The sequence below is a fragment of the Chitinophaga sp. CF118 genome (assembly GCF_900112615.1).
Taxonomy (GTDB): domain Bacteria; phylum Bacteroidota; class Bacteroidia; order Chitinophagales; family Chitinophagaceae; genus Chitinophaga.
In genome coordinates, this window is sequence record NZ_FOMK01000002.1 from 692058 (window position 1) to 807400 (window position 115343).

Annotated in this window: 89 protein-coding genes and 1 pseudogene (1 of these 90 only partly in view); 43 read left to right on the forward strand and 47 right to left on the reverse strand. The window is 42.0% G+C overall.

The window, feature by feature from the left end; all coding sequences use genetic code 11:
* Window positions 1-77 precede the first annotated feature (77 nt).
* The 3 genes from BM176_RS11025 to BM176_RS11035 form a co-directional block, all read right to left on the reverse strand.
* Window positions 78-641, reverse strand: coding sequence for a DUF6934 family protein (locus BM176_RS11025; RefSeq protein ID WP_090102788.1), 564 nt, complete (start codon window positions 639-641; stop codon window positions 78-80).
* Window positions 642-1043: 402 nt separating this feature from the next.
* Window positions 1044-9692, reverse strand: coding sequence for a GH36-type glycosyl hydrolase domain-containing protein (locus tag BM176_RS11030; protein ID WP_090102790.1), 8649 nt, complete (start codon window positions 9690-9692; stop codon window positions 1044-1046).
* Window positions 9693-10152: 460 nt separating this feature from the next.
* A complete protein-coding gene (locus BM176_RS11035; RefSeq protein ID WP_090102792.1) occupies window positions 10153-10575 on the reverse strand; it encodes an OsmC family protein in 423 nt (140 codons plus the stop codon).
* A gap of 171 nt (window positions 10576-10746) precedes the next feature.
* On the opposite strand from BM176_RS11035, the gene BM176_RS11040 reads away from it, so the two are divergent.
* Complete coding sequence (locus tag BM176_RS11040; RefSeq protein ID WP_090102794.1) at window positions 10747-12099, forward strand: alpha-L-fucosidase; 1353 nt, start codon at window positions 10747-10749, stop codon at window positions 12097-12099.
* A gap of 46 nt (window positions 12100-12145) precedes the next feature.
* On the opposite strand, the gene BM176_RS11045 is transcribed toward BM176_RS11040, so the two are convergent.
* A complete protein-coding gene (locus BM176_RS11045; RefSeq protein WP_090102796.1) occupies window positions 12146-12772 on the reverse strand; it encodes a DUF6266 family protein in 627 nt (208 codons plus the stop codon).
* A 16-nt stretch (window positions 12773-12788) separates the two neighbouring features.
* Entirely contained in the window at window positions 12789-13430 is a 642-nt protein-coding gene (locus BM176_RS11050) for a DUF6266 family protein (RefSeq protein WP_090102798.1), read from the reverse strand.
* 611 nt (window positions 13431-14041) lie between these two features.
* Here BM176_RS11050 and BM176_RS11055 point away from each other — a divergent pair.
* Window positions 14042-15574 carry an ATP-binding protein gene (locus BM176_RS11055; protein ID WP_090102800.1) on the forward strand — a complete coding sequence of 511 codons (1533 nt, stop codon included), beginning with the start codon at window positions 14042-14044 and terminating at the stop codon, window positions 15572-15574.
* 131 nt (window positions 15575-15705) lie between these two features.
* Here the strand turns inward: BM176_RS11055 and BM176_RS11060 are convergent, their stop codons facing one another.
* The 5 genes from BM176_RS11060 to BM176_RS11080 all read right to left on the reverse strand — a co-directional run bounded on the left by BM176_RS11060 (window position 15706) and on the right by BM176_RS11080 (window position 20402).
* The gene (locus BM176_RS11060; protein WP_090102811.1) at window positions 15706-16380 is read right to left on the reverse strand and encodes an SDR family NAD(P)-dependent oxidoreductase; all 675 of its coding nucleotides are present in this window, start codon (window positions 16378-16380) and stop codon (window positions 15706-15708) included.
* A 21-nt stretch (window positions 16381-16401) separates the two neighbouring features.
* On the reverse strand, window positions 16402-16860 hold the full coding sequence (locus tag BM176_RS11065; RefSeq protein WP_090102813.1) for an ester cyclase: 459 nt from the start codon (window positions 16858-16860) through the stop codon (window positions 16402-16404).
* A gap of 232 nt (window positions 16861-17092) precedes the next feature.
* Window positions 17093-17467, reverse strand: a complete 375-nt coding sequence (locus BM176_RS11070) for a helix-turn-helix domain-containing protein (RefSeq protein WP_090102815.1) — start codon at window positions 17465-17467, stop codon at window positions 17093-17095.
* Between the two features lie 138 nt (window positions 17468-17605).
* The gene (locus BM176_RS11075; RefSeq protein WP_090102816.1) at window positions 17606-19879 is read right to left on the reverse strand and encodes a TonB-dependent receptor; all 2274 of its coding nucleotides are present in this window, start codon (window positions 19877-19879) and stop codon (window positions 17606-17608) included.
* A 73-nt stretch (window positions 19880-19952) separates the two neighbouring features.
* Complete coding sequence (locus BM176_RS11080; RefSeq protein WP_090102818.1) at window positions 19953-20402, reverse strand: hypothetical protein; 450 nt, start codon at window positions 20400-20402, stop codon at window positions 19953-19955.
* A 111-nt stretch (window positions 20403-20513) separates the two neighbouring features.
* Here BM176_RS11080 and BM176_RS11085 point away from each other — a divergent pair, with 111 nt between their 5' ends.
* Together BM176_RS11085 and BM176_RS11090 are read left to right on the forward strand one after the other, a co-directional pair.
* The gene (locus tag BM176_RS11085; RefSeq protein WP_090102820.1) at window positions 20514-21152 is read left to right on the forward strand and encodes a HupE/UreJ family protein; all 639 of its coding nucleotides are present in this window, start codon (window positions 20514-20516) and stop codon (window positions 21150-21152) included.
* Between the two features lie 467 nt (window positions 21153-21619).
* Entirely contained in the window at window positions 21620-22111 is a 492-nt protein-coding gene (locus BM176_RS11090; RefSeq protein WP_090102822.1) for an SRPBCC family protein, read from the forward strand.
* A 100-nt stretch (window positions 22112-22211) separates the two neighbouring features.
* Here the strand turns inward: BM176_RS11090 and BM176_RS11095 are convergent, their stop codons facing one another.
* The 6 genes from BM176_RS11095 to BM176_RS11120 form a co-directional block, all read right to left on the reverse strand.
* Entirely contained in the window at window positions 22212-34154 is an 11943-nt protein-coding gene (locus tag BM176_RS11095) for an Ig-like domain-containing domain (protein WP_090102824.1), read from the reverse strand.
* A gap of 27 nt (window positions 34155-34181) precedes the next feature.
* The gene (locus tag BM176_RS11100) at window positions 34182-37841 is read right to left on the reverse strand and encodes a hypothetical protein (RefSeq protein WP_143097782.1); all 3660 of its coding nucleotides are present in this window, start codon (window positions 37839-37841) and stop codon (window positions 34182-34184) included.
* Window positions 37842-37851: 10 nt separating this feature from the next.
* Window positions 37852-38571, reverse strand: coding sequence for a hypothetical protein (locus BM176_RS11105; protein ID WP_090102828.1), 720 nt, complete (start codon window positions 38569-38571; stop codon window positions 37852-37854).
* A 42-nt stretch (window positions 38572-38613) separates the two neighbouring features.
* The gene (locus tag BM176_RS11110) at window positions 38614-39342 is read right to left on the reverse strand and encodes a hypothetical protein (protein WP_090102829.1); all 729 of its coding nucleotides are present in this window, start codon (window positions 39340-39342) and stop codon (window positions 38614-38616) included.
* A gap of 364 nt (window positions 39343-39706) precedes the next feature.
* Window positions 39707-40090: a YdeI/OmpD-associated family protein gene (locus tag BM176_RS11115; RefSeq protein ID WP_090102831.1), complete on the reverse strand. Its 384-nt coding sequence runs from the start codon at window positions 40088-40090 to the stop codon at window positions 39707-39709.
* 2 nt (window positions 40091-40092) lie between these two features.
* Window positions 40093-40521, reverse strand: a complete 429-nt coding sequence (locus tag BM176_RS11120) for a VOC family protein (protein ID WP_090102833.1) — start codon at window positions 40519-40521, stop codon at window positions 40093-40095.
* A 562-nt stretch (window positions 40522-41083) separates the two neighbouring features.
* Here BM176_RS11120 and BM176_RS11125 point away from each other — a divergent pair.
* Entirely contained in the window at window positions 41084-44251 is a 3168-nt protein-coding gene (locus BM176_RS11125) for an RICIN domain-containing protein (RefSeq protein WP_090102835.1), read from the forward strand.
* Window positions 44252-44377: 126 nt separating this feature from the next.
* Here the strand turns inward: BM176_RS11125 and BM176_RS11130 are convergent, their stop codons facing one another.
* From BM176_RS11130 to BM176_RS11140, 3 genes are read right to left on the reverse strand one after another with little or no spacing between them, the layout of a single operon-like run.
* Window positions 44378-45145 (reverse strand): ABC transporter permease, encoded by a 768-nt coding sequence (locus tag BM176_RS11130; RefSeq protein WP_090102837.1) that lies wholly within the window; start codon window positions 45143-45145, stop codon window positions 44378-44380.
* The gene (locus BM176_RS11135) at window positions 45146-45910 is read right to left on the reverse strand and encodes an ABC transporter ATP-binding protein (protein WP_090103377.1); all 765 of its coding nucleotides are present in this window, start codon (window positions 45908-45910) and stop codon (window positions 45146-45148) included.
* Between the two features lie 10 nt (window positions 45911-45920).
* Entirely contained in the window at window positions 45921-46865 is a 945-nt protein-coding gene (locus BM176_RS11140; protein ID WP_090102839.1) for a pentapeptide repeat-containing protein, read from the reverse strand.
* 391 nt (window positions 46866-47256) lie between these two features.
* Here BM176_RS11140 and BM176_RS11145 point away from each other — a divergent pair, with 391 nt between their 5' ends.
* The gene (locus tag BM176_RS11145; protein ID WP_255373499.1) at window positions 47257-47613 is read left to right on the forward strand and encodes a VOC family protein; all 357 of its coding nucleotides are present in this window, start codon (window positions 47257-47259) and stop codon (window positions 47611-47613) included.
* Window positions 47614-47694: 81 nt separating this feature from the next.
* On the opposite strand, the gene BM176_RS11150 is transcribed toward BM176_RS11145, so the two are convergent.
* Complete coding sequence (locus BM176_RS11150; protein ID WP_090102844.1) at window positions 47695-48717, reverse strand: LLM class flavin-dependent oxidoreductase; 1023 nt, start codon at window positions 48715-48717, stop codon at window positions 47695-47697.
* A gap of 433 nt (window positions 48718-49150) precedes the next feature.
* On the opposite strand from BM176_RS11150, the gene BM176_RS11155 reads away from it, so the two are divergent.
* Window positions 49151-49603, forward strand: coding sequence for a VOC family protein (locus BM176_RS11155; protein WP_090102846.1), 453 nt, complete (start codon window positions 49151-49153; stop codon window positions 49601-49603).
* A 94-nt stretch (window positions 49604-49697) separates the two neighbouring features.
* Here BM176_RS11155 and BM176_RS11160 read toward each other — a convergent pair whose 3' ends face one another.
* Together BM176_RS11160 and BM176_RS11165 are read right to left on the reverse strand one after the other, a co-directional pair.
* Entirely contained in the window at window positions 49698-50192 is a 495-nt protein-coding gene (locus BM176_RS11160) for an SRPBCC family protein (protein WP_090102847.1), read from the reverse strand.
* A 471-nt stretch (window positions 50193-50663) separates the two neighbouring features.
* Window positions 50664-50852, reverse strand: coding sequence for a hypothetical protein (locus BM176_RS11165; protein WP_143097783.1), 189 nt, complete (start codon window positions 50850-50852; stop codon window positions 50664-50666).
* A gap of 116 nt (window positions 50853-50968) precedes the next feature.
* On the opposite strand from BM176_RS11165, the gene BM176_RS11170 reads away from it, so the two are divergent.
* The 12 genes from BM176_RS11170 (at window position 50969) to BM176_RS33110 (ending at window position 64563) form a co-directional block, all read left to right on the forward strand.
* Complete coding sequence (locus BM176_RS11170; protein WP_090102851.1) at window positions 50969-51976, forward strand: SDR family NAD(P)-dependent oxidoreductase; 1008 nt, start codon at window positions 50969-50971, stop codon at window positions 51974-51976.
* Between the two features lie 76 nt (window positions 51977-52052).
* Window positions 52053-52865 carry a helix-turn-helix domain-containing protein gene (locus tag BM176_RS11175; protein WP_090102853.1) on the forward strand — a complete coding sequence of 271 codons (813 nt, stop codon included), beginning with the start codon at window positions 52053-52055 and terminating at the stop codon, window positions 52863-52865.
* A gap of 222 nt (window positions 52866-53087) precedes the next feature.
* Window positions 53088-55940, forward strand: coding sequence for a beta-galactosidase GalA (gene galA, locus BM176_RS11180; protein ID WP_090102855.1), 2853 nt, complete (start codon window positions 53088-53090; stop codon window positions 55938-55940).
* A 114-nt stretch (window positions 55941-56054) separates the two neighbouring features.
* The gene (locus BM176_RS11185) at window positions 56055-56633 is read left to right on the forward strand and encodes a Crp/Fnr family transcriptional regulator (RefSeq protein WP_090102856.1); all 579 of its coding nucleotides are present in this window, start codon (window positions 56055-56057) and stop codon (window positions 56631-56633) included.
* Between the two features lie 76 nt (window positions 56634-56709).
* Entirely contained in the window at window positions 56710-57597 is an 888-nt protein-coding gene (locus BM176_RS11190) for an SDR family oxidoreductase (RefSeq protein ID WP_090102857.1), read from the forward strand.
* A gap of 343 nt (window positions 57598-57940) precedes the next feature.
* Window positions 57941-58423: a YdeI/OmpD-associated family protein gene (locus tag BM176_RS11195; RefSeq protein ID WP_090102859.1), complete on the forward strand. Its 483-nt coding sequence runs from the start codon at window positions 57941-57943 to the stop codon at window positions 58421-58423.
* Window positions 58424-58426: 3 nt separating this feature from the next.
* Window positions 58427-58981 (forward strand): DUF6597 domain-containing transcriptional factor, encoded by a 555-nt coding sequence (locus BM176_RS11200; RefSeq protein ID WP_090102860.1) that lies wholly within the window; start codon window positions 58427-58429, stop codon window positions 58979-58981.
* A gap of 362 nt (window positions 58982-59343) precedes the next feature.
* Window positions 59344-60477 carry an epoxide hydrolase family protein gene (locus BM176_RS11210; protein ID WP_090102864.1) on the forward strand — a complete coding sequence of 378 codons (1134 nt, stop codon included), beginning with the start codon at window positions 59344-59346 and terminating at the stop codon, window positions 60475-60477.
* Between the two features lie 340 nt (window positions 60478-60817).
* Complete coding sequence (locus BM176_RS11215) at window positions 60818-62251, forward strand: AAA family ATPase (protein ID WP_090102866.1); 1434 nt, start codon at window positions 60818-60820, stop codon at window positions 62249-62251.
* Between the two features lie 223 nt (window positions 62252-62474).
* Window positions 62475-63275 carry an SDR family NAD(P)-dependent oxidoreductase gene (locus BM176_RS11220; RefSeq protein ID WP_090102868.1) on the forward strand — a complete coding sequence of 267 codons (801 nt, stop codon included), beginning with the start codon at window positions 62475-62477 and terminating at the stop codon, window positions 63273-63275.
* A gap of 13 nt (window positions 63276-63288) precedes the next feature.
* Window positions 63289-64200, forward strand: a complete 912-nt coding sequence (locus BM176_RS11225; protein ID WP_090102870.1) for a helix-turn-helix domain-containing protein — start codon at window positions 63289-63291, stop codon at window positions 64198-64200.
* Window positions 64201-64320: 120 nt separating this feature from the next.
* Window positions 64321-64563: a helix-turn-helix transcriptional regulator gene (locus BM176_RS33110; protein ID WP_090102871.1), complete on the forward strand. Its 243-nt coding sequence runs from the start codon at window positions 64321-64323 to the stop codon at window positions 64561-64563.
* Between the two features lie 14 nt (window positions 64564-64577).
* Here the strand turns inward: BM176_RS33110 and BM176_RS11235 are convergent, their stop codons facing one another.
* The 3 genes from BM176_RS11235 to BM176_RS32740 all read right to left on the reverse strand — a co-directional run bounded on the left by BM176_RS11235 (window position 64578) and on the right by BM176_RS32740 (window position 66050).
* Entirely contained in the window at window positions 64578-65465 is an 888-nt protein-coding gene (locus BM176_RS11235; protein WP_090102883.1) for a DMT family transporter, read from the reverse strand.
* Between the two features lie 63 nt (window positions 65466-65528).
* Entirely contained in the window at window positions 65529-65753 is a 225-nt protein-coding gene (locus BM176_RS32735; protein WP_218162183.1) for a GNAT family N-acetyltransferase, read from the reverse strand.
* Window positions 65754-65756: 3 nt separating this feature from the next.
* Entirely contained in the window at window positions 65757-66050 is a 294-nt protein-coding gene (locus tag BM176_RS32740; protein WP_218162184.1) for a hypothetical protein, read from the reverse strand.
* 106 nt (window positions 66051-66156) lie between these two features.
* Here BM176_RS32740 and BM176_RS11245 point away from each other — a divergent pair, with 106 nt between their 5' ends.
* Both BM176_RS11245 and BM176_RS11255 read left to right on the forward strand, forming a co-directional pair.
* The gene (locus BM176_RS11245; RefSeq protein ID WP_090102885.1) at window positions 66157-67023 is read left to right on the forward strand and encodes a LysR substrate-binding domain-containing protein; all 867 of its coding nucleotides are present in this window, start codon (window positions 66157-66159) and stop codon (window positions 67021-67023) included.
* A gap of 679 nt (window positions 67024-67702) precedes the next feature.
* Window positions 67703-68185, forward strand: a pseudogene (locus BM176_RS11255) (hypothetical protein); the annotation flags it as partial.
* Window positions 68186-68465: 280 nt separating this feature from the next.
* On the opposite strand, the gene pepE reads toward BM176_RS11255, so the two are convergent.
* The 5 genes from pepE to BM176_RS11280 all read right to left on the reverse strand — a co-directional run bounded on the left by pepE (window position 68466) and on the right by BM176_RS11280 (window position 72581).
* Window positions 68466-69170 (reverse strand): dipeptidase PepE, encoded by a 705-nt coding sequence (gene pepE, locus BM176_RS11260; RefSeq protein WP_090102890.1) that lies wholly within the window; start codon window positions 69168-69170, stop codon window positions 68466-68468.
* A gap of 23 nt (window positions 69171-69193) precedes the next feature.
* Window positions 69194-69502: a DUF3817 domain-containing protein gene (locus BM176_RS11265; protein WP_090102892.1), complete on the reverse strand. Its 309-nt coding sequence runs from the start codon at window positions 69500-69502 to the stop codon at window positions 69194-69196.
* A 53-nt stretch (window positions 69503-69555) separates the two neighbouring features.
* Window positions 69556-70425, reverse strand: coding sequence for a helix-turn-helix domain-containing protein (locus tag BM176_RS11270; protein ID WP_090102894.1), 870 nt, complete (start codon window positions 70423-70425; stop codon window positions 69556-69558).
* 215 nt (window positions 70426-70640) lie between these two features.
* Window positions 70641-71963 carry a DNA recombination protein RmuC gene (gene rmuC / locus BM176_RS11275; protein ID WP_090102896.1) on the reverse strand — a complete coding sequence of 441 codons (1323 nt, stop codon included), beginning with the start codon at window positions 71961-71963 and terminating at the stop codon, window positions 70641-70643.
* Between the two features lie 12 nt (window positions 71964-71975).
* On the reverse strand, window positions 71976-72581 hold the full coding sequence (locus BM176_RS11280; protein ID WP_255373492.1) for a DNA-3-methyladenine glycosylase: 606 nt from the start codon (window positions 72579-72581) through the stop codon (window positions 71976-71978).
* Between the two features lie 128 nt (window positions 72582-72709).
* Between BM176_RS11280 and BM176_RS11285 the strand changes: the two genes are divergently transcribed.
* From BM176_RS11285 to BM176_RS11295, 3 genes are read left to right on the forward strand one after another with little or no spacing between them, the layout of a single operon-like run.
* Complete coding sequence (locus BM176_RS11285) at window positions 72710-74107, forward strand: 2Fe-2S iron-sulfur cluster-binding protein (protein ID WP_177230368.1); 1398 nt, start codon at window positions 72710-72712, stop codon at window positions 74105-74107.
* Window positions 74104-76407 carry a xanthine dehydrogenase molybdopterin binding subunit gene (locus BM176_RS11290; protein WP_090102897.1) on the forward strand — a complete coding sequence of 768 codons (2304 nt, stop codon included), beginning with the start codon at window positions 74104-74106 and terminating at the stop codon, window positions 76405-76407. Before BM176_RS11285 ends, BM176_RS11290 begins: the two co-directional genes overlap by 4 nt.
* Window positions 76370-77326: an XdhC family protein gene (locus tag BM176_RS11295; RefSeq protein ID WP_090102899.1), complete on the forward strand. Its 957-nt coding sequence runs from the start codon at window positions 76370-76372 to the stop codon at window positions 77324-77326. The genes BM176_RS11290 and BM176_RS11295 overlap by 38 nt, the downstream gene beginning before the upstream one ends.
* Before the next feature lie 2 nt (window positions 77327-77328).
* On the opposite strand, the gene pucL is transcribed toward BM176_RS11295, so the two are convergent.
* Window positions 77329-78174, reverse strand: coding sequence for a factor-independent urate hydroxylase (gene pucL, locus BM176_RS11300; protein WP_090102901.1), 846 nt, complete (start codon window positions 78172-78174; stop codon window positions 77329-77331).
* A 65-nt stretch (window positions 78175-78239) separates the two neighbouring features.
* On the opposite strand from pucL, the gene allB reads away from it, so the two are divergent.
* From allB to BM176_RS11330, 6 genes are read left to right on the forward strand one after another with little or no spacing between them, the layout of a single operon-like run.
* Entirely contained in the window at window positions 78240-79574 is a 1335-nt protein-coding gene (gene allB / locus BM176_RS11305; protein ID WP_090102903.1) for an allantoinase AllB, read from the forward strand.
* Complete coding sequence (locus BM176_RS11310; RefSeq protein ID WP_255373493.1) at window positions 79571-80809, forward strand: M20 family metallo-hydrolase; 1239 nt, start codon at window positions 79571-79573, stop codon at window positions 80807-80809. The genes allB and BM176_RS11310 overlap by 4 nt, the downstream gene beginning before the upstream one ends.
* Before the next feature lies 1 nt (window position 80810).
* Window positions 80811-81545 (forward strand): (S)-ureidoglycine aminohydrolase, encoded by a 735-nt coding sequence (gene allE / locus BM176_RS11315; protein WP_090102907.1) that lies wholly within the window; start codon window positions 80811-80813, stop codon window positions 81543-81545.
* A complete protein-coding gene (gene uraD / locus BM176_RS11320; protein ID WP_090102909.1) occupies window positions 81542-82015 on the forward strand; it encodes a 2-oxo-4-hydroxy-4-carboxy-5-ureidoimidazoline decarboxylase in 474 nt (157 codons plus the stop codon). The genes allE and uraD overlap by 4 nt, the downstream gene beginning before the upstream one ends.
* Window positions 82012-82350, forward strand: coding sequence for a hydroxyisourate hydrolase (gene uraH / locus BM176_RS11325; RefSeq protein WP_090102911.1), 339 nt, complete (start codon window positions 82012-82014; stop codon window positions 82348-82350). Before uraD ends, uraH begins: the two co-directional genes overlap by 4 nt.
* Before the next feature lie 15 nt (window positions 82351-82365).
* Window positions 82366-83784 carry a DUF6986 family protein gene (locus BM176_RS11330; protein ID WP_090102912.1) on the forward strand — a complete coding sequence of 473 codons (1419 nt, stop codon included), beginning with the start codon at window positions 82366-82368 and terminating at the stop codon, window positions 83782-83784.
* Between the two features lie 17 nt (window positions 83785-83801).
* Here the strand turns inward: BM176_RS11330 and BM176_RS11335 are convergent, their stop codons facing one another.
* Window positions 83802-84773: a terpene synthase family protein gene (locus BM176_RS11335; protein WP_090102914.1), complete on the reverse strand. Its 972-nt coding sequence runs from the start codon at window positions 84771-84773 to the stop codon at window positions 83802-83804.
* Window positions 84774-84845: 72 nt separating this feature from the next.
* Window positions 84846-86552, reverse strand: a complete 1707-nt coding sequence (locus tag BM176_RS11340) for an ATP-binding response regulator (RefSeq protein WP_090102916.1) — start codon at window positions 86550-86552, stop codon at window positions 84846-84848.
* 226 nt (window positions 86553-86778) lie between these two features.
* On the opposite strand from BM176_RS11340, the gene BM176_RS11345 reads away from it, so the two are divergent.
* On the forward strand, window positions 86779-87225 hold the full coding sequence (locus tag BM176_RS11345) for a hypothetical protein (RefSeq protein ID WP_090102918.1): 447 nt from the start codon (window positions 86779-86781) through the stop codon (window positions 87223-87225).
* 58 nt (window positions 87226-87283) lie between these two features.
* On the opposite strand, the gene BM176_RS11350 is transcribed toward BM176_RS11345, so the two are convergent.
* Window positions 87284-88174: a PfkB family carbohydrate kinase gene (locus BM176_RS11350; RefSeq protein WP_090102921.1), complete on the reverse strand. Its 891-nt coding sequence runs from the start codon at window positions 88172-88174 to the stop codon at window positions 87284-87286.
* Window positions 88175-88402: 228 nt separating this feature from the next.
* On the opposite strand from BM176_RS11350, the gene BM176_RS11355 reads away from it, so the two are divergent.
* Both BM176_RS11355 and BM176_RS11360 read left to right on the forward strand, forming a co-directional pair.
* A complete protein-coding gene (locus BM176_RS11355) occupies window positions 88403-88981 on the forward strand; it encodes a Crp/Fnr family transcriptional regulator (protein ID WP_090103382.1) in 579 nt (192 codons plus the stop codon).
* A 74-nt stretch (window positions 88982-89055) separates the two neighbouring features.
* Complete coding sequence (locus BM176_RS11360) at window positions 89056-89388, forward strand: hypothetical protein (RefSeq protein WP_090102923.1); 333 nt, start codon at window positions 89056-89058, stop codon at window positions 89386-89388.
* A 2-nt stretch (window positions 89389-89390) separates the two neighbouring features.
* Here BM176_RS11360 and BM176_RS11365 read toward each other — a convergent pair whose 3' ends face one another.
* Window positions 89391-89846: a hypothetical protein gene (locus tag BM176_RS11365; protein WP_090102925.1), complete on the reverse strand. Its 456-nt coding sequence runs from the start codon at window positions 89844-89846 to the stop codon at window positions 89391-89393.
* Window positions 89847-90013: 167 nt separating this feature from the next.
* On the reverse strand, window positions 90014-90334 hold the full coding sequence (locus BM176_RS11370; RefSeq protein WP_090102927.1) for a hypothetical protein: 321 nt from the start codon (window positions 90332-90334) through the stop codon (window positions 90014-90016).
* A 656-nt stretch (window positions 90335-90990) separates the two neighbouring features.
* Here BM176_RS11370 and BM176_RS11375 point away from each other — a divergent pair.
* Window positions 90991-91791: an XAC2610-related protein gene (locus BM176_RS11375; protein WP_090102930.1), complete on the forward strand. Its 801-nt coding sequence runs from the start codon at window positions 90991-90993 to the stop codon at window positions 91789-91791.
* 169 nt (window positions 91792-91960) lie between these two features.
* On the forward strand, window positions 91961-92677 hold the full coding sequence (locus BM176_RS11380) for an ATP-grasp domain-containing protein (RefSeq protein WP_177230369.1): 717 nt from the start codon (window positions 91961-91963) through the stop codon (window positions 92675-92677).
* Window positions 92678-92864: 187 nt separating this feature from the next.
* On the opposite strand, the gene BM176_RS32435 is transcribed toward BM176_RS11380, so the two are convergent.
* Window positions 92865-93029 carry a hypothetical protein gene (locus BM176_RS32435; RefSeq protein ID WP_177230370.1) on the reverse strand — a complete coding sequence of 55 codons (165 nt, stop codon included), beginning with the start codon at window positions 93027-93029 and terminating at the stop codon, window positions 92865-92867.
* Window positions 93030-93602: 573 nt separating this feature from the next.
* Here BM176_RS32435 and BM176_RS11385 point away from each other — a divergent pair.
* From BM176_RS11385 to BM176_RS11405, 5 genes are all read left to right on the forward strand, one after another.
* Complete coding sequence (locus BM176_RS11385) at window positions 93603-94175, forward strand: GIY-YIG nuclease family protein (protein WP_090102934.1); 573 nt, start codon at window positions 93603-93605, stop codon at window positions 94173-94175.
* A gap of 10 nt (window positions 94176-94185) precedes the next feature.
* Complete coding sequence (locus BM176_RS11390; RefSeq protein ID WP_090102935.1) at window positions 94186-94671, forward strand: DNA-deoxyinosine glycosylase; 486 nt, start codon at window positions 94186-94188, stop codon at window positions 94669-94671.
* Between the two features lie 587 nt (window positions 94672-95258).
* A complete protein-coding gene (locus tag BM176_RS11395; RefSeq protein ID WP_090102937.1) occupies window positions 95259-95657 on the forward strand; it encodes an SMI1/KNR4 family protein in 399 nt (132 codons plus the stop codon).
* A gap of 129 nt (window positions 95658-95786) precedes the next feature.
* Complete coding sequence (locus BM176_RS11400; protein ID WP_090102939.1) at window positions 95787-96062, forward strand: hypothetical protein; 276 nt, start codon at window positions 95787-95789, stop codon at window positions 96060-96062.
* Between the two features lie 72 nt (window positions 96063-96134).
* Window positions 96135-96974, forward strand: a complete 840-nt coding sequence (locus BM176_RS11405) for a hypothetical protein (protein ID WP_090102941.1) — start codon at window positions 96135-96137, stop codon at window positions 96972-96974.
* Between the two features lie 404 nt (window positions 96975-97378).
* Here the strand turns inward: BM176_RS11405 and BM176_RS11410 are convergent, their stop codons facing one another.
* The 3 genes from BM176_RS11410 to BM176_RS11420 form a co-directional block, all read right to left on the reverse strand.
* Window positions 97379-98326, reverse strand: a complete 948-nt coding sequence (locus BM176_RS11410; RefSeq protein ID WP_177230371.1) for an EndoS/ChiA family endoglycosidase — start codon at window positions 98324-98326, stop codon at window positions 97379-97381.
* 65 nt (window positions 98327-98391) lie between these two features.
* Window positions 98392-98919, reverse strand: coding sequence for a hypothetical protein (locus BM176_RS11415; protein ID WP_090102945.1), 528 nt, complete (start codon window positions 98917-98919; stop codon window positions 98392-98394).
* 4 nt (window positions 98920-98923) lie between these two features.
* Entirely contained in the window at window positions 98924-99391 is a 468-nt protein-coding gene (locus BM176_RS11420; protein ID WP_090102947.1) for an RNA polymerase sigma factor, read from the reverse strand.
* 105 nt (window positions 99392-99496) lie between these two features.
* On the opposite strand from BM176_RS11420, the gene BM176_RS11425 reads away from it, so the two are divergent.
* Entirely contained in the window at window positions 99497-99889 is a 393-nt protein-coding gene (locus BM176_RS11425; protein WP_090102949.1) for an acyl-CoA thioesterase, read from the forward strand.
* Window positions 99890-100012: 123 nt separating this feature from the next.
* Entirely contained in the window at window positions 100013-100216 is a 204-nt protein-coding gene (locus BM176_RS33115) for a dihydrofolate reductase family protein (RefSeq protein ID WP_369823740.1), read from the forward strand.
* Between the two features lie 508 nt (window positions 100217-100724).
* On the opposite strand, the gene BM176_RS11435 is transcribed toward BM176_RS33115, so the two are convergent.
* Both BM176_RS11435 and BM176_RS11440 read right to left on the reverse strand, forming a co-directional pair.
* Window positions 100725-101456, reverse strand: a complete 732-nt coding sequence (locus BM176_RS11435) for an SDR family oxidoreductase (protein ID WP_090102953.1) — start codon at window positions 101454-101456, stop codon at window positions 100725-100727.
* A gap of 120 nt (window positions 101457-101576) precedes the next feature.
* On the reverse strand, window positions 101577-102425 hold the full coding sequence (locus tag BM176_RS11440; RefSeq protein ID WP_090102955.1) for an AraC family transcriptional regulator: 849 nt from the start codon (window positions 102423-102425) through the stop codon (window positions 101577-101579).
* Window positions 102426-103208: 783 nt separating this feature from the next.
* Here BM176_RS11440 and fusA point away from each other — a divergent pair.
* The gene (fusA, locus tag BM176_RS11445; protein ID WP_090103384.1) at window positions 103209-105275 is read left to right on the forward strand and encodes an elongation factor G; all 2067 of its coding nucleotides are present in this window, start codon (window positions 103209-103211) and stop codon (window positions 105273-105275) included.
* Between the two features lie 57 nt (window positions 105276-105332).
* On the opposite strand, the gene BM176_RS11450 is transcribed toward fusA, so the two are convergent.
* The 5 genes in view from BM176_RS11450 to BM176_RS11470 are tightly spaced (at most 47 nt apart) and all read right to left on the reverse strand, a layout consistent with a single transcriptional unit that may run on beyond the window.
* Window positions 105333-106244 (reverse strand): PorP/SprF family type IX secretion system membrane protein, encoded by a 912-nt coding sequence (locus BM176_RS11450; RefSeq protein WP_090102957.1) that lies wholly within the window; start codon window positions 106242-106244, stop codon window positions 105333-105335.
* Between the two features lie 8 nt (window positions 106245-106252).
* Complete coding sequence (locus tag BM176_RS11455) at window positions 106253-112714, reverse strand: Ig-like domain-containing protein (protein ID WP_090102959.1); 6462 nt, start codon at window positions 112712-112714, stop codon at window positions 106253-106255.
* 13 nt (window positions 112715-112727) lie between these two features.
* A complete protein-coding gene (locus tag BM176_RS11460; RefSeq protein ID WP_090102961.1) occupies window positions 112728-113891 on the reverse strand; it encodes an ABC transporter substrate-binding protein in 1164 nt (387 codons plus the stop codon).
* Between the two features lie 13 nt (window positions 113892-113904).
* Window positions 113905-114495 carry a phage tail protein gene (locus BM176_RS11465; RefSeq protein ID WP_090102964.1) on the reverse strand — a complete coding sequence of 197 codons (591 nt, stop codon included), beginning with the start codon at window positions 114493-114495 and terminating at the stop codon, window positions 113905-113907.
* A gap of 47 nt (window positions 114496-114542) precedes the next feature.
* On the reverse strand, window positions 114543-115343 hold the 3' portion of the coding sequence (locus BM176_RS11470; RefSeq protein ID WP_090102966.1) for a Gfo/Idh/MocA family protein. Its footprint extends 351 nt past the window's final position; only the last 801 of its 1152 coding nucleotides appear in the window; its start codon lies beyond the right edge, outside the window — the gene reads right to left on this strand; the stop codon is at window positions 114543-114545.

A 115343-nucleotide genomic window follows, 5' to 3' on the forward strand; every position in this document is an offset into this window, starting at 1 on the left:
TTTCGTCTATTTTTTTACATAAGTCCATCATAATTGTAAATTTAATGTTTTATCGAATTTAGATAATTGCAACTACATTAAGCGCTTTTATTTTTAAAAATAAAATAATTATACATGCACTCCATTTTTCTCGGACTATCCCGTGTAATCCTTTCCCAATCAGATTTAACGTCGTTAAAATCAAAAGGATTTTCATATTGATATTTACCAAATCTGGTTATCCTCACATAATATTTCAATGCTCCCATATCAAAATAATTATCCAAATAATCAAAGTTATTTAGAATAAACCTGTAGTACATAAAAGCACGACTATTGTTAGAGCCATCAATACCCAAATAACGATCCGGATGAAGAGCTAAATAAGCCCGGGCATGCGACAATATTGTGGAAAAAACCTTTGAATAGTCCTTATGTATTAACTGCGCTTTATCATCCAGTTCTCCATCCTGATCAGGTGGACCAAAAGCTAAATTGTAAACATTCGGCATTAATTCATGAGCATCCGTACTTATTTTCACAATTAAAGGAACTGTACTACCATCTGCCTGTTCTGCTACAAATCTGGCCGATGTCAATTCACCGGATGCTGAATTTATGTCATAGACATTATCGAAATTAATTTTAACTGCAATTGCCATTGAGTTTAATTATTAAATTAAAAAATCAAATTGCATATAAATAATGCAATGCACAAAATATACCTAAGACGACTATTACATCGCCAATACATGCTTAATAATAACAATGACATCGCTTTGAACTTATTGAAAAGTCCAGGCCATTACATTGCATACAAATCCAATCCGGTCTTTGTTAAAAACAAAAACCTTTATAGATTCTATAATTTTTTGATTAGGGGGTAAAACAAAACAACTAATACCTGAGTTGTATCTATTGCGAATGTACAAATTTTATAAATCCATCCAACTTATCAAATAAATTTTCCTAAACTTTTTTTTATAAAGCAGCTAAAGGAAGGATATAAAAGTAAAAGGGTGCATCATTGTTATAATGCACCCTACCTATAAAGCTATAAAGTTTTAAATACTGACATACACATCAATATCATGCTCTAACCCATCATCTACCAGTTTAATCATAGTTTTTGGATTTCCATTGGCTACCTGGAAGACTGTGATATTGTATACAGATGTACCGTAATGGTAAGCAATAGTTACGGAAGGCCATGACAACGGAAAACAAGGTTTGAAATATAAATGATCTGCCTGTAGTTCCATCCCTAACAGGGAACTAATAATAAACTGATACATCCATCCGGAGGAACCTGTGTACCAGGTCCATCCGCCTCTTCCCTTATGCGATTCATTTGCATATATATCAGCAGCCATCACATAAGGCTCTACTTTATATACCTGTATCGCAGCAGCGTCGGACGTATGATTTAAAGGACGGATCATATCAAATAGCTCCCATACTTTTTCACGGTTACCTAATGCAGCAAAGGCCATAAGCGCCCAGATAGCAACATGGGAATACTGCCCCCCGTTTTCTCTTACTCCTGGTACGTACCCTTTAATATATCCCGGATTAGGACCATTGTTATTAAATGGAGGATCAAGCAACTGAATCAGTTTCAGATCCCTTCTTACAAGGTGTTTATCCAGGGATGCCATCGCCATTGTAGTTCGCTCTGGTTCGCCGGCACCGGACAATACAGACCAGCTCTGTGCTACAGCATCTATACTGCATTCTTTGTTCTCCTTTGATCCCAGGGGGGATCCATCATCAAAATAAGCGCGTCTGTACCATTCTCCATCCCAGGCAGCAATTTCAGTATTTAACTGTAATTGTGCTGCTTCCATTTTACAGGTATTTGAAAATGCCGTATCACCGTAACTGTTAGCAACAACTGAAAAACGCTGCAACACATCGTACAGGAAAAATGCCATCCATACGCTTTCTCCTTTCCCTTTGTTGCCTACCTGATCCATCCCATCATTCCAATCGCCGGAACCGATAAGGGGCATGCCATGCTGTCCATACCGGAGGCTATATTTAATAGCACGTATACAATGTTCGTATAGAGACGCTTGCAGGTTACCATTCACAGGAAGATCATATACTGAATCTTCTTCCGGATGCAAAAGGCGGCTTTCCAGGAAACCTACGGATACATCCAGGATATCCTTTTCACCGGTTGTTGCAAGGTATCTTGACACCACAAAGGGCAACCATAACAGATCGTCGGAGCAATGCGTGCGCACTCCCCTGCCTTCAGGCGGATGCCACCAGTGCTGCACATCACCTTCTGCAAACTGACGGGAGGCACTTAAAAGAATCTGCTGACGGGCTATTCCCGGTTCTGTTGGTAACAATGCGAGTACATCCTGCAATTGGTCCCTGAAACCAAATGCGCCGCCTGACTGGTAAAAACCACTGCGGGCAAAAATCCTGCAGGCAAGCGTCTGATAAGTGAGCCAGCCATTAACCAGGATATTCAGTGATTGATCCGGCGTAGTGACCTTTACGGCGCCCAACAATTCTTTCCAATAGATCTTTACATGTTGTAAGGATTCCATCACCAACTCCTTATCTGCAAATTTCAGAATAAGTGATTTTGCCTGCCGGGTGTTTTCTTCACTCCCCAACATAAAGATGATATCCTTTTCTTCACTATCCAGCAGGTCAAATTTAACCTGTAATGCTGCACATGGGTCCATACCGGCACCACTCCTGCCTGAGAGCTTTTTACGATGCAATGCCTGCGGATCTTCCAGGTTCCTGTTCCTTCCAATAAAGGCTGAACGGTCTGCAGTGAAACTCTGCTGACTTGCACCATTTACACTGAAAAAAGCAACCCTTTCCGTAAAAGCAGTATTATATCTGTTACGCAACAATAAGGCACCTGCCTCTTCATCAAATTCTGAAATAACATGCATATTTGTTTTAGCACGCACATCCCCCAGTATTATTTCCATAAAGCCGGTGGCAGAAAATTTACGTTCACGGCCTGAAGAGTTTTTCACTTTCAGCACAATGAATTTAACAGGCAATTCCTTATCTACAAACATGCACATCTCTGAAGAAATGCCCTGTTCTTTATGTTCGAATATAGTATAACCAAAACCATGTGTTATGATGTAGGGCGTGTTCCATTTTGTGGGGAAGGGAGCGGGTGACCAGAAAGCTCCTGATTCCTCATCGCGCAGATAAAATGCTTCTCCTCCCACATCACTTACAGGATCATTACTCCAGGGAGTAATGCGGTATTCATGCGCATTAACAGCCCATGTATATGCGGACCCACTTTCAGATACTACTGTTCCAAAGCTGGGGTTAGCAATTACGTTCACCCAGGGAGCCGGGGTTGTTTGTCTTTTGTCTGTGATGATCTTATATTCTTTACCATCGGATGTAAATCCTCCGGTTCCGTTAAAGAACAAAAGATCTGTAGGTAAGGCAAGCACCGGTGAAGGAAGGAGATCTTTTGCTACCACAGGTTTATGTTCGAGTAACGGTGGCAATATCTTTTCTGCATAATGCATGTTCACCTGTTCGGATAATGTACCCTTGCTATCATAAATGATAATCCGTGCCACACTTTCGAACAGTATCCTGTCTTCCGAAGAAAGCTGATCTGTGGATTTCACAAATACATTTCCAGGCTTGCTATAACCCGGAGCACTGTTAATTGCTTCTGCGGAGATTAGGCTAAGTATCTGGTCCTGGAGTAACTGCCGGTAAGCGCCGTGATCTTCATTCCAGATTACCAGATCTACTTCCAGTCCTTTTAACCGCCAATAGGCATGTGCCTGGATCATCTGGCGCACCAGTTCCATACTTTCCTGTTCGTAGATATGGAGTAAAATAACAGGCAGATCTCCCGAAATGGAATGACTCCATAAACCTGATTGTCCGCGGAAATTATTGAGGATCACAGATGAATCTGCACGCAGATCGGGATTGCTGTATATTATAGATGCTGCCAGGCGATCATATAATTGCGCGTCGGCTTCTGTCGCGTTAATTTGTCGTAGTAACACATGGCTATGTGTCCAGGAGAGTTCAAATGCACGATTTTTCAGGTGTTTATCCTGGTACTTATGCATCAGCCCTTCACAGCCTTCTTTTGTTTCGCTGATACCATAAATCAGATCGATCGTAACAGTCTGACCCGGTTTGATACTGATCCGGTAACGGATGGACATTATCGGATCTAATACTGCGCCCTCCTTTCCGGAAAGCAGATCATGATCCATTGCCTGCGGATTCGCTGCTGTTCTTCCCCTTCCAATAAACTGCAAACGGTCTGTTTCATAAGATACAGCCTCTGCCACTGCGCCACTCACATTCATCAGGTGGAACATCCAGGGTGGTCTTTCTGCTTCAGATCTTGGACGGCGTGTACAAAAAACAGCTCTATGTTCCGGGATCACCTCTGTTTGTACAAACAGGTTACTGAATGCAGGATGCGCTTCATCAGAAGCCTGTGTGGCCATCACTACTTCCGCATAACTCGTGATCTCTAATATCTTTATCGACGGGTTCCTGTTCGTAATTCTGATCCGTCTCATTTCTGCATCATCTTCGGGAGAAATGACAATCTCTGTGCGGGTATCGATACCAAAATCCTGTCTGCGGAACTCCACATGTCCCTGGGAGAATACCGCTTCATATACTTTGGATATATGCAGGGTTGGCTGATAAGTATTGGACCAGAATCTTCCGCTCTGTACATCTTTGATATAACAGAAAATGCCGCGGTCGTCCTTTGTACTATCTTCCCGCCAGCGGGTAACGGCAAGATCTTTCCACCGGCTGTAGCCGCCGCCCGAATTGGTAACCATTACCTGGTACCGGCCATTGCTCAGCAGCTGTATCTCGGGGATAACAGTGTTTGCGGTGGTAATACTTCTTACAGGAGTATCCGCGGTGGCTGTATGCGTTTCTATAATATCTGCCGTATGGGAGTAAAAGAGGGTTGCTCTTGGAATACGTTCCTGCAGTAATAATAAGGTAGCCTGGAAACGGAGTTCGGCAGAAAACCGTTGTTGCATGGGTTTATTCAACAGCACATATGCCAGTGATAAAAGTCCCATGCCCTGATGATGCACCATAAAAGACTGTACAATGGTGTTTGTCTTTCCTCTCGGTTGGCGGATATTAGTATAATCCACTGCCTCATAAAAGCCAAACTCACCCTCAAAACCTTCATCTGATAATAATTTCAGGTTCGCGCAGGCCTTTGCTGGCATTACCATTAAAGCCAGCATAGACGCATAGGGTGCAATAACCAGATCTTCTTCCAGGCCACGTTTGAGGCCCAATCCCGGAACTCCGAATGCGCGGTACTGGTAGTTGAGGTTAGCATCCACCATGTTATACCCGGATTCTGAAATACCCCAGGGAATGCCACGCTGCCCGGCATATTCTATCTGCCGTTTTACAGTTGCTTTATTTGTCTGATAGAGTAAAGTATTTTCATAAGCAGGCATCACCAGCTGTGGCATAAGGTATTCAAACATAGATCCACTCCACGAAAGCAGGATAGGATCTCCTCCGGAATTAGTAAGCAGCCGTCCAAGGGCAAACCAACTTTCCTGTGGTAGTTTCCCCTGTGCAATGGCTACAAAAACCCCAAGTCTGACTTCGGATGCCAGCAAGTCGTAGTAACTATCATCTTTACGATTCTCTTCTACATTATAACCGATCCTAAGTAAACTGGTCGATTTATTGAACAGAAAATCGTATTCCACATCACTGAACTGTTCACATTGTTCCTCCATTTCTTCCAGCAACATAATCCTGTCTTCCGCCTGGTTGCTACCTTCTTCCAGACTTGCAAGCATGGCTGTTAACCATTCTATTTCTTCTGCTGTATTATCTTCCTGCAGATACATTCCAATATGCGGCAAAAGCATTCTGCTCATCTCTTTTATCTCCTCCAATGAAGATATCCTGCCTGTTATTTCCAATAGAGGAAAACGCTCCGGAATGGGTAGTAATTTCATCCATGGAGTCAGATGCTGCAAATCATCCCTTATATTCTTTAACTGAAGTAATAATCTGTTTGTCCATTTAATTATATCAGATTCACCATTTCCATGATGCTCGGCTAACACATTTGTCAATGCCACCAGTTCATCCAGGTGATCTTTTACAATATGAATGAAAGGACTCATTTCACGATCTGCAGCGATCAATACTGTCTGGATCTTTTGTATGATTTCACTATGACGTACTACTGACAAGCCACGGATAATATCTGCAGTGGTTATCAGCCCCTGGTAAATATTGTTGCTGAATACCGGTTGTTCCGGTAGTGAAATAAGTCCCTGTCGTAAAGTTAACAGATGTCCCAACAAGTTGCCACTATCCACAGTGGATACATACCGGGGATACAATGGTCGTAGTGTTTCGGTATTGTACCAATTATAAAAATGACCTCTGTAACGTTCCAGTTTGTCCATTGACTGCAATGCATGATAACTTCTCGTTACCAGTTCTCCACCACCGATATAACCGAAATCGTATGCTGTAAGATTAGCGAGGATTGCCAATCCCATATTAGTAGGTGATGTACGGTGAGCAATGACTGCCACTGGTTGCTCCTGGAAATTATCCGGCGGCAGCCAGTTTTCCCGGACAGTGACAAACTGTTCAAAGAACGCCCATGTTTTACGGGCTGTTCTGTGCAGGAACAGGGATTGATCTTCATCCAGTCCGTTTGTTTCTTCTGCTTCCGGTATACTTAATCGCCAGGATAGTGCAGGTGCCAGCAACCATAAAGAAAGGATCGGGTAAGCAATAAAGAAAGAGGCCTGATTCATGTATAGGAACAAACTACCAGAAACAATAGCCAACAGAGGAGCTATCCACATAGACCTATAAACAGACCATACATCGTAATGCATATTTCTGGCAGCAGTAGCAGAGGTTGTCCATTGCAGCAGATGACGTTTAGAAATAATCATCCGCCAGTTTGTAAGTATTACAGCGTTCATATTCATAAACGCTTCGTAGGGTAATACCGTTAGTCCGAAAACAAAACGGAGCAGTACATCTCTAACGAAAATGCCTACTTCCTGCAGATGTGCCTTCAGTGTAATGTCGGTCGGTTTGTGGATCAACTGCCATGCAGCAACTGTCATCACCGGTAATAAAATAATTACTGTTACTACAAGTGTCCAGAACCAGGGTAAAGGCAATATTGTCCATCCACATAACAACAGGAGCAACATAGAAAACGGCACAAAACTTCTGCGGAGATTATCAAAGATCTTCCATCGTGATAAACCAGATAATTTGTTCCTCACGATGTGTCCTTTGCCATTGGTCACAAAAGGCAGCATCCATGCACCTATTTGCCAGTCTCCACGGATCCAGCGGTGATGGCGTTTTACATCTGACGAATATTGCGCGGGGTTCTCTTCATATAAAAGTACATCACTCAGCAAACCTGCGCGGGCATAACAACCTTCCAGCAGATCATGACTGAGTATCCGGTTTTGTGGCAGCACATTATGGAGAGTTTTCTGGAATACATCAACATCATAAATTCCTTTACCGATAAAGGAACCTTCGCCGAAAACATCCTGATATACATCCGAAGATACACGGGTGTAAGGATCTATACCAGATACATAACCCTGCATACGCAGGTAGAGCGAAGTAGCCTGTTTAGGAATCCCTGAATCCACACGGGGTTGCAGAATACCATATCCATATGTAACGCGTCCTTTTTGCGGGTTATAAATAGCACGATTAAGCGGATGCGCCATCGTGGCAATAAACTTCCAGGCGGCCTCACGGGGAAGTTGTGTATCAGTATCCAGGGTAATCACATATTTCACCTGGTTAAGTATGGTAGTTCCTCCTATAATTAAAGAAAATGCGTCTCTCCCCTTTCCACGTAAAAAAGCATTGAGTGCATACAGCTTCCCTCTTTTACGTTCATAGCCCATCCATTTCCGCTCACGACTATTCCATGTTCTGTGGCGGTGAAAGAGGAAGAAAAGATCTGGTTGTTTGTATTTTTGATTGAGTGCTGTTATCCTGCTGACTGCCAGGTCCAGTAATTCATCATCTGCTGGCATTACAGCCGTATCGGCATCCATAAAATCCGTAAGCAGACCAAAATGCAGGTTTGCTTCCCTGTTTGCCAGGAAACGTATTTCTAACGCTTCTACGAGTTCTTCAATATCCGGCACGCTGGATAACATGGTAGGAATAATCACAAGAGAGCGATATTCTTCCGGGATACCTTTAGAGAAATCCATTCGTGGCAATGAAGTAGGCCCTACCCATATAGTGCAAAACCAATTTACCAGCGATACTGCCAGTTGGCCGGCACATGAAAGAGTAATCAAACCTAACAATGACAGGATCCACCAGTTATCAGTACCATTCTCATATGCCAGCAGGCACATGGCCCCTGCCATTATCAATGTCAGGGAAAAAATAGATGCCAGATATAATGTAACAGGCATTTTCCGGGCAATGCGCTGCAGCTTTTGTTTGATAGTATAGCGCATGCCGCTTATCTGCTCCGTACTTCTTACGCCTTTATCTACCAGATAATATCCTACATGGCTTTGCCCACCGGTCCCTTCAGGAGCAGTAAGCGCAATTGCTTTTTCTGCTACATCCGTTTCTGATAATGGGGATGCTTTAGATATTTTTTCCACCACATGCCGGTATCTATCGCGTGTAGAAAAATCCATGAGCGGATAAGTAGCATCCTGCCGGAGTACATGCTCTACACTACTGAGTGCTTCCACAAATTCCCGCCAGTCGGTAGCCCCGAGGAAACGCAAAGTACCAATGCTGTTACTTACAGAAACCTGATCGGCCGCCTGTTTCTGGTTTTCCTGCCGGACAAGGTCGTTACTGTTTACCCCCATACCGGAGAGTTGTTGCTCCATCCAGTTGAGCGGCAATGCCAGTACAGGACCTTTTCCCTGTAACGTTCTGGTAAAAGCTGCTACGAAGGGACCTGTAAGCGCTGGTTTTGACCGCACCATATCGGCAATGGTCAGGATAAGGTTACCCGGTTCTTCAGTAACGATCGTCATCATTTTTTCCGACCAGTAATCAGCCATGTCACGGTCAATCATATCCAGGGCTATTTTCCCGGATACCCTGCGAAGATTTTCGATAACGGCCAACCGGAGCATAATAGGGATTGCCCACAATTCCCCCAGTGCCAGCACACTATGGGTCTGATAAGATACAATAAAACTGCTGAGGCTCTTTACGTCTACCCTTCCATCGCTATGCGCAATAATTTCCAGTACAATATCATATACACGTGGCATTCCGGCAGAAATACCTTCTGCCAGGTAAGGCAATCCTTCACTATATCCTTTGGGTAAATGTTTTTTAGCAATGACCACCTGTTCTTCTATCAGGTAGAAATTATCCAGCAACCACTCCCCCGCGGGCGTAATGGTTTTGCCCGACCGGATACTTTCCACCAGCAGGTTACGAACTTCCAGTAAGATTTTTTCATTGTTGTCAAGTCTCTTTAGCAGCAGATCAGAAACATTACGCTTCATCAGCTTGTGCGAGCGGGCAACCACCTGACCGTGGCGGTTCATCTGATCCGAGCTGTAGAGTTCCGAGCGGAAAGGCTCTTCTATATCATCAATCCGGATAGCGGTATCTCTCTGAAAATAAACCCGCAACCGTGACAAGATATCGAAAACCGTACTCGTTGTTACCTTCATATGACAGTCTTAATTGAAAAGCATCGACTAGTAAAAAGAAATGAATAGAGATACAGATAATCTATTTAGAACGTTTCGATTTAACAGAAAGAGACTAGTAAGAATAATTATTTTTCTGAGATCAGAGTTAATGCAGATTGCCAGGAAGTAGAAATCTCAGATCGTTGATTTCACCAATTAAATCTGGTGGTCATGAAGATAGTCTTTTTCACGCGAACCGGCAGATATAATAATAATCAGCATTATAAGAAATCCATAATTTGTACAATTAATTATGTTATCTGGCAATTGTGGTTGTCAGTCCGATGAGATAATTTTACAGTAAGTTATTGTTACAAAATCAGTGTAACAGTTGTAGGTTAAAGTAATGGCCGGAATAATCCTATTCCGGCTTTTTCAATATTGATCCATAAAAAAAGCCAGGATCTCTCCCGGCTTCATTTCATTATTCTTTTTTAAATTATCCGTAAATCACATTTAATGTAATAGGTGCACCGGTCAGCAGTTTGGAGATCGGGCAATTTTCCTTCGCCAGTTGAGCACTCGATTTAAATGCTTCTTCAGATACGCCATCAATCTTTGAAGCGGTTAATTCCAGTGCAATACCTGTAATCTTCTGGGAAGCAGGATCCAGTTCAATCACTGCTTTGGTATCCAGATCACCGGCAGTAATTCCCTGTTGTGTTAAAATAGCTGATACAGCCATTGTAAAACATCCTGCATGACCTGCAGCAACCAGTTCTTCCGGATTGGTGCCTATACCGTCAGCAAAGCGGGTATTAAATGAGTACTGGGTTTTATTCAAAACAGTGCTCTGTGTTGAAATGTTACCTTTACCTTCTTTTAAGTTACCGTTCCAGTGTGCATTTGATGTTCTTTTCATTTTGCTTGATTTTATAACACAAATTTCAGGGTAATAGTTGATAATGATTTTAACCCAGGTTAAAATGTGCAATAATTTCGAGGGTATATACAAATAGTCAGGATATTTTCTATTTTACATTCACCCATTTCCAAAAATGGGTGTAGTTCTTATTTTAATTAAACAGGTCTCATGAAAAGAATATTAACCATTTTACTCATTGCACTCTCATGTGCATCCGCCACGGAGGCACAACAAAAGAAAAAAATAGGTAATGAAACACCTGCTCAGAAAGAGCAGCGAATGGCGTGGTGGTCGCACGACAGGTTCGGTATGTTTATCCATTTTGGCACATATGCTATGGCCGCAAGGCATGAATGGGTGAAAAGGTATGAACGTATGACCAATGAACAATATCAGCCCTACTTTGATCTGTTCAACCCGGATCTGTATAACCCAAAGGAATGGGCCAAACGTGCCAAAGCTGCAGGGATGAAGTACGCTGTACTCACTACCAAACACCATGAAGGCTTTTGCCTGTTTGACTCGAAATTCACCGACTACAAAGCTACTAATACCCCGTTCAAAAGGGATCTTGTGAAAGAATTTGTAGATGCATTCAGGGCAGAAGGCATCAAAGTGGGATTCTATTACTCCCTGCTGGACTGGCACCATCCGGATTTCCCAATTGACATTCTCCATCCGCAGCAGCCTGCCAATGATTCCGATACTGCTTACGCCCGCCTGAATAAAGGCCGGGACATGGCTAAATACCGGAAATACCTCCACGACCAGATCACTGAATTGCTGACTAAATACGGTAAGATTGATATCATGTGGCTGGACTTCTCCTACCCCGGTAATAAAGGGCATGGAAAAGGGAAAGAAGAATGGGGCTCCGTTGAGTTATTGAAACTCATCCGCAAATTACAACCAGGTATTATCGTTGACAACAGGCTTGATCTTGACGATTATGAAGATGGCGCTGATTTCGCCACACCGGAACAGGTAAAACCTTCTGAATTAAAAAGCCAGTATGATGGATTACCCTTTGAAACCTGCCAGACCTTTTCCGGCTCATGGGGTTACTATCGCGATGAAAACAGCTGGAAAAGCAACCACGACCTGCTTACCCTGTTAATCACCTCCGTAAGCAAAAGTGGCAACCTGATCCTGAATGTTGGCCCCACAGCACGTGGTACATTCGATTACCGCGCCGAACGTGCGCTTGACAGTATCGGACTTTGGATGCACGTGAATAACCGCGCTATCTATGGTTGTAAAGAAGCACCTGCCAGTTTTGAAGCACCGGAAAATACCATGTTGACGTACAATCCGTCTACTAAAAGATTATATGTTCATCTTATGAAATATCCCTCCGGAACTATCACATTAGCCGGATATGCGGGCAACGTAAAATATACACAGTTCGTACACGATAATTCTGAGGTTAAAAGAGAAGTAAAAGGAAAAGACCTGGTGTTAACATTGCCAGTGTTACAACCTCCTTATACAATACCTGTGATCGAAGTTGTACTTAAATAATTAAAACAGGGGGCTGACCTTAAATGTCAGCCCCCTGTTCATCAACTTAAATTATCTGACCTAAATATAAACTGTTCCCACACAGTATACTGTTCTCCGCTTTGAATGACAGGTAAATTTCTATAGTTTTCCCCTTCCAGGAATCATCAGGCAATTTTAATGTGTCAATCCCCGCACTTCTTTTTGCACCACACAAAGTATACACCGCTTCATTCAATTCTGGTGTATAAGCCAGTAACATCACGTGATCATTGCCATGTGCATAACTAAGATCCGGCGTCCATGTAAATATCAGATTATCAACCTCCTTCACTACCGAAGCATTTATATCCTGTGTATTTATAGGCCCTTCAGACAATCTTACTTTTGAATAATCTATAGTCTCTCCTTCAATAGCATCTTTAACCAGATAGGAAGTTGCAATATTACATGCACGAGACTTTCTAGTTAAAGCTATATATTCAAAGCCCACTTTTGCAAATTCAAGAATAGGATGTAAGAAATGATTTGCTGCTTTTATCCTTTGTCTGCTTGCCACCTGCTTTTCTGTAGGAGGCTTAGTGCTCTTTCTCCGACGGCTGCGGATAATATATTCGCCATTGAGCATGTAACCTTCAATGTTACCTATTTTGCCCGTTATACCGCCTAAAATACCATTTTTTAAACGTGCCATTATAATCTGGTTTTAATTATATCATTGTAACTGCTCCTGCATAGATGCTATTACTTACTCTTCCCGATATACCTGAAAAAGCCAGGTAGCAGTGCACTTCATCTCCGGCAAAGTCAACTGGCAGCTGGATTATATAAGTCAATGCAGATCTTGATGTAGCATTGAGTTTCGTTGTCACCTCATTCTTAATTGGGTTGCAAACCAGTACCATTAACCGATCTGCCGGATCGGTTAATTTCATAGCATTAGGATTCGCTATCCACGTAAATATAATTTTGCCATCCCCCACCGCTTCAATTACAATGCCTTTAGGAGCAATTAAACTACCACGACTAAAAGACAACTCAGGATAATCAATAGTAAAGTCGGGCGACACACCACTTAACGCATTTTTATAGTTATAACGACAGGCCGCATTCATAGCCGTTTCTCCCGGTTTATGCTCCCTGAAGCCTATATCTATCAGGTCCTTAAAGTAAGAAAGCAGACTGCTGACAATAGTAAGCTTATTACGTTGGCCAATTTGCTTTTGTGAAGGAGGTTTGGTGGAAGTCCGGTGCAAACTGGTAATAACATTTTGCCCTCTTGACCACATACCGATAAGGGGGCCTACTTTGCCTTCAAAACCACCAAATGGTCCTTTTAACTGAGTTCCCATAGTGTTATGAGTTTTGGGTGTTTAAAACAGAGCTACAGGGGTTTGAAATGGGTTAACTGTAGCTGTAATTATTCTACTTACGGGATATAGAATAAATACACTGGCAATGTAATAAATATTCTAACATACAAGTGTATATTTCTTGTGTCCAAACTAGCTATATTCATAATAGTGTCTTGCATATGAGTTCTTAGAAAGTAGCACTTTAAGACGATGCTTGGTCGGTGGTTGATCGATGGTTAATCGGTCGTGACCGTCTAACCACCGATCAACCACCGACCAAGCATCGATTAACCATCGGTCAAAACTGGAAGTCTTTCCCAACTCTTTCCGAAGATACTATAAAGAATACTACAAGATGCCTCATCCATAATAAGTAAGTAGTCTTAATCGATTCTCATAAAATATTATTGAATCCTTTGTATTAATACCTCCCGTTTACATTGAAGTTGCCTGCCAATTACAACCATGTGTTCTTCAGCAGTCATATTATGTAATAAATTATTACAAAGTTTAATTATGAACATTTTGAGTATCTTAAGCAGGTTGATACGCTGATTTTCAGAGTATAGTAAGACGTATGTCATGAATTTTATTTTATCTTTGCCAGCATGAATAAGTATCCAATAGGTTTGCAGGATTTCGGGAAAATAAGAAGGGATGGTTTTTTATACATTGATAAAACCCAACTTATCTATAACCTGATTGAATCCGGTAACTACTATTTCCTTAGTCGTCCCAGACGTTTTGGTAAATCGCTATTGCTGTCTACTATTAAGGAGATTTTCAATGGCAATAAAAAGTTATTTGAGGGGCTGTGGATACACGATCAATGGAATTGGGAGCAAACACACCCTGTAATACATCTCAGATTTAGTCAAATTGCTTACAAAGAACTTGGGTTAATTGAAGCCATTAGCCGGGAACTCGATTTTTTAGCGAAAGAATTTGATATTCAGCTAGTTGAAGATAATCTTGCATTAAAATTCAGGGAATTGATCAGGAAAGCGGCGAAGAAAGGCCGGGTAGTAATCCTGATTGATGAATATGATAAGCCGATTACGGATTACCTGGAAGATTTGGAGAAAGTAGAAGAGAATCGCTCAGTGTTTAAAAGTTTTTATTCGGTATTAAAGGATGCAGATGAATATATTCGTTTGTTACTGATTACTGGTGTAAGTCGGTTTACCAAAGTAAGTATTTTTTCTGATCTGAATAACCTGAATGATATTACGATACATCGCAGCTATGCTACGATAGCCGGTATAACCCAACAGGAACTGGAAAGTAATTTTGCGGAAGAGATCACTGAAATGCAACAACGTCAGCCGGATTTGTTAAGTAAACTGAAATTTTGGTACAACGGGTATGCCTGGCATGAAGATGCAGAACGGGTATATAATCCTTTTTCCATATTAAAATATATGGATGGCCGTGATTTCAGAAATTACTGGTTTCAAACTGGCACGCCTACCTGGCTGGTTAAACACATGAAAGAAAGTGGAGAATTTGAATTTGAAAATATCCATATTGACGAAATTGCTCTTGGTAATTTAAATGTGGAGCATTTTTCATCTCTTCCAGTTTTGTTCCAGACAGGGTATCTGACACTTAAAGGATATGATACCGATGCTGAATTATATAAACTTGGATATCCAAATAAAGAAGTAGAAGACAGTTTAAATGATGCACTGCTCAGTGCTTATAGGAATGTATATCCTGCCAGTAATTCTGTAGCAGTCACCACTGATTTAGGAAAGGCATTGAAGAGTAATGATATACCTCAAATGATCAAAGCGCTGGATGTAATTTTATCTACCATCCCTTATGATCATTGGAGAGCAGAAAGCGAATCTATCTTTCATATCATTGTTCATCTTTCCTTTAAGCGCCTGGGTCTTGATGTACGTAGCGAAGTGCATAGTTCCACCGGCAGATGTGATATACTGGTATTTACCGATAAATATATTTTTGCTATAGAGTTGAAACTGAATGGTACCGCGCAGACAGCTCTTGATCAGATATTTGATAAGGGTTATTTACGTTCTTATCAGTTAGACGCGAGAAAAAAAATAGCCATTGGCATTAATTTTTCATCTGAGAAACGGTCTGTAGAAGAATTTCTGGTAAAGGAAATAGAATAATTCACATTGCTCTCTTTATATTACATTTTTGGTTTTACCAGGTATATAAACGAGCAATTGTAATATCAAATTAAGCAAAAGTAGGCGTATCAAAAATCTGATACGCCTACTTTTTATTTAAAACCCTATTCTTAATAGGCTTCGATTCCGGGCACTGTGATGTTCCAAAACTTACCGCTTTCTGAATTAGAGGTAATACCCTGATAAAGTCCGTCAGCTGCTTGTCCAGGCGTCAGCGGAGCCTGATCGCCACCCAATCTGGTCTGAACCCAGCCCGGATGCATAGGAGTCACCCGGATATGCTGATCCGCAAGACGCGTAGCCAGCATGGCCGCATACATATTAATTGCGGCTTTCGACATCCGGTAACCCGGGCCATTCGCTGCGGCGTTTTTCGGTAATCCCATATTGCTGGAGATAAATATGACCTGTCCTCCAGTGTTGATGTAGTTTAATAAGGGCTCCGTAAAAAACACAACACCTGTGATGTTGGTATCCAGCGTTTGCGTAAATGCTTCGTACTCCGGTTTTACTTCAAATACATCTGGTGCAGCACCCGCATTATTAACCAGCAGGTCAATACCATTAGCTAATGCTTTGATTTTGCTTACGGCCCTTTGAATACTGAGGGGGTCAGTTACTTCCAGAGCAACCACCTCTAAGTTAGGATGTACTAAAGTGTTTAATTCGCCCGACCTCGTAGTGCCGAATACGTTATAATTTTCTTCTAAAAGTTTCTTTGTTAATGCCAGACCGATACCACTGCTTATGCCGGTAACCACAGCTGTTTTGTTCGAATTGTTCATTGTCTTTTATTTAATTGTTTGTTAATTGTCGCCTAAACCTTTTCCAGACCATGCACCACTTTGCATAAGTAGTCCGAACCAGTCTTCCAGATGCCAGGTATGAGTAAGTTTACCATCTTTCAGATAATGAAATTCATGCAGGGCTATTGAAACCCTTTTATCTGTGGCCGGAATACCCAGTACCTCACGATGATGAGTAAATGTAATTTCGGCACGTACGCCCGCACGTTCATGTGTGCCAAACATTTCATGGACGATGATCTCTACATCCGGGAATGCTGCAGAAAAATTACGGATGATATCTTTCAGTCCCTGAGGGCCATCAGCCTGCCCTGGAGCTAATGGAATATCTTTCCAATCAGGTGTACACACCTCATCCAGCAATTCAGGTTTTTTTTCTTTCCAGGCACTATAAAATGTATTGATAGCTTGTCGCTCTGCCTGGGTCAGAGCTTTGACCTTTTCCTCTTCAATTTTCATTTGTTAATGATTTATGAAAGCAAAGGTCGGCTGAAGTGGATATGGAACTGTGGTGAGGATTTTAGTATTATTGGTGACTATTTAAGCTTTCTGTAATTCAATAGATCTTCGCATAGAAAGCCGGAACTATTATTGCGAAACAGTTCTTACAGGGGGATGTTACTTTAAATTTTGAGAGAAGGATTTGCTGCCAGCGGGTAATTCAAGCGTATGGGGCGCAGCCTTTATGGGGTTAATTGCTTAATAAACTACGATAGACTGTAGGTGTCATACCTTCATATTGTTTGAAGAACTTCGTGAAATTAGATTTATCATACGTTAACCGTGTAGCAACATCTCCAATAGTAAGCGTATTATCTGATAAAAGCTTCTTTGCCTCCTCAACGATCCGCTGTTCATAAAAATGGCAGGGATGAAATCCCGTATGTAATTTAATTACATTACTTATGTGTACCGGGTGAAGACACATGATGCCGGCAATATCCTTTAAATGAAACATCTCTTCTACCCTTCCGGCCATAAAATCGTCGATGTGTTTATTCATCTCCTCCAGAAACGACGCCGTAATTTCTGCCTGCCTGTTCATGTATTTTTGTGGAAGTTTCATAAAGCAAAAACAATTCTTTACAAAGTTCCTGTTTTTTCGACAAAAACTGTGGTGAATATTTAAGTTTTTAAGAATTAAAAACCGGGAACATTACAGTCACATGTATTGTTCCCGGTTAAAACCTCTGGTAGAGATATATTATTTAAAGAAGTAACTCACATGTAGTACCGCCGCAAACTTAGTCCCTGCTGTAAATGCAATACCATTAACAGCTTCCTCATTCTTTAAGCGTGTTAACGTCTCGAATTGAGTTTCTTTCCATTTCACATTAAACAGGTTATTGATAGTCAACCCTATCTCATATTTAGACCTGGTATAATTCAATACCAGGTCATTCACGAAATAACCTTTCGCTGTAAGGCTATAATCCTCATTAGCGGCTCTGTCTCCCAGGTAACGGTAACGTAAGCTACCATTAAAGCCGTTCTTAAATAAGTAAGTGAAACCGCCGGTACTGCTCCATACGGGGGCCAGTGGGATATAGTTCTCGCCTTTGGGATCATCCATAGACCTACCATGTGCATAGTTAACATCTGCATCCAGGTAAAGAGAAGCAAAAGGCTGATATCGTCCTGAAAAGTCAAAACCGACACGCCTGGTACGACCACTGAAATCAACTGTTCCTCCATCACCAGCATAAACATATTCTTTCTGAAGATAACTATACCACACAGCAGCATTGAACAGCAGGCTTTTGGACAGCTTAAACACCGTTCCCAGGTCTGCGCCATAAGCCGCAGGAAGTGTCTGTGATCCTTTTTCAACTACAACTACCCGGGCATCATTGGAATGAAAACCTTTACCCAGGAATAAGTAAAATTGGGTTCTATCAGTTGCCTGGTAATAAAAGTTAAACTTGGGGCTCACAATATTATTATTTGCTTTGTAAACCCCTGCTCCGCTAAGTGTACTGTCGCCGGCCAGCTTGTTGTTGTATTTATAGTAAAACTGATCAAACCTTAAACCCGCATTCAGTGTAAATTTAGAATTGAAATGAAATGTTTCATTCAAATAGGCGCCAGCGCTAAACTCGGTTACGTCTCCCAGTTTAATTGGACTTATCAGAGTATACCGGTTTACCGTATGTGAAAGCTCAGAATTCGTAGTAGCATCCAAACGTGCATTAATACCCGCATCTGTGGTTAACTTAATGTCTCCTATATAACCCTCATGTACATAACTGCCATTATACCCATATAAATTACGCGCTTCTCTTTGTCTGATCTCATCACCATTTATCGTATCTACTAAAAAGAAAGTGAAGTTGGTATGCAGATCAAATTTATACCTGGAATAATAAAGCTGATTTTTGATGATATCATGATTAGGTAATGTAGTTAATAACCGGGCACTGAAATTTGTACGGGAAGTAACACCTCCTTCATTTGGATCAAGTGCTCCATAAAAGTCTACTTTACCTTCATCAACTGCACTCTCAGGTATCTGGCCCGAAGCATCCCATTTACTGTATAGGGTAGATGCCGTAAGCGTAAGCCTGTTTTTATCATTCAGCTTCCCATGATATTTCGTAAAGAAATTAAACCGTTTAAAATGCTGCGGATTTTCGAAATAACTATCACTATAACGATATTCAGAAGCTGCATACCAGGATTGATCATTTGCTTTGGCTTTTTCACCCAGTAAGTTGATCATGCCTAACACCCGGTAAGTATGATACTGACCACCTTCAACTTTTATTGTATTAGAACTAATAGCATCAGCAGTATTAAAATTGACAAACCCGGTAACTGCCAGATCTCCTTTTTCTGCATCATACATCCCCTTTTTATAGTTCGTGCTTTCAATTGTTTCAGGTATAATAAAATGGCTATCAGCATATCCCTGCCCATGTGCATGTGATACCAGGTTGATAGGTATACCATCTACACTCATGTTAATATCTGTACCATGGTCATTATCAAATCCGCGCAGAAATATCTGTTCCGCCTTACCACCACCCTGATGCTGGCCAATAAACAAACCCGGAACAATCCTCAATACTTCCTGTGAATTGGATACTCCCCTTAACTTAATATCCATTTCGCTTAATGCCTTATATGGATTGGTTGTATTGGCCGTAATCACCACATCTGTTAGTTGTGTTTGCCGGGAAGCAATACTGATTGTTTGTCCGTTTTTAAAATCAGCAAGCAGATATGATTTCTTCTGATACCCAACTGCAGATACCGTAATAGTTGTAGCTTCTCCTGGTATATTTTTATAAAAGAATCGTCCGTTTTCATCTGTAATGTCCGTCTGGTTACCAGGAGATAAACGTATAGTAATACCCTTCGCTGGTACATGTGTTGCACTGTCTGTGACTTTACCTGAAAGGCTTTTTTGCTGGGCAGAAACAGCACTAAATATCACGAGGTTACCCGCAACAAAACATAATAGTTTATAAATGTTCATTCTTTAAGTTATAGGAAACACAAAAAGTTGATAAAGTAAGATGCCTTATCAAAAACTAAAACAAAGTATATTCCTAAACTTTTGGTGGGGGATAATCTGTATCAGGATAAGAGGCGGGGTATGAACAATTGAATAAAGAATAAGACTGATCCGATGAGTGGTCAATGGAGAAACTGAGAACAACATTCACTACCTGTATATGAGAATAATCTTCTACTCCCGACTTAACACTATTGCTGGATGTATTCTTTTCTGATTTTGAAATTTCCTGGCCAACATGGTTCTTCCCATGCAACTTGTGTTCTGTTAACAGGTGCTCCTTCTCCCAGAATGTATGTGCTGCTATATCCGAAATCAAAGGAACCAGTGGACTGAAAATAAAAAAAGTGTAGGAAAATAATACAACATAAGACAAATCCTTAATCAGTTTCTTTTTCAATGACTCACCAGTACCACTGGTTGGTTTAACCAGTGACTCATTTAGATCATACTCGAAAAGGAACCAATATAGTTTTTTGATCAAGGTCGCAGTATACGTTGTTAATTGCCCGTTTAAATATCGACAAAATAGTAATATTTTACAAGGCAAATACGTAAATATCGACGTAAAAGGTAATAATATCGCTTAACTATCATGATAATCGGTTATAAATTTTCAATATGCCACACTGTTCTGGCCCATGTGGAGCCCGGAGAATTTGCCAGGCTATTATCATCCAATACCAAAATTCAATATCTTATTGAAGGATATCAGCATATTCTGCCATATGGAGTTGATCATATTTTATTCATACTCAGCCTGTTTTTATTAAGCCCACGGTTAAAGCCGGTTTTATGGCAGGCAACCGCATTCACTATTGCTCATTCCATTACACTGGGGCTTGCCATGTATAAAATCATTACTCCTCCCTTGCACATTATAGAGCCTCTGATTGCCCTATCAATTATGTATGTGGCTATAGAAAACGTATTCTCTTCGAAACTCAGGCCATCAAGAATAGGTATTGTATTCCTGTTCGGATTAGTCCATGGCCTTGGCTTTGCAGGGGCATTAGCTAATATGGGTTTACCAGGGGAACATTATTTTACCTGCCTTGTCATGTTTAACCTGGGAGTTGAACTGGGGCAGATTACCGTCATATTAGCTGCTTATTTTTTACTGGCAAGATGGTTTGCTGATAAGCCTTATTACCGTAAGCAAATAGTAATACCCTTATCAGTATGTATTGCAGTAGTTGCTTGTTGCTGGGCTATACAAAGAATATTCTTTTAAATCCTTAAGACCGGAACGCTACATATTCATATATCCATTTAAAAATTCTCTTGAAAAAAACTTCTGCAATATGATCCTCATTTATAAACAGGAAAGAAAAAAAAGAGGGTTAACAACCTCAGGTTTTCAATAGGAATAGGGACTCAAAAAAACGGGTTTTTCAATAATGATATGGCTTCATCGTTGTGATACAAAAGTAGCAGAAGTATTCCGCTATACATATCACTGAAAAAAGGGATTTATTTATATCTGATAACAAATAACCTCCCTATAGTGACACGCGTAAAGTCCAAAAGACTGCAATTCAGTGCTTTGGGTTTTATGCATATCCTTGCATACCGCAGCATTTGTTCAAATCACCCCTGTACAATGTCCATTTCACACCCTTATACTATCAAAATAAGACCGTAATTTTACTTCATTCACAGAGATCTTACCCCTTCTTCCGCTAAATAAAAACACAGAAAATGAATACACTTGATTTCACCACTACCATATTGGTAGATCAAACTCCGAAAGAAGCATTCAATGCCATCAATAATGTTCGTGGATGGTGGTCAGAAGAAATTGAAGGTAGTACTGATAAACTCAATGATGAGTTTACTTATCATTACGAAGATGTTCATCGATGTAAAATGAAATTAATAGAAGTTATTCCTGACAAAAAAGTGGTTTGGCTTGTGTTGGACAACTATTTTAAATTCACGAAGGATACAAGCGAATGGACAGGCACAAAAATTATTTTTGAAATCTCCGGAAAGGATAACAAAACCCAGGTCCGTTTAACTCACCTTGGTTTAGTTCCCGAATATGAATGCTTCGATATTTGTAAAAATGCATGGACCCAATATATACAGCAAAGTTTATTTAGCCTGATCACTACAGGTAAAGGCCAGCCGAATGGAGCTGGCAAACCAAGAACTGCAGATGAAGAGAAACTTGGCGCAGGTCATAAGTAGTTGAATGAAACAGTCTTCTTCCCCCCACTAACAAACAAATAAAAAGCCAGCTCCGGGAGCTGGCTTTACTTATAATCCATTACAAAACCCAAATCGATATCTACATCTCAGTTATATATTGAATATCCAGGTTTAAAGTCCTCAACCTTACGAGTGGCAGGGGCTGTTGTGTAAGGTTAGAAAAAACCGTCAGGTCGAACCATAAGGCTGCATTGGTGGTAAGCGGACTCCGGTTATTATACCACAACCCAATACTCCCGGCCCATTCTGCAATCATATCCGCAAGTTTTTTGTCGCCGGTAGAGGCACCGGGATTTACCTGGATACTTTGCATCGGCTGCATGATTACCGGCAGGTCTACATTTCCTGTGCCCGCATTAAGTTGGTATGTATACTGGCTACTCATCAGGAAACTGACCGTATCCTGAGAGTTCTCTTCCAGTAATGCATCAAACAGGTTTGTAAGCTGCGTAGTGAGTGATGCATAATTGTGTTTCCCGGATGGAGCATTGATCGTTGATATATCTATCGGGGTATCACAGTCAGTAGTAGGATGGTAAGGATTTGAAAACTCTACCATACCGGTTGTATATATGAACGGTTCACTGCTTGGCTTTCCAGGTACCAACTCGGCATTCCTCCTAATGAATGCTGTGGTAGCGGCATCCTGCCGGGCAAGAATATTCATTGCCGGAATAATCACCGTCCTGTCAGGTATCACTTGTCCTGCAGCAGCAGATAATACAGCCCCGTCTTTCATATAGTAATAGCAGAAGTTTCCGGCGCATATCTGCGTATATGCATGGCGTTCATATCCTTTGATGTCTACAAGCGGCTGTCCTATACCATCCGGTGGTAAGCCATGCACTGATACAATAAGCGCCTGCACTTCATCTACTGTAGCCGATCCTTCCTGTATATAGAATGTATAAGGCAGCACTTCAGTACTTGTAAGCCTGCTATTGCTACCCGGCATTGTCAGCATATTGCCCTGGGCAGCAGTGACCACCTGCGATAACAGCTCTGTATAAGAAGTAAGCGCGGTAGATACTGTATCCAGTAGAGGATCCCCATCGGCAGTAACGGCGGTTACCAGAGTAAGCTGTGTTTCCAGTACGGCGTATACGGACGGCGATACGGTAATAAATTCTGCCAGCTGTGGGAAGGCATCTTCAATACCCCTGAGCATCATATTGCTGGTATCTGCTACATTGAAGTTGATCGTGAAGTCCAGCTGATCCTGCGGGTAGTGTATCGGTAAAGCATACTCGATGTTATAGTTCCAGTTCAGCAACTGGTTAATATCTGCAGTATCCGGTGGAACTGTAGATTCTCCGGACTGGTTGACCATTGAAGGTGCTGTCGGGAATTCGCGCAGTACCATCGGCACTTGTATCTTACCCAGATCGCCGGTAAGTGGACTGTCATTCATTGACAACGGTGTAACAAAGCTCAACCAGGTAGATGCTTCATAGCCTTCAATATTGGGCAATGTGCTAATCTGATGTTCAATTGAACTACCGGCAAAGCTCAGGTCCAGATCTACATAAGGTAATAATTCATTACTGCTGCCTCTCACAATCTGCGGCGATGAGATCAGGAATGGAAGTGTCACTGTATTACTTGTTTCCAGGGAAAGCTTGGGAGAAGTAAACGTAATGGAGTCACTGTTATTACCTTCATTGATCTCTGCCAGCACCATCTTTACAAGTGGTGGCATAATAATATTCCCGGTCATATCTGTAAAGCCGGCGTTTATTGTCACTTGTGTGCTACCAGCAATCGCTTGTCCGTTCAACTTTATGATAACCCTCCGTATATCAGCAGAATCTATGCCAGAGCTGACTACAATAAGCCCGTCGCTTACTGTAAAATTACTGCTGATACCAGCTGATACTTCATCTGGCGGATTTGTAAATATCAGGTAAACGATAGTATTATCCTGGGCATCTGCCATTGCATCTGCACATTTGAAGTTGCGGCTGATACTGCCGTAAAGGCGTGGGAATATCCCCTCTGCTGCATCTGCGCTTACTGTAGCATGAAACTGTACTGCAGCCTGTGTGGTATAAGCATTGCCCAGTTTCACCAGCAGCAGTTGTTTAAACGACTCTTTTACAGCATCGGCATTTGCAGTTTCACCACTGAATACCGGTATCATCCACTCCTTCACAATATCTGCCAATGCTTTTTTACCAGCCAGCAGATCTTCCAGGTAAGTTGTCTGTTTTTTATTGTCTACCAGCTGAATAGCAGCTGTAAACTCGGGCGACAGTACATCATCTATGCTGCTGAAAAACAGATGTCCCCACTGGTCCATATCGATACCAGTAAAATCAATGTAGACAGACGGTGTATTAAAATCTATACCCGTTTTTTCAGAATAATAATATATGGGAACTTGCCGGCGCGACTCCAGTTTATTGGATATAGGACGGGGTGCGAATATATCTGGCTCAGCCGGATCGTTGATAGTGTATGCTACCGGCGTCAGCGCATTTTTATCCAGCCCCAGTCTTACTGCCCATGTTTCTTTATCGTTACCCGCATCTTCCCGGTCTGTACCTGTTGCAATACGCAATTCATATTTATCCGGTTGCAGCAGTGCTTCTTCAAACCGCGCTGCAAAAGTATTGAGGCTATACGTGTATCCTCCTTCCGTATCGGAAAGCGGAGATACTTGTGTTACTGCCTGCAATATGCCGCCTGTGGTTTCAAGATCGCCTGATGCGGCATTTTTTGTACGCTTTACAGTGAAGTTCAGATCGAGACGGAATATCTGTGCAGCGTTAAGATTTGTTGTATCAATCGCAAATGTCAGCAAGTGCGCAGCATCGGGCGAAGGCACTACTGTGAGCCCTTGTGATCTGTTTTCGAGGAACAGGTAGATAGATGAGATCCAGTCTTCCACAAGATCCGAAACCTGAGCTACAGTGAGTGTGTATCCATTCTGCAGCAGTGTTGTATCTACCGTATAAGCAATACCGTTAGGGTCTGTAAGCTGGTACCATAACTGCTCGTATACAGACATGTCTTTTTTAGCCTGTTCAATGATTGTTGAAGTGGCTTCTGCCGGAACTTCCGGATAGCTGAATTGTGCAACGCCCGTATACGTCTCCGTCTTGTCTGTATTACTGATGTTGTTAATGCTTAAAGTTACCAGCAGGTTTTCCGGTACATTGTCCACCTGTATTGTCACCGTCTGCTTATCTGAGCCGAGTGTTATGCTCTTGATGCTGATACCGCTGTCCAGACTGTAATTTGCCGGGTCTATAGCAGATATCTCATCGAGCGGTTCGGTAAACCATCCTGTGATGCTTGTAGCCCCAACAACTTTGGCCCACATGAGCCCCTGGTAATAGCTATCACCAAATGAAAGGCTAAGCTGTAACTGCGGTTCTTCGTTTTTATCCGTATTCACTTCCCACGATGCGGCAACGGAAGGCCATTGGTTCAATCCAATTAACGCATCAGTATAGCCGGTGAGTACAGGCGGCATGTTCAACTGGCTGTTGCCGGATGGCTGGGACAGCGTAGTAATGATCCTGTTGCCATACAGATCCTGCCATGCATAATCTATCTGCAGTAAACCGCCAAGACCACGATATGGACTGCCGCTCTGATCCGGCATAATACCGGAAGTCAATGCAACATTTTTGGCGAAGCGTGTATATGGTATAGATTGCGAATAACTCCAGTTGTCGCCTTCTTCCAATGTTTTAGGATAACTCATCTTATCATTCGTATCCTGATCTTCCGTTTCTCCCGATGGTGTAGCAGGAAGCCCCAGGTTACTTGCAGCGAAATAATTGTTATCGGCCACCTGGTAAGAGAGCATGTTGTATGTGTTAAGCAGGAATAGCTTACCATAATCCTGAGTGGAAGGATCGTCAGGAATTGCTGCGGGCACTGGTCTTTCAGCCGCAATACCGGCCACTCCCGCCGCTACGGAAGAGGTACGTATATCCGGCCCGCCATTAATAATTATCTGTTGATTATCGGCAAAGAGGCCTGCTACTTCCTGGTTTTTGCCTCCCAATGCTGCCAGGTCTTCTCCATAGTAGGAAGCAATGCTTTCAAATGTATTACCTCCATTACCTGTACCCACGGTTATTGTAATTTCCGGCAGGTATAGTGCTGTGTACAGTGGCAATACATCCGGCCAGTTTGTCTGTAACGGATTGGCTACTTTAATTGCATCGGACGTTGTTCCGAAATAAGAGGCAATAGTATTCAGATTACCACCCGGAGCACGCCCCTCAGGTCTTACTTCATACACACCTTCATCTACCAGCAATAGTTTGCCGGTCCTTAATGTGAGCCCTTTATTATCGGTGACTACATCTGCTACATTGCCATAATATCCGTACGCCAGGGCAGATAGTGTTTGCACATTGTCCGATGGCAGTCTACGCTGGTACGGATTGGCTTCTGCAAACAATACGGAGTGTGTTGTATCTATTGCTTCGCCGGTAGCCAGTACGTTCATATAGTTTGTTACATCATTGCGTAAAGCTTCATTATCCGGTGCTGTAAATAATACCAGCAGGGAAAGCGTGGCTTCATTATTATCGTTGAATATCCTGTCCGGCAAGCCACTGCTGCTGCCTGAATTGTAATAATACAAATAGTATCCTCCTCCCCTGGTGATGCTTGCCTGCCAGAGCAAACGGATGAAGTCCGTCGTTTCATTAAGCAATACCATTTCTTCCTGTTGTTCGGCTGTTAGATAGAACTTGGCAGAAAGACTGTCGGGACGCGTTTCTGTAGAAAGGTTTACCTGTGCAATGCCCATCGTAAGACTATTGAGCGCATCTGTCTGGATACCTTCTGTTGTAGTGCCGTTTGAATCTACACCGTAGGCTACAGTCAATGTAGCAATAAGGGATTTGTCGTTTCCAATGCCACTTACCATTTTTTCCAGCACTTCTACATTGCTGCCGTCTGCACCCATGATCTCGTAAGTCGTAAGGGTATTCGGACTGTCAGCAACTACCGGAACCTTTTTAACGGTGAATGAAACCAGTGATCCATAACCATAATAAGTGACAGGGGTATTGACCATTGTGCGACTGGCTTCATCGTACCGCCCTATCTGCATTTTTACCCTTGGGTTCACCATGCGGGTTTGCGGATCGGGCAGTTCCAGCAATGTATCCGGCAATTGCCACAAGCTCAGTGCAGGTACACCACCGGCATCGCCGCCATAAGGCATTGTAAAGGCCGAAGCACTGTTCCAGTCGATTTCTGATGTGAACGGATAAGTAGCTTCTTTTGTGATAAAGGCATCCTGTGCACCCAGTAATGAAAGATATATATCAAGACTGTTGGCAGTAGCATATCCTTTCACAGCACTGATCTGTTGAGCATCGAAGGAACCTGGTACCAGTGGTAATACCATCTGGGCCGGATTGCTGCCGGAAAATATCAGCCAGCTCAGAGCTGATGTTCTGGAAAACTGGATATCGAAACTTTCTGTGGCAAGATCAGGTATCTGAAATTGCTGTCCTGTCAAAGCATATAAGCCGGCGTAAGAAGGTAACGTCAACACACCTCCGTTATCTGTAACCCACATGCCTTTATATTCCGGTGTGATGCCGTCTGTTGGAAGCCGCAGCCCTGCCATATAGTAGCGGGACGTCATGCCGGATAAGTGCTGCAGACCGTTTGTTGCCTGTATTTCACTAATCAGTTCACCTGCCTGGAATTGCTGCAGGTTGGCGATGTTTAAATAATCGCCAGCAGTCTTATCAAAGAGATCTATTATAGTTCCATTTTCCGCAGGTGCTGCCAGCTGCTGTTGTGTAATATTGTATTTAGATGCAACCTTACTTAGGGTATCACCGCTTGCCGTAGTGCTGTTGAACGAAGGAATGCTAATTGTAGCAACGGGCAAAAGTAACCCGGCGAGACCTGTGATATTACCGTTATTAATCAGGTCGCTCACAGATACACCTATGGCCAGTGCCACATCATTCAGCGATTGTCCTGCAAGTGTTTTATAAGGATCTTTATCCGGATAACTGATTGTAACGCCTGCGGATAATGTATTAGCAGTAGCCTGATTGGTAGTGGCAAGTTCTTTACTTGTAAACCCATTGTAAAATATGGATTGCGCTGCAATACTGTCGAAAGTATCCGATGCCTGCACAATATAAGTGCTGCCTGTTACACGCAGCATTTTGCCTGCGCTAAGTCCGGATGAAACATTGTCTGTAAATAAAGCATCAATCGTATACAGATCTATTCCTGCTTTTTCATTTACCCAGTTAACAATGTCATTTACAGTCTGATTCTCCTGCAGATAATATTTATAATCTTTGAGCGACTCCCTTGCCGACTGTATCATCTGCCGGCATATCAGCAGAAAGTAATCACTATAGATGAAGCTGCCCATAGACATGCCTTCTGCATCGTCCATTATAAGCGCTTTCAGGTTACCGGCATCTTCATCTTCTTCCACCTGTACGGCCAGTTCATTAAAGTAAGCTCTCAGGTATTCTGTGTATGAAGTAGATGTACTGTTATATCCGGCAAAGTCGTACGAAATGCCTTTATAATCTGTTCCGTAATCCGGCAGTGTAAGCAACATTTCCGGCGGAACGGGGAAATAAGTGGCATCCGTTTCTCCGGATGTAGGTGCGTTTACGGTAACCGTAAACTGGTTGGTCATAAATGTACTTACATCCTCAGCAGTTATCGGCGTAGGGTTTGCAGTATCACTTAAATAATCGAGCAACGCTGCAAGCTGCAGGTCAGTCACGATTGTGGCATCAATCTCTGCGCTGGTCATTGGAGCAGACTGTATGGCTGCAATAGCCCACCGGAATACCTGTTTGCCCAACAGTTCGAAAGAGGTATCAATACCTGCACCATAAGCCTTTTGTTGCCCATTCACCTTATCATCCTGCGGCGGCGGTACAGATTCTATGAAGAGCATAGCAATATAACATGCCAGTTGCTGAGATACATTTGCGGCATTGTCTCCTGCTATAGTAAGGCCAAGCCCTGCATATGCAGTAAGCGGAACCGGCATTGCTGCCTTTTCCAGGTTAGACCATACCGGGCTGGTAACGGAGCGCACAGCCATAAGTTCTTTCTGGTCATAGTAAAGTCTCCGGCTTCTTCTTTGATATACAGGTACACCGGCAGCAAGCAATTGTTCCTGTCCTGTAGTAATCCACGGCGGTGTACCGCCAATAGCTTTTATAGTAATGCTTTCCTGTATTCTTGCAGAGAAGCTGAAACTGATCTTTATTTTGAAAAGCCCAAGATTGATGGTAATACGGAGCGATACACTTACAGATGCGGTAATGGATACTTCTATCGGTTCGTATGGAGCAAAGGTGATCTGTGCCAGCAGCCTGAGATCTATATTCACATCTGCTTTTACAATAGCAAAATCCACTGTACCATACAGCTTACCGATAATGCCTACCGTACCGCGGAACCAGAAGTAATAGGAAGTTTCCAGCTGTGTATTATTACCGCTGCCATCAGTGAGCTGGTAAGGATTCCATTTTGCCAGTATGCCTTCAAGTATGGCTACTGCAGTAAGACTGAACCCTGCTTTGAGTATACCTACATCAAAAGAATAACCGAAGCCAAACTGCACGCCGAAACCGAATACCAGTACAGGGTTGAATGTACCATTGGTTGCAGCAGGAACTCTGTTTGTAGTGGCGCTGGATAACTTACCAAAATAAACGCCCGCCGATCCCATTACGGGGATGGGAATACCTATAGGTGTCCAGATAAGTGTCTGGAAAGTAAAGGAACGGGAAAAATCTTCTTTCCAGGGGAAACCAATATCTACCTGAAAGTCGCCGTTGGTATATACCGCAATACCGAATACAGGCAGTGTAATATTAAACTGGCCCATATTGATCTTGCGCATAACGTCGGGCAATACAATCTCTGCCTGGTACACACCTACACTGTCACTGATTTTTTTATACATGATCTGGAAGTCCAGCCCTTTGAATATTTTGGCAGGCTCGCCTTCCAGCGCAACACGTAATGCGTATAGATACGGATCGTTAAATACGATCTGCATTGTAATGAAATACCCTCCAGCATCGGCCGTTTCAGCTGCCAATGCTACTGCATTGGATTTGTCTCCGCCCAACTGCAGCAGGCCAAAGTCCATACCAGTAAGCCAGGAGCTGTTGGCATCAAAATGCACGGCAGGTATTTTTCCGGGTTCGGTATCTGGCAGTGCAGACATGCAGGCAATAGCTGCTTGTACATTATCGGCTGTTTTAAAACAGTCGAGTGTTACATGTTGCCCTAATGCCAGCAGGCGCAGGTCCAGGTATTTGTTACCTTGTCCGGGAGGTGCCGGTGTGGTTTCAGGTTTGGCTGCATTCCATGGTGGTATTTCGCCCCATGCAGCAGTTACATCCAGCGCAACTATTACACCGTTGTTGTCAGGATTGGGATCCTTACTATTGTAGGAAACGCTGATACCTTTAATAGTAACGAAACCCAGGTTAATCGGCCCTATGCCGACATTAAAGCTGACTTTATTATCGGTAAAATCGTAAACCAGTGAAAGGTTATTGAGCGGTATACTGTTCAGCACATTCCACGGTGCTGCCAGTCCGAAACTGGTGCCGGTAGCCCACGATACCATTATTTCCACCAGGCTTCCTATAGTAGTAGTTTCATTGAATTTCAATGTGGCTATTTGGTGTACTTTCGCGTCTATGGTTTTCTCTTCTACCTCACCGGTAAGTATACCCCAGGTAATACCATATGCCTGATAATCGGGGTTAAAATTGTAGAAAGTAGTAATGTTGATGTTATTCCAGGTGATATCTGCGGAGATGGCGCCATAATTACCAACAGTTGCTTTCTCATTTTTCTTTCCATACCCTACCTGTGCGGTTCCTGCAACAGTAAGGTTAAGGAAGTCGATATGCCATGGGGCTGCTGTTTTTGCGCCGAATTCCCAGTAAGATGTGACTGTATTAATGGTAAATGAAAGTCCGTCAATGCCGTAATTATATTCTTCAGGAGGTGCCCAGCTGTTGCCGAGATAATACGAAAGCATATCTCCGATTTTCACAACACCGGATGTTTGTTTGCTGGTAAATGTCCATCCTTTACCTGTGGCATACATGCCACTAAGTTCCATAACGATCTTTGCCGAGTTGGGCAATGCAGTTATCTGTCCGCCGAGAAATACTGTATTTATGGAATTATTACTGTTGACATTAAAGCTGAGATTATCAATGCTGAATATCCCTGCCACAACAAGCGGTTTGTCGGGTTCCAGTATAGCGTCTATCTCGTAATACTTCTGACTGGGAATATAACTGTAATTGAACTCCGTAACGGAAGTCGCCAGGTCAAGCTGTCCCCCAAATAATGCCAGCAGATCACTGAGCTGTATAGTACCATCTGTAAGGCCTCCGTACAGTGAAAAATCAGGATACCCGCCAACCATTGTAATAGTGCCATTACCAATGGTAAATGATCCTGTAACCAGGAAATTGGTAGTACGGTTGCTTACATCGGCAACATTATAAACACTTACATCTACGGTAGGTGCAATAGTGAACAGTGGATTCTGCGAAATGGTCCATGGGCTGTTCGTCGTCATTTCAAACGACATATAGTCGAAACTGAGGGTAGATGAGTTATACATCAGCTGCACTTCCTTCAGGCCGAAACCTGCCAACTGACTGAGCGGCGCGGGAAGAACCTGCACAAGGTTAATACCTCCTGCGGCCTGGAAAATGGTAGCGATGCCAGGATAATTGCCGTCAAATGCTGCAGAAAGCATCCAGGTGCTTTCTGCTACAGGATATTCGATCAGAAGGCTCACACTTGTGCCGTAACTTTCCAAGGTGCCGAGTATACCACCCTGCACCGGGAAACCGCCTTCGTTTACTTTCATAGTAAAGCCCGGATTGCTAAACAATATCCAGGGTATATTTTCAATCGTCCATACCTGATCTGCTGTTGCAGTAACCTGAGTTATTACCGGCCCCGATTCTGCTGTGTAAACCAGTTCTATATTCATTTTCACATCGAGGAACGACATGGTTGTGGCTCCCGAAACAGTCACTTTCGTAATGTTGCCGTCAACATCTTTTTCGGCAATGATATCTTCTTCCGGCACTGCAATTGAAAATATATTGCCGGTCACTTTTGCAAAGAAGTCACTGAAGTAAGTTTGGGGAAGGGCGCTCAACAAGTTGATACGTCCGTCAGACCAGGCTGCAATAAGCCGGTCGTATACTTCCTGTAGTGTAAGTGGTCCTGATTCCCCAACTGCTACATCCAATCCTTCTGTACCATCGCCTCCGAATGTTGATAACCGCTCCCTGAAACGGTCACGTGGATGCTGTAATGTAAGTGATTCTGACTCTTCGGCAGAAATGCCCAGGCGCTCTGCATACACTTTACTTTCACTTACCAGTATCAGTGAATCCACTGCCACCAGCCCCATCATCAGTTTGTCGTGTATATCTTTCTGATAGTACTCTCCCAGTGCGGTAAAATAGTGATTGAGTTCAGAGGATGAATCGATTGATCCGAGGGCAGAATTCGTTATAATGTTAAGCTTATTTATATAAACTGCAGGGGTACTCGGTGCTTTCTTTTTCAGGAATGTATCAAAAGAAAGATCTCTCAGGGACGTTACCCATGTTTTGCAGCTTTGTGCAATTTCAGAATAATTGCTAGCTGCAAGAGTAGATGGATAATTGGTCGCATCATTGGTACCTTTCTTGGGTACCTGCATAAATGGCCTGCCAAGACTGATTACCAAACTGGATGTTCCCTGGCCCTCAAATATACCAGGCAAGGTTCCATTTCCGTAAAAATAATTATATACATCCTGTGGCACAGAGCCGATAGAAATCACAAAGATTTGCTTGCGGGTTGCAGTGGCCAGCGCGGTAGTTATTTCAGCAGATATGTCTACGTATGAGCCATCCGAATAACCTTTCAGCAGCACAAGCTTGTAGGAATTATCTATAGCTGGTGTAACATACTCAGTGAGTTTATTGATTAATGCATTCAGGTTGGCAGGAGAATATGCCATCAGGAAATCATCCTCAATCTCAATATAAGTTTTTGATATTGCGCTTTTCAGATTGGTAAGCGCTTTGATGTTGTTGTTAATATCTTCTTTAAGAGCATCCAGGTACTGGAAAATATTGGCTTCAGCTTTTGCAGGATCGCTGAAATGCAGAATGACCAATGGCTTCTTTGCTGCTTCTATAATATCGAGTGCGGATAATACAAGATTAAGACTCATTTCACCGGCATCTTCTTTAAACTGATGCAGCCCGTAAACCGGCCACAGGCTCATTGCCGACGGGGTACCGGAATAAACATCATATACAGCTTTTACGTTTTTAGTGCGTATGGACAAATCAGGATTGAAAACCTGGGTTGTATACCATGTCCATACCTCTTGCGATACATCGTCAACAGATTCTTCTGTGAATTTATAAGCAAGGCTATTGAACTGTAAAGATTGTTTGGAGAGATTGAAAATATCTAATTTGCCGGTTGTTTGTACTGCACTTGTTACATTGTTTTTATTGAGCATTTCCCAGAGGTAGGGTTCCATCCGCAGGAAATAGTCAACCTTCAACATTTCCGCAAAATTATCTTTCATTTCATCCGCCCCCCCGGTAAAACCGAACCTGATTTGTGTAGGCTCAACGGAAACAGGAAATGGCTTAAACGTGATATTGGTACAGCTGCCGTAACTTATTGTTGTAGTATTAATAGTTCCAGGGTTCAGGCCGGGCAATAAGATAGCAAGTTTATCGGCAGTTTTGGTTCCGCCGGCATAGTATACCACGATATTGCCCGTGTATGTTGCTCTGTTAATGATGCGCTTCATGATGTTCACCGTCGTGGCCTGATGTCCGTAGTTGAGCGATTCATCTACATAAAAGCGCAGTTCTCCTTCTTCTCTGATATAGTCAAGCATTTCTTCAATTGAAATGCCGGTATACTGGTCCCGTATATCTGTAGCCCCTGTGAAGAGTGCTACTAAGTCCTGGAATAAGCTCATAGTATGAGTTATTAGAAGTTTGAAATATTATACTGTTGCCGGTGATGTTTGTTTTTTATACATAGCATACCATCCCAGGCCGCTTGCTTTGCCGCCGGAGTCGGGATTGCCAAACAGATAGAACAGCACAGAACCATTTGGTGGTACTTTCAGCATGCCCAAAAACTGCAATGCTATTTCTGTAAACATGAGCAGGAAGGAAGCTTGCGAAGTATCGTAAGTAAGCCGTATCTGCCCTATCGATATTTTCATTACACTCTGCAGGCTTATGAGTTTGGCCCCGCCTCCGGTACCCGGTAATGATATACCTACAGATGCTTTATAAGTGCCATCGCCCTTACTGTTGGGCGACCATGCTATCAGCAGATAGGAATCCAGACTTACTTTCCCGGCAAGCTCGCCGGGAGTGCCCATATTCAGCTTAAAACGCAGGCCGTACCAACAGCCGGAGCTTACATCAGACAAGGCAATGTCGGGTATTACAGGCAGGTAACCTTTGTCCGATAAAGTAGTAAGGGGCTTTGCGATTATCAGTCCCTGCAGGTCCAGGGCAAAATTGAGGAAGATGCTGGAGTCTCTTGGTGTACTGTGGCTCGTATCAAAACTGATCTGTGTAGCATCCAGTGCCATTGTTTTTGATGGCGGATCAGATTCCGGGAATGCCATTGATATGCCGAGATTACTGAACTTGAGTCCCTGATTTGGTTCATCTTCGCCGGGCTTATTTCCGAAGGAAAAAATATCAAATACCGGCACCGTCTCTTCATCACTAACAAGGTAATAATCTATAAAGCCACTCATGCCAAACCAGGACAGTACATTTCCATCTTTGTCTGTATTGAGTGTACTAAGTATTACGTTTGAGATCTGTATTTTGTGAATAATGTTGTTGTCGAAATAAAAAGTATTATCACCCTGGCTGGAAAGATTGTATAACGTCTGACTGTCTGTTATCTGCAGGCTTCCTTTCAGCAATATATTATGATACACATTGTCCGGAACACTCATACCAGTTACGGGCATATTAAGTAGCTCTGTAATGGTAAGCTGGGCAAGACTTTCAAAGCTTCGTACAGCCGTGTTCTCAAAAAGCACTTTCAGAGTCAGCAACCGGAAGTCGTAGGTAGTTGCCGTAACAGGAGCAATAGCCGTATCTGTGCCGTCATCTATAAAATCGGGGTCTACATAATAGATCAGGCCGAATATAGTGCTGGGCTTATCCAGAACAGCATCTGCCCCACTCTTCTTTACCGGGCTTATTTCCACTGCGAGGTGATGCGCATTAAATGCATCAGGATCCGTAACGCCGGCCATGATACCAGCAAGATTATCGGGCAGTCTGCTAATGTCCATGCGTAAAAACAGGATACCAGTCCAGTTTTCGTCCTGCGCTATAGTATTGAATTTTGTAAAGTATTTATTGTCGCCCTGCGCCATTGCCTGTTTAAAGTAATTTTGCAGCCATTGCGAAAGTGTTACCAGCTGATCGTTATCAGGCGGCATTATGGTACCGTCATCATTGGTATTTGTTGGTGAAGCAAAAGCATCTTTTTGCGTCCATTTTGAGGGGTTAGCCACCAGGCTGTTGGTTGCATCTGCCGGATCATAAAGCTTCCCCTTTTTTGCTTTAATCAGCATTACATTCCGGTAGTCATTGTATTTATTCTGCTGTCCTACATTAGCGGTCATTTCCCAGCTACCAATGCTCATCTTGTTTAAAAACGCCGGTTGCCCTGGTGTAGAACCATTCAGTTGACCAAGATAATCCGCATTAGCAGCTACAAGCATCAGGTCGCCCGTCTGCAGTGCTTCCACCAGTTGCTCGTCCGGGTTCACGAATTTGAGGAAATACGCTGTGCCGTTATCTGTGTTTTGCCCCAGCAGTACCTCGTTCCATTGCATTTGTCCACCGGCTGTGGTGAGTGTTACAAGCAGCCCGGATGGTGTAGTGGATGTTTGCGGAGTTTCACTTTGCAGAGTTCTGGTGGCAGACAATAAAGATTTTGAAGTGGAAAGTTTCCCTACATTTTTTCTCCGTGTAGGACTTATCACCTGGTTTTCGAAGGTTACAATCTGTTCCTGTGAGAAAGAGTTAATGCCGTCGCCAGCTGTTACTCCATTATAAGGCAACATCGGGAAAGTAACGGTATCATCTGCCACATAAGTAAACCCGGGAGTATTATGCCCGAATAAATCAGTGTATTGTGGAGTAATGAGTCCATCGCTGCCGAACAGAGGAGACCCTTTCGGCTGTGCTATATAGTAAATAGTATTGCCCTCAGCGGCAATGAATGTAGCCCATGAGGAGGAAAATGTGCTGTCGAGCAGTGGAGCATTGGGATCCTGCGGTGTTTTTACCGGAGATGCTACTTCAAATGGAAATTTAGGGGCATATGCAGGCTGACAGGAAAGGAAGCGGAACCTGTCACCGTTTGTAGTGTCTGTTTTCGGCGTAATGCTAAAAAATTCCGTACCCTGCATGCCACCTATCAGGTATTGCGGACTTTCTGCAGCAGATGGTATCTGTATCGTGAAGTCTCCTTCGGGAGTAACTAAAAATCTTTGTGTGGTTGATGAAGTGTATTCTCCACCAGCAAATACAAGCCTTGCAGGCAGTGTGTTTCCGCCCGATACTTCGGGTAACAGGTTAACGGCGGCACCAAATACTGTTCTGAAAAAAGAAGCCAGCATTGTGCCTGCACCATCGGCATTGATGCCGGTAAAGTTAAACCAGGTACGTCTGCTGGCATAGCTGCCGCTTATAGTGCAGGCGCCGGTGCGGCATGGATCGTATGCAGTATTGAATACATCTGTGGGATCAATGCTTACTGCGAACCCGATAAAGTCCGTGGCTGCATTTGTAGTATCAGCTAATGGAAGCCACTCAGAGAGAGCGTTACGGTCAGGTTCCTGTACCGGATATAACAACTGGAAGCCCCATTGAAAATCATCGTATAATGATTGCCGTTGTATACCGATAGAGAACTGGATTGTTCCCCTTAGCGATCCGCTGAATGCTATGGTGCCAATAGCCGGAGCACGCGTCTGTGGAGCAGATGGACCGGAGAAACCGATAGTGTAATTGTATTGCGAACCATTGAGCAAAAGGGTGGTATCATCTTTCCATGTGAGTGCCATCCCATTGGCCACGGTGAGTGAGAGACTAGTGGTAAGCGGGGCTTGTAACCCACTGTTGACGGCTGTGCCATCACTGTCGATACCCATCAGCGGTGCCGTATTACGGTTAATATTGGCACTGTCCTGCAGCCATATAAAAGCGCGACCTGCACCAGAGCCGCTCAATACGCTGTATATGCTGTTAACGAATGCCGTAGCACTTTCTACACTGTTAATAACTGGTGGTACAGCTGCAAATGCGAAGCTGCCCAAATAAGTTGTACTGGCCAGTGCTTCCTTCAATTCTATTGTATCAACTCCGGTAGTGATGCCGGCTGGTATTACAAATGCAATGAAGCCAACATCGCCCGCATTGGTTTCTGCGATGTATAACTGGTCGATAAATTGTTTGTTGAAGAAAGCCATGACGCTCAGATTACATGTGATGAAGGAGAAACAATCCGGGCATAAAACACCCGCCAGGCAGGTACATAACGCTGTAGCCCTGCTATGGAAGCACGGAATAGAAAAGCCAATGCCCGCACTGCCTGGGCAGTACGGGCCTGGCATCAGTAATATTTTAATTAGTAAAACTTGCAGAGCAGGCTACTGCACGTTGTGTGCTGCCACCGGCGGCATTGTATCCGCTCATGAAAATTGCTACAGTGTATGTGATACCCCTGCCTATTGTCACGTTATTGAATGCAGCTCTGCCGGATGAAGAATCCGGTGAAATTGGAATTGCAGACAAGGGAGTGGTGCTGAAGTAAGAAGGGTTTCCACCTTTCCATATTGCAGCCCAGGCGCCATTGGTTTGTGGTGTAATGCCATCCGGTAATTCAAACTGGAAAGAAACGGAAGTGCTGCCAATATTGAAATTGGAAATAGAAGGCGTAAAGATGGTACCCTGATCCCCGTTGGAAGATGCTGCTGGAATAAATGCAGTAGCACATATATTACCGTACTTCTGAACGCTGCCGTTAAGAATGGAGCCTACAGCATACCCAATGATATAACTGTTGTTATTCACATTAAGGCCGGTAAAAGACGCAGAACCGGAAGGTGTGTTTGTTGGTACCGGAAAGGTTTTGAGCGGTTCTGTATTCCATGGAATGGTATCATAATTCTGCCAGATGGCAAGGAAGTTGCCATAAGTGTTCGGCTGGTTGCCGGGCATTGTGTCATAGTCTACATCAATTGCTTCTGCAGACACGTTAGAGATATTGATCGTTGTAGTCAACGAGTCAGAGGCCGTGAGAGCTACAAGCACTTTCTGTGCTTCTAAATTTTGTGTTTCCATTGTTTTGGTGTTTTTTTTGTTGATTAAAAGAACGAGGTGATCTTATGTTCCCGTGACGGGTGTAGATGTGTTGAAGTTGAGTATGGCTGCCGCCATGGTATTCTCTTTGCCCATAAAATAAATGAGCGTATAGTTTGAATTAATGCCCAGCGGTACGTTATTCATACCTACGGTACCTTCGCTGGCATTGCTGTTGATCATTACAGTTGAAACAGGCGCAACGGCACTGTAAGGAGACGCATACCCCTTCCATAGCCCGATCCAGTTGTTATATTGCTGCGGCAGATATCCTCCCAGTGTCTGATAGTGGATAGAAAGTGAACTGGTGCCCAGATAATTCAGGCTGATGCTTACCTGCGTTGGTGCTGCAAGGAGACCACCGGCAGATATAATGCTGCTGCAACAGATATTGGTTATATCAGGCCCTACTCCATAGCCTACTATATAGGCGCTACTTGTGATCGTAAGCCCGCTTATAACCAGAGTACCTTGCTGTGAGTTCTGTCCTATCGGCAATTGCGCCAGAGGCATGGCCGTCCACGGTATCATGGAATCTTGCCATATAGCAACAAAATTTTTGTAGGTTGCCGGCTGATTGCCCGGCAGGCCCTTATAGCTTACGGTTACAGTGTCCCCGTCAAAATAAGGAATGGATACAGAACAGAGTTCAAGGCTTGTCGAATTCAACCCGACCATAAGCCGTTGAGCAGCAGGAACAGACACGGTAGCTTCAATGCTTCCGTTTACTTGGGGCACTTCATCCTTTTTCATGCTTACATGGTTATTGTCTGAACAATATGGGGCAACTACATACACAGCCCATGGCTGTTAATTTGCTTTGTTTTCTAAGGTGATTTTTATTCTTGTATTCTTTTTGATTCTGCTTTATGTATACAGATGATTATTTATTGGTGATAACTTCTTGAGGAAATTGAAGGTATATTAAATTTCAATTTAAACGTCATTAATTTTGTATTTCTTCTACATCTAAATATTCTACATGTAAAGTCAGTTTTATCATATGCTCTTTAAACGCATAGATTTAAATTGACATGCTTTTCATTGCAACAGCCCGCCTGATACCTGGTTACCTGTGCAGTACGGTTAATTTCTCAAACTTAATATCGTGTAACGCTTATTTTTCCACTTCAATAATCTCCCATCTTCCTGTGTTTTTAGCAACATCAATAAGCTTTTGTCCATGCTCAGTCATCAACCGTTTATCGATAAGTTTCTCTGCCCGCTCCCTGTTGATTTTACTCCATGTACTTTTAGGGTTGCGGGGTGTAAAAGTCAGATAGAAGCTTTCAGGATCCCTTTTTTTCTTCAAACTGTCAATCCAGCCAAAACATAACGCTTCTTCCACGGCATCGCTGTTGCTCACACTCTGTACTTTACTTTTTTTATGATAAAGAATTAACCACACAGATTTTTCATTCCGGCTATTTTGTTTCAGCCATTCTCGCCAGTCAGATCTGGTTTCGGCGTAGATTGCCTGTTTCCCATCTTTTGTTTCCATAATTAACCTTTTGTATTGATTTGATTGAGTATTTCCAGGTAATGTACATTGGTCATTATCCCCAGGATATTCCCAAAGGGGTCAATTACGGAAGCAGTAACAAATGCTCCTTTTCCTCCGCTATGGTCAGTGATTGGCTGATACAGCGTTGCTCCTACAGCAATCAGCTTGTCAAGCGTTTCTTTTAGATCATCAACGTGCCAGTAAGCTATAGCACCTGCAGGATTATTTGCTGAACCTTTAGGAGCATAAGTGCTGTCAATTATACCCAGTTCATGTTGATAGTCTCCAATACGAAACTCCGTATACCCGGGAACATTAAAATAAGGTTCAACTCCTAATAACTCACTATACCATTTTTTCGCAGCGTCAAGATCTGTTGCATAGAAACTAACGGTTGCCAGACCGCGTAAGATTGGTGATTTTTCCATTTTCTGTTGTTTTAGGTAATTGTTTAAACAAAGGTAAATGGGGGTAGTGACAACCCTGTGTCAGGGGTGATAAGATTATTTTCAATATTTCAGCCCTATAAGCAGCATAGTCATTACAATATATGTTTCACTGATCTCGAAATACTCCATTGCCTCATAGCAGTTAAAAGTATGTTTTTTACCCTGAAACCTGTCAGTTACCTATTAGATTTTTCGGTACAAGCCTCTATATAAAACATTGATTATAAAATATATAATTCTAAACCCAGTTAGATTTTTTTATCGGCAGAGGCTATTTCAGCCTATCTTATTCAATTAATCATTTACTTTGATCTATCGCTTAAAACATCATAACCCGAGTTGGCCTATAATGAAATTTCCGTTTTTATGTTCATTAACCAGATTGTTAAGCCCAAAAAAATTCTATGATTAATACCCTATTACTAAACAATTAACCCAAGCCTAAAAGTTTATGAAAAAATCTCCAGAGTCAAAACCCAAACAATGATTACTGATTGTAAGACTATAAATCCGATTTGTCAATTCTCTCAAAATAAAACCTATGAAAAAACTATTTTTTTATTTATTGATTCTCTGTCTTAGCACGTTTGATACCTATGCTCAAACCCTTAGAACTTTTTATGTTGATTTCGGACCCAATGATGTTACCAATGGTAACATCACCATCAGTCCCGACATAAATGGCAATTACTGGAACAATGTTACGAATACCAGCACAACGGCCCCTTCGGTATATCTGTTAACAAGCAGGAACGCATCGTCCGGTGCATTAATAAACATTACTTCCGGGTTTAGCTCAAACGGTATTAATAATGGCGGTTTATTAGCACCTAATGCGGCACTCTTAAAGGATTTTGCGATTAATACAGCTACGCAGGATTATTTTCATACTGAAAATACCGCGGCTTTTATAATAAAGGGTTTGGATGTTAGCAAGGGGTATGTTTTTAATTTTTTTGCTACCCGGAATGATCCTGAGGTACGCAAGTCAAATTATACACTTGCTGGTAAAACCACCTATAGCGCCACACTTCAAACCTCCGGAACGAATTTAGGAGGAACAGGGTACAATGGTAATAACAGTACTATTTTAATTACGGGTACTATTGCCCCCGATGCAAAGGGCCAGATAGCCATTACTGTAAAAAGGGAACTTGGTAGTTTCGCCTATATTGGTGCGCTGAAAATTGAGGAAGTCAGGCTGCCTGTTACTGCTTTAAAAACAGTGTATATTGATTTTGGACCGAATGATGTAGTCAATGGAAATACTACCACCAGTCCCGATAAGAATGGCAATTACTGGAACAATGTAACCAATATCAATACCTCAGCCCCTCAGGTAAATCTGGTAGATAAAGCGAATGCACTTACCGGGGCGTATATTAAAATCACTTCAGGGTTTCTTTCCAATGGTATTCAAAACGGAGGTTTATTATCACCAGATGCTGGTTTATTAGGTGATTTTGCTATTCCTACAGCTACACAGGATTATTTTCACACAACCGCATCTTCCACTCTTTCTATAAGAGGTTTAGATAAAACAAAAGGCTACGTTTTTAATTTGTTTGGAAGTCGAAATGACCCCGAGAAACGAATCACCACGTATTCACTGACGGGCACTACATTCTACAACGGAACTTTGCAAACCTCCGGAACCGATTTGGGAGGAACAGGTTATCATGGCAATACGAAAACCATTCTGACTTCAGATATCATCATACCTGATGATAATGGTCAGATAAATCTTACAGTCACCAAAACTGAAGGATCGTTCGGCTATCTGGGAGTGATGAAAATGAATCAGGTTGATCCTGTTGCTTTTGAGCCTTATTGTACTACAAAGGATATTAGTCGCATAGCCATTATGGGATCTTCTGTTCCGTCAGGAACAGGTGCCACTAACAATCAGGGATATGCGCAATTATATGCCCAACTGCTTACTACCCGGGCAAACAGCGGTGTGGGTCAACCATGGAATGTGTCGAATATTTCAATCGGTGGTAACAACACCATTAGTGTTATAAACCGGTGGGATAAAGACTTATTACCACTCTGCAGCAAATATGTAATTTATGCACTTTCATTAGGAAATGAAGGTATTACTTCAGGCGGACAGGCAACATTCAACCAGTTCAGAGATAACTTGCAATTGCTTATAAATAAAGCAAGACAACAGGGTATTGAACCCATTATAACCAATTGTTACAGCCGTGAAGACTACGGACCTACGGAATACAATTATATTAAGCAGATGAATTTACTGATTCATTCCTGGAATGTGGCTAGTGTAAATTTGTTAGGAGCGCTGGACAATGGAGCGGGCAAATGGGCTACGGGCTACAAAAGTGACGATCTGCATCCCAACGATGCCGGGCATCTTGAGTTTGAGTATGCAATTGTCCCTTCGTTGTTCGATGCCTTAAAAGCAGGAAAATCCCAGCCCTACAAGGTGGACGGTACATCGTTAAGCTTAAGCCCGGCCAGCGGTTATAAGCTTCAGATTAAGCCGGAAGAAATCCTTCATTCCTTTACCCTTTCTTATGATATACAAACTTCATCTACAGGGCAGGTGGCAGAGATAAGTACGGCTGCAGGGCTGAATAAATTAGTTATCAATGCTTCAGGTAAAATGGATTATTCGTCGGCCTCTTCAACCGGCATTCCAGGACTTACTGTTCTTAACGACAATCAATGGCATAAAGTAACGCTAACGCATTATTATGCTATGGGTAAAACATTATTGTATATCGATAAGGTACTACAAGGCTCCATAGCTGAAAAAATTGTTACCACCACCTTCGACTTAAATGGATCAAATGCCCCGGCGGCAAATTACAGAACCTTACTCTTCTATCGTTCTGCTATGGCTGCCGAAGAAATAAACGCAATGGTTGATGCTAATCTACTGAAATCAAGTCTCGAAATTTATTCACCGCTTGATGGTGCTAATGTATTTAGTGCAGATCCCATCGTAAACCTGGCACAGAGTACAAATAAGGTAAGGAAAGTGAATCTTATTTCAGGTACATATTACCTCCAAAACCGTTTCAGCAATTTGTACATGGATGTTGATGATAATCTGATTACGCAGGATGGTGCCAATATCCAGCAATGGGGCTTTATGGGTACAACCAATCAGCAATTTACGTTTACTCATTTAGGTAATGATGTCTATAAAATTATCTGCGTCAAATCCGGAAAATCGATTGATGTATCCGAAGTCAGTACTGCAGATGGTGCCAATGTACAACAATGGGGTTATGGCAGTGGAGCAAATCAACAATTTTCAATGGTGCCTGTTGATAACGATTATTATAAAATAGTAGCAAAACACAGTGGTAAACTTGTTGAGGTTTCCGACTACAGTACTGTTAATGGAGGGAATGTTCAGCAATGGACGGATGTTAATCAAATCAGCGGTCAGTGGAAATTAGTTCGACTGAGTGCAGCGATGCCGGCCACAATTGGTAGCATCACGAAAAGAGATGATATAGCCGGTATTTCAGTATATCCTAACCCGGCCATGACCACACTTTACGTAGGTGGAGTTAAGAACTTTGTAAATATTGAAGTATATAATAGTTCAGGTCAATTGCAGATATCATCCTTTGGAACATCTATCGCGGTTGACCAGCTGAAGACCGGTATGTATTTCGTAAAACTGAAATCAAAGGGAATACATCAGGTGTTAAAATTTATCAAGCAATAATCTCAATTTATATAAATTGAAAATGGGAATAATTAAGCATAATCCTGCTTAATTATTCCCATTTTATCTGACGGGCAAAAGCTTTGGAATTTTGTCATTTTGTACCACCTCAATAAAAACAATCTCTTACCCCCGTTTTTTATACACCCTCATCGCAAAGGTATAAGCTATGAGCATAATCCCTGCGCACCATGCAAGCGCAATCCATATTTCATTGCCTACCGGCTGATTTGACAGTAACGCGCGTACGGCTTCCACAATCGAAGTTACCGGTTGATTTTCGGCAAAAGCGCGAACAGGCCCCGGCATGGACTTCGTTGGCACAAACGCCGAGCTTATTAACGGCAGGAAGTGAATTGGATAGGCAATTACACCTGCTCCATCCACCGATTTTGCGGACAATCCGGCAATCGCGGCAATCCATGTCAAGGCCAGTGTGAACAGTGCAAGTATACCGGCCACGGCAAACCATGACAAGACTCCTGCCGGTGAACGGAAGCCCATGATGAGCGCTACGAGAATAATTACGACAAGCGAAATCGCATTGGATACCAACGAGGTCAGCGCGTGTCCCCATATCGCGGCCGAGCGCGCAATCGGCATCGAATGGAAGCGCTCGAATATTCCCCGTTGTACATCGTTAAACAGGCGGTAAGATGTATAACCCACGCTATTGGCAATGGCAATTAGCAGTATACCAGGCAATAGGTAATTCACATAATTATCCGTGCCGGTTTGAATTGCACCACCTAACACATAGACGAATAACAGCATCATCGCAATAGGCATGATGGTTACCGTAATGATGGTATCCATGCTGCGAAAAATATGGCGCATGGAACGTCCAAGCATCACGCCCATATCCATAAAAAAATAGTTCTTTATCGTTTCCATTTACTTATCCTCCTTTTTTTTGCCAACAATCGCAAGAAATATCTCCTCCAGTGTTGGCTGTTTTTCAATGTATTCAACTTTTGCGGGCGGGAACAGCTTTTTCAGCTCCTCGAGCGTGCCGCTTACAATAATCCTGCCCTCGTGCAGAATGGCAATCCTATCGGCTAGCTGTTCAGCTTCTTCCAGATACTGGGTGGTCAGGAATACAGTCGTGCCGTTATCAGCAAGCTCTCTGACAATCTTCCAAACCTCAATACGAGCCTCTGGGTCAAGACCGGTGGTTGGCTCATCAAGGAAAATAAGCGGCGATTTTCCAACAAGGCTCATGGCAATATCAAGTCTGCGGCGCATGCCACCGGAATAAGCAGAAGCCTTGCGGTCGGCAGCGTCGGTCAAACCGAAGCGTTTAAGCAAATCGTCCGTAACCTGATGTGGATTGCTAAGGTGCCGCAACCTGGCGATCATAATAAGATTTTCACGCCCGGTCAGAATCTCGTCTACAGCTACAAACTGCCCGGTAAGACTGATCGACTGTCGCACGCTGTCGGGTTTCGACAACACATCGAATCCGTTTACGGTAACGTTCCCACTGTCTTGTTTCAGTAACGTGGTAAGGATTTTAACAATTGTTGTCTTACCTGACCCGTTGGAGCCGAGCAGGGCGAAAATACTACCTTGTTCCACCTCGAAATTTACGTCCCTCAGGACATGAAGCTGCCTATAGGACTTTTGCAGTCCATTCACTTTAATTGAATTGTTTTGCATGATTTCCTCTTTATATAGTTGTAACTTTTGATAAATCAGCCCCCATGCCTTTGAGTACGGCATAAGTCAGCTTATCCATCATCGCTCCGTCAAAGCAGATGGTTTTGAGAGCACGGTAATATTTATTGGTCAGGGCAAACGTCGGACGGAATGATACATTTTTAAGTGTTGCGCCATTAAACGTAGCTTCGTTCAGCGCTGCTTTGTCAAACTTGACGCCAATAAAGGTTTGCCCGTCAAGGCATAGCCCCCGTAAATCGGAATACTTAAAGTCCACACCATTAAAGATGCAGTTTTTAAAGATCGTTTTTCTAAGGTCGGTCTTGGTCAGCTTTACGTCGATAAGTTCTGTACTGGTAAATTTTGCCCCGGTCAACTCCGACGCGCTGAATTCGGTGCGTACAAGAATGGTCTTGTTGAAGCTTGCGTCCGTAAGAGAATTGGCAGACAGGGTGCAGTCCGTAAGATTGGCACCGTCGAAATTGGCTTCACGTACATCGCTACCCGTAAACGAGCTGCCAGTCAGGTCCGCACCCGCAAAGTCGGAACCGCGTAATGCACTCCCATTAAATTTCCTTTTATGCGCGGTAACACCCGCGAAGTCACTCTTTGAAAGGTTACTCCCACTGAAGTTCGTATGCATCTGCCGCTCTGGCGAGCGGGAAAGGTTTTCCACCTCCGGTTCCGTATGTTCAATGTCGCTATTACTGTCAATAGTCATCTTAACAGCCGTTTCACCGTCTGTGGATTGGAAGTTTTCCGAGAAATAGTTAAGGTCAACACCTAAAATTTCCGCCAGCCTGTTAATAGTAACGATGTCCGGAACTGATTCTCCGCGTTCCCATTTTCCAACTGCCTGCGGGCTAATAAATAGAAGTCGGGCAAGTTCCGCCTGAGACATGTTTTTCTCTTTTCGAGCTTTGGCAATTTTGCTGCCAATCATTTTAGTATCCATATCTATTGTCTTTTTGTTTCATTTTTACGACACTACAAAGTTATTCTGGCTTGTTCCAAAATCAATAAAAATGCAGAACCTTTTAGTTGTGATTACACTACTTACCGTTGTTATTAACAACCTGTAGTAGTATTTTGACTCAAATACTAAATTGCACTATCCATTTTGGAGAAAGGAGGAGGTAGAGGGATGGGAAACGAATATCCTCTTTATAGGAAGTCCAGGCATTTATAGCACAAGCTGGTCACTAATTCCAAAGCAAGTACTTTTGAAAAATTGCTACTTCATGGTATGGATGATCTCTTATCTACCTTTATGAATCGGAACTCAATTTGAAGAATTAGAGGTACTAAAAAGCCTTCAAACCGTCTTTCTCGAACTCGGATTCGAGCTGGAGGGTGAAACGACCGTTGGGGGCTCCCCGGTAGATCGTCTTATTGGCCTTCAGAACGTCCATGCCACCCTCGTGCTGATGCGCACTCCGGACGGCCACGGACGGATTGAGCTGGACAAATTCCACACACCGGAAGCGATCAGAACCGGACCCGAGAAGGTTCCGGTGAATGAACCCGGGATCAGGCGCATCATGCTCACCGTCGATTATATCGATGAAATGGTTGCACGCCTGCTTGCTCACGGCGCTGAACTGGTCGGCGAAGTGGTGCAATACGGGGACACGTATCGACTCGCATACCTCCGTGGTCCCGAGGGCATCATCGTCGGATTAGCCGAGCAGCTCAAGTTATAAATCGGTTACTGATTTCAAACTTTCTCAATTTGCATCAAGGCTTACCATTAAAGAAGTTTGTAAAACTATCTGTACAAAAAATTAACGCCAACCTAACCCGGGAGCAACATGCTTCAGAATAGACGACAGGATGTGTATATTGTAGTCAACTCCTAACGTATTAGGTATAGTCAAAAGAAGGGTATCAGCTTCCTGAATGGCTTCGTCCTGAGCTAACTCTTTAATGAGCTGATCAGGTTCTCCAGCATAACTTCTTCCGAAAATGGCGCGTTTGTCACTTTCAATAAAACCAATTTTGTCGACTCTATTGGTTTCCTGCCCAAAGAAATGTCTGTCCTGATCAGTTATCAGTGCAAAGATGGACCGGCTCACTGAAACCCTTGGCTCGCGCTGATGCCCTGCTTTTTTCCATGCTTCTTTGTACAACCGGATCTGTTCTGCTTGTTGTACATGGAATGGCTTGCCGCTTTCGTCGAACTTCAAGGTCGAACTTTGCAGGTGCATTCCGTTTTCGGCTGCCCAAATAGCTGTAGCATTAGAAGCTGCTCCCCACCAAATACGTTCCCGCAATCCCTCGGAATGAGGTTCCAATCGTAACAAGCCCGGTGGATTAGGAAACATTGGGTAAGGGTTTGGCTGTGCAAATCCAACACCTTTGAGTTTATCCAAAAATTGCAACGCTTTCCTGCGTCCCATGTCTGCATCTGTTTCTCCTTCAGCTGGTTCATGCTCAAAATAACGCCAACCATCGATTACCTGTTCAGGCGAACCTCTACTGATTCCGAGTTGTAATCGCCCGCCTGAAATCAAATCGGTGGCACCTGCGTCTTCCACCATATAGAGGGGATTTTCATAGCGCATGTCAATAACACCCGTTCCTATCTCTATGTTGCTTGTTTTGGCACCGATGGCGGAAAGCAAAGGGAATGGGGATGCTAACTGAGCTGCAAAATGATGTACCCGGAAATATGCACCGTCTAAACCGATTTCTTCAGCAGCGACAGCCAGGTCAATGGATTGAAGCAGTGTGTCACTTGCGGTGCGGGTTTGATAGCCTGGATGATTAGACCAATGTCCGAATGATAAAAATCCTATTTTCTTCATACGTCTCTTTTCAATTGTAAAATAGCCTTTACAAAGATAGATATTATATCATTGCTTGGTACCAGGAGAAGATTGGGACTCTAGGACAAAGCAACAAAGTGAAACGGAGTATAGAAACGAATTGAGTTTTTTAAACGTCAAAAAAACAGAAAAGGTTAGAACCAAGCCCCCAATATAGGTTTTATCTCAAGTGGGGGCAGAGACGCATACTTTACCTGTAAATCATTGATCGGAAGTGGACTGGACAACTTTCAAACTTCCAACTATATTGCCATTAACCTACTTTAGTAAGGCATCTATTTACTATTTTCGTATCTGAAAACAAAAAAAGTGGATAACATACAAGTTTGGCGTATCCGCAAAGTAGACACTTGAACTTAATCGAAGGAAGCTGATGTAGTGATTATGACTTTTCTTATAAGGAAATGAAACTATGACAAAAAATAATTTACGACGAATGGATAATGTCGGCATCGTGGTAGAATCCCTCGATGAGGCCATCTCTTTTTTCACCGAACTTGGCCTGAAACTCGAAGGACGAGCCACAGTCGAAGGAGAATGGGCTGGACGTGTCACTGGTCTAGGTTCCCAGCGCGTCGAGATCGCGATGATGGTTACCCCCGATGGTCACAGCCGTCTCGAAATTTCGAGATTTCTTACCCCGGCGGTAGTCTCCGATCACCGAAACGCGCCGGTAAATGCTCTCGGCTACCTGCGCGTCATGTTTACCGTTGAGGACATCGACGATACGCTCACCAGGCTCAGTAAGCGCGGTGCGCAGCTCGTCGGGGAAGTAGTTCAATACCAAGACGTTTATCGGCTCTGCTACATCCGCGGCCCCGAAGGGCTTCTCATCGGGCTGGCAGAACAACTCAATAATAAATAAGTAGCGGATGTTTTATAGATATTCCTGAGGAAACTCCAGCGTTAAATTGCATTGCCTTCTTAAAGAAGATGCAATTTTATGTCTTAGATTATTCTCAATTATTAATCATAATACCAAGCTTATCATCTTTATTTCTTAAATCAAGCCCACCTTCAATAACAGATTTAAAATTGGTTAAATAAAATGTCCAACCATTTGAGCAACCCAATCGTACAAATTGTTTAGAGTTATTATCTTCCGGAATATTATGATGTATCAGAGTTATAATAGTGAATTCTCCATTTTCTTCAAGTTTAACATCAACTAAACATTCGCCTTCAAAAGTAAACTGAAGGAAATCTTTACCATTTACACTAGTGATTTTACCAAGCATTGGTTCTTCATATAAGTACCAGTACCATTCATAGCTAAGTCCCTGCTCAATATTGTTACCACGGTTAAATATCGCTTTGTCAGCATCATAGAATATAACCTTTTCTAGAAACCAGGATTCAAGCTCTTGTGGTTTTGTCCACGCATCATAAACTTCCCCTAAACTTGCTTTAACAGCTATTTTTTTTGTAAATGATTTCCAATTGAAATTTTCCATAGTTGTGTTATTATATTAACTCCTAAATAAACCTTTGAAGAACTTATCCCAGCGGGCCCATACTGTAAAAGTGGTAAACAAAGTTATCAATGCACTCAATTGTGCAGAAGCTTACCATGTCCGTGAAGCCTCGAATTCCGGATGTAATCTATGACAGAAAACCGACTTATTTCGACCCCATACAATAAATTTCATTTATACATCCTTCTCATTTTGTAATGCTAGTTTATTAAAATCCATTATTTAAAATCTCCACTCAGAAATATCGAATCTTATCATTAACGCTTGATCAAGTTTAGTCAAGGTAGTTAGTAATGTAAACGCATCCGGAGGATAGGTACATTTCATTTCTTTTTCAAACCAACGAATCAGATCTGGTGTCTTCATTGGAGCAATCATATCAGTAAAAGAGACATTCATAATCCTAAAGTAATAAAATATACAATACGTATATATACCTGCTATCCTTTATTAAACCTCTTTGTGAATGAAAAAGAAATCTATATTATTTCTCCTGACCCTTTTTTTTACCCCCATTTCTTTTGCAAAGAGCAAGAGCGGATCTGAAATTATGACCTCAATTAGCTTTATATTGAACAGGAGTATTTCAGGGTTTGTAGTAACAAACCTTGCCAGTCTCGAAGCCCTTAATTCTGGCATTTTCAGGTGAATACGACTACATGCAACACGGCCTTTTAAACAAAGCATATTAGGCCTTTTAAACAAAGTCACCTAAAAAGCGGTGCCATACTTTTGTATCAACAAAACGAAATTAAATGATACAGAACAACTATCAGGGAGCATTTCAGTATCCAATTGGCACGGGCTTTAACGCCCAATCAACAACTACAGATGTTATAAAAGGTATTGATCTCACAGGGAAAATTGCTATTGTAACTGGTGGTAACACTGGTATCGGCCTGGAAACAACAAAGGCACTTGCTGTTGCTGGCGCCACCGTAATCGTTCCGGCGCGAGATCTGGAAAAGGCAAGGAGAAATTTACAAGGTATTGCAAACGTAGAGATCGAAGCAATGGACATCATGGATCCTGCTTCAATAGATACTTTTTCAGAAAAATTCCTCTCATCATGTAGACCCTTACACCTGTTGATCAACAATGCGGGCATCATGTGGGTGCCACTGCGTAAGGACCAACGTGGTTTCGAGTCTCAACTGGCCACAAATTATATCGGACAATTTCACCTGGTAGCTAAGCTCTGGCCCGCGCTCAAACAGGCAAATGGTGCGAGAGTGATCAACGTTTCCTCACTCGGCCACCACATAGCTCCATTCAACTTTGATGACCCGAATTTTGAGCATTGCGAATATGATACACTGACAGCCTATGGTCAATCCAAAACTGCCAGCAATCTTTTCGCCATGGAACTGGACAATCGTGCAAAAGGTTATAACGTAAGGGCCTACTCAGTACATCCAGGGTCAATAGCTGGTACAGAATTGGGACGGGAAGCGTCTGTTGAACTGTTTCAGAAAATGGGTTTCCTGGATGAATCCGGGAATATGCGACCCGAAATTTTAGCGACGCTAAAAACCATACCACAGGGCGCCGCTACCACTGTATGGGCTGCTACCAGTTCGGAGCTCGGCAACATTGGAGGTGTCTATTGTGAGGATGGTGATATCGCCGAATTGTTATCCACGCCTGCCAACGCTAAACTACATCAGAGTGGCGTACAACAATATTCACTGGACGAGAACAGTGCAAAGCGCCTCTGGACAATGACAGAAAAGATGACAGGCCTTCAATTCATGATCAATTAAAGCCGTAACAACCCGCAGCAAATAGTAATAGTTTCTCTTAAATTTGTAATAGCTGCCAGGCTAATACTATATCAATATGGAATATCAGGCAAAATATATTACCGAAGATATCAAACTGTCCTGCTACCAGGACAAGTTCTTTAAATCGGACATCATGTTTGAGCATCACATGCTTATCTGGTTCATTTCCGGTGAAACTAAAATTGTTTGTGCCGAAGGGACATATATGTTCAAAAAGGGAGATGTTTTCTTAATACCAAGAAATCAGCTGGCCACTATAATCAATTACCCTACGGATGGCCTGCCACATAAAACTGTGGTAATGCATCTGACTACCGAATGGCTTCGAAACTTCTATACTAAACTCAATGTCAAGCCAACTAAAGAGAATACTCAAACAATAAAACATTATACTAATCATCCGTTACTGGAAAGTTGTCTGTCTTCTCTGATCCCCTATTTTGAGATGAGAGATTTACCTAAAGACATTGCCAATCTAAAAATTACCGAAGCTGTCACCATACTACGTTCAATAGATATTGAAATCGACAATATCCTCGCCAGTTTTGAGGAACCTGGCAAAATAGATCTGGCAGACTATATGGAAAAGAATTTTATGTTCAACATGCCTCTGGAGAAGTTTGGCTATCTTACAGGAAGGAGTCTCACTACGTTTAAAAGAGATTTCGAAAAGGTTTTTGCTACTACGCCGCAACGATGGTTGACTAAAAAACGCCTGGATCTGGCGCATTATCAGTTCGTCGAAAAAAAGAGAAAGCCCATCGAAGTTTGCTATGAAGTTGGCTTTGAAAACCTATCTCATTTTTCTTTCGCATTCAAAAAGAAATTTGGTTACACGCCTACAGAATTAATATCGTCCAGAAGTTAGAACTATCTGGAAGCGGAATTATCAAGACCCCTCACAGTCAAAATCATTCAATGAATACTTACTTTTTGCTTTGCACCAATTTTACATATTGATACTATTTTAGCAAAATGTGCTCAAATTATTTCATAGGGTACATTTTTTTAGATAGCTGTGTTTTTAACATTTATTTTTAGCCGCATATTATAAGGCCCAAGCCGAAAATTAGTACTTATTAAATTCCATATGAAAACATTATACCTTTTGCTGCTGATATTTATTTGTCCGTTAATTGTAGTCGCACAAACGACCGGCAGCACGCAAAAATCAAGAGATCATATTTGTATAGATACCGGCTGGCGGTTCGCCTATGGCCATCCGTTTGATGCTGCCAAAGATTTTAACAACGGCACTGGCTATTTCTCTTATTTTGCCAAAGCAGGCTACGGCGATGGTGCCGCCGCCGCTGATTTTGACGACAGGCCCTGGCGCAAGCTTGATTTGCCGCACGACTGGGCGGTCGAACTGGGTTTTAGCGAAAAGGCCAGTTTTAGCCATGGTTTTAAAGCACTGGGCCGAAACTTTCCTGAGAGCAGTGTGGGCTGGTATCGCAAAAAATTTACAATAGCAAAGCAGGATTACGGTCAACATATCAGCATCGCTTTTGATGGTGTTTTCCGTAACTCTACCGTTTGGGTAAACGGGCATTACCTGGGCACCGAGCTCAGTGGCTACAACGATTTTGAATATGATATTACGCAGCTTTTAAACTACGGCGGCGATAATACCATTGCCGTAAGGGTAGACGCCACAATGGAAGAGGGCTGGTTTTATGAAGGAGCCGGCATTTACAGACATGTGTGGCTAAATATAACATCGCCTCTGCATGTTGCTTCCAATGGCACATTTGTGAGCAGCAGTGTTAACAATGGTATGGCGCAGTTAACGGTTAAAACCAATATAAGCAATTACGATACTAAGGCAGATAGCTTTGCCATTATACAAAAAGTTTACGACCGGCAAGGGCATTTGCTGGCAAAGAAGCAAACAGACGGTAATGCCCTGCAACCTTTTAAAACCGGCGAATACAACAGCGAACTGGAAATATTGCATCCTAAATTATGGTCAGTTGATACACCTTACCTGCATCGTTTAGTTACCACTATTTTGGTAAATAATGTGCCTGTTGATGAATATGTAACACGCTTTGGCATCCGAACATTGCATTTTGATGCCAATAGCGGTTTTTACCTGAACGGCAAACGGCTGGAAATAAAAGGTACCAATAACCACCAGGAACACGCGGGTGTAGGTACGGCAATGCCCGACGAATTGCAATATTTCAGGATTGCCCGGTTAAAGGAAATGGGCAGCAATGCGTATCGCTGCTCACACAACCCGCCCGCACCCGAATTATTGGACGCCTGCGATAGTTTGGGCATGCTGGTTATTGACGAAAACCGCCTGATGGGTATGGATGATTACCACCTGAGCAATTTAAAAAAGATGATTGACCGCGACCGCAACCACCCAAGTGTGATCAGTTGGTCGGTTGGGAATGAGGAATGGGGGATTGAAAACTCAGAGACGGGCGCACGTATTGCATCAACCATGCAGGCCTTTGTAAAAAGCCTGGATACCACCCGGGCAGTAACCGCAGCCTTTAGCGGCGGCTGGGGGAAGGGCTTATCAGCTGTGATGGATTTAATAGGCTTTAACTACATAGCACAGGAAAACCCAGATGCGCAGCACCAGAAATATCCTGAACAAAAAGGCTGGGGTACGGAGGAAGGATCTACTTTTGCTACCCGCGGTGTTTATTTTAATAACGATTCACTCCACTATAAATCGGCTTATGATGCCAAGCCCAGGCCCAATGCCTATAGCATTGAAGAGGGTTGGAATTATTATGCCAAACGGCCGTTTTTAGCAGGCATGTTCATCTGGACAGGCTTTGATTACCGTGGCGAGCCTACCCCCTATACCTGGCCATCTATTGGATCATATTTTGGGATGCTCGATCAGTGCGGTTTTCCCAAGGACGATGCCTGGTACCTGCAGGCCTGGTGGGGCAGCAAGCCGGTGCTGCACCTTTTGCCTCACTGGAACTGGAAAGGCAAAGAGAACCAACCTATAAATGTATGGGCCTACAGTAACTGTGATGAAGTGGAATTATTTTTAAACGGCAAAACCCAGGGCAAAAAAACAATGGCCAAAAACGGGCACCTGGAGTGGACCGTTCCCTACACCCCCGGTACGCTAAAGGCCATTGGCTACACTAGTGGTAAACAGGTATTAACCGAAGCAGTACAAACTACCGATGCCCCGCAAGCCATCGCCCTTGAAGCCCATAAAAACGCCCTGAAAGCCGATGGACAGGATATCGCTGTAATTAAAGTGAGCCTGCTGGATAAAAAGGGACTGCCCGTACCTGATGCCGGCAACGAAGTGGATTTTAAGCTGGAAGGCCCCGGCAGGATCATTGGAGTAGGCAACGGCAATCCCACCTCGCTAGAACCCGATAAATACCTGGAAACGATTGTAAATATGCCTGTTGAGGACTTGAAAGAGTTGCCTATACCAGACACCATCCGCAAAAACGAAACGGCCGAAACCTTTGACGATAGCGGTTGGAAAAAGGCGTTTACAAATATTGGCGATACCAGCGTAAAAGCCTGGGCTTATCGCGGCAGCATTAATCTAACCGATGATATGATACGTTTCCCGCTTACGTTTTTTTATAAGAGTATCGGCCGTAAGCAATCGGTATATTTCAATGGCCATTTGTTAGCTGCTAATGTTGATTATCATAAAGATCAGGATGTCTTCACTATTAATAAAGCGTTTTTAAATCCGGGCAAAAACAGCATTGTGATTGTTGCCCTGCCCATTAAAAAGGAAAACGCCTGGGATACCCCTAACCAGGACCCCGGCGTAATTCAGTTTAAGGCCCCCGCCGCCACCTGGAAAAGAAAGTTATTTAATGGCTTTGCCCAGGTTATTGTCCAGTCGGACGGAAGCAATACGGGGAACATCACCTTAACTGCTACTTCGGCTGGATTAAAGGAGAAAAAGCTTATTATTAACGCCAGTAAATAGTAACCGGAGGATGTTGGGCCCTGCTGACACAGTATGATTCCCCAATACTGAAACTGTCAAGTTCTTGCGGATCAATTTGAATATCTGCCATAGTAGCATTAATTTTACTAGCGTATGACTTCCGGATTTGAAATATATTGTCACTCACATACCAATCTCAGTGATGAAGAAATAGAAAGGATAGTATCGACAGCTATTCCCGGATCTCTTCAACGCAATGAGAGCCTGTTACAACAGGGGCAGGTATGCCGGCACAAAACATTCATTTTGAAAGGGTTATTGCGTACTTATGGTATAGCAGAAGATGGTAGCGAATATATCCTGCAGTTCTCTACCGACAATAGCTGGACATTAGACGCGGAGAGTTATCACCTCCAATCGGCTTCTCAATTTAATATTACCGCAATAGAGCGTACGGAAGTATTGCAATGGACCAGAGCTGATTTTGATCGTTTGTTAACAGATATTCCGGCACTGAATATCTATTCCCTGCAGTTGATCACCCGTACTACTTATACCGGCCGGCAGCGCCTGTTTACCACCCTCAGCGCATCGCCGGAAGAAAAATATGAAGATTTTGTCCGCACTTACCCTGACTTGCTGGCAAGACTTCCCCTGCACATGATCGCTGCTTATCTTGGCATTTCCCTGAAAACCCTTACCCGCATCCGCCATTCACAATTACACCGGTAACTAAAATATGGTCAAATGACCACATTTTCGACAAAGCGTTGATCCAATTTTGTATCAACAATTAAATCATTCATTTATGCGGGTATTTGTTACAGGAGCTTCAGGGTTTGTAGGCTCCGCTATTGTTAAAGAACTCTTGCAGGCAGGCCACCAGGTACTTGGGTTGGTCCGCTCGGACAGTGCTGCTGAAGCATTGATCAAAGCCGGTGCAGAAGTGCATCACGGCAACATTAATGATCTGGAAAGTATAAAAAAATGTGCTGCACAATGCGATGCTGTTATTCATACAGCTTTTAATCATGATTTCACCCGTTATAAAGCCAATTGTGAAGATGACCGGCAGGTAATACTGGCATTGGGTGAGGCTCTCGCCAGTTCTGATCGCCCACTGGTGGTTACATCCGGAATAGGCTTGCTAAACTATGGCAGACCGGTGACAGAAAACGATACGCCCCCTCCTTCTGATAAGGTACCACGGGCAGCTTCAGAAGAAGCGGCTAAAGTTATGGCAGAACAGGGTGTAAACACTTATATCGTAAGACTGCCACCATCGGTTCATGGCCAGGGTGATCACGGTTTTATTCCGTTACTTATCGGTACCTCCAAAGAAAAGGGGCAATCTGCTTATCTTGGTGAAGGCAATAACCATTGGCCAGCAGTGCACCGTTTTGATGCAGCTGTTTTGTACCGGCTGATTGTAGAAAAGCAACCTGCACAAAAGGTTTTCCATGCCGTAGCCGAAGAAGGTATACCCTTCCGTCAGATTGCCACCACTATCGGGCAAGGATTACACTTACCAACTGTAAGCATAGATGTTCAGAATGCCGAAGCACATTTCGGCTGGTTTCAATATTTTGCCGGAATAGATTGTCCTGCATCAAGTGAGCAAAGTCGTACAATCTTAGGCTGGGAGCCAGCACAAACCGGATTACTCGAAAACATGGTTGCGGGAGGTTATTTCTAATTAGCCATAAATTGACAAAGTCCATTGATGCCTTAAGTATCAATGGACTTTGTTAATCATTCAACGATCGTAACTGCGCTATTTCTCTTTTAAGTGTTTTACTATAACTACCACATCTACATCATGCTGAAAACTCTTCTCACTCCTAAAGTTGCCTTGTAGCTCATTCCAATCAAGGTGAACTCACAAAAATTCCACATTTTTTGATAAAGCGGGTAGTCATTGAACGCATCATGTGTTAGGAATCTCCAACTTTGGACCTGACAGCACTGGCGTTAACGGACAAATAAAGTATATTTAGGATTCAAGCGACCAGAAACATATATCCATCGAAATTGTAACCATGTTCAAATTTAAAGCTGACATAGCCATTATTGGAATAAATCCATATGTTGTTGTTCCGGAAAATATTCTGACTAAAATTTTTGAACAAGCTGGTAAAAGTAAGGGCCCCATTCCGATTAGCGGAACGATCAATAAACAGCCTTACAAACAAACGTTGGTAAAATATAGTGGTCTCTGGCGTTTGTATATCAACACAACTATGCTTAAAAATTCTCCTGATAGAAGTGGAGAAACAATTGATGTCACTATTGGGTTTGATACGTCGGACAGAACGATCATGCCACATCCAAAGTTAATGGAGGTACTTGATAAAAATGCAGAAGCTAAGGCGATTTTCGACAGCTTAAGTCCATCTTTGAGAAAAGAGATCGTACGATATATTTCTTTTCTCAAAACAGCAGAAAGTGTTGATAAGAATGTAATAAAAGCAATTGATTTTTTACTGGGCAAGGGAAAATTTGTTGGCAGAAATCATCCATAAATTATGAAGTTCCATAAACATATACCGGCCTACCCTTTATCTGAGTACATTCAACATATCGTGTATGTTAGTGGTTCAAACTCCTCCATCCCATATATTAAAGAGCTTCCGGATAAAGGTGTAAATCTGGTCATTGAGCTGCAGGAAAAAACCATTAATACCGCATTCCTGGACTCTGATCTGAAAGAGAAAAAGGTTATGAAAAATGCGTGGATATCAGGTCTGCAAGCACAGGCTATTTTATATCAAAACAAACAGGATTCCAGTATTCTCAGTGTACGCTTCACAACGGGCGGTTTTTATGCCCTTACAAAGATTCCTATAACAGCCATACATCCTGTTTGTCTGGAGGCCGAATTACTTTTAGGTAATTCCTTTAAGAACTTATACCAAAAACTTATCAATACAAATGATGTTCTACAGTTGTTTGGACATATTGAAACCTACTTTCTGCAATACACCAGCGATCTCCGTTTTGAAGATTCTCTAGTGAAATTTATTGATAAGAACATTGAAAAACCCATTGACTGGTTAATAAAGAAATCCGGTTATTCCTAAAAACATGTCATACACCTCGTCAAACAACATACTGGTTTTTCACCCAAATATCTGCAAAGGCTCCATAGGTTTCAAAGAGTAATCAAGGACATTCAAACCTTTAGGGGGAAGACAGACTGGTTGGCACTTGTTAATGAGTATGATTACTATGATCAGGCGCATTTTGTCAAAGAATTTACACAGTTTACCGGCATCAAACCAACGCAATATTTAATATCACAAATGGAAATGCAAGAAAATCATCTTGTTGCAGATATGATTTTACAACCTCCCGCTAATCCTTAGATTATGAGCAGGTAAATTTTTTACAATGGGGTTAGGTGGCGGTCAGCTAAATTTGTGTAAACAAAAAAATAACCCAGATGATACCTTTTAAAATAGAAGTACCACAGGAAGTATTGAACGATCTATCTCTAAGATTAAAACAGACGCGCTGGACAGATGAACCAGAAAACGCCGGCTGGAATTATGGTATTAACCCAACCTATTTACGTGAACTGGTAGATCATTGGCAGAATAAGTACGATTGGAGAACACAGGAAACCTATCTGAATAAATTACCTCAGTTTAAAACAGAAATAGATGGTATTACCGTGCATTTTATATATGTTAAAGGAAAATCTAAGAATGCCAAACCACTGATCTTAACGCATGGCTGGCCCGATAGCTTCTACAGGTTTCATAAAGTAATCCCTATGCTTACTGATCCCGAAAGCTATGGCGGCAATGCAGATCAGGCTTTTGATCTTGTCATTCCCTCAATACCGGGGTTTGGTTTTTCGGATAAAGTTCCCCAAAGTAGTGACCAAACTGCCCGTTTATGGGCCAGGCTGATGACGGAGGTATTAGGATACCAAACGTTCTTTGCCGCAGGAGGAGATATTGGTTCTACAATCAGCAAGTCATTGGCCAATCAGTATCCTTCACAGGTTTCTGCTATTCATATAACGGATGTTGGCTATCCAAACGGACAGGAAGATTGGTCAACGATGTCAGCGCCGGAGCAGGAGTTTGGCCGCTTTATTCAACAATGGTTCTTTGCTGAAGGAGCTTTCAACCTTATTCAAACTACAAAGCCTCAAACATTAGGTTATGGCTTAAATGATTCCCCTGTGGGATTAGCAGCCTGGATAATTGAGAAGTTCCATGGCTGGTCCGGCAAACCTGAAAATATGGACGATCACTACACGAAAGATGAACTGATCACTAATATCATGATATATTGGATTACGCAAACCATTAATACCTCTATCCGTACATACGCCGAGGAAGGTAAAGTAGCCTGGACAGCAGGACTTAAATCGGAAATGAAGGTCGAAGTTCCTACCGGCGTATCCTTGTTCCCGGGAGAAGCACCTTTTCCAATAGAATGGGTCAACAGGAAAGTGAATGTGCAACGATTTAATGTCATCGAAAAAGGCAGTCATTTTGCTGCGTTGGCTGTGCCTGATCTATATGCAAAAGAACTTAGAGATTTCTTTCATAACAGATCCTGAATGGGCATCTATATGAATTGAAAGAATGAGTGATTGGTGATACAGAATCACTCATTCTTTTTTGTTGAGCGACAATAAGCTAGCTTTTTTGTAAATAGAAAACCATAATAAAGAATAGCTCCACGATTAAAAAATTCTGCAATTCGAGAATAGTTTACAAAAGTGAGATATCCCACTGATTTAAATAATAAAAGCGGCCATAACATATTAAATAAATCAAGTTGTGGCCGCTTTTAATTTTTATATCCGGCCACAACTATGTATATTTATGCAGTTATGGCCGGATATAATATATTAAAATAGCCGGACTTAAGCCCTTTCATCAATAAAAAGTTTTGGAATGAAACCATTTATTGGCCGCATAGACGAAAAGAAGATATTGGAAAAAGCTTTACTGTCGGGTGAAGCAGAATTGATTGCAATTTATGGACGCCGCAGGGTTGGTAAAACATACCTGATAAGGCAAGTCTTTAAAAGTAACATAATATTGGAATTCTCCGGAGTGCATAATGCTACTTTAAAACAACAGCTGGTCAACTTCAGAAATAAATTGGCCGAAGTCATGAACATACAGATAGCACCAGAAGTGCCAGTTGGCTGGGCAGAAGCATTTGAGTTACTTAGAAAATATGCAGAGCCTTTACTGAAGAAACGCAAATGTGTTATTTTTCTTGACGAATTCCCTTGGCTAAATACACCGAAATCAGGTTTTTTAGCAGCATTTGAATATTTCTGGAATTCATGGGGGACTAAACAGGATAACCTGATACTGACCATCTGCGGATCGGCTGCTTCATGGATGATCCAAAAAGTAGTGAACAATAAAGGAGGGCTTCATAATAGGATAACCAAAAAAATCCGTCTTCTACCTTTTACACTTGCGGAAACCAAAGAATATTTAGAGAGCAAAAACATCAAACTGGATCTTTACCAAATTGTTCAATTGTATATGGCAATGGGCGGAATCCCTCATTATTTGAAGGAGGTCGCGCCCGGACTAAGCGCAGCGCAGAATATTGACACACTGTGTTTTACAAAGGATGGTATGTTAAAGGATGAGTTTAATAATCTGTATCAATCACTCTTTGCTGAAGCGGATAAACATATTTCTGTAGTTAAAGCGTTGGCCACTAAACAAGCTGGCTTGACCCGTAAAGAGATCATTGCAGCTTGTGGGTTATCCAGCGGCGGAAGAGCAACTTTACTTATAGATGAACTCCTGGAATCCGGGTTTATTATCGCTTATATTCCCTACGAGAAAAATGTAAGGGATAGCATTTATAAGTTGAGTGATGAATACTCAATATTTTATTTGAAATATATAGAAAACAGCCGGGCAACCGGAGCTGGTACATGGATGAAACTATCAGCTAACCCCACCTGGAAAAGCTGGAGTGGAATGGCATTTGAGAGTATTTGTCTCAAACATACACATGAAATAAAGGTGGCTTTGGGGATTTCGGGCGTTTATACTGAAGAATCCATATGGAGACTCATACCTGGAAAAAATATGCCGGGAGCTCAAATTGATCTGTTATTGGATAGAAATGATTTTTGCATTAGTATTTGTGAAATGAAGTTCTCCACTTCTGAATTTTCTATCGATAAAGATTATGCAATAGAGCTGAAAAATAAAATGGATATATTCTCGCAAAAAACAAAAACAAGAAAAACATTATTTCTGGTTATGGTAACTACTTTCGGGACTAAACAAAATATACATAAGACAGGCCTGGTTCAAAATGATGTTACTCTGGAAGATCTATTCAAATAGATTGTGGTCTTAATCCAGATTCCGGATCATTGGGCAGATAATATTTTAAACCCGTAATATCAAACCCCAAACAAAAGGCTTCAAATCTTTCGACTTGAAGCCTTTAAAACTTGCGGAGAGCAGGTTACAACTTACCCAACCCGACATTTACATACAAACAACCGCCTTTTGGATACTGATAGGCGCATAAGACTTAATAACTTTGTCTTATTAAAATAAGACTATGAAGATCTCGTTAATAACTGGTGCATCTGGTGGCATCGGTAGGGCTTTTGCGGAACGGTTGGCAGCAGAAAAGCACAACCTGGTATTGATTGCCCGCTCCGAACAAAAATTAAAAACATTATGCCAGCAGTTAAGTAGCCAGTACAATATTTTGGCAGATTATATTGTAGCTGACCTGTCAAAACCAGGAAGCGATCAGATCATTGCTGATGAAGTAGATAAAAGAAATTTTGAAGTGAATTGGCTGATCAATAATGCTGGCGGTGGTTCAGGGGGAGACCTTCTGGAATATAGCCTGGAGGATTACCAAAATATGATGCTATTGAATATGAACGCCATGGTTGCCTTAACATACAGGTTTTTGCCGCAAATGCGAACATCAAAAAGCGGAACTATCATCAATGTAGGCTCGATGGCAAGCTTTAGCCCTATACCATATATGAATGTGTATGCCGCAACAAAAGGTTTTGTAAAATATTTCACACAGGCTTTGTGGGAGGAGAACAGGTTATATGGAATTAGAACAATGCTATTGTGCCCCGGAGCTACGGAGACCGGTTTTTTTGTTGCTGCGAAGATTGGAGAGGACAGAAAAGGCAGCTTTTCGACAAAAAAGCTGGAAACACCAGAGCAAGTTGTGGCTTCCGCTATAAATGGATTACGCCAAAATAAAATAATAACCATCAGCGGTCTTCACAACAAGATAGCCAGGTTCGCCACCGCTTTACTTCCAGCCCGTTTAGGATTGAAATTATTTGGTAATATGATGAGGAAAAACCTTAAATTAAATAGTCATTAAAAAAGGGATGACCATGAGTCTTACAGACATATTGCATATCAAAAACCTGCATCAATATTATACCGCAGTGGGTCTCGGCAAACCCAGCCATCCCCTGATCAGTATATACAATTTTCGAGACATGCCGGCAATAAGTGTGGAAGCCGGAATTAAATTTACATTGGGTTTCTATGTTATTACCATTAAATATAAATGCAACTGTAAATCAACTTATGGGCAAACGACCTACGATTATGATGAAGGTATTATGGGATTTTTCGGACCTAATCAGGTAATAGGTATAGATACGGAGATTCTTCCGCCTGGGAATGGCTGGTGTCTCACATTTCATCCCGATTTTTTACAGGGTTATGATTTGGGTAAAAAAATAAAAAACTATCATTTCTTCAATTACAGCGTGAGCGAAGCATTGATTCTTTCAGAAGATGAAGAACGTGATATGGAAGAATTGTTTCAAAAGATCAAAAAGGAAACCGGGCGGCCAATCGATAATTTTAGCCAGGATATACTCGTAGCGCAACTGGAACTGCTACTAACATTCAGTAATCGTTATTATAACAGGCAGTTCATCACCCGCAAACCGATCAATAATCAATTGCTGACACGTTTTGAAACGCTGCTTAATGATCATTTTGAAATTGGTGGCCGAAATGAAGCACTGCCGACTGTCTCCTATTTTGCTGAAAAGCTTCATCTTTCCAGTAAATATTTAAGCGATATGCTTAAACAGTTGACAGGACTTACGGCGCAGCAGCATATCCATGAAAAGATTATCGAGATAGCTAAACAGCAATTGTCAACTACTAATCTAACGGTCAGTGAGATTGCCTATCGGCTTGGATTCAATTATTCTCAGTCGTTCAACAAGTTCTTTAAAGTTAAAACCACACAAACCCCGCTGGCATTCCGGGCGCTCTTCAATTAAAGACTCTGCTGTAGCTGCTTTCTGCACAAAACCTGAACCGGTCCCCTTCTCCACTTAAACTATACCCTTTGAGGTATAATCACAATATTTACAGTTATTTTATACCCTAAAAGGTATAATATGGCCCTTTTGTCAAAAACTATTAAGGCTAAGCGAAAAGAGAACGGTTTGACTCAGGAGGACCTTTCTTTGAAGTCAGGCCTGGGATTACGCCTTATCCGGGAAATTGAGCAAGGCAAAACATCCATGCATATGGACAAGGTTAATCAGTTGCTAAGCTTATTTGGGATGGAACTCGTACCGGCCCCAATAATCCAGAAGGCATTAATGGTGAATTTTTTTCAAAATAATTCCACGTCGTAAAACAATATCTACCTTTAGATGGCCTTGGCTGGTTCTTTAGCTTGCTGCGGTTTGGGTTTGACCTCTGAAATAAGCGTTCCTGCTAAAATCATTGCCCCGCCAATCAGCATTCGCCAGGTGATAATTTCGCCCAGCAGAAATACGGCAGCTATGGCGGCGAATAAAGGCTCAAACAAGTAAATGATAGCCACTTTTTCAGCGCTGATGTATCGTTGTGCTATATTAGAAACGGTGTACATGTAAGCCGTCGAAAACAATGCACAGTAGATGATACCTGTCCAGAACCCCTGCGTTTGGGGAATCCAGGTGGCGGTATTATCCATCACAGCGATACAGAGCATGATCAGTGTGCAGGTCAGGAACATAGGAACAATAGTAGGCACGATGTTTCCAGCCGCAGAGTATTTCTCAACCCTGATCATGTAAATAGAAAAACCAAATGCTCCGATTATAGTGTAAAGATCCCCAATGTTGATATAAAATCCATCTTTGATAGATATCACGAACAATCCAACCAGCGCAATTGTCGCTGCCAGCCATATTTTGAGGTCAACAGCCGTTCTATGAAAAAGCAACTTTATAATAGGGATGATGATGACACAGCTGCCGGCCACAAAAGCACATTGTGATGCAACAGTATACCTGAGGCCCAATGTCTGAAAATAGATACCAAGTGTTAATGGAACCGCCAGGGTTACGCCTTCAATGATGTTTTTCGGGGTGGTCTTTTTCACCTGCCGGCCCAGCACCACAGTCAGAACGATGGTTGCCAGCAGGAACCGATAAAGTAAAAAGGTAGACTGGGAAACAGCGCCAACAGCCATCTTGGTAACAGGAAAAGAAATGCCCCAAAAGGCTGTACCCAGTATCAATAAAACTATTAAAAGATATCTCTTATTCATATTCTATTCATTCATCTGTTGACATACTAAATAATGGCAGTTGGTCCTCCATCTGTTTAACTGCTATTTCAGTGACTTCTTTACCATGATGTCTGTTTGCTCATCGTTCCCCAGTTTGAAAATATGCTTGTCGAATGGTGAAAAACCGTTCTTTTCATAAAACCGGAGAGCGCGTGTATTCTCTTCCCACACACCCAGCCACACATACTCCAATTCTCTTTCCCGGGCGATTTGAATTGCTTTTTCATAAAGAAGCTGTCCTACCTGCTTTCCGTGCCAGGCCTGCAACACCTAGATTCGCTCGATCTCCATTGTATTGTCGCTTTGTATTTCTGTTTGTGCTGCACCGAAATTGATCTTTATATACCCGATCACCCGTTCTGCCAGCCGTGCAAAATAAAATTCAGCGCCGGCGAGCCTTAGCTCAGCTGCCAATTTCTGTTGGGAAAAACTTTCCTCCAGATATTGTTTCATATCCTGTTCACTATTATAAGGAGCAAAAGTGTCAATAAACGTTTGCCGGCTGATTTCCTGCAGCTCCGTTATTTCATTTGAGGTAACTCTGGTAATACTAATTTTTTCCATGGTGTTTATTGATCTGATAAATGCAGGGGCAAAACTAGTTAACCATTTGATGCTTAAAAATGTTAAATTGACTCATATTGATGCAAAGAATGCATCAGTTTAAGCTATGACAACGCAACAGATAGAATATTTTTTACAATTGGCTGATGAACTACACTATTGGCGCACTTCCTATAAAGTAAACATCACACAATCAGTTCTCAGCCGTCAGATTAAGGCGCTGGAAGAGGAACTGCAGGTGGAGCTTTTCAAACGGTCCAACAGGAAAGTTGAATTAACCCCGGCGGGGAGATTTCTGCAGCAGCAATTGAAGCCGCTGATGGAACAAATGAGTTCGATAATAAGGTACGGGCGAAAGATTCATCAGGGAGAGGGTGGCCGTATCGTCATTAACCATCCCGGCTCTATCAGTTACGATATGCTGCCTGACCTGCTTGGCCGGATATCAGTGGCTTTTCCCGATATTAAAGTGGAATTGATTCAATTGAAACCTACGCAGGAAATAGAGCTGCTGAAAGCATTCGAGATAGACTTGTGCTATAGCAGGCTCCGTTATAACGACGAATTTGTAATCTCAAAATTCATCAGTGAGGACAGTCTTGCGCTGGTAGTCCCTGATGCACACCCGATACTTGCAGAATCCGATATAACACCGGAAGCCCTGCAAGCCGAGCCTTTTATCTTATCGACGTTAACGGACGGCGAAACCTACCAACAAAGGATGGCGCAAATCTTCAGCCGGTACGGCATTGAACCTAATATTCGTTTTGAATCCGATTTCGGTTCCATGATACTCAGTTTGGTAGAAAAAGGATTTGGGATATCCGTTATGCCCTTTTCCTATTCACTGGCCAATCATCCCGGCGTTCGCTTTATAAAACTACCTTTTGAAGTACCATTGTATCTGCATTGGCGAAAAGACGAGGACAATGCTGTAGTCAGCAATATTTTGCAGCTTATTTCTCCCTTATGATTTCATTAGCATAGTTCAATGCCTCGCAAAGTATGCCATTTCCTGACCATTAGGATCGCGCCCCTCTCGCGAAAATTCATATTCATTATTAACTTTATGACTACACCTATTCTTCAGATTCCAAATCTTCTAATATTTTGCTTGGCTCACCATAAACTATTCAAACATTTCGAACCGAAAAGGTAAACTTCATCTTCGAGCTAATTGCCTCGAGTTCAGGCACTCCACCCGAAAATAAAAAAGGGACAAGTTATCTTATCGACTACTTGTCCCTTTCTGCGGGCTGGAGGGGACAAGTTTCGAACTTTTTCGTGGTTGATCTGGAGAAAATTTCCTTGTTGGGCCACGAGATTATTTAAACAAAATTGTAATTTAAAGGACACAATTTTTCGATTAGGTCTAGTTAAGAATATGTTTATTATATTGAAAATCAGTATATTAAACAGCTTATCCGACATGGAATTCAAAATTTCCTTGATTTTTAGTAGTTTTACTTCAAATGGATACTAATGATACCAGAAGCAAACTTAAAAATATCATTGACGGAGTTATCATTGAGGGGGCAGCAGATAATTGCACAGCAACCAGGAATATCCTATGCGCAAGCTTTAGCACAAGTACAACGGTTAAAAGAGATTTCGAAAGTAAAGCAATCACAAAAAAATAGCAGGTCGAATTCTTAAAAACCTATGCGTCGGAAAAAAATCTTTCGATAAAACAAGCCCCAAACGAATCCCAATACCTTGCCAGAGGAGGTGAATCCAAAGTTTATTTTGAAGCAGAAACTAACAGTGTAATTAAACTAAATGATGGAATTTATTATGCTACCTGGTTGGAGTTCTTTAACAGTATTGTGATTCACAATCTTCTTTTCCCCAATACAGCTTATAGTCTTCTTGGATTTATTGAAATCGAAGATACATTTTACACCGTGTTAAAACAACCGTTTGTTACATCTGACGATGCAGTTGATCTGGCCGATGTTAAAAATTTACTGGCATACAATGGTTTTGAAAATACATTAAGGAATGGACTTCCTACCAACAATTATTACAATAAAGAGTTAGGATTAATTCTCGAAGATATACATGATGAAAACGTTATCGTGAAAGCCAATACACTTTTCTTTATTGATACAGTATTCTATACAGCCTTTCAATAGAGTAAAGATTAGAGGTATTAGATAATTGTCACAATTTAAACCTACCAGACAGTAACAACACAATTTTAGATACGAATTCTTCAAATAACACTCCAGGAAATGCTATGCCAAAATCATACTGAGATGATCAACTCATACTTAGCAAAGGATGTTCTTTGAAATCGCTAAGACGGAACCATCAACTATACCGTTTGCTAAATAAGTCCCTCGAACAATAAAAGCCTCCAAATCTTTCGACTTAAAGGCTTTTAAAGCTTGCGGGCTACCAGGAACTCGAACCCTATACAAATTCAATCTCCTTACCCGGACTTAACTCATACGCTTCCTTTCCCGGCTCAAAGATCTTTGCACTTTCCGAACCTTCCAGCGTTACCCGCTCTCCTTTTACCCTGATCCAGCTTCCTTCCCGTAAACCTACTACGGCCAACGGTTGCTGTACCTGGAACTCCCTTATTCTTGTTTCCCTGGATTCTCCCATATGAGGTATACCGGGAATAGGATCCATATAATGTGGGTTAAGGTTAAAAGGAATCAATCCCATGGTATTGAAACTGGCGGGTAATACAATAGGCATATCATTGGTTGTTTGCATATTCACGCCACCGATATTACTTCCGGCACTACTGCCCAGATAGGGCTTGCCACTCTCTGCTGCAGTTCGTAATGCATCCATTAATTTCAGCGCATGCAGTTGCTGAACGAGTAAAAAAGTATTGCCTCCACCTGTAAAGAAAGCCTGCCCATTCTGAATGGCAGACAAAGGAGAATCGAATGTATGGAGACCGCGGACTTTCAAACCTATAACAGCAAATGCTTCAGCTACCCTGCTGGTGTAATCGTCATGAGATATACCACCGGGACGGGCATACGGAATAAAGATCACTTCTTCCACTCCGTTAAATAGTTCTTTTACCACCGGCAGCAGGTATTCCATATATGCCTGTCCGTGTAAAGTAGAGGTACTGGCTAAAACAACATTCTTCATGCATTAAATGTAATAATTTAAATTTATCCCGCCATCTTCGACAAGATCGTTTTATCGATATAAAAAGTACCAAAAGGTATAAAACAGGCTATCAGTACTTTCCAGGTAGTTGTACTGAATTTCCATTTGTATTCAACACCAATACTCAATGTATTGACCACAAAGAATACAAATAATAATCCGTGAATGGGTCCCATTGTTTTCACCAGTGAAGGTTCGCTGTAAGCATATTTGAGAGGCATAGCAATACATACGAGTATCAGCAGGGAAATACCTTCCAGGAAAGCAATCAGGCGTAGCCTTCCGATCTTTGTTGTAAGAAATTTAAGCATGCCGCAAAGTTCGGTTTTACGACAGCTGCCTGTTAGGACAAAAACCGCTCATTTCAGGATTTTTCAATCATCTTCCGGAAATCTGATGGAGGAATGCCTTCATATTTTTTAAAGAGACGGGTGAAATAGGACGGATCCTCAAACCCCACCTCATTCGCCACTTCCCTGATCGTGTGATCACTTTGCGTTAACAGCGCTTTCGCTTCCTGCACAATTGCTTCGTCAATCCATTTGGTGGGAGATTTTCCTGTAATTGCCTTTACCGTTTTATTCAGATGATTAGGGGTAATATTCAGTAAAGATGCATAGTCTGATACCTGGTGCAGGATTTTGATCTTTGAGAAGATCAATTCCTTAAACCTGTTGACGAGCGGTTGATTGGTAGCAGATAATGGTTGGTACGACTGTTTTACTTCCGATAACAACGTAACCAGATAAGGTTGGATCACAGCTCCATCCTGGGTATAATCAAGCAGCATCCGTCGAAAAAGATGCAATACAAACTGAGAACGTTGTACATCCAACCGGATCAACGGGTTTCCCCATACCTGCAGAAATTCAAATTTACCATGCTCCCCGGCCAGTATATCACTGTGAAAATTGCAGAAGTATCCTTTGTTCACCTGCCCCGGTTCAAATGAAAATACCTGTCCTGCAGGAACAAACAACATTTCATCTTTATGGATGGTATAACATTCACTGCCAATCTTCATAATAGCCTCTCCCTCTGTAAGATAAAGGCAACTATGCGTGGTGCCCCTGGAAGCTGGTACAGCATGGGTAACATGGCGGTACATATCTTCTACCCTTACAATGAAGAATTTCCCTATACCGGGCTTTAAAATGCTTTTAAATACAGGTTCCATAAACCTGTCTGTGAAAGCATTCGGATCGTAGATTTCGATTTCTTTCTTTGCTGACATACATAAGATTCTGTCTAAACGGCAGATAAACAGGAAGTAAATAGGAAGTAAACAGGCTCATCCTACGTTAAAAAACGAAGGATGAACGAAGGATGAGCCTATTTACTTCCTCTTTAGTTCCTGATTGTATACTTATTATATACCATATGTATAGAACAAGTCCCTTGTATGACGACTGAAACCTTGGGATATTGTCTGGATAAAGTAATTTATAATTAATCTTCCACCTCCTCCTCATCTTCCAGCAGTGCCTCTTCCACTATGACCTGGGGTAATGCTTTTTTAGCACTGATTTTCATATGTTTCATATGATGCGCCTGGCTAACCAGGTTCCCTTTACCCGTTGTCATCTTCTTTTTGGAATCCTGGAAAGCACCAGCTGCCCTGTCCAGATGAATCCCTACCTTATCAAACTCTTCTACAAAAGAAGCCAGTTTATCGTACAATTTACCGGCACGCTCCGCAATGGCCTTTGCATTCCTGTCAATACTATCTTTCTGCCACATATCGTTGACCAGTTTCATGGCCGTGATAATATTGGTAGGACTGATAAGGATAATCCGTTTTTTGTAGGCATACTGCCATAAGGCCGGATCGGTTTGCATAGCCGTGATATAGGCTGCTTCTACAGGAATGAACATCATTACAAAGTCCAGACTGTCTGTTACATCCTGGTAACTTTTGCCACTTAATCCGTCTATATGTGTTTTAATGGAACGCACCAGCAATGCCAGCTGCTGTTCCTGCATTACCGGGTCGGTTGACTTATAAAAATTCTCATAGTGTACCAGCGATACTTTGGAATCTATAACGATAGTACGGCTGTCCGGGTATTTAACCAGTACATCCGGCTGGATAGTATCTCCATCATCATTAAGGGATCGCTTTTGAACAAAATAGTGGATATCTTTCTGCATACCGGTATATTCCAGGATGCTTTCCAGTATCATTTCACCCCAGTTGCCCTGGTGTTTCACAGAACCCCGGAATGCCTGGGTTAAATTATTGGCTTGTTCGGCCAGGGTCTGGTTCAGCGTCATCATATGCACCACCTGCTCCCTGAGTGAAATACGGTCGTCAGATTCCGTTTTCAGCTTTGCGCTGAACTCCTGCTTAAAAGAAGTAATATTCTCCTTTAAGGGGTCTAAAATAGCCTTTAATGAACTTTCCTGGTCTTTGCTGAATGCATTCTTTTTTTCCTCCAGGATCTGGTTCGCAAGTACTTTAAACTGGTTCTCGAATTTATGTCCGATGTTTTCTATTTCTTCCTTCTGATGATCCAGCTTTTCATTCTTATAACGCAATTGCGCTTCCAGCTGGATCTTTTCTCCTGATATCTGTTGCTGGATATTAACAGCAATTCTGAGTTCTTCCTTTATCTGTTCCAGTTGCTGTTTCTGTCCGGTTATGATCTGTTGCATATGATCTGCCTGGATTTTCAGCGAAGCATTCTCTGCCGTTTTTTGCCGCATCACCAAAAAAGCAAGGATAAAGCCAACGATGAAAGCTAGCAGGCTCACAAGAATTATTGTACCCATAAATAATGTATTTTAATTTTTTCCGCTGATGTACTTACTGCTTTTTACAATAAAACGGTAAGGCAGCAACGCGTCTTCTCCGGCATAATCAACGCCTATCCGGGGAGTGGCTGCAATATCCGAAGAAGGTGGCACAAAACCATCTGAAGCAATGATGATCTCATCGTGTAATAAAGTGCAACCGGTATGTTTAGTAGCGAGACCTAATGCCTTGGATACATTGCCGGGACCTTTTGTAAGTGTATAATCTGCTTTCTTTTTGCCGGTACGTATGAGCATATCCGAAATTCCTTCCAGCGGTTCTACCGCACGGACTAATATTGCGTGGGGAATATCCCGTTCATTGGTAACAATGTTGAACAGATGATGAATACCGTAACATAAATATACATACGCCGTACCTCCGGGATGATACATGATTTCTGTTCTTGCAGTACGGCGGCCCCCAAAAGCATGGGAGGCTTTATCCTTTACACCTGCATAGGCTTCCACTTCCACAATACGACCGGAGGTAACAATACCATCAAATTGTGTAACAATGATCTTCCCCAACAATTCACGGGCTATTTTCAAAACGTCTTTACGGTTATAAAATTCCTGATTCAGTTTTTCCATCATTCACATAAAGATAAATAACTACTCAATTACTACCTATAGTCATATAAAGCCGGGGCCGGAAAGTCATAAAAAGCTGCTTAGTTAATCTGCCCGTTTTTTGTTAACTTTAAGTAAACCTCATTGACGCATTGCTTAACCTGATTCTCAATAATGAAAGCATTGGTACCGGACTACCCAAGGGTATGCTATTACTGGATTTTATCCGGTACCATCAACATCTCACCGGCACTAAAACCGGCTGTAATGAAGGCGACTGCGGTGCCTGTACGGTATTGGTGGGAGAAATCCGCAATAACGAACTGCAATACCGCTCCTTCACTTCCTGCCTCACTCCTTTAGGAAATGTTCAGGGCAAACATGTGGTGACCATTGAAGGAGTTAATATGGAAGTATTAAATCCCGTTCAACAGGCGATGGTTGACCATTCTGCTACACAATGCGGTTTCTGTACACCTGGTTTTGTAATGTCGCTGGCTGGCTTTTGCCTGAGCAGGAAGGCTCCCGTTGTCCGGAATGCGATTGCTGCTGTGGATGGAAACATCTGCCGGTGTACCGGTTACAAGTCTATTGAACGGGCAGCAGTGGCAGTGACCAAATTACTGCAGGACAGAAATGGTACAGAGCCACTGCAGTTTGCAGTGGAACAAGGCATCCTGCCCGCTTATTTTACGGGAATAAAAGAAAGATTGAACCTGCTGGTAGCTCTTAACGGGGAACATGCTTTTGAGAATGCGGGAGAAATACCTGTTGAGGTAAGGTTTGCAGCTGGAGGTACAGATCTGTATGTACAGCAACCGGAAGAGATGCAGTTATCTGCTATTCATTTTTTACTCGATCAGAAAAAGGATATTACCAAACAAGGAAACCGCTGTGTACTTGAACCTGCTGTGACAGTAACCGATCTGCTGGAGTCTGCTGTGATGCGGGCCTATTTCCCGCAAATGGCAAATTATGTAAAACGGGTATCCTCTACTCCTATCAGGAATATGGCTACCATAGCCGGTAATTTTATTAATGCATCTCCTATTGGTGACTTTACCATCTTCTTTCTCGCACTAAATGCAATGCTGGAATTTAATACCGGCAGAACATTACTGCTCAGCGATCTTTATCTCGGTTATAAAAAACTGGATAAAAGTCCGGATGAATATATCCGGAACATCTCGTTCGAACTCCCCGGCTCTGCTACCTTATTTAATTTCGAAAAAGTATGTAAACGTACGCACCTGGATATTGCCAGCGTGAATACCGCTATCAGCATTACTACACAGGAAGATACTATCACTTCAGTCCTTATTTCCGCAGGTGGCGTAGCGCCTGTTCCATTATTGTTAAAGGCAGTAGCGGAATACCTGACCGGGAAAACGGTCAGCGAAAAAGTTGTACTGGAAGCGATAGAGATAGCGCAAACAGAAATATCCCCGATGAGTGACACACGTGGAAGTGCCGAATATAAAAGGCTGCTGTTAGGTCAACTGATAAAAGCTCATTTCATCACCCTTTTCCCCTGGCTGCACCTGGTATGAAAAACATTGACTCACATACACACGTAAACGGTCAATCCGTTTACCTGGACGATATTCCGCTCATTCACGGCACCTTGTTTGGCGCGGCGTACGGCTCACCAATAGCACATGGTATCATTACCGCACTGGAACTGGAAGATGCATTGCAGGTACCAGGTGTAGTACGGATCTTCACCTATAAAGATATCCCTGGCGAAAACCAGATAGGCGGCATTATTCCCGATGAACCGTTACTCGCAGAACATCATGTACATTTTTGCGGAATGCCCGTGGCATTTGTTGTGGCCCATACACTGGAAGCCGCCAGAGCTGCGGTTCACAAAATCAAGATGATCATCGATCCCCTGCCGGTGATCACAGATCCCAGGGAGGCACAGGCCAAAGGTGAACTGATCATTCCTCCACGCACATTCACAATGGGAAATACTACACAGGCATGGCAACAATGTACCTCCGTTTTTGAAGGCAGTGTAGACATCAACGGACAGGAACATCTCTATATAGAAACACAGGGTGCTTATGTTGTTCCGCAGGAGCATAACGCGTTGCGTATTCACTCTTCCACACAAGGCCCTACCGCTGTACAACGTACTGTGTCTAAAGTACTGGGGCTCCCCATGCATCAGTTGGAGGTAGTCGTAACCCGCCTGGGTGGCGGATTCGGAGGCAAAGAGGATCAGGCTAATATGTGGGCTGCTTTATGTGCGCTTGCGGCCTGGCATTTAAAAAGGCCTGTGAAATATGCTTTACACAGGATGGAAGATATGGTTATGACCGGCAAACGGCATCCTTATGCTGCCGATTTCAAAATAGGACTGGATGCATCCCTGAAAATTATAGCATACGAAGTAACATTCTATCAGAATGCGGGCGCCTCTGCCGATCTGTCTCCGGCAGTTATGGCACGTACCTTATTTCATTGTACTAATAGTTATTTCATTCCCCATGTAAAAGCCACGGCTTATTCCTGCCGGACCAACCTTCCTCCCAATACAGCCTTCAGGGGCTTTGGCGGTCCGCAGGGCATGTTTGTGATAGAAGCCGCTATTGCGCTGGCTGCAGAAAAATTACAACTTGATGCTTGTTCTATCCAGAAAGCAAACCTCATCCAATCGGGAGAAGCATTTCCTTATGGACAGGTGGTACAAAGTGAAGCGGCTAACTGCTGGGAAAAGATGGAAACACTATATGATACAGCAGCCATGCGGGAGGCCGTGAAAGCCTTTAATAAAAGTAACCATCAATATAAAAAAGGTATTGCATTTATGCCCGTATGTTTCGGGATCTCGTTTACCAATACTTTAATGAACAATGCCAGGGCATTGGTACATGTGTATACTGATGGCAGCGTAGGCATCAGTACCGGTGCTATAGAAATGGGTCAGGGTGTGAATACAAAAATAGTACAGGTAGCCGCCCGGATATTTTCTATCCCAACAGATAAAATAAAGATCAACCCTACCAATACATATAATATTGCCAATACCTCCCCTTCTGCCGCCAGTGCTACTGCCGACATGAATGGCAAGGCTACGTTAATAGCGTGTACAGCTATTGCTGCACGGTTAAAACAAGTAGCTGCAACCGTATTCGGCACTACCAATATTATATTCGAAAACGAACAGGTGCTGGCCAATGGTGAAAGCACTGGCTGGGACTGGAAAAAACTCGTCCATGAAGCTTATATACAAAGGGTAAGTCTCTCCGAACATTCACATTATGCTACCCCTGAAATCCATTACGATATCAATAAAGAAAAGGGACACCCCTTCGCCTATCATGTATTTGGTACGGCTATACTGGAAGTGACGGTCGACTGCCTGCGCGGAACTTATGTAACTGATGCTGTAAAAGTGGTGCATGATTTTGGTGCCAGTATGAATACGGATATTGACCGCGGACAAATTGAGGGAGGTATTGTGCAGGGTATCGGATGGATGACTATGGAAGAGGTAGTATATGATAAAGAAGGACGACTGCGCTCAAATGCATTATCCACTTACAAGGTGCCGGATATTTATGCAGTACCAAAAGAACTGCTGATAGAAGCACTGCAAACCCGGCAGGACAATCTTGCCATCTTCGGCTCAAAGGCTGTTGGCGAGCCTCCCCTGATGTATGGGATAGGCATCTGGTTTGCCTTGCGGAATGCAATCAGCGCATTCAGTCCATCTGCAAACATCCCTTTTACAACTCCTATGACACCGGAAAAAGTACTAATGGCATTACATTCAAAAAAGGCAACGGGAGATATTCATCAACATGCAGAAAAAGCTAGCTACCTGGGAATTAATCACTAAAAGCCTGCAACAGCACATACCTGTTATGCTGCTTTATGTGTTACAAAGCCATGGCAGCAGTCCGGGCAGGCAGGGCTTTGCAATGGCAGTAGCCATAAATGGTGAAATGGAAGGTTCCATTGGTGGAGGCATTATGGAACATAAGTTTGTGGAAATGGCGAAAGCCTTATTACAACATCGTCATACACCACCCTCTCTCCGTCAGCAGGTACACGACAAAAGCAGCAGTCATCAGAGTGGTATGATCTGCTCTGGCGATCAAACCATCTTCCTCTACCAGGTGCAACCAACAGATCTTCATACTATAAAAAATATTATGCAGGCACAGCATGGAGCATTACAACTTTCTCCTGCTGGTATCAGCTTTATGCAAACGCCCATCTCCCGGGATAGTTTTTATTTTATAATGCAATCAGAAGAAGACTGGTGCTACCAGGAATTGCTGGGTTATCAGCACAAACTGTATATTATAGGAGGTGGACATTGTTCACTGGCATTATCCAGAATCATGCGCATGATGGATTTTTATATCCATGTATTTGATAACCGCCCGGACCTCCACACCATGCAACAAAACCATGATGCACATGAAAAAACAGTGCTGAATGATTATGAGGAATTGCAGAACCTCATTCCTGCCGGTCTTCAGCATTATGTGGTAATCATGACCCTGGGTTACAGAACAGATGATATTGCACTGAGAAGTTTGATGGATAAAAAATTCGGATACCTGGGTGTACTGGGTAGCCAGGCCAAGATTCATAAAATGTTTACGGATTACAGCGCAGCTGGAATTCCCCAGGAAATGCTGTCCAGGCTGCATGCTCCGGTGGGCATCCAGATAAAAAGCCAGACACCGGAAGAAATTGCGGTGAGTATAGCCGCAGAAATTATACAGGTAAAAAATGTGGTGTTTTAATACTACTCCCTTGTAATAGTACCTTTAATCAACCCATACGGCTCATCCGTAGCAATAAAGATTTCATTTTTATTGATCAGTCCAAACTGTTCCAGGTTAAATGGAATGTGATGTTTATTAGGCATCTCCAGGCTAATCTCTTTTACTATACTATGTTCCGCCAGCACTGCTTCCCCCATCGCATACAGGGTTTGCTGCACCGACAGGCTTTTATGGAATGCAAATGTTTTTAAAAGGGTGTTCCGGATAGCCGTTGCGCAAGCTGTAAAATCCTGCCCGTTTGTATCATAAAGCCAGCTGGCCTCGCATTGTGTAGCAAGGATCCTGTCGTCTGTTTCCTTTAAACTGGTAAAGGCATCCCTGATAAAACTTTCAAATCCGGAATCTGCCGTTTTCAGGATCAGCAGATCTTTTACACCAGACCATACACGTAAGTCATCTGCATTATGCACGATCCGTGCTGTGTTCTTTGCCGGACCATTGCCCATGAAGGCATGCGGATGCTGATTATCATCAAAAGACAACCGGGTATAACTGTGCTCTGTAATATCTATCGTAACCTGTCGTATCTGCGGATTATGAGACATAAAATGATCGGACAGGTAAATACCGAACGATTCTATGGAAGAGTTAAAGTGTTCCCTGGCCAATGCATAAACGGTGTTCTTCTGAGTGTCTGTGGCCAGAATCTTTTTATTATCGCCTTCGGTATATGCCGTTATAAAATCTCCTTCCAGTGATATATTGACTGAGATCTGTTTAAATTCATGGTAATCCTTATGACGGATTACTTTGGACAAATTCACTGCATTTTTGCCGTAAGAGTTCCGGGTTAATTTTGCGCTCATCTACAAGGGGTTTGTTTACTAGTAAAGTACAAATTAATTGCCTATTTTTAATAAGAATCAATTGTATGTTTGACCTGGCCATAAAAGGAAATAAAATACTTACCCCTGATGGAATCAGGAAAACCATTGTTATTATTAAAGATGGTCTGATCCTGGACCTTGTTAATGACCTTCCGGCAGATGCAAATGTGATAGATATTAAGGACAAAATACTGATGCCCGGTATTACTGATCCACACGTACATATCAATGAACCCGGCAGAACCAGCTGGGAAGGCTTTGAAACGGCTACCATGTCTGCACTGGCAGGAGGTATTACCACACTGGTAGATATGCCGTTAAATTCGTCGCCCGTTACCACCACCGTAAATGCGCTGGAGGAAAAGTTACTCTCGGCAACCAATAAACTCTATACCAACTGCGGATTCTGGGGAGGTATTGTTCCGGGTAATGATAAAGAAATAACCGGATTGATCCGTAGTGGTGTACTGGGGTTCAAAGTCTTTCTCACTCATTCCGGTATTGACGATTTCCCTGCAACCCCAGGTTATGAGCTGAAAAAAGTAATGCCTGTAATTGCAAAACATAAACTGCCTTTACTGGTGCACTGTGAAATATCCACACAGGTAATACCTCCACCAGTGAGTGATGTACGTTCTTACCCCGCATATCTTGCTTCCCGTCCGCGGCAATGGGAGAATGAAGCCATTTCATTGATGATCCGGTTATGTGAAGCGTATAACTGCCCGGTACACATTGTACATCTATCCTCTTCCGATGCTATCGGGCAGATATTGAGGGCAAAAATCAGGGGCCTACCACTGACGGTTGAGACGGCTCCCCATTATTTATATTTTAATGCAGAAGATATTCCGGATGGTCAAACACAATTCAAATGTGCACCTCCTATCCGGGAAAGAGCCAATAATAATCTCCTTTGGGAAGCATTGCAGGCTGGTATCATAGACTTTGTTGCCACAGACCACTCTCCCGCCCCACCGGAACTGAAACTACTGGAAAGCGGGAATTTAACTAAAGCCTGGGGAGGTATTGCGTCCTTACAACTGGCACTACCCATATTATGGACGGCTGCCAGGAAAAGGGGTATTACGCTTGAACAGATTGGAAGCTGGCTGTGCGAAAAACCAACACAACTGACAGGCACATATCAGCGAAAAGGCAGGATAGCGCCAGGCTATGATGCAGACCTGGTAATATGGGATGCAGAAAAACAGTTTACAGTCACCGCAGAAGGATTATATCACAAACATAAAGTTACCCCTTACCTGAATGAAACATTATACGGTGTAGTAGAGCAAACCTATTTGCAGGGTGTTAAGGTATTTGATAACGGTACATTTTCACATCCACCGGCGGGAAAAATCATCAGCAGATTATGAGTTATCTACAAAGAGCTGAAGGGGTACTGCATAGAATCCAGGCACTGGCTGCCATCAGTGATGATGCGCATGGAATTACACGTACATTCGGATCCGCCGCATTTATGGCTGGCAGCAAACAAGTATTGCACTGGATGCAGGAAGCCGGTTTGCAGGTGCGGGTAGATAATATTGGCAACGTACGGGGCCGATGGAACTGTGGTGATATAAAGGCAAAGACATTTGTAATTGCATCGCATATAGACACTGTAATCAATGCGGGGGCATTTGATGGCCCCCTGGGTGTACTGGCAGCACTCGATATCGTAACACATCTTTTACAGTCAGCACAGCCTGTTCCTTTCAACATAGAAGTTATTGCATTTAGTGATGAAGAAGGTGTCCGTTTTCATACTACCTTCCTTGGAAGTAAAACAGTTACCGGTTCATTTGATCATCACTTGCATGATAAAAAAGATGCAGCAGGCATAACACTGAAAGAGGTGATCGGTACAATGGGGGGTAATACCACTGAATTATATCAGGATGTTATTCCTCCGGCAAGCTGGCAGGGATATTTTGAGATTCATATAGAGCAGGGACCTGTATTATACGATCGCAATATTCCCGTTGCCGTAGTACATGCCATTGCAGGGCAGCAAAGAATCATGGTAACCATCAAAGGGATGGCTGGCCATGCAGGCACGGTGCCGATGGATAAACGGCAGGATGCCTTGTGTGGTGCTGCCGCCTTCATCCTTGCAGTGGAACAATGGGCATTGCAGCATAAAGATGCTATCGTTGCCACCGTGGGCTATTTGCAGGTGATGAATGCCGCCAGTAATGTTATTCCCGGCGAGGTTACTCTTAGTCTTGATCTCCGGAGTGCCAATGAAAACATGCTGCACAATGCACATACAGCCTTATATACAATAGGTGTTGAACTTTGTAAAGAACGGCAGCTTATCTTTGAATGGCAAACTATTCAGCAAACAAAACCGGTCGATTGTGATCCTTTCATGAGCGGGTTATTAGAGCAGTCCATTACCGAAGCCGGGTATGATGCCATCCGGCTGGTAAGTGGTGCAGGGCATGATGCCGTACCCGTTTCAGATGTATCACCGGTATGTATGCTGTTTGTAAAATGCTATAAAGGAATCAGTCATCATCCGCAGGAAAATGTACTGTTAGAAGATATAGCTGCAGCACTGAAAGTATCAGATCAATTTATGCTTCACCTTATCAAACAACCCTAATATGGAAATATCAGCACTCACAAGATCTGTTGTAAAAAATAATCACGCTGTGATTTGTCCGGATGGATACGTAAACAGTATTGTACCAGGATGGCTGCATTGTAAAGTAACCGTTATCATTAATGAACAGATGGGTGCCCGCTTCTGCCAAACGTTGATTACACTCAATGAAAAAAGCCGTCTCACAGGCGTAACAGCAGCCTCCCAGATCTTCTTTTATGTGATCCAGGGACAATGCACAGTCAATGAAAAGGTACTCAGTGCCGGGCAATATGTTTATATTCCTGTAGGGAAAGAATATATAATTAATAATGCTGCTGAAGATACGCAACTGCTCAGCTTTCATAAAGTATATGAAGAGCTGCCCGGATACCATATTCCTCCCGTTCTTTATGGAGATGCAGCTACTGTAACAGGCGCTCCTTTCCTTGGGGATCCCGCATTACGTTTACAAACGTTACTGCCTGATGAACTGGAGTTTGATATGGCCGTAAATATTTTCACGTATGATCCCGGCGGGCATCTTCCATTTGTAGAAACACATATTATGGAGCATGGATTAATTTATCTGCAGGGGCAGGGCGTATACATGCTGGATCATCAGTGGTACCCCATTAAAAAAGGAGATGCTATCTGGATGGCACCATATTGCCAGCAGTGGTTCACCGCTATGGGAAAAGAACCTGCCGTGTACATCTATTACAAAAATGTAAACCGCTTTCCTACCAGTATATGAAATTAAATGAGCTGTCATTATCCGCTTTAGAGGAAGCACTCAGTAAATGCTGTGGCGCCACTGCCTGGGTAAAAAAGATGCTGACTATTTTCCCTGTCAAAGATGAAGACAGCCTGTTAGCTGCCGCTACCCGCTACTGGCACGAGTGCTCGCCGGCCGACTGGCTCGAAGCATTTGATCATCATCCAAAAATTGGTGGTCAAACAACCAGTAAATGGGCAGCACAAGAACAGTCTTCCGTAGCACATACAACTCCATCCGTATTGCAGGCGTTAGCAACAGGAAACCAGCTTTACCAGGAGAAATTCGGTTATATCTTCATTGTTTGCGCTACCGGAAAACCAGCGGAAGAAATGCTCTCCCTGCTGAATGAAAGACTAACACACACACCATCGGCAGAAATTAAAATTGCGATGGAAGAACAGGATAAAATCACCCGGATAAGATTAAAAAAACTATTAGCCTCATGAGTCAGATCACAACACATATACTGGATATCGCACGTGGAATACCCGCACAGGGAGTTCCCGTTATATTATACAGGCAACACGATGATTACTGGGATGTTGTAGCCGCCAATACCACTAATAAAGAAGGACGGATCAAAGAGTTTCCGGATCAGAACGGAAAATTAGAACCCGGTAATTATAAGTTAAAATTTGAGACAAAAGAATATTTTGAACGGAATGATACAACCTCTTTTTTCCCATTCGTAGAAGTTGTATTTACCGTAAGTGAAGGTAAACATTATCATGTGCCTTTGCTGCTCAGTCCATTCGGATACTCCACTTACAGAGGGTCATGATCTAAAAAAAAACATATGCAGTTCTCTATAACAGACCATGAAAAAACAACTTTACTGGATACACTGAAATCGGCCAATCTTAAATTCCAGCAAACATATCCCGGCGATAAGCCGGACCGTCAGCCGGTGCATACCGTATATGGAGGTGCCAACCTGTTCAAAGCCGATACCTGTAAAAAGATGGGTGAGATAGCTCTGCAACATCTGCATACGAACGCGCCAAATTTTGTCGTATTCGCAAAAGCATTACAGTTGGAAGGAGCAGCATCACTCCCCGATACGGCAGCCGGAATAGCCGCCCTTACACAGGGGTTGAAAAAGTCATCTCCTCACTGGTTGTTCCAGGCGGTGTACAATAAGATCATTCGTAAACTGCAAACAGAACCTGTAGAAGATTTCCGTATTGATTTTGAAGACGGATTCGGTAACCGGCCGGATGAGGAAGAAGATGCTACCGCCATCACTGCCGCTAAAGAGCTGGCACTTGGCATGCAACACAACACCATTTCTCCATTCATAGGAATCCGGATCAAACCCTTTACTGAAGATCTGAAATACCGGAGTGTGCGTACACTCGACCTCTTTCTGACCACCCTGCTGGAACAAACACATGGCAAACTACCCGCTAATTTTGTGGTGATGCTGCCTAAAGTTACTATACCAGAGCAGGTAACCACACTCGTCCGCCTGTTCGAGCTTTTTGAAAAAACACACCAGCTGGTACCAGGCAGCCTGCAAATGGAAACTATGGTAGAAGCCACACAGATCATTATGGACGAAGAAGGGCGTAACCCGCTGATGAGAATCATCAGGGCCAGTGAAGGGAGATGTATAGCGGCACATTTCGGCACCTATGACTATACCGCATCCTGTGGTATTACTGCCAGGTATCAGACCATGGCACATCCTGTTTGCGACTTCGCTCATCATATGACCAAAGTCGCATTGGGAGGTACCGGCATCTTTTTGTCTGATGGCGCTACCAATGTGATACCTGTGGGTCCTCATAAAGGAGAGCATTTAACCTTTGAACAACAGGCGGAGAACAGGGAAAGTATTTATCATGCGTGGCGCACGGGCTTCCATCATACCACCCATTCGCTCATTAACGGATTTTACCAGGGCTGGGACCTTAATCCGGCACAATTGCCCATGCGCTACGCCGCTACATATCATTTCTTTTTAAGTAATTATGAAGATGCTGTATTCAGACTGAAAACCTTCGTTGAAAGAGCTGCCATCTCCACACTTACCAGGGACATCTTTGATGATGCTGCCACCGGACAAGGGCTGCTAAATTTCTTCATTAAAGCAATCAATTGTGGTGCAATATCAGAAGAAGAAGTTCTGGTAACAGGCTTAACGATAAAAGAAGTCCGGAGCCGGTCGTTCTATCGGATTATAGAAGGCAGAAGAGAACAACACCCTCATTAAGCTGACTATTGTATTGTTCAACTGGTTGTCTTAAAGCTCCCTGTTTCAGGGTGTCCACCTTTTTTGTAACGCATGGTATCCTTCTGGTACCACTGGTTCTGCCCCTGAACCATGATGCCCAGATAATGTACAAACTGCTCCACGGAAGCATTATGACGGCCAAAGTCTGGCATCTGTTTACCCATTTCAACAATACATGCCACATCATTATCGTGGATTATCAATGCCTGTGCATTTGCATCTTCCAGGGAAAGATCATACTTATGTTGTAATACAAGAACCAGGTTGAGTGGTTCACGGCCAACATCCTTCAGCAAAGAATAGAAATCATTGCACCATGCAAAGACTCTTGCTGCCAGCCGGTACAGTTCCTGCATATAATCGCTGTACATAACTTCGTCCGGCAGGATATTATCCAGCTGCATTTCTATCAGATCCAGGTAAGCCTGCACTCCGATTGTTCTTTCCCGTAAGTCCATAAAGTAATCCAGATCGGGAAAATGCATCACTCCTTTAAAGGGTATTTCTTCCTGCATACTGTCTATCCACACCAGCACATTCCGGGTAAATCTCCGCACCCAATATGCCGGCATCAGGTGATAGAGCACATCCCGGATATCTGCCAGGATCCCGAAAAAAGGGGCATCATCTGTATGTAATGCGCTACCTTCCAGAATATCGATTGCACGGGAATGCAGGGCTTTCAATTCTGCCAGGTCACTGAATTCATAAAAATCGTCGAAGATCGTTCCCCATAACATAAACCGCGCAGCCACCTGTAAATGAGTATAGCTACGCATCTCCGGCAAACAGCGGGCACTGATTTTGCCGAAATTACTCAGCTGGTATTTCAACCGCATTTTCTCTGGTAAAAAATTGAAATCCTCTTCCAGCCATTTGATAGTATCTGCCGCAATGGCTTCTGACCAGGGGCTGATCAGAGATGGGAAGGTGTAAACCGGCAGCGGTAACAAGGATAAGTTGTTCATATAAAAAGTAATTTGATTCCGTAAAAGTTACGGAACCAACCTTACTTAATAAAAGTCACACCATATATCCTGCTAGATCCGGATTGTAAATGCTTTTAGAATGTTACACTTTAAATCACTAAGGGTATAGGGTTTCTGGAGGAACAGCAATGCACCTGCTGCTGCAGCCTCTTCGCGTAGAACATTAGAGTTTTCAGACGATGCAACAATAATCAGTACATCTGGCAAAAGTTCGTAATGCCTTATTTCTCTGACTACTTCAAGCCCATTTCTGTCGGGCAACTGAACATCTATCAGGATCAGGTCCGGAAGAAAATGTATTGCTTTCTGAATACCATCTTCTGCATTACAGGCCATTACAACGTCTGTACATCCCAGCATTTCAAAACATTGACAACCATATTCCAGTGTCATAGGGTCATCATCCACTAATAAAACAGATTTACCAGCTAACAGGGACGAATACTGTAAGATATCTGATTTTTTATGCAGATCAACACTGTCCGGCGACAATGATTCATGAAAAACAACTGGGATCTCAACCGTAAAACTGGTTCCTTTTCCCTCCTGACTTTCAACACTGATTTTTCCGTCAAGGAAATCCACATATCGTTTTGTCAGTACCATTCCTACACCATATCCCTGTATTAATTCATTTTTTTCCGACACATACAAGCCATTGTCAAAAATAGTAGATAACCTCTTCCGGTCAATCCCTTTTCCAAAATCAACAACCTGGAAAATCAGAAATGATCCGGATATGTTCATGTTCACATTCACTTCTACCAGGGAATCGTTATAACTGAACTTAATCGCATTTAACAAAATATTACTGAGGATGGTGATCAGTTTATTTTTATCTGATACAAATATTTCGGGCACATTCTCATTCACATCCACTTTAATACCGATCCCCTTCTTCAGCGAAAGCGGTGCATATGTATTAATGATTTCTTTCAGTAAAATCCTTGTTTCGATCGCTTCTTTTTCATGATTATCATATTTACCGGCCTCAATCTTTGATAGATTCAATCCTGCTTTAACAATATCAGACATCGTGCGTGCAGCAATCCCGATAGTATGCAGGTCATTCATATTGACGGTCACGGTATCTGAAGATTGATGCATGTATTTATTGACAGTTGTCATCATTGCTTCCAGCGACTTATTAATTTCATGGTTTGTTTCACGAAGAAAACTCGTTTTGTTTTCACTGGCACGCTGGTTTTGTTGTACAAAGAAAAGAACAGCAATACATGTTATAATAAATATAATTCCATCGGCCAGCCATTTGATGAGTTCATGCTGCGCATTGGTAAACATCCAGGGAGTAACGATATGAAAATAATCATTGAGATTAATAAGGGTCATGGAGATAAATGCTACTAATAATCCCATTCCCCGGATTCGCTGATCTCTGAAAATAAAAACGGCAGTAATAGCCAGGGAAATAAAAAGCATTTTAATGGAGATACCCTGCCCAAGTAAAATACCAAAGTACACGGCGGCCAGGTTTTGTGTAATCAGCATACACAAGGCACTCAGAAAGTAATGTTTTTTATAGTTGAGGTACAGGCTTAACATAAACGCCGCCGCTTCCAGAAAGCCCGGCCACATGATAGGCTGATGTGTAATAGCGGTAAGCAAAGGGGCTAATATAACAGCACTGATACCAGTTATGAAACTAAGGCTATTTACCAGGCGGATACCACGTCTTGTATCAGAAGGAACATCAGGAGTAATACCTAATTCGACTATGCCTTTTAAAAAAATTCTCATGTTACAGGGTTATAGTTATCAACAACAGTTGCAGAAAGGGAAGTCGATTCATACGTTTTGGTTATACAAAATTATTCTGCCAAGGGTTTTGGATCACAGTGTTATTGTTGTAGTTGTAGTTAGTATCGTGGAATTAATCTGCTAAACAGGTTAACTCAAATCCAAGTTACATTCTTTTTATGTCATAATATTGTCTAAATTAGTTGTCACCTATACCAATAGACCAATGGAACTTAGAAATCCTCCACGAAGTAGTATTTTAATCCCTGCTATTTTCGGTAGTATCTTCACAATTACTTTTGTATTTTTTATTGCCAGAGAGTGGATGGTAACCGGAGTTATCATTACGCTTTTTGTATATGTGTTGGTTATATTGGCGCCATTACTTACTACGTATACAGTTGTTGCTCGTATTAATAATGATCAGCTGGAGATTGAATATATAAAGGGGTATAAAAAGAAATATATGACACTGCATATTGCAGATGTTACACTTAGCCTGACAAAGAGAAGGTATCGCAAAAACAGAGAGACTGTTTATGTACTATATGCTTATGAACATAGTAAGTTCCGGCACAATATCAGCAGTAATGAAGGGTATACAATGGCAGAATTTGCTGCATTTATTCAACATTTTACATTAGTGAAGGAGCGTTTGAGTACAAAAAACTAAAGGAGTTAGGCTGACCCAGAGATCAGCTTAACTCCTTTATAATATAAATCATTGATATTTAACGTAACACTCTCTTGTCGCTACTAGCTCCCCAGAAATTCAGTACATCTTCCCTGGTACCTGTAAATGGTCCTGAAGCATTTACTTTCAGTCCGGCCATAGCGGAGGCAAATTCACCTGCCTGCTGTGGACCAGCACCTTTATGACGCTCACATAAGTAACCAGCCATATAGGTATCACCACAACCAGTGGTATCGGCAAAGTTACCGGGAATGTAAGGAGGAATACTGTAGAAAACATTGTCTTTCAGGATCACGGATCCCATGCTTCCCAGTGTAACTACCACTTCTTTTACACCCCATTCGGCCAGGATTTTTGCGCCTGTACTTACATCCTTTACGCCAGTAAGCACTTCCAGCTCATATTCATTGGCCTTCAGAATATCCACATATTTCAGTGCTTCTTTCTTGGCGGGCCAGTCAACCGGGAGTACCTGCTCATTCTGCACAGTTCTAAGATATCCCTGTGCATCCAGAGAAACGATTCCTTTACCAGCAAGGAGTTTGATTACATCTACAGGAATATCTTCTGCCAGCAATGGCCCCAGATGATATATAGCTGCATCAATATTCTGTAATTGCTGAACGGTAATAGGATCTGCCGTTTGAGATACTCTCTGGGTACGGTCTTCCAGGTTTTCTGTGTAGCGGTTTTCGAAGTATACAGTATTTTTGCTTGGCACGACGCTTATGTCAATCCCATTCTTACGCAATTCATCTACAATGTACATTTCTTTTTTCGCCAGTGAAGTCACCAACATATAACTTACATCCATATTACGGATGGCATTTGAGAAATAGAAGGAAGTACCTCCAGCCATCTTAACAACCGTGCGGGTCGTAATAACCGTGTCTAATGTAATATGCCCTATACAACAAATGTCAAACATGCTCAATGTGTTTAGCTTTAAGTGTGCCAGTTAAAATCTTTAAAATCTGAATCTGTTGTAGGTAGGTAATGCAAATATAATAAATTATGTGATTATGAAGAAGGAAAAATATAAAAAGCTGATAATAAAAGAGATAGGCTTAAAATTATAGTTAATCAGTATACCCCTGGGTCATATTGTATAAAAATCATGTATTTTGGAAAAGCTTATCTTAAAATCATAAGCTTTATGCATACAACCCTTATTCAGATTATAGAAACCATGATCCGTCTCGATGAGTCGGAAAAAGAATTTATATCGTCCCTTTTTACAGCCAAACATTACCTAAAAGGGGAATATTTCTTACAGGAAGGGCAGGTCTGCAAAACTGTGGGCTTTATTGAACAAGGCCTGATACGTTATTATTCCACTGGGGAAATGGGGGATGAACTAATATATGATTTTGGAAAAGAAAATGATTTTACCTGTAATTATGAAAGTTTTCTGGATCATTCCCCTTCCAGCAAAAACATTCAGTGTATTGAAGACAGTACTATCCTCTCCATGTCGTACGATAACCTGCAACTACTCTATGAGCATGTAAAAGAAGGCCAGAAATTCGGCAGGCTGGCTTGTGAGCAACTTTACGTGCAGGCGATAAAGAAAGTCACCTCTTTATATACAGATCAACCAGAACAACGCTACCTGCTTTTCACAGCAACTTATCCTGATCTTCTTCAACGTATTCCACAGTACTATATATCTTCTTTTGTTGGGGTGAAACCTCCTTCTTTAAGCCGTATCCGCAAAAGATTATCCTCTCAGTAGATTTATTAACCCAGGTGAATGAATATTTTTTTTGCTCCTCCTAGCTTTGCATCATCACCTTAAATCAAAAAACAATGATCCTATTTAACATTCTCCTCCTCATTCATTTTATTACCTTTATTGGATATCTGGCCATACTCTTTCTTTTATGGCCTAAGCATACAGAGGTATTGAGAGATAAAAAAGGCATGATACTGGGAATTATTATCCTGCTTACCGGAATAGGGCTTGCGATCCTGAAATACCCACATATCAACTATTTCAAAGTTGTTCCCAAGATTACCATTTTTGTGGCGATTGCCATTATTAACGGCATATATGATAATAAACCGTTCACGAAGACCGCTTATTATACATTACTGGGGTTAACATTACTTGCCGCTTGTATTGCTGTGGTAAAGGTTTAATCCTATTTTACCTTTACATACTTCTCAATGATCACTCTTTCAATACCCGCAGCTTCTACCTTTTCAATACCCTGCTGGACTAAAGTATCATTACTTACAGTCACGGTAAAAGTAAAGGCTTTCCCTTCCCAGTTTTTATCCTTATAATAATCAAGATGTTCTATATATTGATTCCCTGTCAATGTGTAGCTACCACCACCTGCATCAAAATTATTTATGGAATCGGTTGTTAAGCTGTGCTTTAAAAATGAAAAGTGGGTATCATTAATTATTTTGATCATGCTTTGATCTTTGGTATAATCAGTGAAAGAAGTATCTCCTTTCGTAATTGTTGTTCCGGATATTAATTGCCAGGTTCCATTTAAATGAACGGTTGGCTGATCATCTTTCACTGATTTAACATTACATGATAAAATAAAGACGGCGGCTGAGAATAAGGCTACAATTTTAAATTTCATATCGAGGATTTGAATCTTAAATATATTACAAATATTTTATTGTTGTTCAGGCAAAATAAAAAGTTAAAACAAAAAAGGGAGCGATTAAGCCCCCAATAGTTTACAGTATAGCTTAAAAATTCTGTAAAATTTGAACCACAAGAATCAAAAACCTATTCCAAAATCGCTTATTGAAAAATCTCGAACTTTGTCACCTTACACGTCGCCTTTGAGATCGCCACGTACGCTCCACCTGTATTTCTGATATTTCCATTCGTTGCGATCCGCAGGATTTGTATCAGACTATCATTTTCAAAGATCTCAGTTTTAAAGTAGCCATCCGGTACCTTCCTCTTTTTATCCAGTTTTTTGAAGACCAGCTCACTTTGCTTTCTTACCGAATCAATATTACATCCTTTAGCTGTAAGAGCATTATCCAGGTTCTGGTCCGCATTACAGAACTTTATTGCCAATGAAGTGCATATAAATACCAATAGTACTGTTTTCATAAAGACTCGTTTTTAGTGACTAAGGAATGTACACCAACAGCACCGCTTATAGCTCCAATGACTGTTCCCTTTAATAAATTGTCAGAGCCTGATAAGATGCCAAAACCCAAACCTGTAATTTACGAGGTAGGCAATTGGTTAATATAGTTAAAGGGCTGTCTTTTTTTATTAGGCTTATATTTATTACAAATTGCCAGGAGGATATTTATAGAAAGGCCTAAACAAGGTCCATTTTTAGCTCCAGTAACCTAATGAAAAAACTATATTGTAGCATTATTTTTTTTAGATGGGCAATATTATTGAATAAAAATCAATCAGATGTTAACCCTTTGTTAATCAGAAGAAAACATAAACTAGTTGGTCTTTGGGGGGATAAAAGTGAAGTTGTGAACATTACTTAGACACTCAAAGATCTCACACATCTAGTCTACGCAAGTAGACGAGGGGAAGGAAACTGTGAGTACTCCTTTTTGTAAAAAAACTTTTTGTGTTTGTTAACTGTACATGTTGTTTCACTAATAAGGCTGCACAAAATTAATTCTCCATCAATCAGGTCAGTAACTGAAATTACATTAATTTCACTTTAATGCTTTGGCTGCTATAATACTAATGGTGCTATTTAGGCGGATGATAAATTCATAGGTGTAATTATAAAAATGATACGGATAATTCTATTCTTAACAGTTTGTGTTCTTTCTTGTGGACAACATGGGGTAGAAATAAAAACAAAAGGCAGAGACATAAAACCTTTGACCGATAGTACGACTGACATTTTCACCGAAAAAAAAACATCTTTGAATCAGTTGTTCCTACTAAACAAAGATTCAGCAAAATTTAGTTCACAGGATTTGTGGACATCAATACTTATTGGACATCTATTCGACAAAAAGCAAAAAGATGCGGTTCTTAGATATGAGGACAATGACACAGTTGCAAATGTTATTATTCTGAGGCTGTCAGGAAAAAACTGGGATACTATCTTTTCTACAAAGATTTGTCCAGTGACAACAGGTGGTTTTGAAGACCTCATAGAAGTGAGTGACTTTAACGGAGACAATATTCCTGACTTGAAAGTTGTAAAGGATTATTGGAATATTCATATTGGAGAAAAGTCTGACCTATGGCTATACAGCAAAAATAATTTTACAAAAGTGCAAGGATTTGATAGTATCATAAGTGCAACATATGATAAACGCACGAACTTGATTTATTCATATCAAAGCATGGGTTGCGCAGATATGATTATGTACTTTGGGATTTTCAAAATCATTGGAAATAAAGTGAAGAAAATAAAAGAGATGAGCTGCGACTGCTGCCTGGAATCTAATGACAGTTGTAAAATCAAGGTGTTTGGAGAAAAGCCTTATTTCGTTCCATACAAAACGGCTTATAAATATGTTCCCAGTTTTTATGCAGAAGGTGTTAGAGAAAAATGTGAAATGGTTGTAGGCAAATAATTAAATGGAGGTATATGCTTCTATTTTGGTGCTCAGAATAGGGGAATTAGCGAACCAGTTTATAGCTGAAAACACATAACGGTACAATCGTAGCTGCTACCATCACACAAAATGTGGAACTGACGGAATGTTTTGCCTACCTGGAAGATTATGTATATTCGTAGCCGATATGAACAATTTGCCAACGCTCCTTATACCCGAAAAGATTGATATTGAATCTAAACAGGTACTGATAACCTGGAATAACAAGGGAGGACAAGTAAAACAACTAGGTAAATACTGGATCAAAGATGAAGCGCTGACTACACAGCCCATTGCGCTATATGGTAACCAGACTTTTGTGCTGGTGCTTGCACAGCTGTATAGTGTAGCCCTGATTTCACCGGATGATACCCTGGTATCCAGATTGGATAGAAAATGGACAAAACGGGATATTACGACAAAGACTATCGCGCTAATCACAGAGCAGGATTTCCCTACTTTTATCAAACCAGTGATACCCAAAATATTCATCGCAGGTATCTTTCAAAACAAAACTGCATTTGAACAGGTTACAACCGGTTTACAATCTACCGAAGAAATCCTTGTTTCATCTATCGTTACACCTATTCTGGCTGAAGCAAGAAGTTTCGTTCTGAACGGCGAAATAAAAGATATCGCCTTGTATGAAGGCGAAGCCAGCCTGGATGCCGGAAAAGTTTTTTTAACAGATTTTTTATTGGCCCGTAAAGTTGACCTCCCCTACTCTGTTGTCATAGATATTGCTTTTAATGAAACGTTGGGCTGGTTTATTCTTGAATTTAATGCCTGCTGGGGCGCAGGACTCAATAACTGCCACGCTGAAAAAGTAATCGACTGTATCATCAGCGCCAGTATTAACTTGTAAACCCTATATGAGCGGCTATAACCCGCATCCGCGCTAAGCAGCCCGCTGTATTTTTTCCCTAAAACATTGGCCGCGATGTAGCTGATATTAGTAAAATGATCCAGGACAGCCTCTTTACGCCCGTTATCATGCTACAAGGGGATACGCTTTCAATGGCAGAAATAGCAGCCAAGCTGACCACAACAGATTAATATGCAGGTAGCCAACGACTCTTATTATGGAGGTATACTACTGCTACACTCTGCTGACGCATGATACCAAACGCAGCAGGTACTACAATTGCATATCTATCCAATGCTTTGAAAAGAATGATGGGTTGCATGGTTACCAGCAATATAGCTTGTGTTGCCATTAATGAGCCGATGAGTGCGACATTTCGTGTGAATGTAGATTTAAACAGGTAAAAGAGATATGTTTCTCTTATTATTTGAATCGTTGTAAAGTGGTCATCTGCTTGGATCTCATGTTTCCGCCCTTGAATACTTATTTGAAAGTCAGGTATTGAAGATTTTTGAGTATAAAATATTTCTTAACTAGTGATTAACGTAATTCAATTTTGAGTTAACTATATTGTCTTCTCATTAAGTTCGCTTATATCAATTAACTGATATAAGCGAACTTAATGAGAAGACAAATGAACAAACTGAAACAGATCTAAGTAGCCATTTCAAGCCAAGAAGCTGAATAGATTATAGAAAACAGCAGGCAAATGGAGAAAAATACTGACCGCATAAAAATGGAAATCAACGCATTACAGCATTAATTGTTCTGAAGATGGATGATCTTATTTCTAAACTGCTGTGGTTTAAATATTTCGAACATAGTTTGGACATGTAGCTATGCAATAGATAAGAATAGCTCCAAGAAAGATCCATAAAATATTTCCCGCACAATAAAATAATTAAACAAACCCCACATAAAATAAATGAATCCTGTTCCAGAATTGCAAACATCCATAATAGATCAGTTCAAAGAAATTGACCTGGGAATTTCCAATGAAGCTGCCAGACTAAGGCAATTGGCCGATATACTTGTTTTTGATCACATAATGGAATTTGAACTCAATAACGACCCTCCTTCCGTTGCGGAACATTTAATGCACCGAAAAGGCGTTTATTTCTTCCAGATAAAGAATAAAGATCTATCTCTTGATGTATTGAGCTGGGTGACAGCATTTACCCAGTTGTGGAAAGGTGCTGATGTAATTTGGGTGCCTGGTATTAAAAAAGGGCGAGTTAAGGCTCATGGCCGTTTCGACGAATGGATTCCCTTGTACATAGGAAAGTCCAAAAACGTAGGCAACAGAATTACAGAACATATTCACCAGGTAAAGGACCGTAGGACATTTTCCATGAAGTTAAAGGCAAGAACAAACTTACATGGAGAAGTATTGAGAGTAAGCTGGATACCCCTTGATGTTGTAAATTATGATATGATAGCACCTGCCATTGAAAGTATGCTCAGGGAGAGGATTAATCCGATCACAGGAAAGCAATAAAAAGGACGCAATGTTAAAACAATCGTTTCCCCCAATTGCCGATAAAAACAGCAAAATTCTTATATTAGGAACTATGCCAGGTGAACGATCACTGCAACAACAACAGTATTATGGACATAAAGGAAACCAGTTTTGGAAACTGATATTTACGTTATTTGACAAGCCCATCAGTCATGACTATGATGAAAAGAAACTGATACTACTCGACAAAGGCCTCGCACTATGGGATGTACTTCAGCATTGTGAGCGAACCGGTAGCGCCGATAGTACTATTAAAAATGATATCCCCAATGATTTTATTGCTTTCTATGAGAAATTTCCAGGAATACGACATGTTTTCTTTTCCAGCGGCAAGGCAAGAGAGCTGTACCAAAAGCATGTGATTAAGAATGAAAATTTAACGTACTACCAATTGCCTTCGCCTAGTAGCGCTAACACCTGGAAAACATTTGAAGAGAAATTAACTGAATGGAAAAAGGTATTGGAATATTTATAATTACCTAAAAAGAGAATGGAATTGTAATAATATAGATAAAGAGTCTGATAATCGTCTAAGTGACTACATGTATCCATCAGGTAGGGCTGCTCAAATAAAGATGGTCATATTTCAATTGCCAGTAGTATTAGGGAGATCATTAGGATCCTATATTTTCCTTAATACAGTCATTTGTGATAACTCCAAACCACCAAACAAGTGTTATGTCTCCACAGGATTTTAAGGAAATAATAAAATGCCGATAAGTTTCTAGTTAATCTCATCTCCCGAATATAGATTAAGTCTCGCTAAAACGCTGCTCGAACATGAACAGTATATAATACCTTTATGATTCAAACTACAGCGCCACCCGAACAAATCTTTTTTGTTGAATTTAGTTAGTTTTAAGAACTTACGAATCGATACATTACAGTTATGCCTAAAATGAAAACAAACAACCGTCAAGGGTTACATATCCATCGAGTAAAACCGATTTTATTCAGTGGTAGCCCAACAGACCTGGAAAACATACGATTAATAACACGACCACAACATGCAGAATATGTTGTGTTTTGGAACAGAAAAGTCAAGGAGCTAAAAAATAATAGATGAAGTCCTATTTGGAAAAACTGGCAAAGAATTTCACTCCTTCAATTCCGGCAACTCATGACGGGATTGCTGAAGCAGAAAGGCATTTTAACATTTCATTTCCTACCGACTATAAAGAGTTTTTATTATTCACAAATGGGCTGGAAGGAGAAGTAGATGATGGGTATCTGGTACTTTGGAGTGCCAAAGAACTGATTGAGTTGAACACAACATATCATGTCACCGAATTTATAGAGCAAATAATTATTTTCGGTTCAGATGGAGCAGAAGAAGCTTTTGCGTTTGATATATCAGGTACTCAACCTTCAATTGTAAAATTGCCATTTATTGGAATGGGATATATACCGAATGAAAAATTGGCTGACACATTTGAAGCTTTTTTATTGCAAAAAATTTAAACCTAAAACAACCGCCACACGCCATACACCTTAAAAAATGCTGCAAATCAGACAATTGACCAATTTCAGACGGATGGAGAGTGGGGAGGAACATATAAGAGTTATAGTTTAACAGCAGGTACATACACTATGCCTTGTGCAGCTGCTGGTAGTTGCGGAACATTGGGTGTGGGTGATTGTTCTATTTCCTGGCTTAATGAGGTACAGGATTCTAGTTATTCACTCATGGGCGGCATTAGAGTGAAAAAGATTATTACCCTGGATAGTCTGAATCAGGGGGCACCATTAATCAGGGAGTTTAAGTATAGAAATGAAGATAATTCTACCTCTGGGCTTGCCTTTTATAAACTCTGCAACCGCGCAATTGTAGCCTTGTTGTTAACGAAGTTAAAAATACCCAAATAAAGGCACCTGGTCCCCTGATTTTGTCGGAGTCACAGATTTTCAGTAATTTAAGAGTACTCAAAAGATTATTTTATGGCCAGACAGGAAAGCCTGCTCAAATTCACCGGTAAATTGGGAAACGTGATCGGTTACCGGAATAAAAAAGACTATTTATTGCGCAGTGCTTCTGCTGTCGTGAGGCAGACATCTGCTACCAAAAGAGCGGCAAGGGATTTTGGAACCGCCAGTAAAGCCGGTAAGCTTATCCGCCATGCATTGAATGAATACCTGCAGCATTGTTACGATAGTTCATTGACTAACCGCCTGAATAAAACATTAGGTGAAATAGTTCGTGCTGATGACAGTCACAAAGCGGGTCTACGAGTGCCGGTAGCCGCTAATATGCAATCTTTACGTGGGTTTCGGTTTAACAGTCATACAGGTATTCAGCACCTTTTGGCAGGCAATCCTGTTATTGATAATAATAATGCAGATATCAGTATCTCATTCCCGGAAACCGCCATCAGCAATAATAAAGCAACCCATATTATAATAAAAGCGATAGCACTGTCAGTCAATTTCGCACAGCAAAAAACCCACCGACTGGTAAGCGAAGCTGTAGTGATCAGATGTGGAGAAAAGCAGATTCTACCTACGATTACATTAAATCCCGATAGAAAAGATCTTACCCTCATTATGCTGGAAATACTATCCTGTTATGAGGTAAACGGTCAGCTGCATCTATGCCAGAACAAAAAGGGCGCTGCACTGGATATTATTGGTATACTACCACCAATGGAATCGCCTGAAGCTATAAAAAGCAAATACAGTAACAAGGCTCCCAAACTTAAGATCATTCCATCATACATACAACCTTCCAGACGTTCTTGTATCATGCTACCCGTTGTCTTCAGTTCCTTCCCGGAAGGGTAGTATAAAGCCGGTTTCCCACAATTAAAAAATAGGATTCTTACACTACGGAAACAGCCTTCCGTTAGCATTGCTATGCTTTATAGCGATAATTGTCCGCATTTTATACCAGTTTGCTTCCTGCAATCAGTATCTCCCCCTCTAAAAAGTGACTTTAAGAAGCTTTTAATTATAAATAACACTTTCCCAACCCCAATCTGCTAAAAGTCCACCTTATCTCCACCCATACAAGTACTATCATAGTACTTAAACTACTGAATCATTAAGATAAAACCCTCATCTCCTTTAATACCTCTACAAGCAAAAGGCTCCTAATGGAGCCTGATTGAGCATTATAGCTCAACATTAATTAAAACTAAATGGGAGTAAACAGACCCTTTCAGTCATATTTACCCCCATTTCCAGTGCTATTTCTTCAGATGCTCAATAATCTTTGTAGTATAACTGATGTCTTTAGTAATATTCCCATTCTGATCCTTGTTGTGATAACTACACCCAAAGATAAATTCCATCATTCCACTACCCGGAGCTGCTTTACGCAGTGTATCTGCTATTTTCAGTTCCTGACCCGGAGGGGTAGCCTGACCAGCATTAATTGCACAACCGGCTCCTACTCCTATCAATACATTTTTAGTATCGCCGATCGCATCGCCATATGACTTAATCCATGTCATAACATTTGCGGCTGTATTCCAATAGGACATAGTCATCACATAGTCTATGTATTTTTTAGACCGTCTGATCTGGGCAATATTGCGATTGTTATAATCTACAACAGACAAGAGTCTGCCGGTTTTAGAATCAGGACCGATGTATTTAGCCAATGCAATAATGCCGCTATCAATGTTGGCGCTGGTCACATTTCCATACTCCAGATCAAGATCAACACCATCCAGTTGCCAGTTGTCCAGTGAGTCTTTCACCACCTTAGCCATAGCTGCTGCCTCTGTTCCGGACAGGTTTACCAGATTTCCCGCAAAGGAAGTACCTACTACCCTTATGCCTCTCTTTTGCAGATTATGCGCCAGTGTCAACACATCACTCCAGTTATTCTGACCAGATACGCCTCTGTGTTCAAACTCCCATCCGCCAGCAGTAGTCTTCCCTATACCCAGCGTAAAAATGTTCACCACATCCACACTATCCGGAATGGCATCCAGCGGCCCGACTGAAGACCGGTCATAACAACAGCCTCCCCAATACTCTACGAGCAGCGGTCTTTTTGTGAGTAGTTTAACAGGTGTTACAGTAGTATCGGGACCGTTAGTACCGGGAGGTGTATCGTCCCTTTTACAGGAGATAGAAAAAATGAGTAATGCAACCAGTGCAACATACAACGTAGAAGTGAATTTCATGTACCAGGGTCTTTTAATGTTAATGATTTTAATTAGACACATCTGGCATTATAGAACGCATTAATCTATACATTCGTATATTCTCTTAGTACCCCCCTGATCTTATTGATTCTACCCGCCCAGATCTTCCACAGGGAAAAGACCTGTATTCCCAGCAAACAGATAATGACCGCCAGTCCGTAGTACTTACCGGAAGTCCATGTGATGTTTGCAAGGAAGAATAACATGATACCTGCAAATGCAAGTGCACGGGATACTACCGCTATTACAGCATAACGCTGCAGTTTTTCAAGATATACAGTTAGAGATTGTTTCAGGTTACCGTTGCCTACATTATTTTTTGTGCTGAAGTATCCTGTAATATTGTGCAGTAAAAGAAATACTACAGATATAATCAGGGTCATATTCAGGAGGAATGATTTATTGCGCCCATCAAAAAAATCATAATACACCAGCAGGAAAATGGAATAACATATTGTTTCAATTGTTAGTTGTCGCCTGATATCTCTTAATACAGGATTTTTTATTGTAATCTCACTTCTGTATTCAGCACCAGCCGTGTTCCATGCTGATTTTAAAGGATCTGTTTGCATAGTGTTAAAGTTTGAGGATACTTTTAATCTTTGTTTTAATCCGGTTCAGTTTTACGCCTACATAATTTTCATCGATACCAATGATAGCTGCAATCTCCTGGTAACTCATATCTTCCAGGTAAAGGGCTATAATTGCCTTTTCACTGTCATTCAACTGCTTCAGTGCTGCAAATAGCAGTTCCTGTTGCAGATTACCCCCGGAGGGATCAGCAACCTGTTCCGGTAGTGCTACCGGGTAAGTGATCTCAGGCCGGTGTTTACGAAAAGAAGCCAGGGCAGTATTGAGCGCAATCCGGTACATCCAGGAAGAAAGTTTTGCCCGTCCTTCAAAAGAGGGGAAAGCCTTCCATAACTGATACACAATCTCCTGGAACAGGTCTTGCCTGTCCTCCGGAGAATCGCGGTAAAGTCGGCAGACTTTGTGAATAATCCCCTGATGCTGGCGTATCATCTGTAAAAATTCATCTTCCATTTTATCAGTCTGATTTCTCGTATTAGTTGCCTGAAAAGTAAAAAACTTACAAATGAAGTATATTTGTGCGCTTTTTATAAATATCCGCCTTCAAATCGAGAATCAATGAACTTTTACACACGGAAATGGGTAAAACCAGAAGACCTGAATGCACATGGTACATTATTCGGCGGTAGCCTGCTGCGCTGGATAGACGAAGAGGCTGCTATTTACTCCATTATTCAGCTGGGGACTAACAGATGTGTTACTAAGTATATGTCTGAGATCAATTTCATCAACTCCGCCAAACAAGGTGATATTATAGAACTGGGAATCAAGGCCATCAGTTTTGGACGCACGTCACTTACACTGGCTTGTGAAGTAAGGAATAAGATTACCAAAAAGAGTATTTTGACTATAGATAAAATTGTATTTGTGAGTGTAGATGAACAGGGTATTCCATATCCGCATGGAAAGACGGAGATTACCTACACTGATGAGAGGTTGCGTGAAGATTGATTTATAATGAAGTGCGTACTTTCCTACTAATGCACTTTCCTTTTTCTTTATTAACGGATTGTAACCATTGCAGATACATTTTTCCGGGTCCAGATCTTACGATGTCCAGATATTGGCAAAGACATTTGCATTGGTGGCGGCGTTTCGACCATCCGTCAATTCTTACAAACAGGCTATATTAATGAAATGCACCTGGCATTCTCCCCGGTATTTCTTGGTAGCGGAGAACAATTATTTTCAGGAATAGATATGTCTGCCTTAGGCTTCAATCAAGTCCAAAAAATAAATGGAGAAAAAGCAACGCATATTATTGTAACAAAAAGTTAGTGCGAACTGAGGTACTGTTTATAGCATGATCCTGGCATTCTTAAGTGAGGACTTTGGTTCTGCCGCCATCATCAATAATAAATATGTGTCGGAGATCAATTTCTTCTTTCCGTGCTGAATTAGGCCTGCTTAGGCAATACGGAGTAACTGGTTAGTGCTATTGTCTTTGAAGAATTTCAAATTTGGAGCCGACAAGCTTTATCGCAAGAGCGACTGATATATTATATGAATGTAGAAGGGTTCAGATATCTCTGAACTCTTCTACATTCATATAACAAGTTATGATTAAATATATTCAAGAAAATGCTGAACTTTTAAAGAGATACATTTTACGATTAGAATAACAGATTTGTTATTGCTTGAACTTTGCATTTCTAAATGTTTGTTGATGCCTCATGCAATAAGTTGATAGTTGAGCCCTAAATATGCTAATAAGATCATGCGTTCAGAAGGTTAAAGGAACCCTGTATCTAACTTCATATTTCCGGTATAAAAGATGGAACAGTATTTACCATGGTAATACCTCTCCAGACTCAGAAAAAGTACCCGTTGGACCATTTTCATCCAGCAAGGCTAATGATACGCCTGTTTTCGCACCATCTTCAGGTGTAAGCGGTGCCTGGTCTGAGCCGATGGATGTTTTAACCCAACCAGGATTTGCCGCGTTTACTTTTATTTTACTTTCGCGAAGCGCTTGGGCCAGGAAAACTGTAAACTGGTTTAATGCTGTTTTTGACGCACTGTAAGCATAAGGCTTTAAAGCGTACAGCCTATGAGCTTCATCCAAATGAACACCAAAGGAACCGGAAATACTGCTGATATTTACAATACGCCCCGCCTCACTTTTTTTGATTGCCGGCAGTAATGCCTGGGTCAGCTCAACGGTTCCAAAATAATTAATGTCAAAAGTATCACGAAGGGTTTGCATTGGAACAGTTTCGGTGTTATTTCCAAACCATGCGCTGTCTAAAAATACGGCTGCGTTGTTGACCAGGATGTCCAATGCGCCATACTCGCTTTCGATGTGATTTTTAACGTTCTCAATATCTAATGAATCACTGATGTCAAGTTTTATGTAGGTAACATCTAACGATAAATCCCGCAAAATTCTTTCTGCCTTTTTACCTTCGGTTTCGTTTCTCGCGCCTAATAAAACCTTGATGTTATGTTGCGCAAGTTGTTTTGCTGTTTCAAAACCAATGCCTTTATTGGCACCCGTGACTAATGCTATCTTTGTCATTTTGTATATTGTTTAATTACAATGCAAAGATAGAACGGATGGCATAGCCGATGTTAGCGCAAATAAAACCGATCCTTACTAAATTCAAACCTAATGGTCTCAGATCTTTGAAGGAGTATATTATTCCTTATTTATTTTTCTGTAATCTGTAGGAGATCCATTTGCATGCTTTTTAAAAAACAAATTGAAATGTGAGGGTTCAGCGAAGCCGAGTGCAAAGGAGATTTCCGCGATGTGCCAATTGGTTAATTTTAATAAGATTTTAGCCTCTTGAACAATTCTTGCTGCGATGATATCACTTACAGTCCTTCCTTTAGATATCTTTACCTGTCGATTTAAATAATTTGGATGGAGTGATAAGCTGTCTGCGAAATCTTTTGAAGTTTTAAATTTGATCGTATCCTGCGGCGATTCTATGGGAAACTGCGATTCTAATAATCTTATGAAGGAACAGGCGATAACCTCCGCCGTATTATTTGTTTTTACAAAAGAGCTAACCGGAGCTAGCTTTTGCGCGTTAAAAATGATTTCAAGAAGATGAGTGCGCTGGAGATTAGCTTTAAACGCGCTGCTGTCTCGCGTTTCCTTAAATATTTTACTGTAGATATTGATAAAATCATTCGTTTGCTCATCTGTAAGCGAATAAATATGCTGCCTTCCTGGTTTATAGATCGGAAAATCAAGTAACCGATAACCACTGTTTGCTTTAGTAATAAACTCCTCTTTAAACACGCAGCTGATTCCGGCATATCCCAAATGAGTCGCCTGTACCCCAAAAGGGATTTTAGTAGTGGTAAAAAGTAATGAGTTGCCCGAAATATCAATATTTCTATCTTCGAATTCAAGTCGATATTCCCCTTGTAATAGGGTGGCCGTGTAAAATACCTTCCTGCTGTATTCAAATGAAAAGTAAGGGCTGTTAGCTATGCTCAGGTCAAGTATATGAAAAGTATCTTCAGGCATTTTCATATACTAAAGTAGGTAAATAAATTTATTAGATCCACTATCATTTAAAGAAACAGTAACATCAAACCCAAATTTATGAAAAACGCTTACAAACTGTAAAAAACAGTTACAAATGAGGAGATTTTATGAAAAACTCTTATGGAAATCTTGTAATAACCTTGGTATTATCAGACTAATCATTGTAAAAGGTACTTTTCTATCTTATCCAGGTTTGTTGTTTGAGTGTCGCAACCAAACGTATAAACTATTTGGGGCTTAATTGTAAGGAAGTCATATAAGTACTTCCTAACCTCTTGAAGGTGTATTCTAAATCCCTGAATGCTTTATTTATATCAGACACCTTCGTGAAGATTGATTGTTATTTCATAAATAAGTTATACCTTTGCGTACATTAATTACAAATCTTACAAAGATTACAAACAATGCTTAACAACTTTAAATATCAATCAGCGTTCAACGCAAAAACTGTTATCAGAGCAGTTATTGCTAGTACCTGTATTGTCTTTATTAAGAACGGGGAGGCAAATCCATTCCCGGATATGAGAGGTTAAGTATTTTTCTGGATATTCTTCAGAGGCCTCTTCTTCCGAAGTGGCCTTTTTTATTTGTCTCCCCTGATCTTCCTTTTTAATTCATACATTTTTATAACACAGTCAATATGCAATTGATCATTAAAACATTGAAGTTTTTGCTTACACGGCATGTCCGGTAATGTCAGGTGCAATGCATATTGCGATGAGCCTCCGTTACCGACGAGAGGCTTTTTTTATTTTTAATAATACAACAATGAAACGTTCTAAAGAATTCAGAAATATAGGAATCATGGCACATGTGGATGCAGGTAAAACAACCGTTACTGAACGCATCCTTTATTATACAGGACTTACACATAAATTAGGTAGTGTGGATGAAGGCAATACTGTGATGGACAGTGATCCGCAGGAAGAGAAAAGAGGTATTACCATTTCTTCTGCAGCTATTACTACCTATTGGAATAAACATCAGATCAATATTATTGATACTCCCGGACACGTGGATTTTACCGCTGAAGTAGAACGTTCACTAAGAGTACTGGATGGTACAATAGCTGTATTCTGTGCAAAATCAGGTGTGCAGCCACAGTCTGAAACTGTGTGGAACCAGGCTAATCATTATAACATTCCGCGCATTGTGCTGATCAATAAAATGGACCGGCAAGGTGCTGATTTCAATCGTGTGGTACAGGAGATCAGAGATATGTTACATGCGAATGTAATGCCAATACAACTACCTGTTGGTGCGGAAGATAACTTTACAGGAGTTGTTGATCTTATAACGATGAAAGCGTTGATATGGAATAGCCAGGATGGAAAGAATTATGATGTGCAGGACATTCCTGCAAACATGCTGGAAGAAGCTTTAAAAGCTCGTAACAGCCTGCTGGAAGAACTCTCTTTGTATGATGAAGTGATCTTTGACAAGTATATGTCGGATCCGCTTAGTATTACTGTAAATGAGATCCATACCGCCTTGCGTACGGCTACCTTACAGATGCAGGTGATACCTGTATTGGCAGCTGCTGCTTACAGAAATAAAGGTATCCAGCCTTTGCTGGATGCGGTGGTACAATATCTTCCTTCACCGGCAGATATTCCGTCTGTAAAAGGTATATCTGTTGAGAGTGATGAGGAGATTGTGATCAGTACTGATGTGGAAAATACGTTTGCAGGTTTAGCCTTTAAGATCATCACAGATGAGTATACAGGTAAACTAACGTTAGTGAGAGTTTATGCAGGTGTGCTTCGTGGTGGCGATACCTTATGGAACAGCCGTACCGGCAAGAAAGTACGTATCAGCCGCCTGATGAGAATCATGTCTGATAAATATGAAACGGTAGAACAGATCGAAGCAGGTGATATAGGTGCCATCGTAGGACTGAAAGACGTGCGTACCGGCGATACCCTGTCTCATCCGGATCATCCCGTATTACTGGAAAAGATCAGTTTCCCTGAACCTATGGTCGGATACGCTATTGAAGCAAAATCTGCGAAGGAAGTGGCTAAACTGGGAGAAGCACTGGCTAAATTACAGGAAGAAGATCCTACCCTGACAGTGGAAGTAGATGCCAGCTCCGGACAAACCATCCTGAAAGGAATGGGCGAGCTGCACCTGGAAGTAGTGATCGAAAAGCTATCGGCAGATTATCAGGTAGAGATCAATAAAGGAGAACCGCAGATTGCTTACAAAGAGGTGTTTACACAACCAGTTGTACATCGTGAAGTGTATAAGAAACAGAATGGTGGGTCCGGTAGTTTTGCAGAGATACAATTTGAGCTGGCACCCCGTGAAGATGGCGTAGCTGGTCTTGAATTCATCAATGAAGTGAAAGGTGGAGCCATTCCCCGTGAATTTATTCCTTCTGTAAAGAAAGGATTTGAAGAAGCGATGAAAACCGGTGCACTGGCAGGTTACCCTGTAAACTCCATGCGTGTACGTTTACTCGATGGAAACATCCATGTAACGGATTCGCACGCACTGGACTTTGAACATGCTGCTTCAATGGGATTCAGGGATGCTGCAAAGAAAGCAGTGCCAAGATTGCTTGAACCATTCATGTCTGTAGAAGTAACTATGCCGGAAGAGCATACAGGGGTGATTACAGGCGATCTTAACAGAAGACGTGGTGTGATCAGGGGAATCGAAATGAAAGCCAGTCAGCAGTACGTAAAAGCGGAAGTACCGCTATCCGGACTATTCGGATATGTAAACGTGTTACGAACCTTATCTTCAGGAAGGGCTGCGGCATCATTAACATTCCAGGATTATCAGCTGGTACCGAATGGTATTGCTGAGAAAGTGATAGCGAAAGGTTAATAAAAAAAGGCTCCTTCATCGGGAGCCTTTTTTTATTGATTATATTGAGCGGAGATATTACTTGAAAAGATCTACCGTTACCCCCACTTCATATGTGCCATCTACTGTTGTTTTAACACCACCTGTCTGTGCTGTATACATTGCCTGTATCGCTACTGTTTTCAGGATATTTACTCCAATACCGGCAGTTACACTTTTAGAAGAATGATACATCGCCATTACATTGGCAACGTTGTTCAGCAAAGCTACATTTACACCTGCATCAATGATATTATCATAACCACTTACACCCCGGTAACAGATTTTAGGTTCTATCGAAGTGATTGTTTCATCCAACGGGAACTTATATGATGCTGCAGTGAAAAAGATGCCACCTCCATCAACCGTCTTATTATTATCGCCGGTAAAGAGGCTCCTTACATTAGGCAGCGAAGCCTGTATCGTGAGCTTAGTATCAGTATATGCCATACCGTACTCTCCTTCAAAGTAATTAGTCCTGCGGTTAAATGCAGTCACAGAAGGATCATTCACATCACCATCCAGGTTTTTATAATCAATACGCTGTACGTTCAGCGCAACGGAAAGCCCAAAGTGCAACTGCTGATCCGGGTTATTCAAAGGCAGGTGATAAGCATAGGTTAATCCCATGCGGGTTCTGTTAATAAGACCAGCTACATCATTGAAGACATTGAGACCCACTCCCACCCTGTTCCCCACCGCATAGTCTGCGGTGAAGAACTTGGTAACAGGTGCACCATCTATACCATTCCACTGCCGGCGGTAAGCCGCATTCAGGTGCAGCCCTTTTTCTAATCCTGCCATAGCAGGATTGGCCAGGTACTGATTCTGAAAATACTGGGTGCCGGATGGTTCCAGCAATGCCTGCGAATTACCGAGCGATTGCGCTCCTGCTTCCAGACCTGCCGTTATAAACAGGCAGCCAAGTAATAATGAACGAATGTTTTTCATATAATTAATTAGTTTCTGTCTCTGATAATAGTGATATAACCTTTCGCTGTCTTACCACCATCAATTGTTAAAATATAGTAGTAAGTACCTTCTGCCAGCGGGCTGCCATTCATTGTTCCATCCCAGTCATTACTGTAATTTCTGCGATTAAATACCATGCGGCCGGTACGATCGTAGATCCTTACTTCATTGTTAGGATAACTATCCAGGTTACGAATTACCCATTTATCATTCTTACCATCACCGTTTGGCGTAAGGATATTCACAGCATCTATTTTAAAGTCTTCCACCACTTTCACAGTGATCTGTGCCGTATCGCTACAGCCTGCGTTGCTGGTGACTGTTACTTTATAAGTAGTGTTGCTCATTGGTTTTGCTTCCAGTATATCACTCTGTTCTCCGCTGATGTTACCGTCTGCATTATCCCAGCTGTAGCTGCTTCCACCAGTTGCAGTAAGATGGATGATATCACCTTTAGAGATAGCATTTCCTTTATCGCTGCTGATACTGATGATTGGCAAACTGTTGGCGGTGATGGTAAATGTGCGGCGTAATGTATCCACACCACCATTCGTTGTACCTCCATCATCCTTTATAGTTACCGTTACAGTTTTATTTCCTGAAACACCGCCTTTCAGCTTGTAGGTAATCAAACCTGCTGCATCTACAGACAATACTTCAAAATCAGGCTGATTTGCCATAATTGAGAAGTTGTAAGTCTGAGTCGCTTCCACAGCAGAGGCGCCAGTCAGCTGGATAGTATGTGCGTCTGTGTTAGTACACATCACCACATCAGAGATAACGTCCAGTAAAGGTGCCTGGTTCACCAGTTTCACATTCACTGTTACAGTTTCCGCAATGCTGGTATTTAATCCATCGCTAACTGTGATGGTCAGGGTAACAGTACTATTTGCTTTATTGTTGAGAAGTGTCACATCCTGTACATGAATACTGCCGGTGTTATCAATGGAGAATGCTCCACCGGAATCATCACTGGTAATCGTCCAGTTCTGTAAAGTACCCCTTGCTTCAAAAGCTGTTACTTTTCCAACCAGTGTACCAACCGGGTTCCTTTCTGCAATATTGAAAGTTTGGCCTGCATTGATAACAGGAGCAGTTGCATCATACACAATTGCTAAAAGATTATTTCCTGAATTGCCGTTACCAACAACATTCACCGCAGAACCTGCCGGTACATTAACATTTACAACACCATCAGCAAAAGGTGTTATTAGTGCCGTATAAATAACATTATCTGTCGTTTGCAGATTGCTGACTGTTGCATTGGATGCTGTGATACCGCTGATAGTCAAACCAGTCACTGCTTCAGTAAATGATAATTTTACGGTGAATGGTACATTTACAATAACTCCAGCTGTAGTAGATATATACACCTGCGGAGTGGCAGTATTCACAAGCACACCGGCAGTACTTGCTACATTGTTCAGCGTCAATACAGCATTGTTAGTTGCGACATCCTTTATACTACCACCATTTCTTACCAGACTAATCAATGTAATACCATCCATATCCATATCCCCTGGCTGCACTGTGTAACTGAACACTAATGCACTGGTACCACTTCCGCTAACATATGTAGCCTCTACACCACCGGTATTCAACCCTACATTGAGATAAGGGAATCCTGTTGCTGTATTTACTATCACATTTTCATTGTAATTAACTACAAAGCTGAGTGTAGTACCATCCTTATAATATCCGTTCGCCGGTACTGCTACTGAAGTTATAACAGGCGATGTGGCATCATAAGTTAAACTTAAGCTGGCAGGAGACGCGGTATTGTCATTGTTTCCAATGTTCACCGCCACAGCAGGAGGAATACTCATCATCACCGCACCATCTGTTACTGGTGTTACCAATACTGTATAAGAGATATTATCTGAAGTTTGCAGGTTACTCAGTGTGGCATTAGATACTACGATATCACCTGTTGTAAATCCTGTTACGGCTTCGCTAAATGTGATCGTTGCCGTAAATGGCGCGTTCACAATTGCAAAAGCTGAAGTAGACAGTGCCACCGTTGGATGCGATGTGTTTACAAACACACCTGTTGTGTTGCCTATATTATTCAGTGTTAACACAGCATCGTTTGTCGCTGCATCCTGTATAACAGCTCCGTTTGCTACCAGGCTGCCCACTGTAATACCATCCATATCCATATCTCCGTTCTGAACGGTATACAAGAAATTTAATGCCTGCAATCCTGCTGTATTCAGGTATACTGCGTGTACAACAGTAGACCCGATCGTTACATTAATATAAGGTGTACCACCTGTTGTATTCAGTAGTATATTCTCACTGAACTGAACCGTGAAGGCAAGATTACTTCCGGCCTTGTAATAATAATTCGCCGGCACCGTAACTAAAGTAACAACAGGCGCTGTAGTGTTTACAATAACACCTGTCAGGCTGCCTACATTCTGTAATACTATTGCCGCATCGTTAGTGGCCACATCTTTGATGATACCGCCATTCAGTTGCAGGTTAGCTCCCAGACTAGGCCCGTTCAGGTCCATATCTCCAGGCTGTACCGTGTAAGTGAAAGTTGCTGCACTGGTACCACTACCGCTAACATATCCTGCCTGTACAATTCCGGAAGTAAGCACCACATTGAGATAAGGTGTGCCTCCTGTTGTATTTACGATTACATTTTCGTCATAGTTAACGGTAAAGCTGAGTGTAGTACCTGCTTTATAAAACCCATTCGCAGGTACGCTTACCGATGTTATAGCAGGCGCTGTAACATCATAAGTTACACTTAAAGTATTGGATGCGGAGTTGTCATTACCACCAACGTTCACCGCAACAGTTGCAGGAACATTTACACTCACTGCACCATTTGCAACGGGTGACACCAATACTGTATAGAAGGTATTATCTGAGGTTTGCAGGTTACTTAATGTAGCATTTGATGTTACAATATCTCCTATTGTAAATCCTGTTACGGCCTCACTGAAAGTGATAGTAGCAGTATATGGTACATTTACTCTTGCAGGAGCAGTAGTTGACACTACTACTGAAGGATGTACTGTATTTACAAACACGCCGGAAGTATTGCCTACATTATTCAATGTAAGTATTGCATCATTACCCGCTCCATCTTTTAAAGTGTGGCCGTTTAAGTCAAAGCTGCCTATTGTAATACCGTCCATATCATGATCACCATCCACTACGGTATACCTGCATGTGAACGAAGTCGTTGTTCCAGTTATATATGTTGCCTGTACCACACTGCTGCCAATGGTGATATTAAGATATGGAGTACCACCGGCAAAACTCATAGCAATAGGTTCAGAGAATGTAACGGTGAAGTCCATGTTGTTACCTGCTACATAATAACCATTCGCAGGTACGCTTACAGAGCTGACAGCAGGCGGTGTTATATCGTACAATACATTTAACTGTGAAGCATACGTGTTACCATTATGACCAATGTTTTCCGCAACATCTGCAGCTACATTCAGTTTAATGGAACCTTCTGCTGTTGGCGTTACCAGTACAGTAAATGTTGTATTATCTGAGGTTTGCAGATTGCTCAGTGTTGCACCATTGTCGGCACTGATATCGCCAATGACAAATCCTGTTACAGCTTCACTGAAAGCGATAGTTGTCGTAAATGGTGCATTTACAACATTGAATGGAGTCGAAAGCGTTACGGAAGGATGAGTCGTATTCACCCTCACATTAGTCGTACTGGCTACATTATTCAGTGTAAGTGTGGCATTATTACCAGCAGCGTCTTTTATGGTGCTACCGTTTAATACCAGGCTATTTACTGCAATACCATCCACATCCTGATTTCCATCCACCACTGTATAACTGAATGTCAGCGCAGATGCTGTCGTATTACTCAATGTTGCATTTACTGTGGAGCTACCAATTGTTAAAGTAACATATGGGCTGCCACCTGTAGTATTCAGATTAACGGCTCCATCGAATGTAACAGTGAAGTTCAGAACATCGCCTGCTTTATAATAACCATCCGCTGGTACACTTACGGAACTCACAACCGGTTTGGTAATATCATAAGTAAAGCTCAGCGTATTCGTAGAGACTGAATTTGGATTACCAGCCACATTCAGTGCTACAGAAGCAGGTACACTCAAACTTACTATACCATCAGTAACAGGCGTTGCTGTTATACTGTAGGTGATATTATCCGAAGTAGTAAATGCTGTAATTGTTGCATTGGTTGCCTGAATATCTCCACTTGTAAATCCTGTTACTGCTTCACTAAAGGTGATAGTAGCAGCAATAGCATGATTTAATACAGGAAGTTCTGAAGAGGCCAATGTAACTGTTGGTCTGATCGTATTTACGAACACACCGGAAAGGCTACCTATATTGTGTAATGTAACATCGGCTGTATTACCAGCCGGGTCTTTAATTGTACCACCGTTTGTCTGTATGTTAGCACCCAGGGAAAGACCGTCCATATCCGTATCACCATCTACCACAACGTAGGTGAAAGTCAATGCACTAGTACCGGAGCCACTCACGTAATTAGCGTGTACAGTGCCGGAATTAAGTATAACATTCAGATAAGGTGTTCCACCTGTTACATTTACTACTACATCCTCCGCGTAATTAACAACGAAGTTCATCGGTGAACCGATCACATAATATCCGTTAGCGGGTACACCAACAATTGTAACAATCGGAGCTGTCAGATCTACGGTCCAGTTGTAAGTAACTGGTGTTCCAATATTACCGGCAGGATCTATTGCTCTTATAGACATCTCATGTGCACCTTCCGCAATACCACTAAGAGTAGCCGGAGACGAAATACCTGCATAGGCTGCACCGTCAAGACTACCCTGGAAAGTACTGCCACCTTCACTGGAAGAGAAAGTGAAAGTAGCATTTGTACTATTGGTAGGATCGTTCGGACCAGTTAATATTGTTGTTGCCGGAGCTGTTTGATCAAGTGTAATTGTAGAAGAATAGCCCTGTACATTAAGCGCAGCATCCATATACTGCACATATACCGTTTTCAATCCGTCACCTACAGAAAGCGCCCAGGATTTGCTGGTTGCAAATGCTTCATAAGTACTCCATGTACTACCATCATTAGAGAAACGCATCTGCATGCTGCTTGCATCTGTAGCCGCAAGCGTTAATGCTACAGTGGCATTGTTTGTAATTGTTGAACCACTATTGATAACTATTGAACCTACTGGTTTTGTTCTATCTATTGTATAACTCGGCCCACTTGTATAAGGAACATTGGTAGTAGTAGGAACAACTCCCGTTCCTGTTACATTCAGCCGCAGTGTACCATCACCGGTACCGGTATTCACACTCACGATATAGGTAGTTCCAGAACCGCTATAACCGGAAACAGATGCACCTGTAATGCCGCCGCTGGTGGTTAAATTGAATGATGATGCGGTAACGCCTGTAACAGCCCTGTTGAAAATTACCGCGAAATTAACAGAGCTGGCAGCTGTTGGTGATGTACCTAAGCGCGTAATAGTGCTAACCATAGATGTAGGCGGATCGAGCCGTACGATTCGTCCACTACCTGATGCCGCGCCATCATTTACGAATACCTGTCCGCTACTGTTTACTGCCAGTCCCCAGGGATAGGTAGGTGCGGCGATGGTAAGTCCGGTATAAAGCGATGTTCCTGTTGCGTTTACCGCCACAGGGTATGTGTACTTTACTACCTGTGCGGTGGTAGCTGATGTACCTTCACTCGTATATAAATTATCATTAGCATCAATAGCCAGTGAGGTAAATGATCTGTTTGTTCCCAATGTAGTAAGGACATTGTAAGAGGGATAGGTAAGTTTAAATAAACTGCCGCCATTCGTATCCAGGAAACCCAGGAAAAAAATATCGTTATGGGAATCAACAGACAAGCCCCAGGGAACACTCGGGTTCAGAGGACTACTAGGGTTAGCCAAACCATTATAAACAACAGTACCTGCACTACTTTCAGCCCCGGCGGTATATTTCACTACCTGGTAAGTATTATCCGTACTATTGTATTCCATTGTCAGTAAGTTATCGGAAGCGTCAGTAGTAATGGCAGAATAATAGTTACCATGTTGTACTGTTGTAGCACTATAGGAAGGATAAGTCAGCTTGATAACCTCCCCATTATTCGCGGTCTCCCAACCATTCACTACAAATACATCCCCATTGGTATTTACAGTAATACCCCATGGATAAGCAAAACCCGTACTACCATACGACAAGCCGGAATAAATAACCAACGAAGTCGCAGGGTTTCCGCCGACAAATTTGGCAACCTCATAATTATCATTCGTAGCGTTATAACGCACCACGTATATATTATTACTCTGGTCTTTAGCCATGGCAGCATAGGCTCCACCTGTTGCTATGGTGGTAGCAGTGTATTGACCAAAGCCTTGATAGCCAGTGAACAAAAAGCATAATATCAGCAATAGTTTGCTGATAAGTTTTGTAAAAGTGTTCTTCATATGAACATATTAATTAAATGCAGAGAAAGGGGTTTTGCCAACCTGACACGGATTCGTTATGGATCAATTCAAATTCTTTCGCATCATAGCGCATTCCTCTGCCTTGGTCAAGAATAATTTTGTGTATTTTATTTCCTGTTGTGGTAATTTTAATAATGTTTGATACCGGTAAAGCAAATCCTGAGGAAGGATAAAAATTCTTCTCACCCCTGGGACCATTGATGATGCCAGTTCTTAATAACTGCTTAACGGTATCCCAATCTCTTTTTTGGGCGTGGGGCAACAACTCTCTCCACATCAGTCCTGCTTCATATCCCATTAAAGCATACATATTAGCTGGCTGATGCGCAATACTCTCAAACTTCTTTACAAATACCTGATTGGCTTTGTTTTCATCTTCACGCATCCACATCATGGATGTATATATTTGCAGGTCTGTATGTTTTATATCATCAAGCACATCATCATATGCCATTGTTTCATTAATCAGTAATGGTATCTTTTTATGGAAACCACTCTCGATCCATTTTTCAAGGAACCTGGTTCCCATGTTGCCGGCAAATATCGCATGTACGTAAGGAGGGGCATCTTTTGACAGTTGATCAAAAATAGCATCCAGTTCCATGCGGTCCGGCTCATTATGATCAAATGGCAATACATTAAAACTGATCTGCGTACCGCCTGCTGCTGCTACTCCCTGTTGAAATGCACTAGTCAGATGATAACCTGCTTCATATATTGGCATTATCATACGTCCACCGTTCCCCAGGTTACTTTGTGCCCAATGGCCCAATGCATACTGTGATTGCCATAACTGGTGCGATGCATAGAATACATCAGGACTCAGGTAAGGAAAATGCGGGATATATTCCCCCATATCAAAGAAGAAAGCGGGTTTCTTATCACTTTCAATTAACGGGATCAATCCGGGTGCAGCTTTGTAGCTGATCAAACCAGACAATATATCCACCCTGTTAAAAAAGAGCAGTTTACGGGCAGCAGCAACAGATGCTTCCACCCCTCCCATTTGGGTATACTCAAACATAAACTGTACAGACCTTTGGCGTACAGGATCAAGACCCATACCCAACAACCATCCTGTAACCAGGTGGCTGGAGTAATGCGGATAAATACCAGAATAAGGAGAGAGAAACCCAAAAGTGAGGGGTGGCTTCATACTATACTACTAATTAATTACGGCTAGGGTAAACACCTTCAAAAGCAATAACATAAGATATCGCCAGGTAAGGGTCCTGGGTAGCTACAGGGGTGTTGCTACCAGTAAGACCAATAGTCACATTACCAGTTACAGTGTCTGCGGCTAGTGTTGTACTACCATTTTTCACAGCATAACCTTTGATGGTAGAGGCAGTTGGGCCAGATCCTGTTTGAGGCAAAGCTGCAGGTACAAGCGTAGGACCCGGAATGTTAGTAGTACCAGTCGCAGTTGATGCTGATGGCGTTACAACCAGGGTACTTACATCCGCGGTATGCGTATGTGACGGCAGGTTGTTGAGCGTCAGTATCACTGATTCTGCACCACCAGTCTGCCCTAAATCATAATTTGAACGACCGGGAGCCTGCCCTTGTCCTATAAGTGCACGTCCTCTCAGATCAGGTAAGGCAAAGGTAGTCTGGCCATCACCACCATAAGTGGTCCCTATCAGAGAAAACAAAGGTTGATTTTGAGCGATAGACACGAGTTGGCCCATACAGAACGCCCAACCACGAGGTGCGTAATTGCCGGCAAAAGCCATAATCATTGCAACAAAAGGTTCCATAAAAATTAAGATATTTTGATGAGAAAATAAACCAGATAATAAAACAATTATGCCTTACCGTTACTAAAATCAGGGAAGCTAACTACAGCGCCTCCACGCTTTGCAGATAACACCGCCAATGGCCCGATAACGCTGTTGGTAGCGGCTGCATATACACTACGGGTAGACTGCTGTATTCCGTTGATGAAATCCTGCAACGCAAGCGCTACATTATCATTTTCCGGACTGTGTTTGAAACGTTCATTACGCACAGCAATCGTATATTCCTGCAGGTAAGGCTTATCAGCTTCCCATACGTGGTTAACTGCATCTTTCTTATAAATTGATTTAGAAACATCCATCCAGCTGCCTTCACTTCCTTTAACGTGAAAACCAGTAGACAGATCTCCTGCTCCCGATTGCAACTGCACTGTTTGTCCCGTTGCAGTTGTCAGCGTAATAGTCTCCAGCGTACCACTGGTAAAGAACAAACGGGCATCACCTGTTTTAGGGTGCGGCCTGTTAACCACATACTGCTGTTTCTCTTTTGTAGTACGCAACGATACAAATGCATTACCTGTAATCCGCGCTACTACTGTTGCAGGATATACAGGATAAGGTGTACGCTGGCCATTCAGCTGATAATGATTTGCACCGGCACGTACAGCTTCCACATTTCCAAAAACACCCTGCTTCACCATATTAGCTGCCACTATCAAATCACTACGATAATTATGTTCATCCAGTGTGAAATACTGACAGCCAGTTTGCTCACTCGTGCGTACAATGTCCCAATGTTCTGCAAGTGTAGTCCCCATTATGGTTCCACATGCTACATGTTTGTCAGCCAGCATCGCTGCTTTAGCAAT

Excerpts from the sequence above, each read along its gene's own strand:
- BM176_RS11025 (WP_090102788.1), bottom strand. The coding sequence starts at position 641 with ATGGCAATTGCAGTTAAAATTAATTTCGATAATGTCTATGACATAAAT.
- BM176_RS11030 (WP_090102790.1), bottom strand. The coding sequence starts at position 9,692 with ATGAAGGTAACAACGAGTACGGTTTTCGATATCTTGTCACGGTTGCGG.
- BM176_RS11035 (WP_090102792.1), bottom strand. The coding sequence starts at position 10,575 with ATGAAAAGAACATCAAATGCACACTGGAACGGTAACTTAAAAGAAGGT.
- BM176_RS11040 (WP_090102794.1), top strand. The coding sequence starts at position 10,747 with ATGAAAAGAATATTAACCATTTTACTCATTGCACTCTCATGTGCATCC.
- BM176_RS11045 (WP_090102796.1), bottom strand. The coding sequence starts at position 12,772 with ATGGCACGTTTAAAAAATGGTATTTTAGGCGGTATAACGGGCAAAATA.
- BM176_RS11050 (WP_090102798.1), bottom strand. The coding sequence starts at position 13,430 with ATGGGAACTCAGTTAAAAGGACCATTTGGTGGTTTTGAAGGCAAAGTA.
- BM176_RS11055 (WP_090102800.1), top strand. The coding sequence starts at position 14,042 with ATGAATAAGTATCCAATAGGTTTGCAGGATTTCGGGAAAATAAGAAGG.
- BM176_RS11060 (WP_090102811.1), bottom strand. The coding sequence starts at position 16,380 with ATGAACAATTCGAACAAAACAGCTGTGGTTACCGGCATAAGCAGTGGT.
- BM176_RS11065 (WP_090102813.1), bottom strand. The coding sequence starts at position 16,860 with ATGAAAATTGAAGAGGAAAAGGTCAAAGCTCTGACCCAGGCAGAGCGA.
- BM176_RS11070 (WP_090102815.1), bottom strand. The coding sequence starts at position 17,467 with ATGAAACTTCCACAAAAATACATGAACAGGCAGGCAGAAATTACGGCG.
- BM176_RS11075 (WP_090102816.1), bottom strand. The coding sequence starts at position 19,879 with ATGAACATTTATAAACTATTATGTTTTGTTGCGGGTAACCTCGTGATA.
- BM176_RS11085 (WP_090102820.1), top strand. The coding sequence starts at position 20,514 with ATGATAATCGGTTATAAATTTTCAATATGCCACACTGTTCTGGCCCAT.
- BM176_RS11090 (WP_090102822.1), top strand. The coding sequence starts at position 21,620 with ATGAATACACTTGATTTCACCACTACCATATTGGTAGATCAAACTCCG.
- BM176_RS11095 (WP_090102824.1), bottom strand. The coding sequence starts at position 34,154 with ATGAGCTTATTCCAGGACTTAGTAGCACTCTTCACAGGGGCTACAGAT.
- BM176_RS11100 (WP_143097782.1), bottom strand. The coding sequence starts at position 37,841 with ATGCCAGGCCCGTACTGCCCAGGCAGTGCGGGCATTGGCTTTTCTATT.
- BM176_RS11105 (WP_090102828.1), bottom strand. The coding sequence starts at position 38,571 with ATGGAAACACAAAATTTAGAAGCACAGAAAGTGCTTGTAGCTCTCACG.
- BM176_RS11110 (WP_090102829.1), bottom strand. The coding sequence starts at position 39,342 with ATGAAAAAGGATGAAGTGCCCCAAGTAAACGGAAGCATTGAAGCTACC.
- BM176_RS11115 (WP_090102831.1), bottom strand. The coding sequence starts at position 40,090 with ATGGAAACAAAAGATGGGAAACAGGCAATCTACGCCGAAACCAGATCT.
- BM176_RS11120 (WP_090102833.1), bottom strand. The coding sequence starts at position 40,521 with ATGGAAAAATCACCAATCTTACGCGGTCTGGCAACCGTTAGTTTCTAT.
- BM176_RS11125 (WP_090102835.1), top strand. The coding sequence starts at position 41,084 with ATGAAAAAACTATTTTTTTATTTATTGATTCTCTGTCTTAGCACGTTT.
- BM176_RS11130 (WP_090102837.1), bottom strand. The coding sequence starts at position 45,145 with ATGGAAACGATAAAGAACTATTTTTTTATGGATATGGGCGTGATGCTT.
- BM176_RS11135 (WP_090103377.1), bottom strand. The coding sequence starts at position 45,910 with ATGCAAAACAATTCAATTAAAGTGAATGGACTGCAAAAGTCCTATAGG.
- BM176_RS11140 (WP_090102839.1), bottom strand. The coding sequence starts at position 46,865 with ATGGATACTAAAATGATTGGCAGCAAAATTGCCAAAGCTCGAAAAGAG.
- BM176_RS11150 (WP_090102844.1), bottom strand. The coding sequence starts at position 48,717 with ATGAAGAAAATAGGATTTTTATCATTCGGACATTGGTCTAATCATCCA.
- BM176_RS11155 (WP_090102846.1), top strand. The coding sequence starts at position 49,151 with ATGACAAAAAATAATTTACGACGAATGGATAATGTCGGCATCGTGGTA.
- BM176_RS11160 (WP_090102847.1), bottom strand. The coding sequence starts at position 50,192 with ATGGAAAATTTCAATTGGAAATCATTTACAAAAAAAATAGCTGTTAAA.
- BM176_RS11165 (WP_143097783.1), bottom strand. The coding sequence starts at position 50,852 with ATGCCAGAATTAAGGGCTTCGAGACTGGCAAGGTTTGTTACTACAAAC.
- BM176_RS11170 (WP_090102851.1), top strand. The coding sequence starts at position 50,969 with ATGATACAGAACAACTATCAGGGAGCATTTCAGTATCCAATTGGCACG.
- BM176_RS11175 (WP_090102853.1), top strand. The coding sequence starts at position 52,053 with ATGGAATATCAGGCAAAATATATTACCGAAGATATCAAACTGTCCTGC.
- galA (WP_090102855.1), top strand. The coding sequence starts at position 53,088 with ATGAAAACATTATACCTTTTGCTGCTGATATTTATTTGTCCGTTAATT.
- BM176_RS11185 (WP_090102856.1), top strand. The coding sequence starts at position 56,055 with ATGACTTCCGGATTTGAAATATATTGTCACTCACATACCAATCTCAGT.
- BM176_RS11190 (WP_090102857.1), top strand. The coding sequence starts at position 56,710 with ATGCGGGTATTTGTTACAGGAGCTTCAGGGTTTGTAGGCTCCGCTATT.
- BM176_RS11195 (WP_090102859.1), top strand. The coding sequence starts at position 57,941 with ATGTTCAAATTTAAAGCTGACATAGCCATTATTGGAATAAATCCATAT.
- BM176_RS11200 (WP_090102860.1), top strand. The coding sequence starts at position 58,427 with ATGAAGTTCCATAAACATATACCGGCCTACCCTTTATCTGAGTACATT.
- BM176_RS11210 (WP_090102864.1), top strand. The coding sequence starts at position 59,344 with ATGATACCTTTTAAAATAGAAGTACCACAGGAAGTATTGAACGATCTA.
- BM176_RS11215 (WP_090102866.1), top strand. The coding sequence starts at position 60,818 with ATGAAACCATTTATTGGCCGCATAGACGAAAAGAAGATATTGGAAAAA.
- BM176_RS11220 (WP_090102868.1), top strand. The coding sequence starts at position 62,475 with ATGAAGATCTCGTTAATAACTGGTGCATCTGGTGGCATCGGTAGGGCT.
- BM176_RS11225 (WP_090102870.1), top strand. The coding sequence starts at position 63,289 with ATGAGTCTTACAGACATATTGCATATCAAAAACCTGCATCAATATTAT.
- BM176_RS33110 (WP_090102871.1), top strand. The coding sequence starts at position 64,321 with ATGGCCCTTTTGTCAAAAACTATTAAGGCTAAGCGAAAAGAGAACGGT.
- BM176_RS11235 (WP_090102883.1), bottom strand. The coding sequence starts at position 65,465 with ATGAATAAGAGATATCTTTTAATAGTTTTATTGATACTGGGTACAGCC.
- BM176_RS32740 (WP_218162184.1), bottom strand. The coding sequence starts at position 66,050 with ATGGAAAAAATTAGTATTACCAGAGTTACCTCAAATGAAATAACGGAG.
- BM176_RS11245 (WP_090102885.1), top strand. The coding sequence starts at position 66,157 with ATGACAACGCAACAGATAGAATATTTTTTACAATTGGCTGATGAACTA.
- pepE (WP_090102890.1), bottom strand. The coding sequence starts at position 69,170 with ATGAAGAATGTTGTTTTAGCCAGTACCTCTACTTTACACGGACAGGCA.
- BM176_RS11265 (WP_090102892.1), bottom strand. The coding sequence starts at position 69,502 with ATGCTTAAATTTCTTACAACAAAGATCGGAAGGCTACGCCTGATTGCT.
- BM176_RS11270 (WP_090102894.1), bottom strand. The coding sequence starts at position 70,425 with ATGTCAGCAAAGAAAGAAATCGAAATCTACGATCCGAATGCTTTCACA.
- rmuC (WP_090102896.1), bottom strand. The coding sequence starts at position 71,963 with ATGGGTACAATAATTCTTGTGAGCCTGCTAGCTTTCATCGTTGGCTTT.
- BM176_RS11280 (WP_255373492.1), bottom strand. The coding sequence starts at position 72,581 with ATGATGGAAAAACTGAATCAGGAATTTTATAACCGTAAAGACGTTTTG.
- BM176_RS11290 (WP_090102897.1), top strand. The coding sequence starts at position 74,104 with ATGAAAAACATTGACTCACATACACACGTAAACGGTCAATCCGTTTAC.
- BM176_RS11295 (WP_090102899.1), top strand. The coding sequence starts at position 76,370 with ATGCAGAAAAAGCTAGCTACCTGGGAATTAATCACTAAAAGCCTGCAA.
- pucL (WP_090102901.1), bottom strand. The coding sequence starts at position 78,174 with ATGAGCGCAAAATTAACCCGGAACTCTTACGGCAAAAATGCAGTGAAT.
- allB (WP_090102903.1), top strand. The coding sequence starts at position 78,240 with ATGTTTGACCTGGCCATAAAAGGAAATAAAATACTTACCCCTGATGGA.
- BM176_RS11310 (WP_255373493.1), top strand. The coding sequence starts at position 79,571 with ATGAGTTATCTACAAAGAGCTGAAGGGGTACTGCATAGAATCCAGGCA.
- allE (WP_090102907.1), top strand. The coding sequence starts at position 80,811 with ATGGAAATATCAGCACTCACAAGATCTGTTGTAAAAAATAATCACGCT.
- uraD (WP_090102909.1), top strand. The coding sequence starts at position 81,542 with ATGAAATTAAATGAGCTGTCATTATCCGCTTTAGAGGAAGCACTCAGT.
- uraH (WP_090102911.1), top strand. The coding sequence starts at position 82,012 with ATGAGTCAGATCACAACACATATACTGGATATCGCACGTGGAATACCC.
- BM176_RS11330 (WP_090102912.1), top strand. The coding sequence starts at position 82,366 with ATGCAGTTCTCTATAACAGACCATGAAAAAACAACTTTACTGGATACA.
- BM176_RS11335 (WP_090102914.1), bottom strand. The coding sequence starts at position 84,773 with ATGAACAACTTATCCTTGTTACCGCTGCCGGTTTACACCTTCCCATCT.
- BM176_RS11340 (WP_090102916.1), bottom strand. The coding sequence starts at position 86,552 with ATGAGAATTTTTTTAAAAGGCATAGTCGAATTAGGTATTACTCCTGAT.
- BM176_RS11345 (WP_090102918.1), top strand. The coding sequence starts at position 86,779 with ATGGAACTTAGAAATCCTCCACGAAGTAGTATTTTAATCCCTGCTATT.
- BM176_RS11350 (WP_090102921.1), bottom strand. The coding sequence starts at position 88,174 with ATGTTTGACATTTGTTGTATAGGGCATATTACATTAGACACGGTTATT.
- BM176_RS11355 (WP_090103382.1), top strand. The coding sequence starts at position 88,403 with ATGCATACAACCCTTATTCAGATTATAGAAACCATGATCCGTCTCGAT.
- BM176_RS11360 (WP_090102923.1), top strand. The coding sequence starts at position 89,056 with ATGATCCTATTTAACATTCTCCTCCTCATTCATTTTATTACCTTTATT.
- BM176_RS11365 (WP_090102925.1), bottom strand. The coding sequence starts at position 89,846 with ATGAAATTTAAAATTGTAGCCTTATTCTCAGCCGCCGTCTTTATTTTA.
- BM176_RS11370 (WP_090102927.1), bottom strand. The coding sequence starts at position 90,334 with ATGAAAACAGTACTATTGGTATTTATATGCACTTCATTGGCAATAAAG.
- BM176_RS11375 (WP_090102930.1), top strand. The coding sequence starts at position 90,991 with ATGATACGGATAATTCTATTCTTAACAGTTTGTGTTCTTTCTTGTGGA.
- BM176_RS11380 (WP_177230369.1), top strand. The coding sequence starts at position 91,961 with ATGAACAATTTGCCAACGCTCCTTATACCCGAAAAGATTGATATTGAA.
- BM176_RS32435 (WP_177230370.1), bottom strand. The coding sequence starts at position 93,029 with ATGGCAACACAAGCTATATTGCTGGTAACCATGCAACCCATCATTCTT.
- BM176_RS11385 (WP_090102934.1), top strand. The coding sequence starts at position 93,603 with ATGAATCCTGTTCCAGAATTGCAAACATCCATAATAGATCAGTTCAAA.
- BM176_RS11390 (WP_090102935.1), top strand. The coding sequence starts at position 94,186 with ATGTTAAAACAATCGTTTCCCCCAATTGCCGATAAAAACAGCAAAATT.
- BM176_RS11395 (WP_090102937.1), top strand. The coding sequence starts at position 95,259 with ATGAAGTCCTATTTGGAAAAACTGGCAAAGAATTTCACTCCTTCAATT.
- BM176_RS11400 (WP_090102939.1), top strand. The coding sequence starts at position 95,787 with ATGCCTTGTGCAGCTGCTGGTAGTTGCGGAACATTGGGTGTGGGTGAT.
- BM176_RS11405 (WP_090102941.1), top strand. The coding sequence starts at position 96,135 with ATGGCCAGACAGGAAAGCCTGCTCAAATTCACCGGTAAATTGGGAAAC.
- BM176_RS11410 (WP_177230371.1), bottom strand. The coding sequence starts at position 98,326 with ATGAAATTCACTTCTACGTTGTATGTTGCACTGGTTGCATTACTCATT.
- BM176_RS11415 (WP_090102945.1), bottom strand. The coding sequence starts at position 98,919 with ATGCAAACAGATCCTTTAAAATCAGCATGGAACACGGCTGGTGCTGAA.
- BM176_RS11420 (WP_090102947.1), bottom strand. The coding sequence starts at position 99,391 with ATGGAAGATGAATTTTTACAGATGATACGCCAGCATCAGGGGATTATT.
- BM176_RS11425 (WP_090102949.1), top strand. The coding sequence starts at position 99,497 with ATGAACTTTTACACACGGAAATGGGTAAAACCAGAAGACCTGAATGCA.
- BM176_RS11435 (WP_090102953.1), bottom strand. The coding sequence starts at position 101,456 with ATGACAAAGATAGCATTAGTCACGGGTGCCAATAAAGGCATTGGTTTT.
- BM176_RS11440 (WP_090102955.1), bottom strand. The coding sequence starts at position 102,425 with ATGAAAATGCCTGAAGATACTTTTCATATACTTGACCTGAGCATAGCT.
- fusA (WP_090103384.1), top strand. The coding sequence starts at position 103,209 with ATGAAACGTTCTAAAGAATTCAGAAATATAGGAATCATGGCACATGTG.
- BM176_RS11450 (WP_090102957.1), bottom strand. The coding sequence starts at position 106,244 with ATGAAAAACATTCGTTCATTATTACTTGGCTGCCTGTTTATAACGGCA.
- BM176_RS11455 (WP_090102959.1), bottom strand. The coding sequence starts at position 112,714 with ATGAAGAACACTTTTACAAAACTTATCAGCAAACTATTGCTGATATTA.
- BM176_RS11460 (WP_090102961.1), bottom strand. The coding sequence starts at position 113,891 with ATGAAGCCACCCCTCACTTTTGGGTTTCTCTCTCCTTATTCTGGTATT.
- BM176_RS11465 (WP_090102964.1), bottom strand. The coding sequence starts at position 114,495 with ATGGAACCTTTTGTTGCAATGATTATGGCTTTTGCCGGCAATTACGCA.